General features: G+C 73.0%; 106 protein-coding genes, 8 tRNA genes, 3 pseudogenes and 1 riboswitch (1 of these 118 cut by a window edge). Of the genes and pseudogenes, 83 read left to right on the top strand and 34 right to left on the bottom strand.

The window, feature by feature from the left end:
* On the bottom strand, positions 1 to 1,401 hold the 5' portion of the coding sequence (locus ACZ7KX_RS27105) for a SpoIIE family protein phosphatase (protein ID WP_470328737.1). It extends 1,344 nt beyond the left edge of the window; 1,401 of the gene's 2,745 nt are visible here — the first part of the coding sequence; its start codon is at positions 1,399 to 1,401; its stop codon lies off the left edge, out of view.
* 89 nt (positions 1,402 to 1,490) lie between these two features.
* Between ACZ7KX_RS27105 and ACZ7KX_RS27100 the strand changes: the two genes are divergently transcribed.
* Positions 1,491 to 2,303, top strand: a complete 813-nt coding sequence (locus ACZ7KX_RS27100) for a TrmH family RNA methyltransferase (RefSeq protein ID WP_470328736.1) — start codon at positions 1,491 to 1,493, stop codon at positions 2,301 to 2,303.
* Between the two features lie 1,010 nt (positions 2,304 to 3,313).
* On the opposite strand, the pseudogene ACZ7KX_RS27095 reads toward ACZ7KX_RS27100, so the two are convergent.
* Positions 3,314 to 4,570 (bottom strand): annotated as a pseudogene (locus ACZ7KX_RS27095) (serine/threonine-protein kinase); the annotation flags it as partial.
* Between the two features lie 407 nt (positions 4,571 to 4,977).
* On the opposite strand from ACZ7KX_RS27095, the gene ACZ7KX_RS27090 reads away from it, so the two are divergent.
* Complete coding sequence (locus tag ACZ7KX_RS27090; RefSeq protein ID WP_470328735.1) at positions 4,978 to 5,181, top strand: hypothetical protein; 204 nt, start codon at positions 4,978 to 4,980, stop codon at positions 5,179 to 5,181.
* A gap of 400 nt (positions 5,182 to 5,581) precedes the next feature.
* Here the strand turns inward: ACZ7KX_RS27090 and ACZ7KX_RS27085 are convergent.
* The 6 genes from ACZ7KX_RS27085 to ACZ7KX_RS27060 form a co-directional block, all read right to left on the bottom strand.
* A tRNA-Val gene (locus ACZ7KX_RS27085) sits at positions 5,582 to 5,653 on the bottom strand.
* A gap of 41 nt (positions 5,654 to 5,694) precedes the next feature.
* Positions 5,695 to 5,766, bottom strand: a tRNA-Val gene (locus ACZ7KX_RS27080).
* Positions 5,767 to 5,807: 41 nt separating this feature from the next.
* Positions 5,808 to 5,879: transfer RNA gene (locus tag ACZ7KX_RS27075), tRNA-Val, on the bottom strand.
* 44 nt (positions 5,880 to 5,923) lie between these two features.
* Positions 5,924 to 5,995 (bottom strand) — tRNA-Val (locus tag ACZ7KX_RS27070).
* A gap of 34 nt (positions 5,996 to 6,029) precedes the next feature.
* Positions 6,030 to 6,103, bottom strand: a tRNA-Cys gene (locus ACZ7KX_RS27065).
* Between the two features lie 40 nt (positions 6,104 to 6,143).
* Positions 6,144 to 6,216: transfer RNA gene (locus ACZ7KX_RS27060), tRNA-Gly, on the bottom strand.
* Positions 6,217 to 6,567: 351 nt separating this feature from the next.
* On the opposite strand from ACZ7KX_RS27060, the gene ACZ7KX_RS27055 reads away from it, so the two are divergent.
* From ACZ7KX_RS27055 to ACZ7KX_RS27045, 3 genes are all read left to right on the top strand, one after another.
* Positions 6,568 to 7,629, top strand: a complete 1,062-nt coding sequence (locus ACZ7KX_RS27055) for a chorismate-binding protein (protein WP_402800507.1) — start codon at positions 6,568 to 6,570, stop codon at positions 7,627 to 7,629.
* 33 nt (positions 7,630 to 7,662) lie between these two features.
* Positions 7,663 to 8,493, top strand: coding sequence for an aminotransferase class IV (locus tag ACZ7KX_RS27050; RefSeq protein WP_396550474.1), 831 nt, complete (start codon positions 7,663 to 7,665; stop codon positions 8,491 to 8,493).
* Positions 8,494 to 8,573: 80 nt separating this feature from the next.
* Complete coding sequence (locus tag ACZ7KX_RS27045) at positions 8,574 to 9,419, top strand: GNAT family N-acetyltransferase (protein ID WP_470328734.1); 846 nt, start codon at positions 8,574 to 8,576, stop codon at positions 9,417 to 9,419.
* A gap of 7 nt (positions 9,420 to 9,426) precedes the next feature.
* On the opposite strand, the gene ACZ7KX_RS27040 is transcribed toward ACZ7KX_RS27045, so the two are convergent.
* On the bottom strand, positions 9,427 to 9,927 hold the full coding sequence (locus ACZ7KX_RS27040) for a DsbA family protein (RefSeq protein ID WP_470328733.1): 501 nt from the start codon (positions 9,925 to 9,927) through the stop codon (positions 9,427 to 9,429).
* A gap of 110 nt (positions 9,928 to 10,037) precedes the next feature.
* On the opposite strand from ACZ7KX_RS27040, the gene ACZ7KX_RS27035 reads away from it, so the two are divergent.
* Positions 10,038 to 10,493, top strand: a complete 456-nt coding sequence (locus ACZ7KX_RS27035) for a hypothetical protein (RefSeq protein ID WP_470328732.1) — start codon at positions 10,038 to 10,040, stop codon at positions 10,491 to 10,493.
* Positions 10,494 to 10,554: 61 nt separating this feature from the next.
* Here the strand turns inward: ACZ7KX_RS27035 and ACZ7KX_RS27030 are convergent, their stop codons facing one another.
* Complete coding sequence (locus ACZ7KX_RS27030) at positions 10,555 to 11,124, bottom strand: CGNR zinc finger domain-containing protein (protein WP_350521284.1); 570 nt, start codon at positions 11,122 to 11,124, stop codon at positions 10,555 to 10,557.
* 429 nt (positions 11,125 to 11,553) lie between these two features.
* Positions 11,554 to 11,967 (bottom strand): SsgA family sporulation/cell division regulator, encoded by a 414-nt coding sequence (locus tag ACZ7KX_RS27025; protein WP_030056266.1) that lies wholly within the window; start codon positions 11,965 to 11,967, stop codon positions 11,554 to 11,556.
* A gap of 195 nt (positions 11,968 to 12,162) precedes the next feature.
* On the opposite strand from ACZ7KX_RS27025, the gene ACZ7KX_RS27020 reads away from it, so the two are divergent.
* From ACZ7KX_RS27020 to ACZ7KX_RS27010, 3 genes are all read left to right on the top strand, one after another.
* On the top strand, positions 12,163 to 12,621 hold the full coding sequence (locus ACZ7KX_RS27020) for a TIGR02611 family protein (protein WP_470328731.1): 459 nt from the start codon (positions 12,163 to 12,165) through the stop codon (positions 12,619 to 12,621).
* Between the two features lie 78 nt (positions 12,622 to 12,699).
* Positions 12,700 to 12,771, top strand: a tRNA-Val gene (locus tag ACZ7KX_RS27015).
* A 206-nt stretch (positions 12,772 to 12,977) separates the two neighbouring features.
* A tRNA-Val gene (locus ACZ7KX_RS27010) sits at positions 12,978 to 13,049 on the top strand.
* A gap of 79 nt (positions 13,050 to 13,128) precedes the next feature.
* Here the strand turns inward: ACZ7KX_RS27010 and ACZ7KX_RS27005 are convergent.
* Positions 13,129 to 13,896: an exonuclease domain-containing protein gene (locus tag ACZ7KX_RS27005; protein ID WP_470328730.1), complete on the bottom strand. Its 768-nt coding sequence runs from the start codon at positions 13,894 to 13,896 to the stop codon at positions 13,129 to 13,131.
* Between the two features lie 169 nt (positions 13,897 to 14,065).
* On the opposite strand from ACZ7KX_RS27005, the gene ACZ7KX_RS27000 reads away from it, so the two are divergent.
* From ACZ7KX_RS27000 to ACZ7KX_RS26985, 4 genes are all read left to right on the top strand, one after another.
* On the top strand, positions 14,066 to 14,620 hold the full coding sequence (locus ACZ7KX_RS27000) for a DUF4365 domain-containing protein (RefSeq protein WP_470328729.1): 555 nt from the start codon (positions 14,066 to 14,068) through the stop codon (positions 14,618 to 14,620).
* Positions 14,621 to 14,652: 32 nt separating this feature from the next.
* Complete coding sequence (locus ACZ7KX_RS26995; RefSeq protein ID WP_470328728.1) at positions 14,653 to 15,810, top strand: hypothetical protein; 1,158 nt, start codon at positions 14,653 to 14,655, stop codon at positions 15,808 to 15,810.
* 88 nt (positions 15,811 to 15,898) lie between these two features.
* On the top strand, positions 15,899 to 17,878 hold the full coding sequence (gene thrS, locus ACZ7KX_RS26990) for a threonine--tRNA ligase (RefSeq protein ID WP_470328727.1): 1,980 nt from the start codon (positions 15,899 to 15,901) through the stop codon (positions 17,876 to 17,878).
* A gap of 81 nt (positions 17,879 to 17,959) precedes the next feature.
* Entirely contained in the window at positions 17,960 to 18,520 is a 561-nt protein-coding gene (locus ACZ7KX_RS26985; protein ID WP_097238679.1) for an HIT family protein, read from the top strand.
* 72 nt (positions 18,521 to 18,592) lie between these two features.
* On the opposite strand, the gene ACZ7KX_RS26980 is transcribed toward ACZ7KX_RS26985, so the two are convergent.
* Positions 18,593 to 20,239 (bottom strand): hypothetical protein, encoded by a 1,647-nt coding sequence (locus ACZ7KX_RS26980; protein WP_470328726.1) that lies wholly within the window; start codon positions 20,237 to 20,239, stop codon positions 18,593 to 18,595.
* A gap of 205 nt (positions 20,240 to 20,444) precedes the next feature.
* On the opposite strand from ACZ7KX_RS26980, the gene ACZ7KX_RS26975 reads away from it, so the two are divergent.
* Positions 20,445 to 20,870: a thiol-disulfide oxidoreductase DCC family protein gene (locus ACZ7KX_RS26975; RefSeq protein WP_470328725.1), complete on the top strand. Its 426-nt coding sequence runs from the start codon at positions 20,445 to 20,447 to the stop codon at positions 20,868 to 20,870.
* Positions 20,871 to 20,990: 120 nt separating this feature from the next.
* Here the strand turns inward: ACZ7KX_RS26975 and ACZ7KX_RS26970 are convergent, their stop codons facing one another.
* Entirely contained in the window at positions 20,991 to 23,039 is a 2,049-nt protein-coding gene (locus tag ACZ7KX_RS26970) for an elongation factor G-like protein EF-G2 (protein ID WP_470328724.1), read from the bottom strand.
* 255 nt (positions 23,040 to 23,294) lie between these two features.
* Between ACZ7KX_RS26970 and pgsA the strand changes: the two genes are divergently transcribed.
* The 16 genes from pgsA to ACZ7KX_RS26890 all read left to right on the top strand — a co-directional run bounded on the left by pgsA (position 23,295) and on the right by ACZ7KX_RS26890 (position 39,194).
* Complete coding sequence (gene pgsA / locus ACZ7KX_RS26965; protein ID WP_470328829.1) at positions 23,295 to 23,942, top strand: phosphatidylinositol phosphate synthase; 648 nt, start codon at positions 23,295 to 23,297, stop codon at positions 23,940 to 23,942.
* A 16-nt stretch (positions 23,943 to 23,958) separates the two neighbouring features.
* Positions 23,959 to 24,936, top strand: a complete 978-nt coding sequence (locus ACZ7KX_RS26960; protein ID WP_470328723.1) for a phosphatidylinositol mannoside acyltransferase — start codon at positions 23,959 to 23,961, stop codon at positions 24,934 to 24,936.
* Between the two features lie 40 nt (positions 24,937 to 24,976).
* Complete coding sequence (locus ACZ7KX_RS26955) at positions 24,977 to 26,161, top strand: glycosyltransferase family 4 protein (RefSeq protein ID WP_470328722.1); 1,185 nt, start codon at positions 24,977 to 24,979, stop codon at positions 26,159 to 26,161.
* 100 nt (positions 26,162 to 26,261) lie between these two features.
* Complete coding sequence (locus ACZ7KX_RS26950; RefSeq protein WP_470328721.1) at positions 26,262 to 26,630, top strand: 5-carboxymethyl-2-hydroxymuconate Delta-isomerase; 369 nt, start codon at positions 26,262 to 26,264, stop codon at positions 26,628 to 26,630.
* 43 nt (positions 26,631 to 26,673) lie between these two features.
* Complete coding sequence (locus tag ACZ7KX_RS26945; protein ID WP_257032868.1) at positions 26,674 to 27,219, top strand: LemA family protein; 546 nt, start codon at positions 26,674 to 26,676, stop codon at positions 27,217 to 27,219.
* A 128-nt stretch (positions 27,220 to 27,347) separates the two neighbouring features.
* Positions 27,348 to 28,259: a pyridoxal 5'-phosphate synthase lyase subunit PdxS gene (gene pdxS / locus ACZ7KX_RS26940; RefSeq protein ID WP_350521271.1), complete on the top strand. Its 912-nt coding sequence runs from the start codon at positions 27,348 to 27,350 to the stop codon at positions 28,257 to 28,259.
* A gap of 103 nt (positions 28,260 to 28,362) precedes the next feature.
* A complete protein-coding gene (gene pdxT, locus ACZ7KX_RS26935; RefSeq protein WP_350521270.1) occupies positions 28,363 to 28,986 on the top strand; it encodes a pyridoxal 5'-phosphate synthase glutaminase subunit PdxT in 624 nt (207 codons plus the stop codon).
* Between the two features lie 112 nt (positions 28,987 to 29,098).
* On the top strand, positions 29,099 to 29,857 hold the full coding sequence (locus ACZ7KX_RS26930; protein ID WP_350521269.1) for a YebC/PmpR family DNA-binding transcriptional regulator: 759 nt from the start codon (positions 29,099 to 29,101) through the stop codon (positions 29,855 to 29,857).
* Between the two features lie 143 nt (positions 29,858 to 30,000).
* Complete coding sequence (gene ruvC / locus ACZ7KX_RS26925; protein ID WP_470328828.1) at positions 30,001 to 30,561, top strand: crossover junction endodeoxyribonuclease RuvC; 561 nt, start codon at positions 30,001 to 30,003, stop codon at positions 30,559 to 30,561.
* Positions 30,558 to 31,169: a Holliday junction branch migration protein RuvA gene (gene ruvA, locus ACZ7KX_RS26920; RefSeq protein WP_470328720.1), complete on the top strand. Its 612-nt coding sequence runs from the start codon at positions 30,558 to 30,560 to the stop codon at positions 31,167 to 31,169. The genes ruvC and ruvA overlap by 4 nt, the downstream gene beginning before the upstream one ends.
* 55 nt (positions 31,170 to 31,224) lie before the next feature.
* Entirely contained in the window at positions 31,225 to 32,295 is a 1,071-nt protein-coding gene (gene ruvB / locus ACZ7KX_RS26915; RefSeq protein ID WP_470328827.1) for a Holliday junction branch migration DNA helicase RuvB, read from the top strand.
* Between the two features lie 261 nt (positions 32,296 to 32,556).
* On the top strand, positions 32,557 to 32,964 hold the full coding sequence (yajC, locus tag ACZ7KX_RS26910) for a preprotein translocase subunit YajC (protein WP_350521267.1): 408 nt from the start codon (positions 32,557 to 32,559) through the stop codon (positions 32,962 to 32,964).
* 148 nt (positions 32,965 to 33,112) lie between these two features.
* A complete protein-coding gene (secD, locus tag ACZ7KX_RS26905) occupies positions 33,113 to 34,915 on the top strand; it encodes a protein translocase subunit SecD (protein WP_470328719.1) in 1,803 nt (600 codons plus the stop codon).
* A 4-nt stretch (positions 34,916 to 34,919) separates the two neighbouring features.
* On the top strand, positions 34,920 to 36,008 hold the full coding sequence (gene secF / locus ACZ7KX_RS26900) for a protein translocase subunit SecF (RefSeq protein WP_470328718.1): 1,089 nt from the start codon (positions 34,920 to 34,922) through the stop codon (positions 36,006 to 36,008).
* A gap of 28 nt (positions 36,009 to 36,036) precedes the next feature.
* Positions 36,037 to 36,588, top strand: coding sequence for an adenine phosphoribosyltransferase (locus ACZ7KX_RS26895; protein ID WP_470328717.1), 552 nt, complete (start codon positions 36,037 to 36,039; stop codon positions 36,586 to 36,588).
* A gap of 191 nt (positions 36,589 to 36,779) precedes the next feature.
* Positions 36,780 to 39,194 carry a RelA/SpoT family protein gene (locus ACZ7KX_RS26890; RefSeq protein WP_396550483.1) on the top strand — a complete coding sequence of 805 codons (2,415 nt, stop codon included), beginning with the start codon at positions 36,780 to 36,782 and terminating at the stop codon, positions 39,192 to 39,194.
* A 64-nt stretch (positions 39,195 to 39,258) separates the two neighbouring features.
* Here ACZ7KX_RS26890 and ACZ7KX_RS26885 read toward each other — a convergent pair whose 3' ends face one another.
* The gene (locus ACZ7KX_RS26885) at positions 39,259 to 40,488 is read right to left on the bottom strand and encodes a DUF349 domain-containing protein (RefSeq protein WP_470328716.1); all 1,230 of its coding nucleotides are present in this window, start codon (positions 40,486 to 40,488) and stop codon (positions 39,259 to 39,261) included.
* 276 nt (positions 40,489 to 40,764) lie between these two features.
* Positions 40,765 to 41,607: a peptidylprolyl isomerase gene (locus ACZ7KX_RS26880; RefSeq protein WP_470328715.1), complete on the bottom strand. Its 843-nt coding sequence runs from the start codon at positions 41,605 to 41,607 to the stop codon at positions 40,765 to 40,767.
* 250 nt (positions 41,608 to 41,857) lie between these two features.
* Between ACZ7KX_RS26880 and ACZ7KX_RS26875 the strand changes: the two genes are divergently transcribed.
* From ACZ7KX_RS26875 to rpsD, 8 genes are all read left to right on the top strand, one after another.
* Positions 41,858 to 42,565 carry an MBL fold metallo-hydrolase gene (locus ACZ7KX_RS26875; protein WP_470328714.1) on the top strand — a complete coding sequence of 236 codons (708 nt, stop codon included), beginning with the start codon at positions 41,858 to 41,860 and terminating at the stop codon, positions 42,563 to 42,565.
* A gap of 11 nt (positions 42,566 to 42,576) precedes the next feature.
* Positions 42,577 to 43,839 carry a histidine--tRNA ligase gene (gene hisS / locus ACZ7KX_RS26870; RefSeq protein WP_470328713.1) on the top strand — a complete coding sequence of 421 codons (1,263 nt, stop codon included), beginning with the start codon at positions 42,577 to 42,579 and terminating at the stop codon, positions 43,837 to 43,839.
* Complete coding sequence (gene aspS, locus ACZ7KX_RS26865; protein ID WP_396550434.1) at positions 43,836 to 45,626, top strand: aspartate--tRNA ligase; 1,791 nt, start codon at positions 43,836 to 43,838, stop codon at positions 45,624 to 45,626. The genes hisS and aspS overlap by 4 nt, the downstream gene beginning before the upstream one ends.
* Before the next feature lie 97 nt (positions 45,627 to 45,723).
* The gene (locus ACZ7KX_RS26860) at positions 45,724 to 46,230 is read left to right on the top strand and encodes a GNAT family N-acetyltransferase (RefSeq protein ID WP_470328712.1); all 507 of its coding nucleotides are present in this window, start codon (positions 45,724 to 45,726) and stop codon (positions 46,228 to 46,230) included.
* A 153-nt stretch (positions 46,231 to 46,383) separates the two neighbouring features.
* Positions 46,384 to 47,187 (top strand): polyphosphate kinase 2, encoded by an 804-nt coding sequence (gene ppk2, locus ACZ7KX_RS26855; protein ID WP_350521258.1) that lies wholly within the window; start codon positions 46,384 to 46,386, stop codon positions 47,185 to 47,187.
* 72 nt (positions 47,188 to 47,259) lie between these two features.
* Entirely contained in the window at positions 47,260 to 47,871 is a 612-nt protein-coding gene (locus tag ACZ7KX_RS26850) for an antibiotic biosynthesis monooxygenase (RefSeq protein WP_470328711.1), read from the top strand.
* Positions 47,872 to 47,959: 88 nt separating this feature from the next.
* The gene (locus ACZ7KX_RS26845) at positions 47,960 to 49,411 is read left to right on the top strand and encodes a replication-associated recombination protein A (protein ID WP_470328710.1); all 1,452 of its coding nucleotides are present in this window, start codon (positions 47,960 to 47,962) and stop codon (positions 49,409 to 49,411) included.
* A 310-nt stretch (positions 49,412 to 49,721) separates the two neighbouring features.
* Positions 49,722 to 50,336, top strand: a complete 615-nt coding sequence (gene rpsD, locus ACZ7KX_RS26840; RefSeq protein ID WP_196952100.1) for a 30S ribosomal protein S4 — start codon at positions 49,722 to 49,724, stop codon at positions 50,334 to 50,336.
* A 129-nt stretch (positions 50,337 to 50,465) separates the two neighbouring features.
* Here rpsD and ACZ7KX_RS26835 read toward each other — a convergent pair whose 3' ends face one another.
* Both ACZ7KX_RS26835 and ACZ7KX_RS26830 read right to left on the bottom strand, forming a co-directional pair.
* Positions 50,466 to 50,792: a tetratricopeptide repeat protein gene (locus tag ACZ7KX_RS26835; RefSeq protein ID WP_470328709.1), complete on the bottom strand. Its 327-nt coding sequence runs from the start codon at positions 50,790 to 50,792 to the stop codon at positions 50,466 to 50,468.
* 48 nt (positions 50,793 to 50,840) lie between these two features.
* A complete protein-coding gene (locus tag ACZ7KX_RS26830) occupies positions 50,841 to 53,069 on the bottom strand; it encodes an ATP-binding protein (RefSeq protein WP_470328708.1) in 2,229 nt (742 codons plus the stop codon).
* 220 nt (positions 53,070 to 53,289) lie between these two features.
* Here ACZ7KX_RS26830 and ACZ7KX_RS26825 point away from each other — a divergent pair, with 220 nt between their 5' ends.
* From ACZ7KX_RS26825 to ACZ7KX_RS26760, 14 genes are all read left to right on the top strand, one after another.
* The gene (locus ACZ7KX_RS26825) at positions 53,290 to 53,769 is read left to right on the top strand and encodes a DUF948 domain-containing protein (protein WP_470328707.1); all 480 of its coding nucleotides are present in this window, start codon (positions 53,290 to 53,292) and stop codon (positions 53,767 to 53,769) included.
* Positions 53,770 to 53,773: 4 nt separating this feature from the next.
* Complete coding sequence (locus ACZ7KX_RS26820) at positions 53,774 to 54,187, top strand: DUF6167 family protein (protein ID WP_470328706.1); 414 nt, start codon at positions 53,774 to 53,776, stop codon at positions 54,185 to 54,187.
* Positions 54,187 to 56,856: an alanine--tRNA ligase gene (alaS, locus tag ACZ7KX_RS26815; protein WP_396550418.1), complete on the top strand. Its 2,670-nt coding sequence runs from the start codon at positions 54,187 to 54,189 to the stop codon at positions 56,854 to 56,856. The genes ACZ7KX_RS26820 and alaS overlap by 1 nt, the downstream gene beginning before the upstream one ends.
* Complete coding sequence (ruvX, locus tag ACZ7KX_RS26810; RefSeq protein WP_350521250.1) at positions 56,856 to 57,335, top strand: Holliday junction resolvase RuvX; 480 nt, start codon at positions 56,856 to 56,858, stop codon at positions 57,333 to 57,335. The genes alaS and ruvX overlap by 1 nt, the downstream gene beginning before the upstream one ends.
* 136 nt (positions 57,336 to 57,471) lie before the next feature.
* Complete coding sequence (gene mltG / locus ACZ7KX_RS26805; protein ID WP_470328705.1) at positions 57,472 to 58,740, top strand: endolytic transglycosylase MltG; 1,269 nt, start codon at positions 57,472 to 57,474, stop codon at positions 58,738 to 58,740.
* Positions 58,741 to 58,928: 188 nt separating this feature from the next.
* A complete protein-coding gene (gene mltG / locus ACZ7KX_RS26800) occupies positions 58,929 to 60,788 on the top strand; it encodes an endolytic transglycosylase MltG (protein WP_470328704.1) in 1,860 nt (619 codons plus the stop codon).
* 34 nt (positions 60,789 to 60,822) lie between these two features.
* The gene (locus tag ACZ7KX_RS26795; RefSeq protein WP_470328703.1) at positions 60,823 to 61,653 is read left to right on the top strand and encodes a shikimate dehydrogenase; all 831 of its coding nucleotides are present in this window, start codon (positions 60,823 to 60,825) and stop codon (positions 61,651 to 61,653) included.
* 274 nt (positions 61,654 to 61,927) lie between these two features.
* Positions 61,928 to 63,112, top strand: a complete 1,185-nt coding sequence (gene aroC, locus ACZ7KX_RS26790) for a chorismate synthase (protein WP_465727169.1) — start codon at positions 61,928 to 61,930, stop codon at positions 63,110 to 63,112.
* The gene (locus tag ACZ7KX_RS26785) at positions 63,109 to 63,630 is read left to right on the top strand and encodes a shikimate kinase (RefSeq protein WP_470328702.1); all 522 of its coding nucleotides are present in this window, start codon (positions 63,109 to 63,111) and stop codon (positions 63,628 to 63,630) included. Before aroC ends, ACZ7KX_RS26785 begins: the two co-directional genes overlap by 4 nt.
* A complete protein-coding gene (gene aroB, locus ACZ7KX_RS26780; protein WP_350521243.1) occupies positions 63,623 to 64,714 on the top strand; it encodes a 3-dehydroquinate synthase in 1,092 nt (363 codons plus the stop codon). Before ACZ7KX_RS26785 ends, aroB begins: the two co-directional genes overlap by 8 nt.
* Positions 64,715 to 64,722: 8 nt before the next feature.
* Entirely contained in the window at positions 64,723 to 65,151 is a 429-nt protein-coding gene (gene aroQ, locus ACZ7KX_RS26775) for a type II 3-dehydroquinate dehydratase (protein WP_470328826.1), read from the top strand.
* Positions 65,152 to 65,334: 183 nt separating this feature from the next.
* Positions 65,335 to 66,255 (top strand): AAA family ATPase, encoded by a 921-nt coding sequence (locus ACZ7KX_RS26770; RefSeq protein ID WP_470328825.1) that lies wholly within the window; start codon positions 65,335 to 65,337, stop codon positions 66,253 to 66,255.
* 79 nt (positions 66,256 to 66,334) lie between these two features.
* The gene (locus ACZ7KX_RS26765; RefSeq protein WP_470328701.1) at positions 66,335 to 67,144 is read left to right on the top strand and encodes an Fpg/Nei family DNA glycosylase; all 810 of its coding nucleotides are present in this window, start codon (positions 66,335 to 66,337) and stop codon (positions 67,142 to 67,144) included.
* A gap of 71 nt (positions 67,145 to 67,215) precedes the next feature.
* Positions 67,216 to 69,234: an AAA family ATPase gene (locus ACZ7KX_RS26760; protein WP_470328700.1), complete on the top strand. Its 2,019-nt coding sequence runs from the start codon at positions 67,216 to 67,218 to the stop codon at positions 69,232 to 69,234.
* A 49-nt stretch (positions 69,235 to 69,283) separates the two neighbouring features.
* Here ACZ7KX_RS26760 and ACZ7KX_RS26755 read toward each other — a convergent pair whose 3' ends face one another.
* The gene (locus tag ACZ7KX_RS26755) at positions 69,284 to 70,978 is read right to left on the bottom strand and encodes a hypothetical protein (protein ID WP_470328699.1); all 1,695 of its coding nucleotides are present in this window, start codon (positions 70,976 to 70,978) and stop codon (positions 69,284 to 69,286) included.
* A gap of 54 nt (positions 70,979 to 71,032) precedes the next feature.
* The gene (locus ACZ7KX_RS26750; RefSeq protein WP_350521238.1) at positions 71,033 to 71,416 is read right to left on the bottom strand and encodes an ArsR/SmtB family transcription factor; all 384 of its coding nucleotides are present in this window, start codon (positions 71,414 to 71,416) and stop codon (positions 71,033 to 71,035) included.
* An 82-nt stretch (positions 71,417 to 71,498) separates the two neighbouring features.
* A riboswitch (cobalamin riboswitch) is annotated at positions 71,499 to 71,714 on the top strand.
* A gap of 32 nt (positions 71,715 to 71,746) precedes the next feature.
* Between ACZ7KX_RS26750 and nicT the strand changes: the two genes are divergently transcribed.
* A complete protein-coding gene (nicT, locus tag ACZ7KX_RS26745; protein ID WP_350521237.1) occupies positions 71,747 to 72,862 on the top strand; it encodes a Nickel transporter NicT in 1,116 nt (371 codons plus the stop codon).
* 209 nt (positions 72,863 to 73,071) lie between these two features.
* Here the strand turns inward: nicT and ACZ7KX_RS26740 are convergent, their stop codons facing one another.
* The gene (locus tag ACZ7KX_RS26740; protein ID WP_470328698.1) at positions 73,072 to 73,926 is read right to left on the bottom strand and encodes an EamA family transporter; all 855 of its coding nucleotides are present in this window, start codon (positions 73,924 to 73,926) and stop codon (positions 73,072 to 73,074) included.
* Between the two features lie 200 nt (positions 73,927 to 74,126).
* On the opposite strand from ACZ7KX_RS26740, the gene ACZ7KX_RS26735 reads away from it, so the two are divergent.
* Positions 74,127 to 74,699 carry a helix-turn-helix domain-containing protein gene (locus tag ACZ7KX_RS26735; RefSeq protein ID WP_350521235.1) on the top strand — a complete coding sequence of 191 codons (573 nt, stop codon included), beginning with the start codon at positions 74,127 to 74,129 and terminating at the stop codon, positions 74,697 to 74,699.
* Between the two features lie 123 nt (positions 74,700 to 74,822).
* Here the strand turns inward: ACZ7KX_RS26735 and ACZ7KX_RS26730 are convergent, their stop codons facing one another.
* The gene (locus ACZ7KX_RS26730; protein ID WP_470328697.1) at positions 74,823 to 75,071 is read right to left on the bottom strand and encodes a type B 50S ribosomal protein L31; all 249 of its coding nucleotides are present in this window, start codon (positions 75,069 to 75,071) and stop codon (positions 74,823 to 74,825) included.
* 76 nt (positions 75,072 to 75,147) lie between these two features.
* The gene (gene rpmG / locus ACZ7KX_RS26725; protein WP_470328696.1) at positions 75,148 to 75,312 is read right to left on the bottom strand and encodes a 50S ribosomal protein L33; all 165 of its coding nucleotides are present in this window, start codon (positions 75,310 to 75,312) and stop codon (positions 75,148 to 75,150) included.
* Between the two features lie 139 nt (positions 75,313 to 75,451).
* Here rpmG and rpmB point away from each other — a divergent pair, with 139 nt between their 5' ends.
* From rpmB to ACZ7KX_RS26675, 10 genes and pseudogenes are all read left to right on the top strand, one after another.
* The gene (rpmB, locus tag ACZ7KX_RS26720) at positions 75,452 to 75,688 is read left to right on the top strand and encodes a 50S ribosomal protein L28 (RefSeq protein ID WP_470328695.1); all 237 of its coding nucleotides are present in this window, start codon (positions 75,452 to 75,454) and stop codon (positions 75,686 to 75,688) included.
* The gene (gene rpsN, locus ACZ7KX_RS26715) at positions 75,688 to 75,993 is read left to right on the top strand and encodes a 30S ribosomal protein S14 (protein WP_470328694.1); all 306 of its coding nucleotides are present in this window, start codon (positions 75,688 to 75,690) and stop codon (positions 75,991 to 75,993) included. The genes rpmB and rpsN overlap by 1 nt, the downstream gene beginning before the upstream one ends.
* Positions 75,994 to 75,998: 5 nt before the next feature.
* The gene (locus tag ACZ7KX_RS26710; protein WP_470328693.1) at positions 75,999 to 77,177 is read left to right on the top strand and encodes a CobW family GTP-binding protein; all 1,179 of its coding nucleotides are present in this window, start codon (positions 75,999 to 76,001) and stop codon (positions 77,175 to 77,177) included.
* Between the two features lie 26 nt (positions 77,178 to 77,203).
* Positions 77,204 to 77,466, top strand: a pseudogene (gene rpsR, locus ACZ7KX_RS26705) (30S ribosomal protein S18).
* Between the two features lie 9 nt (positions 77,467 to 77,475).
* Positions 77,476 to 77,649, top strand: coding sequence for a 50S ribosomal protein L32 (gene rpmF, locus ACZ7KX_RS26700; RefSeq protein WP_470328692.1), 174 nt, complete (start codon positions 77,476 to 77,478; stop codon positions 77,647 to 77,649).
* Positions 77,650 to 77,944: 295 nt separating this feature from the next.
* On the top strand, positions 77,945 to 79,051 hold the full coding sequence (locus tag ACZ7KX_RS26695) for a M24 family metallopeptidase (RefSeq protein WP_350521228.1): 1,107 nt from the start codon (positions 77,945 to 77,947) through the stop codon (positions 79,049 to 79,051).
* A gap of 75 nt (positions 79,052 to 79,126) precedes the next feature.
* On the top strand, positions 79,127 to 79,690 hold the full coding sequence (gene efp, locus ACZ7KX_RS26690; protein ID WP_350521227.1) for an elongation factor P: 564 nt from the start codon (positions 79,127 to 79,129) through the stop codon (positions 79,688 to 79,690).
* A gap of 4 nt (positions 79,691 to 79,694) precedes the next feature.
* The gene (gene nusB, locus ACZ7KX_RS26685) at positions 79,695 to 80,132 is read left to right on the top strand and encodes a transcription antitermination factor NusB (protein WP_470328691.1); all 438 of its coding nucleotides are present in this window, start codon (positions 79,695 to 79,697) and stop codon (positions 80,130 to 80,132) included.
* Positions 80,133 to 80,359: 227 nt separating this feature from the next.
* Positions 80,360 to 81,181, top strand: coding sequence for a thioesterase family protein (locus ACZ7KX_RS26680; RefSeq protein WP_470328690.1), 822 nt, complete (start codon positions 80,360 to 80,362; stop codon positions 81,179 to 81,181).
* 223 nt (positions 81,182 to 81,404) lie between these two features.
* A complete protein-coding gene (locus ACZ7KX_RS26675; RefSeq protein ID WP_470328689.1) occupies positions 81,405 to 82,361 on the top strand; it encodes a hypothetical protein in 957 nt (318 codons plus the stop codon).
* A 145-nt stretch (positions 82,362 to 82,506) separates the two neighbouring features.
* On the opposite strand, the gene bldD is transcribed toward ACZ7KX_RS26675, so the two are convergent.
* Positions 82,507 to 83,010, bottom strand: coding sequence for a transcriptional regulator BldD (bldD, locus tag ACZ7KX_RS26670; RefSeq protein WP_030056198.1), 504 nt, complete (start codon positions 83,008 to 83,010; stop codon positions 82,507 to 82,509).
* Between the two features lie 330 nt (positions 83,011 to 83,340).
* Between bldD and pyrR the strand changes: the two genes are divergently transcribed.
* The 14 genes from pyrR to ACZ7KX_RS26600 all read left to right on the top strand — a co-directional run bounded on the left by pyrR (position 83,341) and on the right by ACZ7KX_RS26600 (position 100,065).
* Positions 83,341 to 83,964, top strand: a complete 624-nt coding sequence (pyrR, locus tag ACZ7KX_RS26665) for a bifunctional pyr operon transcriptional regulator/uracil phosphoribosyltransferase PyrR (protein ID WP_350521223.1) — start codon at positions 83,341 to 83,343, stop codon at positions 83,962 to 83,964.
* 5 nt (positions 83,965 to 83,969) lie between these two features.
* Positions 83,970 to 84,959, top strand: a complete 990-nt coding sequence (locus tag ACZ7KX_RS26660) for an aspartate carbamoyltransferase catalytic subunit (RefSeq protein ID WP_396550391.1) — start codon at positions 83,970 to 83,972, stop codon at positions 84,957 to 84,959.
* On the top strand, positions 84,956 to 86,260 hold the full coding sequence (locus ACZ7KX_RS26655) for a dihydroorotase (protein ID WP_470328688.1): 1,305 nt from the start codon (positions 84,956 to 84,958) through the stop codon (positions 86,258 to 86,260). Before ACZ7KX_RS26660 ends, ACZ7KX_RS26655 begins: the two co-directional genes overlap by 4 nt.
* Entirely contained in the window at positions 86,260 to 86,826 is a 567-nt protein-coding gene (locus ACZ7KX_RS26650; RefSeq protein WP_350521220.1) for a PH-like domain-containing protein, read from the top strand. The genes ACZ7KX_RS26655 and ACZ7KX_RS26650 overlap by 1 nt, the downstream gene beginning before the upstream one ends.
* Positions 86,823 to 87,980: a glutamine-hydrolyzing carbamoyl-phosphate synthase small subunit gene (gene carA, locus ACZ7KX_RS26645; protein ID WP_350521219.1), complete on the top strand. Its 1,158-nt coding sequence runs from the start codon at positions 86,823 to 86,825 to the stop codon at positions 87,978 to 87,980. The genes ACZ7KX_RS26650 and carA overlap by 4 nt, the downstream gene beginning before the upstream one ends.
* Positions 87,973 to 91,281, top strand: coding sequence for a carbamoyl-phosphate synthase large subunit (gene carB / locus ACZ7KX_RS26640; protein ID WP_470328687.1), 3,309 nt, complete (start codon positions 87,973 to 87,975; stop codon positions 91,279 to 91,281). The genes carA and carB overlap by 8 nt, the downstream gene beginning before the upstream one ends.
* Positions 91,282 to 91,449: 168 nt before the next feature.
* Positions 91,450 to 92,553 (top strand): quinone-dependent dihydroorotate dehydrogenase, encoded by a 1,104-nt coding sequence (locus tag ACZ7KX_RS26635; protein WP_470328686.1) that lies wholly within the window; start codon positions 91,450 to 91,452, stop codon positions 92,551 to 92,553.
* 83 nt (positions 92,554 to 92,636) lie between these two features.
* On the top strand, positions 92,637 to 93,470 hold the full coding sequence (gene pyrF, locus ACZ7KX_RS26630) for an orotidine-5'-phosphate decarboxylase (protein ID WP_470328685.1): 834 nt from the start codon (positions 92,637 to 92,639) through the stop codon (positions 93,468 to 93,470).
* A 442-nt stretch (positions 93,471 to 93,912) separates the two neighbouring features.
* Positions 93,913 to 94,239, top strand: a complete 327-nt coding sequence (gene mihF / locus ACZ7KX_RS26625; RefSeq protein ID WP_030056187.1) for an integration host factor, actinobacterial type — start codon at positions 93,913 to 93,915, stop codon at positions 94,237 to 94,239.
* Positions 94,240 to 94,288: 49 nt separating this feature from the next.
* Positions 94,289 to 94,846, top strand: coding sequence for a guanylate kinase (gene gmk / locus ACZ7KX_RS26620; RefSeq protein WP_350521215.1), 558 nt, complete (start codon positions 94,289 to 94,291; stop codon positions 94,844 to 94,846).
* A gap of 37 nt (positions 94,847 to 94,883) precedes the next feature.
* Positions 94,884 to 95,150, top strand: a complete 267-nt coding sequence (gene rpoZ, locus ACZ7KX_RS26615; protein WP_030056185.1) for a DNA-directed RNA polymerase subunit omega — start codon at positions 94,884 to 94,886, stop codon at positions 95,148 to 95,150.
* 147 nt (positions 95,151 to 95,297) lie between these two features.
* Positions 95,298 to 96,524, top strand: coding sequence for a bifunctional phosphopantothenoylcysteine decarboxylase/phosphopantothenate--cysteine ligase CoaBC (coaBC, locus tag ACZ7KX_RS26610; RefSeq protein WP_470328684.1), 1,227 nt, complete (start codon positions 95,298 to 95,300; stop codon positions 96,522 to 96,524).
* 148 nt (positions 96,525 to 96,672) lie between these two features.
* Positions 96,673 to 97,881 (top strand): methionine adenosyltransferase, encoded by a 1,209-nt coding sequence (gene metK, locus ACZ7KX_RS26605; protein WP_470328683.1) that lies wholly within the window; start codon positions 96,673 to 96,675, stop codon positions 97,879 to 97,881.
* A 99-nt stretch (positions 97,882 to 97,980) separates the two neighbouring features.
* Positions 97,981 to 100,065 carry a primosomal protein N' gene (locus ACZ7KX_RS26600; RefSeq protein WP_470328682.1) on the top strand — a complete coding sequence of 695 codons (2,085 nt, stop codon included), beginning with the start codon at positions 97,981 to 97,983 and terminating at the stop codon, positions 100,063 to 100,065.
* 255 nt (positions 100,066 to 100,320) lie between these two features.
* Here ACZ7KX_RS26600 and ACZ7KX_RS26595 read toward each other — a convergent pair.
* A pseudogene (locus ACZ7KX_RS26595) lies at positions 100,321 to 100,829 on the bottom strand (hypothetical protein); the annotation flags it as partial.
* Between the two features lie 265 nt (positions 100,830 to 101,094).
* Here ACZ7KX_RS26595 and def point away from each other — a divergent pair.
* Entirely contained in the window at positions 101,095 to 101,640 is a 546-nt protein-coding gene (gene def, locus ACZ7KX_RS26590) for a peptide deformylase (protein WP_470328681.1), read from the top strand.
* A 42-nt stretch (positions 101,641 to 101,682) separates the two neighbouring features.
* Entirely contained in the window at positions 101,683 to 102,630 is a 948-nt protein-coding gene (gene fmt / locus ACZ7KX_RS26585) for a methionyl-tRNA formyltransferase (protein ID WP_350521209.1), read from the top strand.
* A gap of 73 nt (positions 102,631 to 102,703) precedes the next feature.
* Here fmt and ACZ7KX_RS26580 read toward each other — a convergent pair whose 3' ends face one another.
* Entirely contained in the window at positions 102,704 to 103,096 is a 393-nt protein-coding gene (locus ACZ7KX_RS26580) for a peptidoglycan-binding domain-containing protein (RefSeq protein WP_470328680.1), read from the bottom strand.
* A gap of 287 nt (positions 103,097 to 103,383) precedes the next feature.
* Here ACZ7KX_RS26580 and ACZ7KX_RS26575 point away from each other — a divergent pair, with 287 nt between their 5' ends.
* Together ACZ7KX_RS26575 and ACZ7KX_RS26570 are read left to right on the top strand one after the other, a co-directional pair.
* Positions 103,384 to 104,829: an RsmB/NOP family class I SAM-dependent RNA methyltransferase gene (locus ACZ7KX_RS26575; protein ID WP_470328679.1), complete on the top strand. Its 1,446-nt coding sequence runs from the start codon at positions 103,384 to 103,386 to the stop codon at positions 104,827 to 104,829.
* Positions 104,830 to 104,952: 123 nt separating this feature from the next.
* On the top strand, positions 104,953 to 105,930 hold the full coding sequence (locus tag ACZ7KX_RS26570) for a MerR family transcriptional regulator (RefSeq protein ID WP_470328678.1): 978 nt from the start codon (positions 104,953 to 104,955) through the stop codon (positions 105,928 to 105,930).
* Positions 105,931 to 106,009: 79 nt separating this feature from the next.
* On the opposite strand, the gene ACZ7KX_RS26565 is transcribed toward ACZ7KX_RS26570, so the two are convergent.
* The 8 genes from ACZ7KX_RS26565 to ACZ7KX_RS26530 form a co-directional block, all read right to left on the bottom strand.
* Positions 106,010 to 106,468, bottom strand: a complete 459-nt coding sequence (locus ACZ7KX_RS26565) for a hypothetical protein (protein WP_470328677.1) — start codon at positions 106,466 to 106,468, stop codon at positions 106,010 to 106,012.
* 41 nt (positions 106,469 to 106,509) lie between these two features.
* Positions 106,510 to 107,439 carry a polysaccharide deacetylase family protein gene (locus tag ACZ7KX_RS26560; protein ID WP_470328676.1) on the bottom strand — a complete coding sequence of 310 codons (930 nt, stop codon included), beginning with the start codon at positions 107,437 to 107,439 and terminating at the stop codon, positions 106,510 to 106,512.
* A 96-nt stretch (positions 107,440 to 107,535) separates the two neighbouring features.
* On the bottom strand, positions 107,536 to 107,955 hold the full coding sequence (locus ACZ7KX_RS26555; RefSeq protein WP_470328675.1) for a sulfurtransferase TusA family protein: 420 nt from the start codon (positions 107,953 to 107,955) through the stop codon (positions 107,536 to 107,538).
* The gene (locus ACZ7KX_RS26550; protein WP_470328674.1) at positions 107,952 to 108,638 is read right to left on the bottom strand and encodes a class I SAM-dependent methyltransferase; all 687 of its coding nucleotides are present in this window, start codon (positions 108,636 to 108,638) and stop codon (positions 107,952 to 107,954) included. The genes ACZ7KX_RS26555 and ACZ7KX_RS26550 overlap by 4 nt, the downstream gene beginning before the upstream one ends.
* 148 nt (positions 108,639 to 108,786) lie before the next feature.
* A complete protein-coding gene (locus tag ACZ7KX_RS26545; RefSeq protein ID WP_470328673.1) occupies positions 108,787 to 109,278 on the bottom strand; it encodes a MarR family winged helix-turn-helix transcriptional regulator in 492 nt (163 codons plus the stop codon).
* 69 nt (positions 109,279 to 109,347) lie between these two features.
* Positions 109,348 to 109,704, bottom strand: coding sequence for a DUF6204 family protein (locus tag ACZ7KX_RS26540; RefSeq protein WP_470328672.1), 357 nt, complete (start codon positions 109,702 to 109,704; stop codon positions 109,348 to 109,350).
* A 119-nt stretch (positions 109,705 to 109,823) separates the two neighbouring features.
* Positions 109,824 to 110,501, bottom strand: a complete 678-nt coding sequence (locus ACZ7KX_RS26535) for an ester cyclase (protein WP_470328671.1) — start codon at positions 110,499 to 110,501, stop codon at positions 109,824 to 109,826.
* The gene (locus ACZ7KX_RS26530) at positions 110,494 to 111,219 is read right to left on the bottom strand and encodes an SDR family oxidoreductase (RefSeq protein ID WP_470328670.1); all 726 of its coding nucleotides are present in this window, start codon (positions 111,217 to 111,219) and stop codon (positions 110,494 to 110,496) included. Before ACZ7KX_RS26530 ends, ACZ7KX_RS26535 begins: the two co-directional genes overlap by 8 nt.
* Before the next feature lie 129 nt (positions 111,220 to 111,348).
* On the opposite strand from ACZ7KX_RS26530, the gene ACZ7KX_RS26525 reads away from it, so the two are divergent.
* On the top strand, positions 111,349 to 112,278 hold the full coding sequence (locus ACZ7KX_RS26525) for a LysR family transcriptional regulator (RefSeq protein WP_470328669.1): 930 nt from the start codon (positions 111,349 to 111,351) through the stop codon (positions 112,276 to 112,278).
* The last annotated feature ends 577 nt before the right edge of the window (positions 112,279 to 112,855 follow it).

Here is a 112,855-nt window from a genome sequence, read left to right as displayed (position 1 = left end):
GGGTTCCAGGCCCGCCTCCCCGCTGTGCAGCGCCCCGGCCAGCGGGGTGGCGGGCACGATGTCCAGCACCGTGCCGACCGGGTAGAACGGCGCGTCGTCCCGGACGCCCTGCACCGCCGCCCGCCGCATCCGCCCCAGCGAGGTGCCGACCGGCGGCTCCTCGCCCACCAGGACCTGCTCCGCGAGGTCCACCGTGACGAAGTCCGCGAACCGCGGCACCGCGACCTGCGCCAGCTCCTCCGCCGTCCGCGTCACGTCCAGCGTGCTGCCCACCGTCACGCCGGCGTCGTACAGCAGCCGCAGCCGCCGCTGCGCGCGCTCGGCCCGGCCGGACAGTGCCAGCAGCTCGGTCGAGTCACGCAGCGTGGCGACGCAGCCGGGCGGGCCGTCGGGGGCCTGGTCGGTCAGCCGGACGTTCACCGCCAGCAGCCGCTCCCCGGCCAGCACCACCTGGTCGGTCACCTGGCGGTTGGCCGTCAACAGCGCCAGCGGGGCCTGCTCCAGACCCAGCTCCGTCACCGGTCGGCCCTCGGCGTCCGGTGGCAGGTCCAGCAGCCGGCGCGCCTCGTCGTTGCAGAGCAGCAGCAGCCCGTCCCCGCCGACGATCATGACGCCCTCGCGCACCGCGTGCAGCACGGCTGCGTGGTGCTCGTACATCCGGGTCATCTCGATCGGGCCCAGCCCGCGCGTCTGCCGCCGCAGCCGACGGCTGATCAGCGCCGTCCCGAGCGTGGCCAGGCCGATCGCGCCGGCCGCCGCGCCCAGCACCACCGGCAGCTGACGCTCGCTCGCCGTGCTGACGTTCGCCAGCGTGACGCCTGCCGAGACCAGCCCGACCACCTGGCCGTCCGGCGCGTACACCGGGACCACCGCCTGCACCAGCGGGCCGAGCGTGCCCGTGACGTGTTCGGTCACCACCTGGCCCTGCAGCGCGGGCTCGTAGTCGCCGACGAACTTCTGGCCGATCCGGGCCGGGTTCGGGTGGGTGTAGCGGATGCCCTGGTTGTTCAGGACGACGATGAAGTCCACGCCCGAGCCGACCCGCGCGGACTGCGCCTTCGGTTGGAGGATCGCGGTCGGGTCGGGGGAGCGGAGCGCCTCGACCATGCCCGGTGAGTTCGCGAAGGTCTGGGCGACCGCCACCGACCGGTTCCGCGCCTCGTTGTCGGCGTCCCTGTGCGACTGCACCACCAGCGCCACCACGGCGGCCGCCACCAGGAGCAGCACGACCAGGATCTGCAGTGCGAACACCTGTCCCGCCAGCGACCGGTGCCACACCGGCCACCCCCGCATCGCGCGCGGCAGCTGTGGCCGACCGTGTGGGCGCCCACCGGAGGAGCCGGCGGAGCCAGTGGCGCCAGAGGCCGACGGAGCCCGGGATCGGCCCGGATAACGGGCCATACGGTCATATTTGCACTCCGACCAGCCGGGGACCACCCCGTCCGATCGGCCGTTTGGCCTTCCCCGCCCCGGCTTGGCAAGATCGCAGGGTGTCCGAACCCAGCACCATCACCGACCCGGCCGACCCCCGACTCGCCGACTACACCGGCCTCACCGACGTCGAACTGCGCCGTCGCCGCGAACCCGCCGAAGGCCTGTTCATCGCCGAGGGGGAGAAGGTCATCCGCCGTGCCCTCGCCGCCGGCTACCGGATGCGGTCGATGCTGCTCACCGCGAAGTGGCTGGACGTGATGGCCGACGTCATCGCCGAGGCGGACGCCCCCGTCCACGTGGTCGAGCCCGCGCTCGCCGAGGCCGTCACCGGCTACCACGTCCACCGCGGCGCCCTCGCCTCGATGGAGCGCAAGCCCCTCCCGGACGCCGCCGACGTGCTCGCCGGAGCCCGCCGGGTCGCGGTCCTGGAGGGCCTGGTCGACCACACCAACCTCGGCGCGATCTTCCGCAGCGCCGCGGCCCTCGGCATGGACGCCGTCCTGCTCTCGCCCGACTGCGCCGACCCGCTGTACCGGCGCGCCGTCAAGGTCTCGATGGGCGCCGTCTTCGCGGTCCCGTATGCCCGCCTCGACCCCTGGCCGGCCGCCCTCGACACGGTGCGCGACGCCGGCTTCACCCTCCTCGCCCTCACCCCCGCGGACGACGCCGTCGACCTCGCGGGCCTCACCCCGCACCGCCTCCCCAAGGCCGCCCTCATGCTCGGCGCCGAGGGCGACGGCCTCACCCCCCACGCCGTCGCCGCCGCCGACCACCCGGTCCGCATCCCCATGGCCCACGGCATCGACTCCCTCAACGTGGGCGCCGCCGCAGCCGTGGCCTTCTACGCCGTCACCACCCCCGCCACCTGACCCCCGTCCCCGCGGGCCCCGAACCACCGGAAGTCGGCCCGCCCGACTTCCCACGCCTCCACCCGCACCCCGTCGCCCACGCGGCCCGTTGGGAGGCCGCTCACCGGGCGCCTCGCGTGCCTGCCGCGTCATGGGAAGTCGGCCGGCTCGACTGTCCGAGCCGTCGTCCTTGGCCCGTTGCCTGCGGCTCCCAGAGGTTGCCTGCCGGGTGCGGTGTGTGGCGCCTGGGGTGGCTCGCCGTCACCGACCCGGTTGCCTGTGCAGCTCCTGCCGGGTCACCGGAAGTCGGCGGATCCGACTTCCGGTGCTTCGCCCGGGCCGGCTCAGCCCGTCGTGGCGGCCGTGGGTGGGGCGGGGGCGGCGGCGGGGGGTGGGACGGGGGCGCCGGGGGCGCCGGGCCAGGACTCGTCGAGGGTGCCGTCAGCGCGGACGGTGTAGCGGGTGGAGGTGACCGCTCCGGTGGCGGCGACGCGTTCCTCGCGGACGACCGTGCTGCCGTCCAGCCGCCAGGTGGCCGCCGCCTGCGGGTCCGCTGCCGAGGTGCGGGAGGTGGTGGCGACCGGGTTGTCCCCGGCGAAGGCGTAGAGCTGGACGAGGTCGACCGGCGCCGAGCCCTCCGCCCGCCGCAGGACCACGACGGCGGCCGGCACGCCCTTGTAGCGGGCCGGCAGCACCGCGCTCAACGCGACCTGCGGCCCGGCCCCGACCGAGTGGCCGTCCTTCAGCGCGACGGCCGGCCCGCCGACCCCGTCGGGGTAGCTGCGGTTCGGCCAGTCGACCGCCGGTACCGGTCCTTGCGGCGCGGTCAGGGCGCCGTCCGCCGTGCCGCCGCGCGCTGCCGCCGGGAGCGGTGCGGTCGGGGCTTGCGGGACGACGTCCACCGACGACCCCGGCACCGAAAGCAACCCGCCGCCGCCACCGCCGCCGCCCGCACCGGCAGCCGCGCTCGCGACCGCCCCGGTCGGCGGCTTCAGGCCCTGGTTGCCGCGGTCCTCGCACCCCTGCGCCGCCGCGATGGCCAGAGCCACCCCGAGGGTCACCGTGACGAAGACCACCAGCCGCTGTCGCAGCAGCCGCTGCCGCGCCGTGCCGGGCCGCCCGCCGGGGGCGGGGGTGTGCTGCCGGTCCCGGGGCCGGGCCCGGTCGCGGGGGCCGGGACGGTGCGGGGGCGGAGTCTGTGGGCGGTCCGTGCGCAGCGGGCGGGTCACGGGCGTCGGCTCGGGCCGGGGCAGCGGTGCGCCGGCCCCCGGCGGACGCCGCCCGCCGGCCCCGGAAGCCTGCGCACCTGGACGGCCCGCCGCCGCCCGGGCCCGGGCCGCGGCGGGCGGTTCGGGCGAGCGCCCGGGAGCCGGGACGCCCTGCCGGGCGCCGTCCTGCGGGGCGGGCGCGGGTACCCCCCGCCCGGGCCGGGCCGTGCGGGCTGCGCCGCCGGCGGCCGCGGCCGCCGTTCCGCGCGCGGCCAGCTCGCTGAGCCGCTCGTGCAGCGCGGCCGCGCCGGGCCGTTCGGCGGGCTCCTTGGCAAGGCAGGCGCGGATCAGCGGCGCGAGCTGCGGCGGGACGGCCGACAGGTCGGGCTCCTCGTGGACGACCCGGTACAGCATCACCTCGGAGGAGGCCCCCGAGCCGAACGGGGTGTCCCCGGTGAGCGCGTACGCGAGGGTGGCCCCGAAGGCGAAGACGTCGGTGGCCGGTGTGACGGCGGCTCCGCGTACCTGCTCGGGCGCGAGGAAGCCGGGGGAGCCGACCGCCGTGCCGACGTGGGTGAGCGTGCTGGCGCCGCGCGACCACGCGATGCCGAAGTCGATGATCCGCGGGCCCTTCGGCGAGAGCAGGATGTTGGAGGGCTTGAGGTCCCGGTGGACCACGCCGGCCTCGTGCACCTTGACCAGCCCGTCGGCGAGCGCGGCCCCGATCCGGGCGGCCTCGGGCCAGTTCAGCGGGCCCTCGTCGCCGACCCGTTTGTAGAGCGAGGGCCCGGGCACGTACGCGGTGGCGAGCCACGGCCGGTCGGCTTCGATGTCGGAGCCGACCACGCGGGCGGTGCAGCCGCCCCGGATGCGGGAGGCGGCAGCGATCTCGCGGGCGAAGCGGGTGCGGAACTCCACGTCCTCGGCGAGTTCGGCGCGGATCAGCTTGAGGGCGACGCGCTGTCCGCGGCGGTCGGAGCCGAGGTAGACCACACCCATCCCGCCGGCGCCCAGTCGCCGGTGCAGGCGGTACGGCCCGACGATGCGGGGGTCCTCACGCCTCAGCCGCATCATCGCCATGTTTCCGTTCCCCGTCAGCCTGTGGGTGAGGCCCCGTCGGTTGGGCCGTCGTCAGTTCCTGTCTGGCACAGCTTACGGACTGCCTGCTGCGGTGTGCTGATACGCAACACCTCAAGCCGCCGTGCGATTGTCTGATCTTGCGTGGACGTGCAGGTCACAGGGGTGCCGGATCGCCTCTCGGGGTTACCCCTCAGGGTTCCCTCGGGGGTCGGGTCAACCTTCCCTCCCCCTGCGGTAGTAGGCCTCAAGTCCGAGCGTCATCCTCCGGGACGTCCGAGGAACAGTACGACGGCATGACGTCCGGAGGGGCCCCTGACCAATAGCGTTGAGCCCAGCGGTGGACGGGAAGCTCGTCCCCCGAGGTAAGCCGTTCACCGCGCCAACTCGACCGGATCAGGAGCAAGGGCATGGCACCGCAGCTCACGGGAAACCCCCGCCGCCGTCGGCCGGCCTTCGTCCAGTCCCGGTCCGCCGCCGAGCAGCCCACCCGGCACCCCGCGGTGGCACTGGCCATGGCCCTGCCGTGCGCCGTGCTCCTGGTGCTGCTCTTCGGCGGGTGGGACCAGATGGCGAACCAGGCCCAGGCCGTCGCCGATCTGATCGGCCGCTGAGAACACCGGCAGACCGGGGAACACCGGGCCGCGGGTCCACACGGTCCGCACCGGGCCGAGCAGCACCTGAGAAGGACGCCGCCCCCTAGGGGACGGACACAGAACGGGCACCGGTCCCCTGGGGACGGGGAGCGGTGCCGCCGGGGAGGCCGCGGCCGCTGTGACTCGCGGACGGGCGAGAGCGGTGCGCAGAGCGCCCCGGCAGGCGGAGATGCCGCGTACGGACGTCGGTGAGGGCGTCCGTACGCGGCTCTTCTCCTGTCCGGCCATCGTCGAAGTGCCGCGGAGCAACCGAAGTGCCGCGGAGCAACCGAAGTGCCGCGGAGCAATCGAAGAGCAGATGGACAACGCAGAAGGCCGGAGCCGCGACCCCGGTGGATCGCGGCTCCGGCCGTTACTGTGCGCGATACTGGGATTGAACCAGTGACCCCTACCGTGTCAAGGTAGTGCTCTCCCGCTGAGCTAATCGCGCCTGGTGAGGCGGTCCTGCAGCAGACCCCGGAGGGCCCGACGTGCGCGATACTGGGATTGAACCAGTGACCCCTACCGTGTCAAGGTAGTGCTCTCCCGCTGAGCTAATCGCGCCTGGTGAGGCGGTCCTGCAGCAGACCCCGGAGGATCCGACGTGCGCGATACTGGGATTGAACCAGTGACCCCTACCGTGTCAAGGTAGTGCTCTCCCGCTGAGCTAATCGCGCCTGGTGAGGCAGTGGTGCAGCAGGCCTCGAAGGGCCCGTTACTGTGCGCGATACTGGGATTGAACCAGTGACCCCTACCGTGTCAAGGTAGTGCTCTCCCGCTGAGCTAATCGCGCGGGGAGGGCTCCCGGCGGAACCGGGAGATCCTCTTGGAGGTGGAGACGGGATTTGAACCCGTGTACACGGCTTTGCAGGCCGTTGCCTCGCCTCTCGGCCACTCCACCAGGCAACACATGGAGAACGATCTTACACTGTTCTCCATCGAGCGGACGACGAGATTCGAACTCGCGACCCTCACCTTGGCAAGGTGATGCTCTACCAACTGAGCCACGTCCGCCTGTCTCCCAGGACCTTCGCCGTTCTTCCCGGCTGCGCTCCCTGGCGACGTGTTGAACTCTAGCGGATTCCCGGGCCAGCTAAAAATCCGTTCTCGCAGCGTGCCGAGGGCGTGCCCGCCGAGTGCCGTCCCGTCAGCCCGCGCCGGCGCCGACCGGCCGCCACCTGCGGCGCTCCCGGACGATCACCCGCAGACCACCCGACGCACACCCGCGCGACGCCCGGACCTGCTCGAAAGCGGCACGGGCCCCGGCTCGCGCGCCCCGTCGCACAGGGGGCGCACCAGGGTCGGCTGCGCGCCCCCCGACCTACACTTCAGACACCGCCGCCCAGCACACCGCGCAGGAGAACCGTGTCCGGCCACCCCGACCCCAGCACCCCGCTCGCCCGCTTCGGCGGCCGCCTGGCCACCGGACTGCGCGACGTCACCTCGGACCCGGCCGCCCTGGACTCCGCCGGCTACTGGGCCGTCGCCTACGACTTCGAGGGGCGGCTCACCTGCGCCCGCTTCGACCGGGTCCTGCCCGCCCCCGCCCCGCCCTCCGGCGCCGGCTGGCGCGGCCCGGACGCCGGCAGCTGGCACAGCTCCCTGGACCGCACCGCCTACACCGCGGGCGTGCGCCGCATCCGCGAGCACATCGCCGCCGGCGAGGTCTACCAGGCCAACCTCTGCCGGGTGATGTCCGCGCCGCTGCCCGACCCGGACCTCAGCGACATCGACGCCCTCACCGGCCTCCTCGCCCACGGCAACCCCGCCCCCTACGCCGGCACCATCCGACTGCCCGAGCACGGGGTCGAGATCGCCACGGCCTCGCCCGAGCTCTACCTGCGCCGCACCGGCCGCACCGTCTCCTCCGGCCCGATCAAGGGCACCGGCCGCACCGAGGACGACCTGCTCGACAAGGACCACGCCGAGAACGTGATGATCGTGGACCTGGTCCGCAACGACCTCGGCCGCGTCTGCGACACCGGCAGCGTCACCGTCCCCGACCTCTGCGCCGTCGAGAAGCACCCCGGCCTGGTCCACCTGGTCTCGACCGTCGAGGGCACCCTGCGCGAGGACGCCGGCTGGCCCGGACTCCTCGCCGCCACCTTCCCGCCCGGCTCCGTCACCGGCGCCCCCAAGTCCAGCGCCCTGCGGATCATCGAGTCCCTGGAGACCGCCCCGCGCGGCCCGTACTGCGGCGCCGTCGGCTGGGTCGACGCCGACCGCGGCGAGGGCGAACTCGCCGTCGGCATCCGCACCTTCTGGCTCGACCGGACCGACCCCGGCACCCCGGTCCTGCACTTCGGCACCGGCGCCGGCATCACCTGGGGCTCCGACCCCGACCGCGAGTGGGCGGAAACCGAACTCAAGGCCGCCCGCCTGGTCGCGATAGCGTCGGGCAGCGAACCCGATCCGACCGGGGCATGAGCCACACCGCCCACCGCTGAGGAGCAGCCCTCGATGCACAACCGCACCACGAGCTGGGTCAACGGCACCCTCGTCGACTCCGCCGACGCCACCGTCTCCGTCTTCGACCACGGCCTCACCACCGGCGACGGCGTCTTCGAGACCCTGAAGACCGTCGACGGCAGGGCCTTCGCGGTCACCCGCCACCTCGACCGGCTGACCCGCTCCGCCCGCGGCCTCGGCCTGCCCGACCCCGACCACGACCTGGTCCGCGAGGCCTGCGCCCAGGTGCTCGCCGCCAACCCCGCGCCGCTCGGCCGCCTGCGCGTGACCTACACCGGCGGCCAGGCCCCGCTCGGCTCCGAGCGCGGCACCACCGGCCCGAGCCTCGTCGTCGCCCTCGGTGCCATCAACCGCCGCCCCGACGAGACCGCCGTCGCCGTCGTCCCCTGGCGCCGCAACGAGCACAGCGCCGTCGCCGGCCTCAAGACCACCTCGTACGCGGAGAACGTCGTCGCCCTGGCCGCCGCGCACCGCGTCGGCGCCTCCGAGGCCCTGTTCGCCAACACCGCCGGCCGGCTCTGCGAGGGCACCGGCTCCAACGTCTTCGTGGTCATCGGCGGCCGCCTGCTCACGCCCGCCCTCGCCTCCGGCTGCCTGGCCGGGATCACCCGGCGGCTCGTCGTCGACTGGTGCGGCGCGGAGGAGGCGGACCTCCCGCTCGACGCCCTCCAGGACGCCGAGGAGGTCTTCCTGACATCCACCACCCGCGACGTCCAGGCCGTCACCCGCGTCGACGACCGCGAACTGCCCGGCATCGGCCCCGTCACCGCCAAGGCCATGTCCGTCTTCGCCGAGCGCAGCGGCGACGACCTCGACCCCTGATCCCGCCTCCGGGCTTCGGAACCCGGCCGCGTGGACGGCCCCCGTGGATAACCTTCCGAGCAAGGGGAAGGGACCACCACATGACCACCACGCTGCGCCCCGAGGGCCCGGAGACACCCACCGCGGCCGGCGGCCGCACCAGACGCTGGCGGATCCTGGCGAACGGCCACCCGGTCGGCGCGCTGCGCACCACCGCCACTCCGCACGGCGGCCGACTCTGGGGCGAGATATCGGAGTTGGAGGTCACCGAAGGGCGTGGCCGGGGCCGTGGGACGTTCGGCGGGCTGGCCGCCGAGGAGGTGCTGCGCCACTGGGACTGCGTCCGGGTGGACGTCAGGATCCCCGAACCGGCGCCCGTGGCGCGGGCCCTCGCCGCCACCCTCGGCTACACCGAGCGGATGCGGACCCTGACCAAGCACCTCGACGCAGCCCCCGCCCTGCCCACCGGGCTGACCGTGCGCCCGATCGAGGCCGCGGTGCTCCCGGGCTGGCTCGACGGGGGAGCGGAGCGCTTCGCCCGCGCGCTCGTGGCCTCCGGCCTCACCGAGGAGCAGGCCCGCGCCAAGTCCGGCGACGCCCGGCCGAACCTGCTCCCGCAGGGCGTCGAGACCCCGGGCGCCGTCCTGCGCAGCCTCCACGGCGCCGACGGCGGCCCGGAGCCGTACGGCGCGATCTGGGTGGCCCTCCACCTGCGCGACCTGCCGGACGGCGAACCGCTGGCCTGGGTGATGGTCGTCGAGGTGTCTCCGGCCCACCGGGGCCGAGGACACGGCCGCACCCTGATGCTGCTCGCCGAGCGGGAGTGCCTCGCCGCCGGGGTGCGCAACCTCGGGCTCAACGTCTTCGCCGACAACGAGGTCGCCGTCCGGCTCTACGACTCGCTCGGCTACGGCGTCACCGAACGCCTCTACGGCAAAGCGCTCTGACGTGCCGTCAGGAAGTGTGCGCCGCCTCGATGGCGGCCACGATCCGCTCGCGCAGCCCGTCCTGGCTCTGCCCGCCGTCCAGGCGCTGGCCGCCGATCACGTACGTCGGCGTGCCCGTGACCCCGATCGCCTTCCCCTCGGCCTGGTCGGCGTCGACGGTCAGCATGTGCCGGCCGTCGACCAGCGCGGTGTCGACCTCCTCGACGTCCGCCCCGACCTCGCGGGCGACGTCCAGCAGCACCTGCTGCCCCCGCGCGTCCAGTTCATCGACCCGGGCCAGCAGCGCTTCCACGAACGGCCAGCCCAGCCCCTGCGCGAACGCCTCCTCGGCCGCCTCGGCGGCCGCGTAGGCGTGCTTGTGCTTCTCCAGCGGGAAGTGCCGCAGCTCCACGGGCAGGGCGTCGCCGTACTGCGCGCGCAGCGCCCGCACGTCGTCCAGCGCGGTACGGCAGTCCGGGCACTGGAGGTCGCACCAGAACTCAAGGCGGGGGAGGGAACCATCGATCATTCCCCCAGTGTTCCACTAGTGGGCGGCCGCCCCGGCCGGCGGTGCGCCCGAGGGCGGACCGACAGGGAGGCACCGATGACCAGGACGATCGGACGCGAAGGGGTGGCCCCGTGCTGAGCGCGGCGATCAGCTTCATGCTCACGGCGGGCGGCGTGGCCGTCGCGGGCCTGCGGGCCTACAAGCGGCGCTTCCTGTCGGCGACCCGCTGGTTCGCGGTCGCCCTGGTGCCCGCCGGGCTGTACCTGACCGGGCTGTTCCCGCTGGCGAGCACGATCGGCCGGGCGTTCACCGACTGGGCGGCGAAGCTGGTCTTCGACCCCCGGGTGTGGACCGGCGTCGTGCTGCTCGCCGTCTCCGCGGTCCTGCTGGTCACCACCCGCTGGGTGGGCCGCCGGGGTGCCGTCGAGGCGCCGCGGGAGCGCCCCGCGGCCGCCGGACCGGCGCCCGAGCGTCCGGCGGTGGCGCCGGCCCCCAAGGCGCCGAAGAAGCCGGCCGGGGGCAAGCGCGACGACGGCCTCGGCGACTTCGCCGACATCGAGGAGATCCTCCGCAAGCGCGGCATCTGACCGCCGGAGCCGGACACGGGGCCCGTACGGGGAGTCCCGCGGCGCCGCACGGTCCCGTGGATCAGGACGAGGGGACGGCCTCCGCCGAGCGCTGCCGGGCCCGGTAGGCGGCGACGTGCAGCCGGTTGCCGCAGGTGCGGCTGTCGCAGTAGCGCCGGGAGCGGTTCCGGGAGAGGTCCACGAAGACCCGGGCGCAGTCCGGCGCCTCGCACCGGCGCAGCCGCTCGCGCTCGCCGGCCATGAGGATGAAGGCCAGCGCCATGCCCAGCTCGGCCGCCAGGTGGTCGCCGAGCGCGGCGTGCGGCGCGAAGTAGTGGATGTGCCAGTCGTGGCCGTCGTGGTCGGTCAGCCGGGGCGTCGTCCCGGCGGCCGCGACGATGGCGTTGACCAGTTCGGCGGCCTCCGCGGTGGACTCCGTCCCGAACACCTCGCGCAGCCGGGTCCGCAGCTCGTGCACCCGGCGCAGGTCGTCCTCGGTCAGCGAGTCGATCTCGCTGATCTCCTGGCGGACCACGAAGGCGTCGAGCGCGGCGACGTCCGGCAGCCGCTCGGCGCCGCACACCTCGGGTGCGGTGTTGAGCAGCTCCACGAGGATGCTCAGCGCGCACTCGGTGTCATGGGTGATCAGCACGTTGGGGACTCCTCGCGCAGGGGACTCCGATACCCCGCGTCCACGGTTACCCCAGACCATACCGGGCCTTGTGCCAGAAGGGCGGCGCCTTCTTTCGAAGGCGTGTACGGATCCCGTCAGAGCATCCGAAACCGGGCGTCGCCCGCCGATCCGGACCCCGGGCGGACGTTCGAAGCCCGCATCCGTGTGCGACCCCGGGAAGACGTCGACGCCCGGCACCGAGGCCGGCCACCCGAACGGGGTGGCCGGCCTCGGTGCCGGGCGCCTGCGGTGCTGCGGGCCCGCTCCGGTGGGAACGGGCCGTCCACCGGCCCCGAGACCGCGTCGTGCGCGGCTGAGTGCGCTGCCGTGCCCCCGAGTAGGACGGCTGCGATGACGGCAGGGGGATCGACCCCGCCGACGGCGGGGCGTGACCTCCTCCGGTCGGGGTCAGCTTTCGGCGAGGATGTGGGACAGCTCCCGGTCGAGGTCGAAGTGACGGTGTTCGGTGCCGGGCGGCACCGCGGCGTCCGTCCGCTTGAGGAACGACTCAAGCGCCCGGGCCGGGGCCTCCAGCAGGGCTTCTCCTTCCGGAGAGCTCAGCGCGATGCAGACCACCCCTTGCCCGTGACTGCGCGACGGCCACACCCGGACGTCGCCGGTACCGGTGGGTCGGTGCAGCCCCTCCGCGAGGAGATCTCGGGCGAACACCCACTCCACGGTCTCGTCGGCGCCCGTGTGGAACGTGGCGTGCACGGCGTAGGGGTCGGCGGTGTCGTAGCGCAGGCCCGCGGGGACGGGCAGTGAGGACTCGCTGGACACGATGAGGCGCAGGTGCAGCTCGCAGCTGACCGTGGTGTTCATAAGCGCCATGGCCTTTCGCTCAGTGTGCGCTCGGGGAATCGCACGTCGGCGAACGGACCATCCCACCCCCAAGACCGATGTAAACCCCTCTGTCCCGATTCGGGCGCGAGTCGTACCCCTGACGGCGCATTGCGGAATCGCCCCGGAGCGGCCGGGCCCGGCATTACCGAGGCACTTCTTGGTTAGTTTCCTGGCATGACTGTGCGAAACGACAAGACGGCCGGGAACACGAGAACGGGTGAAGCGATCACGCCGGATGACGGACCCCCCGACGGGGGCCGGGCGGTCGGCTCCCTGGCCCCGGCCTTCGTGCGCCGCTCCCGCGCGCTGCACCGGGCCTGGCAGGTGGCGGTCTTCCTGGCCGGCCTGGCCGTGGTCGGGCTGGGCGTGGTGCTGCTGCCGCTGCCCGGGCCGGGCTGGGTGGTGATCTTCCTGGGCATGGGGATCTGGGCCACCGAGTTCGTCTGGGCCCGGCTGGCCCTGCACTGGACCCGCCGCAAGGTCGCCGAGGCGGCCCACCGGGCCATGGACCCGCGGGTGCGCCGGCGCAACCTGACGATCACCGCCGTCGTGCTGGCCGTCGCCGTCGCGGCGGGCGGCTGGTACCTCGCCCGGTACGGCCCGGTCGTCCCCTGGCAGCTGGACGGGAGGTGAGCCGCCCGGGTCCGGGGCGGGGGGCAGGGAGGGTGTTCGGACCACCCTCCGGGATGCGGTAATGTTTTCCCTGCACCCGGGCGATTAGCTCAGCGGGAGAGCACTTCGTTCACACCGAAGGGGTCACTGGTTCGATCCCAGTATCGCCCACCGGAATGCATTGTGATATGTGAGGCCCAGCCGATTATCGGCTGGGCCTCACGTGTTTTTCCGGAATCCCTTCGAGGAGTCCGGTAATCGACTGAGGCGCAGTCACCTTCCGTGCGGAGCGCGAGTTCTGCGGATGCGTCGGCGCACCTCGGAAGGGCGAGTTGTACGACGACCTCCGAATGGTGCTACAGTTCATCTCGTTGCCCGGGCGATTAGCTCAGCGGGAGAGCACTTCGTTCACACCGAAGGGGTCACTGGTTCGATCCCAGTATCGCCCACCGGACAGCACGCAGGCCCTGACCAGGAAACCGGTCAGGGCCTGCGGCGCGTTCCGGGCCCGGTGCGCCGGGCCGCCCGCTACGCCGCCGCCTCGCAGCCGTGCTCCGGCTCCAGCTGCCGCCCGCAGCCGCAGCGGGCCGGCCGCAACGGCCAGGACGGGTCCACCCGCTCCGCCACCCCCGAGCGGTCGAACCAGCCCTGCAGCCCGCGCGCCTGCGCCGCGTGCCAGACCGCCTGGCGCAGGTGCAGCTCCGCCGGCGTCAGCCCGCCGACCGCCGCCGGGTAGCGGGCACCTATGCACCGGGTCAGGCCCAGCGCCGCCGTCGCGTCCGCCGCCGCGTCGTGCGCCCCGGCCAGCTCCACGCCGTAGTGCGCGCACAGGTCGGTCAGCGTCCGGCGGCCCTTGCGGTAGCGGTCCACGTGCTTGTCCAGCACCCGTGGATCCAGCACCAGCAGCCCGGCCGCCGCCAGGCCGCCGACCGGCGTCAGCCCGTGGTGGCGGCGCAACTCGCGGTCCAGCAGCGTCAGGTCGTACGGCGCGTTCATCACCACCACCGGGTGCCCGGCGCGGGCCTCGGCCGCCAGCGCGCGGCTGACCTCCGCCACCACCGCGCGGGCCGGGCGGCCGTGCAGCCGGACGTGCTCGTCGGTGATGCCGTGCACCGCGCGGGCGCCGTCCGGGATCGGGACGCCCGGGTCGGCGAGCCACGTGGTGGTCCGCACCGGTGCGCCCGGGGCGAGTTGGACGACCAGGGCGGCCGAGACGATCCGGTCGTTCTCCACGTCCACGCCGGTGGTCTCGGTGTCGAAGGAGGCGAGTGGGCCGGTGTACCAGTGCTGCTGCATGACTGCCCCTCAGGCGTGTGTTCCGCGCCCGGTTGATACCCGGTTCTGACGGACCTTCAACCCGTTTGGCCCAGGTCGGACCGGGGATCCTGCCCATGACTGTCCCGTTCGAATCGACCGGCCCGTTCGAAAGCCGGACGGGCCCGCAGCCGGGGGAGGCCACGGGGCGATGGCACTGACACAGCCGCAGCCCGAGGAGGCGGCGGCCGTCCTGCGGGGGAACCTCGCGGTCACCGCCTGCATGGAGACGCTGCAGGTCGGCTACCTGCACGCGGTCGCCGCCGCGGCCGGCTGCTCGCTCTCCCAGCCGTTCCCGGACAACGGCATCGACTGGCAGGTCAACCACGGCTCGCGGGCGCACCAGGTGGACGACGAGGTCACCATCAAGATCCAGCTCAAGGCCACCCAGCAGATCGCGCCCGACCCGGCCGGGCGCTTCTTCGGCTTCACCCTGGACAACGACCACCTGCGCAAGCTCGCCCGGTCCCGGGTCGCCGTGCCCCGGATCCTGGTCGTGATGCTGCTGCCGAGCCGGGTCGACCACTGGCTGCGGGCCCGCCCGGACGCCCTGGAGCTGCGGCACTGCTGTTACTGGGTCAACCTGGCCGGCCACCCCGTCACCGGACAGCGGCGCACCAACGTCCGGGTGCCCACCGACAAGGTCTTCGACGACCGCGCGCTCTGCGACATCATGGCCCGGGTCGGCGCGGGCGGCAGCCCGTGACCGCCCGGCCCCGGCAGCGAGGAGCCGACCCCATGACACCGCCGCACGGACCGGGCGAGCCGCCCCTGCCCGACCCGGCCACCGTCGACCCCGCGGTGCTGACCACCCTGCTCGCCCGGCACGGCTGGATCCGCCGCGGTGGCCCGGCCGCCCGGTACGGCCGCTGGACCCCGCCCGACGGCGAGCCCGGCACCAGCCTCCTCGTCCCGGCCGCGGACGGCTTCGACGACGCCGTCGAACTCCTCACCGACGCCGTCACCGCACTCTCCCGCTCCCGCACCCCCTCGGCCCGCTCGATCCTGCTCGCCCTCGCCGTCCCCGGCGACGAACTGCGCTGGCGCCGCGAAGCGCCCGGCCCCGCCGGGGCCACCCCCTGGGACGACGCCGAGCGGCTCCGCCGGGCGGCCCGCGGGATGCTCGCCGCCGGGGCCAAGGCCGCCCGCGCCAGGGCCGCCTACTTCGGCGCCCGGCTGGACGGCCCCGCCGCGGACTTCCTGGACCGCGTCCTGGTGGTCGAACACGGTGCCGCCCTCACCGCGTACACCCCCGCCCCCGAGGGCCGCGCCGCCGTCACCACGCTGGTGCGCGCCCTGGAGGCGCTGCGCGACGCCGTCGACTACCGCCGGGTCAGCGGCGGGCCCGAGGCCTTCGAGAACGCCGTCCGGGCCGGGGTCAGCCGGGAGCTCGTCCAGTCCGTCGGGGAACTCGTCCGCGGCACGACGGCGGCCCGGCTCACCGTCGCCTGGTCACCCGCCGCCGGAACGCCGGGCGGCTTCGGCGACCGCCGGATCGACCTCGACTTCTCGCCCGGCGACCTGCCCGCCCTGACCGAGGCCGCCGACCTGCTGGAACGGATCGAGCCCGCAGTCGCCGTCACCGTCGTCGGCGTCGTCACCCGGCTCAAGCGCGCCGACCCGGCCGGCCCCGGCTCGGTACGGCTGCGCGTCCTCACCGGCGCCGAGGTCCGCGAACTCAAGCTCCGGCTTCCCGACCCCGACTACCGGCTCGCCGCCGAGGCCCACCTCGCAGGCCTGCCGGTCCGGGTCTCCGGCCGGCTGGAGCGGCACGGCGGTTTCCGCCGACTGACCCGCCCGCACGGACTGGAACCGTGCGGCTGGGAGGAAGGGGACCGCGAGCGCCTGCTGAAGTCGCTCGGGGAGAAGGCGGACGGAGGGGGAGAAGGGGCGTAGGTGGACGGCGGGGGCGGCGCTCTCGGTACCATCGTCACGCGCAGCGCTGTGCTGCGTCCTCTGAAATCCAGTACGTCAGGAGAGACCGGTGACGGACGTCCGGGTAATCATCAGCCGCGAACCCGATCGGGAAGAGCGCGTGGTGACGACGGGCACCACGGCCGCCGAGCTCTTCGCCGACGACCGCTCGATCATCGCCGCCCGCGTCGCCGGCCAGCTCAAGGACCTCGCCTACGCCGTCCAGGACGGCGACGAGGTCGAGCCGGTCGAGATCGGCAGCAAGGACGGCCTCGACATCCTGCGCCACTCCACCGCGCACGTGATGGCCCAGGCGGTGCAGCAGCTCTACCCCGAGGCCAAGCTCGGCATCGGCCCGCCGGTCAAGGACGGCTTCTACTACGACTTCGACGTCGAGAAGCCCTTCCACCCCGATGACCTCAAGGCCATCGAGAAGAAGATGCAGGAGATCATCAAGCGCGGGCAGAAGTTCTCCCGCCGCGTGGTCACCGACGAGTCCGCCCGCGAGGAGCTGGCCGCCGAGCCGTACAAGCTGGAGCTGATCGGCCTCAAGGGCTCCGCCGCCACCGCCGGCGAGGGCGCCGACGTCGAGGTCGGCGCCGGCGAGCTCACCATCTACGACAACCTGGACGCCAAGAGCGGCGAGCAGTGCTGGGGCGACCTCTGCCGCGGCCCGCACCTGCCCAGCACCCGGCACATCCCGGCGTTCAAGCTGATGCGCAACGCGGCCGCCTACTGGCGCGGCAGCGAGAAGAACCCGATGCTGCAGCGCATCTACGGCACCGCCTGGCCGACCAAGGACGAGCTCAAGGCCCACCTCGACTTCCTGGTCGAGGCCGAGAAGCGCGACCACCGCAAGCTCGGCAACGAGCTCGACCTCTTCTCCATCCCGGAGGAGATCGGCTCCGGCCTCGCCGTCTTCCACCCCAAGGGCGGCATCATCCGTCGGGCGATGGAGGACTACTCGCGCAAGCGGCACGAGGAAGAGGGCTACGAGTTCGTCTACACCCCGCACGCCACCAAGGGGAAGCTCTTCGAGAAGAGCGGCCACCTCGACTGGTACGCGGACGGCATGTACCCGCCCATGCAGCTCGACGAGGGCGTGGACTACTACCTCAAGCCGATGAACTGCCCGATGCACAACCTGATCTTCGACGCGCGCGGCCGTTCGTACCGTGAACTGCCGCTGCGCCTCTTCGAGTTCGGGACGGTGTACCGCTACGAGAAGTCCGGTGTGGTCCACGGCCTCACCCGTGCCCGCGGCTTCACGCAGGACGACGCGCACATCTACTGCACCCGCGAGCAGATGGCGGAGGAGCTCGACTCCACGCTGACCTTCGTGCTCAACCTCCTTCGCGACTACGGTCTGACCGACTTCTACCTGGAGCTGTCGACCAAGGACCCGGTGAAGTACGTCGGCAGCGACGAGACCTGGGAGGAGGCCACCCGCGTCCTCGCGAGCGTGGCCGAGAAGCAGGGCCTGCCGCTGGTGCCGGACCCGGGCGGCGCGGCCTTCTACGGCCCGAAGATCTCGGTGCAGGCGAAGGACGCCATCGGCCGCACCTGGCAGATGTCGACCATCCAGCTCGACTTCAACCTGCCGGAGCGCTTCGACCTCGAATACACCGCGGCGGACGGGTCGCGCCAGCGGCCGGTCATGATCCACCGCGCGCTGTTCGGCTCGATCGAGCGGTTCTTCGCGGTGCTGCTGGAGCACTACGCCGGTGCCATGCCGCCGTGGCTGGCCCCGGTCACCGTGACCGGCATCCCGATCACCGACGAGCACGTGCCGTACCTGCTGGAGGTCGCGGCCGAGCTCAAGAAGCACGGGATCCGGGTCGAGGTGGACACCTCGGACGACCGCATGCAGAAGAAGATCCGGAACGCTCAGAAGACCAAGGTTCCGTTCATGCTGATCGCCGGCAACGACGACGTCGAGGCGGGTGCGGTCTCCTTCCGCTACCGCAACGGCGAGCAGAAGAACGGCGTCCCGGTCGCGGACGCAGTCGCCGAGATCGTGGATGCGGTGAAGAACCGCATCCAGGTGTGATCCGGTAGCACGACCGTCACGCGCGGGGCAGGCTCTCGATGAGTCTGCCCCGCGCGGCTTTGCATCCACCGTCGGGCGAATATGCTGATCAGCATGACGACTGAGCCGGAACTGCAGCGGGGCGTCGGTGAGCCGGACGGCTTCCGCCGCTTGTGGACCCCCCATCGGATGGCGTACATCCAGGGTGAGAACAAGCCCACCGGCCCGGCTCCGGACGACGGTTGTCCGTTCTGCTCGATCCCGTCGCTGAGCGACGAGGACGGGCTGGTCATCGCCCGGGGCAGCGCCGTGTTCGCGGTGCTGAACCTGTACCCGTACAACGGCGGGCACCTGATGGTGGTCCCGTACCGGCACGTGGCCGACTACACCGACCTGGACGAGGCGGAGACGGCCGAGCTGGCGGACTTCACCAAGAAGGCGATGACCGCGCTGCGGGCGGCCTCCGGGGCGCACGGGTTCAACATCGGGATGAACCAGGGCGCGGCGGCCGGTGCCGGGATCGCGGCGCACCTGCACCAGCACGTGGTGCCGCGCTGGGGCGGGGACACCAACTTCATGCCGGTGGTCGGCCACACCAAGGTGCTGCCGCAGCTGCTGGCGGACACCCGGAAGATGCTGGCCGAGGTCTGGCCGCAGGGCTGATCCGGAGAACGCGGAAGGGGCCCGCCACCGAGGAGATCGGTGGCGGGCCCCTCCGTCCGTCGTGGGCCGGGCTCAGCCGGCGTTGAAGGTGTCGACGTCGTACGGCCGGGGGCTCTGCGCCTCGGACTTGATGATCGAGGTGCGGTTCTTGAAGAAGCGGTCGGCGTCGAGGTCGTGCTCCTCCAGGAACTCCAGCGTGGCGGTGTGGACCGCGTTGAGCACCGGGACGGAGGCGTTCATGGCGTTGTCGACCATGGAGCGGTTGTCCCAGGCGCGGCCGGCCCAGACGTGCCGCAGGCCGAACGGTTCGGGCAGGCCCAGCCCGCCGCCGAGCCAGCCGAGCAGGCCGGGAATCCGGTAGAAGGGGGCGCGGACGGCCTGGCGGACGACCTCGTCGTTGTCGATCAGGGGGAGCTTGACGGTGCGGTCCTCCCAGAACTTCACCGTCTTGGAGACCGTCTTCTCCTTGTCCTTGGGCTTGTCGAAGAAGACGCCCTTGACCGGGCCGAGCGCGTAGCCGGCCACCGAGATGGTCAGCACGTTGGCCAGCAGGGTCACCGTGATGGTGAAGGTGAGGACGAGCTTGCCGTCGTGGGTGATGAACTGGGTGGCCAGGTAGTGCCGGGGGCCGCCGGAGAACGTCTGCTTGTCGGCGATGCTCTGCACGGCGAAGTCGCGCATCCGGTCGCCGTCCATGTCGGCGTTGCCTGGGCGGCTGATCTCGTCGGCGCCCTCGCCGATGTCGAAGACCACCCACTGCTTGATGGTGACGTTGGGCATGCCGCTGTTGGCGACGTGGCTGATGCCGAGGCCCTTGAGGTGGGTGGAGATCCGGCGGACCAGGTCCCAGGGGTGGAAGGCGCGGAAGTCGACGTGGCCCTCGGCGGGGTGCAGGGTGTCGGCGAGGCGCCACTCTCCCCAGCGGCGGCCGGCGCCGAGGATGCCCTTGGGGCCGGCGTAGTGGTGGACGTTGGTCTCCTGCTCGGCGTCCAGGCGGCCGAGCTTGTCGCGCAGGTCGACGGCCTTCTTGTCGAGGTCGTCGCGGGGGACGGCCTTGGCGACGGTCGCGGCGACGGCGGAGCCCTCGACCAGGGACTGCCAGCGGGCGCGCAGGTCCTTGGCGGAACGCTCGACGATCCGGCGGGCGAGGTACCAGCCGATGACCGGGGCGAGCATCGTGATGCGCAGGTAGATGCCGAGGACGCCGGCGGCCGGCGGGCGCAGCACGAGGAAGACGGCGAGGGCGGCGGCCAGCGCGAGGGTGATGCCGCCGTAGACGCCGGCGTTCTTCGGGTTGTCCCGTTTGAGCCAGGCGCGCACATTGAAGGCGGCGAGCCAGACCAGGGTGCCGGGGAGGAAGAGTCCGCCGGCGACCAGGGTGACGGTGGTGAGGTGGCGGTCGCGGGTGTTGCGCAGTTCCTCGGCGGCCAGGCAGTGCTCGACGACCTGGCGGGTGTCGACGCCGAAGGCCGGGACGATGGGCTTGCGGTCGCCGCCGAGGGCGCGGGAGACCAGCGCCTTGCTGAACGCCTCGCCGAGGTTGGGGCGGAAGAGGGCGAAGCGGCCCTTCTTCTCCTTGGCCTCGGTGACGGCCGTGACGAAGCCGCCGATCTCGCCGTCGCGGTAGGCGGCCGAGGAGAGCGCCTGGGTGACGGCGGTCTGCGGGCCGGCGTCGGTCCGGGGTATCTGCGCGCCCGGGGTCATGTCGAGTGTGGTCACGGTGGCGTCCCCTCCTCCCCTTGTCAGCGGCAGGTTACCGTGCCGCGGCCCCCGGGCGCGGATGATCGTCTGAAGTACCGTCACGATCGAGCCGTACCGGGGCTGAGAGGCATGATGCCCGGGTTCGGGTGCATCGATACCCGCCGGAGCGGTCCGGAGTGGGGTGGAGGAGGATGGTGGTGGGGACGAGGAAAGGGGAGCCGTTGTGAAGGATCCGGTGCTGGTCTTCGACGGGGACTGCGCGTTCTGTTCGTCGTGCGTGCGGTGGGCGGAGCGGTACCTGCGGCAGACGCTGGCCTCGGGGGGCTGGGAGGCGGTGGCGTTCCAGTTCGCGGACCTGGCGGCGCTGGACGCGCTCGCGGGCGGTCGGGGCGAGGTGTCGGCCGAGCGGGCGGAGCGCGAGGTGCTGTGGGTGACGCCGACCAGGCGGGTGTACGGGGGCGCACAGGCGGTTGCGCGGCTTCTGATGCGCTCCGGCGGCGCGTGGGCGTACCTGGGCGCGGTGTTGACGGCGGCGCCGGTGCGGCCGGTGGCGGGTGTGGTGTACCGGTGGGTGGCGCGGAACCGGCACCGGATGCCGGGGGGTACGGCGGCGTGTGCGCTGCCGAACCGCGGGGCCGTCCGGTCGTGAGCCCGTCCGGCGGGCCCGTTCGGTCGCGAGCCCGTCGGTGGTGAGCCCGTCGAGGGTGAGTCCGCCCGGCGGCAAGTCCGCCCGGTGGTGGGGCCGTTGGGCCGGTGCGCCGGTCGGTGGTCAGTCCGTGTAGCGCTCGGCCAGGGCGGTGGGCATGGGTTCGTGGCGCAGGTAGGCGCGGGAGAACTCGGCGGTGCCGTGGGTGAGGGAGCGCAGGTCGACGGGGTAGCGGACGAGTTCGAGTTCGGGGACCTCGGCACGCAGCAGGGTGAGGCCGGTGCCGCCGGTCTCGGTGCCCAGGACGCGGCCGCGGCGGGCGGAGAGGTCGCCGAGGACGGCGCCGAGGTAGTCGTCGGGCAGCAGGATGCTGACGGCGGCGACGGGTTCGAGCAGGCGGATGACGGCGTGCTCGGCGGCGTCGCGCAGGGCGAGGGCGGCGGCGTTCTGGAAGGACGCGTCGGAGGAGTCGACCGAGTGGGCCTTGCCGTCGGTGAGGGTGACCCGGACGTCGACGAGCGGGTACCCGGTGGAGACGCCCTTGGCGAGTTGGGCGCGGATGCCCTTCTCCACGGAGGGGATGAAGTGCTTGGGGACGGCGCCGCCGACGACGTGTTCCTGGAACTCGAAGCCGGATCCGGCCGGCAGGGGCTCGACTTCGAGGTCGCAGATGGCGTATTGGCCGTGGCCGCCGGACTGTTTGACGAGGCGGCCGTGGCCGGCGGCCGCGGTGCCGAAGGTTTCGCGGAGGGCGACCTTGGGGGCGACGGTGTCGACGTGGACGCCGTGGCGGGTGCGCAGGCGGTCGAGGACGACGTCGGCGTGGGCCTCGCCGGTGCACCAGAGGACGAGCTGGTGGGTGTCGGGGTTCTGTTCGAGGCGTAGGGCCGGGTCCTCGGCGGTGAGCCGGGTGAGGGCCTGGGAGAGCTTGTCGTCGTCGGCCTTGCTGTGGGCTTCGACGGCGATCGGCAGCAGGGGCTCGGGGAGCGTCCAGCCGTCGAGGTCGACGGGGTGGCCGGGGTCGTGGACGGTGTCGCCGGCGCGGGCGCTGGTGAGCTTGGCTGCGCAGACGAGGTCTCCGGCGACGGCGTGCGGGACGGGGCGCTGGAGCTTGCCGAACGGGCTGGTGAGGGCGGTGACGCGTTCGTCGCCGTTCTGGGCGGCGGTGTGGGCCGGGCCGACGAGGTGGATCTTGGTGTCGGGGCGCAGGGTGCCGGCGTACAGGCGCAGCAGGCTGATCCGGCCGACGTAGGCGTCGCCGGTGACGCGGACGACCTGGGCGGCGAGGGGGGCGTCGGGGTCGCAGTCCGGGCCGGGGCGGGTGCGTTCGGTGGGGTTCGGGAAGGCGTGGACGACGAGGTCGAGGAGTTCGGCGGCACCGAGGCCGTTGTCGCTGGTGGGGACGGCGGGGTGGAGGGTGCAGTCGAGGACCTCGCGGCGCAGTCCGGCTTCGAGGGAGTCGGTGTCGAGGGTGTCGCCGGAGAGGTAGCGCTCCATGAGGGTGTCGTCCTGGCCGGAGATGGCCTCGACGAGGCTGTCGTGGGCGGGGCCGGTGTCGGGGAGCGGGGTGGCGTCGCCGTAGGTGTCGCCGGTGAGGAGGTCGACGCTGCCGTCGGGCCGGCCGTCGTGGAGGACGGGGAGGAAGAGCGGGCGCAGGGTGTCCGGGCCCAGCCCGAAGGCGTCGTGGCAGGCGGTGAGGATCTCGTCGAAGCCGGTGCGGGCGAGGTCGAGCTTGGCGACGGCGATGGCCCGGGGGATCCCCTCGGCGGCGCACTCGCGCCACAGGGCACGGGTGGGTGCGGTGACGGGGTCGGTGGCGGAGACGACGAAGACGGCTGCGTCGGCGGCGTGCAGCGCGGCGCGCAGGTCGGCGGCGAAGTCGGGGTGGCCGGGCGGGTCGATCAGGTTGATCTTGACGCCCTTCCATTCGAGGGGCAGCAGCGAGAGCTGGACCGAGCGTTGCTGCTGGTGCTCGATGTCCTCGTGGTCGGAGACGGTCGTGCCGTCGGTGACGCGGCCCGCGCGGCCGGTGGCGCCGGCGGCGTGGGCGAGGGATTCGGCGAGGGTGGTCTTCCCCACACCGCTGGAGCCGATGAGGACGACGTTGCGCAGGTCCCGGGGGCCGGTGACGGCGGGTGCCTGGCCGGCTCGTGCCGTGCTGCGGTCGGGCATCGGGGTCTCCTCCCGTGGCGCCGAGGCTGTCCATCGCAGTCTAGGACCGGGTGTCGCGGAGGCGCGTGTCGTACGGCCGCTCGGTGACCGTGCGTGTGCGTGCCGTGGTGGGTGCGTCGCGCGGCGGTGCGTGCGGTGGAGCGCGTCTCCGGCGTGGCTACGATGGGTGCGCCGGACGGGCTTATCCGTCGGGCCGTCTGCCGTGTCGTGTTGCGCCAGGCGGGTATCTGGGAGATCGGAGCGGCTGGGAAGGCCATGCTCAACAAATACGCGCGTGCCTTCTTCACACGTGTTCTGACCCCGTTCGCCGCGTTCCTGATCCGGCTGGGCGTGAGCCCGGACACCGTGACGCTGGTCGGTACGGCCGGTTCGGTGGCCGGTGCGCTGGTGTTCTTCCCGCGTGGGGAGTTCTTCTGGGGCACCATCACGATCACGCTGTTCATCTTCTCGGACCTGGTGGACGGCAACATGGCCCGTCAGCTGGGCCGGAGCACGAAGTGGGGGGCGTTCCTCGACTCCACGCTGGACCGGGTCGCGGACGCGGCGATCTTCGGCGGCCTGGCGATGTGGTACGCGGGCAAGGGTGACAACAACCTGCTGTGCGCGGTGGCGATCTTCTGCCTGGCGAGCGGCCTGGTGGTGTCGTACACGAAGGCGCGGGCGGAGAGCCAGGGCCTGCCGTGTGACGTGTCGGGGCTGGTGGAGCGGGCCGAGCGGTTGGTGGCCAGCCTGGTGGCGGCCGGAGTCGCGGGCCTGCACCAGTTCGGTGTGCCGTACGTGGAGTGGCTGCTGCCGGTGGCGCTGTGGCTGGTGGCGGCGGGCAGTCTGGTGACGGTGTTCCAGCGGATGCTGACCGTGCGCCGGGAGGCGTTCGAGGCCGACCGAGCGGCGGCCGGGAGCTGATGGGGGGCGTCCTGCGGTGACGGACCGACTGGTGTACTGGGCGTACGCGCTGGGCTGGGGGCTGCTGAAGCACCTGCCGGAGCGGGTGGCGCGCGGGCTGTTCGAGCGGCTGGCGGACTACGCCTGGCGCAAGCGCGGCAAGCGGGTGCTGCAGCTGGAGGCGAACCTCCGGCGGGTCCGTCCGGAGCTGGACGAGGCCGCGGTGCGGTCGCTGTCGCGGGCCGGGATGCGCTCGTACCTGCGGTACTGGATGGAGTCGTTCCGGCTTCCGGTGTGGAGCCCTGAGCGGGTGGCCCGGGACGTGCAGGTCGAGGGCTTCGAGCACCTGCGGGAGGCGATGGAGTCCGGTCGGGGCGCGGTGATAGCGCTGCCGCACATGGGCAACTGGGACCTCGCGGGCACCTGGGTCGCGCAGCAGGGCTACCCGTTCACGACGGTCGCGGAGCGGTTGAAGCCGGAGCGGCTGTTCGACCGGTTCGTCGAGTTCCGGGAGGGCCAGGGCATGGAGGTCCTGGCGCTGACCGGCGGTTCGGTGAACGTGATCGGCACGCTGGCGCGGCGGCTGCGCGAGGGCCGGCTGGTGTGCCTGGTGGGGGACCGGGACCTGTCGGAGGCGGGCATCGAGGTGTCGTTCTTCGGCGAGGCGACCCGGATGCCGGCCGGTCCGGCGGCGCTCTGCCAGCGGACCGGGGCGGCGCTGCTGCCGGTGACGCTCTGGTACGACGGTCCGCTGCTGCGGGCGCGGATCCACCCCGAGGTGACGGCCCCCGAGGGGGACGACCGCAAGGAGCGGGCGCGGGCGATGACCCAGGCGATGGCGGCCGTGTGGGAGCGGGACGTCCGCGAGTACCCGCAGGACTGGCACATGCTGCAGAAGTTCTGGCTGGCCGACCTGCCGGTCCGTGAGACGGTGAAGGAGTCCTCCGCGGTGCGCGCGGATGCGGCACCCGCGGCCGGGGCCCCCGAGCCCGCGGCCGAGGCCTCCGGGTCCTGAGCCCGGCCCGTACGACTGTCCGAAGGAGCTTGAGGAACCCGTGAAGATCGGCATCGTCTGCCCGTACGACTGGGACGTCCCCGGCGGGGTGCAGTTCCACATCCGGGACCTGGCCGAGCACCTGATCCGTCTGGGGCACGAGGTCTCGGTGCTGGCGCCGGCCGAGGACGACGAGGCGCTGCCGCCGTACGTGGTCTCGGCCGGGCGGGCGGTGGCAGTGCCGTACAACGGGTCGGTGGCGCGGCTGAGCTTCGGCATCCTGTCGGCGGCGCGGGTGCGGCGGTGGCTGCACGACGGTCGCTTCGACATCCTGCACGTGCACGAGCCGGCCTCGCCGAGCCTGTCGATGCTGGCGGCCTGGTCGGCGACCGGGCCGATGGTCGGGACCTTCCACACCTCGAACCCGCGCTCGCGGGCGATGATCGCGGCCTCGCCGATCCTGCAGCCGGGCCTGGAGAAGATGCGGGCCCGGATCGCGGTGTCGGAGTACGCCCGGCGGACCCTGGTCGAGCACCTGGGCGGGGACGCGGTGGTGATCCCGAACGGCGTGGACGTGGGCTTCTTCGCGGACGCCGAGGCGGACGAGCGCTGGATGGGTCACGCGGCGAAGGGGGAGCCGGGCACGATCGGCTTCATCGGACGGATCAACGAGCCGCGCAAGGGCCTGCCGACGCTGCTGGCGGCGCTGCCGAGGATCCTGGCGGAGCGGCCGGGGGTGCGGCTGCTGGTGGCGGGCAAGGGCGACGAGGACGAGGCCGTCGCCGGCCTGGCGCCCGAGGTGCGCCGGCAGGTGGAGTTCCTCGGCATGGTGAGCGACGAGGAGAAGGCCCGGCTGCTGCGCAGCGTGGACCTGTACGTGGCGCCGAACACCGGTGGCGAGAGCTTCGGGATCATCCTGGTCGAGGCGATGTCGGCGGGTGCGCCGGTGCTGGCGAGCGACCTGGACGCGTTCAAGCAGGTGCTGGACGGCGGGGACGCCGGTGAGCTGTTCCCGGTGGAGGACGCGGACGCGCTGGCCCGTACGGCGCTGCGGCTGCTGGGCGATCCGGCCCGGCTGGAGGAGCTGCGGAAGGCCGCCTCGCGGCACGTGCGGCGCTTCGACTGGTCGACCGTGGGCGCGGACATCCTGGCGGTGTACGAGACGGTGACGGCTGGGGCCGCGGCGGTGGTCGAGGAGGACGAGCGCAGCGGGCGGCGCGGCCGGTTCGGGCTGGCCAGGGACTGATCGGGGGCCGGCCGGGCGCCGCGGTGGGGCCGTGGTCGGCCCGGCCGTCGGTGGGGTTAGGGTCGGGCGACCGTACCGCTTCACCGCATGGGGGAAACCGATGCCGCAGATTTCCGTGGACTACTCGGCCAGCCTGGCCGGCACCTTCGACCGCCGTGGGCTGGGCCTGGCGATCAACCGGCTGGCGGAGCGGACGATCGACGCCAAGCCGGAGTCCTGCAAGACGGTGTTCCGGCAGAGCGAGGAGCTGGTGGTCGGCACCAGTGGGGTGACGGGGGACGTCCAGGTGTTCGTGGAGTTCCAGATCTTCCCGGGGCGGACGCCGGAGGCGAAGGCGGCGCTGAGCGAGGGCGTGTTGGAGCTGGTGGCCCGGTTCGTGCGGCCGCGGCCCGGGAGCCGGCTGTTCACCGCGGTGAACGTCGCCGACATCGATCGGGAGTGCTACCGCAACGCCGTCGCGGTCGGCTGACGCCGGTCGGGCCGGCCGGTGACACCCGGTAACGTAGCGGCCCGTGACTACCTGGATCTGGGCCGGCGTGGCCGTGGTGCTCTTCGGCATGTACCTGAGTTGGACGGCCGGCCGGTTGGACCGGCTGCACGCCCGGATCGACGCCGCGCGGGCGGCGCTGGACGCGCAGCTGGTCCGCCGGGCCTCGGTGGCGATGGAGCTGGCGACGTCCTCGCTGCTGGACCCGGCGGCCTCGCTGCTGCTGCTGGACGCGGCGCACGCGGCCCGGCAGGCCGACGACGAGCAGCGCGAGGTGGCGGAGAGTCAGCTGAGCCTGGCGCTGCGGGCGGTGCTGGAGGAGCCCGAGCAGGTGGCGGCGCTGGTGGCCGAGCCGGGCGGCGAGGACGCCGTTCGTGATCTGACGGCCGCGGTGCGGCGGGTGCCGATGGCCCGTCGGTTCCACAACGACGCGGTGCGGGCGGCGCGTGCGGTGCGTGAGCACCGGTTGGTGCGGTACTTCCGGCTGGCGGGCAAGGCGCCCTTCCCGATGGCCTTCGAGATGGACGACGCTCCGCCGCCCGCCCTCACGCCCGAGGGGGCGCCTGCTTAGGGTGTCCTCGGATACGGCCCGATTGTCGTATCCCGTCGTCCCGGCTGGACTGGGTGGCACATGGAGGCGTCACCCGGTCCGCCTACCATAGGGCGATAGCACTGGTTCATCTTCGAGTGAGGTCTCACGTGTCCACCACCCCCACCACCGCAGACCAGCCGCAGATCGGCACCGCCCGGGTCAAGCGGGGCATGGCCGAGCAGCTCAAGGGCGGTGTGATCATGGACGTGGTCAACGCCGAGCAGGCCAAGATCGCCGAGGACGCCGGCGCGGTGGCCGTCATGGCGCTGGAGCGGGTTCCGGCGGACATCCGCAAGGACGGCGGCGTGGCCCGCATGTCCGACCCGAACATGATCGAGGAGATCATCGAGGCGGTCTCCATCCCGGTGATGGCCAAGTCCCGCATCGGGCACTTCGTCGAGGCCCAGGTCCTGCAGTCCCTGGGTGTCGACTACATCGACGAGTCCGAGGTCCTGACCCCGGCCGACGAGATCAACCACTCGGACAAGTGGGCGTTCACCACCCCCTTCGTCTGCGGTGCGACCAACCTGGGCGAGGCCCTGCGCCGCATCGCCGAGGGCGCGGCCATGATCCGCTCGAAGGGTGAGGCCGGCACCGGCAACGTCGTCGAGGCCGTCCGCCACCTGCGCCAGATCAAGAACGAGATCGGCCAGCTGCGCGCCCTGGACCACAACGAGCTGTACGCCGCCGCCAAGGAGCTGCGCGCACCGTACGAGCTGGTCAAGGAGGTCGCCGAGCTCGGCAAGCTGCCGGTCGTGCTGTTCTCCGCCGGTGGCGTGGCCACCCCGGCCGACGCCGCGCTGATGCGCCAGCTGGGCGCCGAGGGCGTCTTCGTCGGCTCCGGCATCTTCAAGTCGGGCGACCCGGCCAAGCGTGCCGCCGCCATCGTGAAGGCCACCACCTTCTTCGACGACCCGAAGATCATCGCGGACGCCTCCCGCAACCTGGGCGAGGCCATGGTCGGCATCAACTGCGACACCCTGCCGGAGACCGAGCGCTACGCCAACCGCGGCTGGTAGTCGCCCCGCAGGTTCCGAGGGCCCGGGCCCGCCGCAGCGCTTCGGCGCCGCGGCGGGCCGCGCCACGTCATTCCGTAGCAACGATCGATTGAGGTTGAAGACCGTGAGCACTCCAGTCATCGGCGTCCTCGCCCTGCAGGGCGACGTCCGCGAGCACCTGGTCGCGCTGGCCGAGGCCGACGCGCTCGCCCGTCCGGTGCGCCGTGCCGAGGAGCTGGCCGAGGTCGACGCGCTGGTGATCCCCGGCGGGGAGTCCACCACCATGTCCAAGCTGGCGCTGCTGTTCGGCGTGATGGACCCGGTGCGCGAGCGGGTGGCCGCCGGGATGCCGGTGTACGGCACCTGCGCGGGCATGATCATGCTGGCGGACAAGATCCTGGACGGCCGCGAGGACCAGGAGACCGTCGGCGGCATCGACATGACGGTGCGCCGCAACGCCTTCGGCCGCCAGAACGAGTCCTTCGAGTCCGGGATCGCCTTCAAGGGCCTGGACGACGCGCCGGTGCACGGCGTCTTCATCCGCGCCCCCTGGGTCGAGGCGGTCGGCGCGGGCGTCGAGGTGCTGGCCGAACTGCCCGCCGCGGACGGCCCGGACAGCCGGATCGTGGCCGTGCGCCAGGGCAACCTGCTGGCCACCTCGTTCCACCCGGAGCTGACCGGCGACCACCGGGTGCACGCGTACTTCGTGAAGATGGTCGAGGAGCACCTCGCGGCCGCCGCGGGCTGAGCGCTCACCGGGAGCGTGTCGGCCGCGCACGGACCGTGTGCGCCTCACCGGTGACGACACCGGTAAGATCTCATCTGTTTCATTTCCATTTGGCGACGTAAAGGAGCTGGCGATGTCCGGCCACTCTAAGTGGGCTACCACCAAGCACAAGAAGGCCGTGATCGACGCCAAGCGCGGCAAGCTCTTCGCCAAGATGATCAAGAACATCGAGGTGGCGGCGCGCACCGGCGGTCCCGACCCGGCGGGCAACCCGACCCTCTACGACGCCATCCAGAAGGCGAAGAAGAGCTCGGTCCCGATCGACAACATCAACCGCGCCGTCAAGCGCGGTGGCGGTCTGGAGGCCGGCGGCGCCGACTACCAGACCATCATGTACGAGGGCTACGGCCCGAACGGTGTCGCCGTCCTGATCGAGTGCCTCACCGACAACCGCAACCGCGCCGCCTCCGACGTGCGCGTGGCGATGACCCGCAACGGCGGCTCGATGGCCGACCCGGGCTCGGTGTCCTACCTGTTCACCCGCAAGGGTGTCGTCATCGTCCCCAAGGCCGACGGCGTGGACGAGGACAAGCTCTTCGAGGTCGTCCTCGACCAGGAGCCCGAGGAGATCAACGACCTCGGCGACTCGTTCGAGATCGTCTCCGAGGCCTCCAAGATGGTCGCCGTGCGCACCGCGCTGGTGGACGCCGGCGTCGACTACGACTCGGCCGAGGCCAACTTCCTCCCGAGCATGCAGGTCGAGCTGGACGTCGACGGCGCCCGCAAGATCCTCAAGCTGATCGACGCGCTGGAGGACAGCGACGACGTGCAGAACGTCTTCGCCAACTTCGACATCTCCGACGAGGTCGGTGCGGAGCTCGACGCCGAGTGACACGGCGTCGCCCGATCGGGGGCGAGTGATCGTTCTCACTGCCCGGCCCGGTGGTCCCAGGACCGCCGGGCCGGTGTCGTCGGCGGGGTTGTCGGACCCGGACGGTAGCCTTCGCAGGTCGAGGACGGGAGGCGGGGCCGGTGGTGCGGGTACTGGGTGTGGACCCGGGGCTGACCAGGTGCGGGGTCGGCGTGGTCGAGGGTGCGCCGGGCCGGCCGCTGCGGATGGTCGGGGTCGGGGTGGTGCGCACCCCCGCCGAGGCCGAGATCGGGCAGCGGCTGCTCCTGGTCGAGGAGGGCATCGAGGCCTGGCTGGACGAGCACCGGCCCGACCTGGTCGCCGTCGAGCGGGTCTTCGCCCAGCACAACGTGCGCACCGTGATGGGAACGGCCCAGGCCAGCGCGGTCGCGATGCTCTGCGCGACGCGCCGCGGCATACCCGTCACCCTGCACACCCCCAGCGAGGTCAAGGCGGCCGTCACCGGCTCCGGCCGGGCCGACAAGGCCCAGGTCACGGCCATGGTGCAGCGCCTGCTGCGGCTGGACGCCCCGCCCAAGCCCGCGGACGCCGCCGACGCACTGGCGCTCGCCATCTGCCACATCTGGCGCGGCGGCGCGACCAACCGCCTGGAGGCCGCCGTCCGGGCCGCCCGCGCCACACCCCGCTCGACCCCGCGCTCCGCGCTGAAAGGAACCATCCGGTGATCGCCTTCGTGCAAGGGCCCGTGGCGGCCATCTCCTCCGGGCTCGCGGTGGTCGAGGTCGGCGGGGTGGGCATGGCGGTGCAGTGCACCCCGAACACCCTGGCCGGCCTGCGACTGGGCGAGCCGGCCCGGCTGGCGACCTCGCTGGTGGTCCGGGAGGACTCGCTGACGCTGTTCGGCTTCGCGGACGACGACGAGCGGGCGGTCTTCGAGATCCTGCAGGCCGCGCCGGGCGTCGGCCCCAAGCTGGCGCAGGCGATCCTCGGCGTGCACAGCCCCGACGCGCTGCGGGTCGCGATCGCGAACGGCGACGAGAAGGCGCTGGTCGCCGTCCCGGGCATCGGCAAGGCGAAGGCCGCCAAGCTGCTGCTGGAGTACAAGGACAAGCTGGGCGCCCCGCACGGCGCGGTGCCCGCGCAGAAGCCGATCGCGGCCGGCCCGGCGCCGTGGAGCGAGCAGCTGCACTCCGCGCTGACCGGCCTCGGCTACGCCCCGCGCGAGGCGGACGAGGCGGTCGCGGCCCTCGCCCCGGAGGCCGAGGCGCAGCAGACGCCGGACGTCGGCGCCCTGCTCCGGCTCGCGCTGCGCGGCCTCAACCGGGCCCGCTGAGTCCGTCTGACGATCTGTCCCTTTGTCGACCTCGGAATACCTGGAGCCCGTGACGATGTACGACTCGGAACCCGCCGACCGGCTGGTCACGGCCGCCGCCGACGGTGAGGACCAGGCGGTGGAGGCGGCGCTGCGCCCCAAGCTGCTGGACGAGTTCATCGGCCAGGAGCGGGTGCGCGAGCAGCTGTCCCTGGTGCTCCAGGCCGCCCGCAAGCGCGGCAGCGCGCCCGACCACGTGCTGCTGAGCGGTCCGCCCGGGCTGGGCAAGACCACCCTGTCCATGATCATCGCGGCCGAGCTGGGCGCCCCGATCCGGATCACCTCCGGCCCGGCCATCCAGCACGCGGGGGACCTCGCCGCGATCCTCTCCTCGCTCACCGAGGGGGAGGTGCTCTTCCTCGACGAGATCCACCGGATGTCCCGGCCGGCCGAGGAGATGCTCTACATGGCGATGGAGGACTTCCGGGTCGACGTGATCGTCGGCAAGGGCCCGGGCGCCACCGCCATCCCGCTGGAGCTGCCGCCCTTCACGCTGGTCGGCGCCACCACCCGGGCCGGGCTGCTGCCGCCGCCGCTGCGCGACCGCTTCGGCTTCACCGGCCACATGGAGTTCTACGCCCCGGCCGAGCTGCAGCGGGTGGTGCACCGCTCGGCCACGCTGCTGGACGTCGAGATAGACCCGGCCGGCGCCGCCGAGATCGCCGGCCGCTCGCGCGGCACCCCGCGCATCGCCAACCGGCTGCTGCGCCGGGTGCGCGACTACGCGCAGGTCCGGCACGACGGGGTGGTCACCGCGGGGATCGCCGCTCAGGCGCTGGACGTCTACGAGGTGGACGCCCGCGGCCTGGACCGGCTGGACCGGGCGGTACTGGACGCGCTGCTGCGGCTGTTCGGCGGCGGCCCGGTCGGTTTGTCGACACTCGCGGTCGCGGTGGGCGAGGAGTCGGAGACGGTCGAGGAGGTCGCCGAGCCGTTCCTGGTCCGCGAGGGCCTGCTCGCCCGGACCCCGCGCGGGCGGATCGCCACCGCCGCGGCCTGGCAGCACCTCGGCCTGACCCCGCCGGTTCGGACCACTCGCGGCGGTGTCCCGCCCCAGTCGGAGCTGTTCCCGGCCGACGGGAGTTGAGCGTCATCGGCTGAACGGGTGAGCCGGGGCGGTGCGTTCCCCCCGGGTGCGGCCGGGGCACGGCAAGGGGGAGCCCGGAGCGGGGTCCGCGGAAACTGTGCAGGCGGAGGGTCGCCACTTTCGGCGGCAGGATGCGATGCTTGGCGTTGTCCGATCGATTCGGGGTTGCATAGACTCCGCCGGACCGCCCCTCTCACCCGACGGGCCGATCCATTACCACACAGGCCGCCGGCCGGCGGCCCGTAAAGGACCCTGGCTGCAGTGAACCTCATCATCCTTCTCCTCCCGATCATCGCGATCGTGCTCATGTTCCGGTCGCAGAAGAAGCGCCAGCAGCAGCAGCAGCAGATGCAGACCGCTCTGGAGCCCGGGGCGGGTGTTCGCACCATCGGCGGTCTGTACGCCCAGGTGAAGGCGGTCAACGAGGAGACCGTCGAGCTGGAGATCGCGCCCGGCGTGTTCACCCACTTCACCAAGAGCGCGATCGCGGCCGTCCTGGACCCCCAGGAGTACGACGCGATCATCAACGGCCGCCCCGCCGACGACGAGCTCGCCGAGCCGGAGGCCGAGGACGCCGACGCCGAGCCGGTCGAGGACAAGCCGCTGTCGCTCACCAAGGACGGCGACGAGAAGAGCGACGTCGAGGGCGGGGCTCCCGCGAGCAAGTAGTACGGCCGGGCAACCCGCCCGGTCGCGCGGCGCAGTGCCGCGAGCCCACAGGACCTCAGGGCCGCAGAACCACCCGGACCCCTGTCCAGCCACGAGCCGGACGGGGGTCCGGTCGGGGAGGTGGCATGGACAGGGAGAAACGAGCAAGGTGGCAACACCCAAGTCGCGCCCGCGCGACGGCTACCCAGGGCGGGCGCTGGCCCTCATCCTGGTCGTCACCGTCGGACTGGTCGCCCTCATGTTCGGGACGGGCAACACGAAGCCCCGGCTCGGGATCGACCTCGCAGGCGGCACCAGCATCACGCTGACCGCGAAGTCGACCGACCCCAAGGCGATCAACAAGTCCAACATGGACATCGCCACCGGGATCATCGAGCGCCGTGTCAACGGTATGGGTGTCTCCGAGGCGGAGGTCCAGACCCAGGGCGACAACACGATCATCGTGAACATCCCCAAGGGCGGCGACCGGCAGAACGCGGCGGACCAGGTCGGTACCACCGCCAAGCTGTTCTTCCGCCCGGTCCTGGCCGTGGCCCCCAGCGGCGTCACCGCTCCGGCCCCCACCGGCACCCCGTCCGCCCCCGCCACCGGAACCCCGGCCGCGACCCCGTCGGCCACCGCGCCCGCCGCGACCGGCACGCCGTCCGCGGGCGCGAGCGCCACCAAGCAGGGCCGCACCGTCGGTGAGGCGCTGGCCGCCGAGGGCACCACCCCGTCGCCCGCCGCCACCGGCGCGAGCGCGGCCCCGTCCGCCGCCGCCACCGGCAGCGCCGCTCCCAGCGCCGCCGCGACCCCGCCGAGCGCCGCCGACCTGAGCGCCGCGATGACCCAGGGCACCGTTCCGCCGGAGCTGTCCGCCGCGTTCGCCGCCCTCGACTGCTCCAAGCCCGAGGTCCGCAGCGCCCAGACCGGCCCCGAGGACAAGGCCGTCGTCGCCTGCTCCCAGAAGGCCGAGAACGGCTACTACGAGAAGCTGGCGCTCGGCCCCGTGGCCGTGAAGGGCTCGGACGTCTCCAAGGCCCAGCCCTCGCTCGACACCCAGACCGGTGCCGGATGGCAGGTCCAGCTGCAGTTCAACGGCACCGGCACCGACGCCTTCGCCAAGATCACCGGCCAGCTGGCCACCCAGGCCCCGCCGACCAACCAGTTCGCGATCGTGCTGGACAACCAGGTCGTCTCGCACCCGCAGGTCAACGGCCCGATCTCGGGCGGCAGCGCGGTCATCACCGGTCGCTTCACCCAGACCGAGGCGCAGGACCTGTCCAACGTGCTGGGCTACGGCGCCCTGCCGCTGGAGTTCGCCAAGAGCGACATCACCACCGTCTCCCCGGCGCTCGGCAGCGACCAGCTCAAGGCCGGCCTGGTCGCCGGTGCGATCGGCATGCTGCTGGTGGTCGCCTACTCGCTGGTCTACTACCGCGGCCTCGGCCTGGTCTCGATCGCCGGTCTGCTCGTCTCGGCGGCCCTGACCTACTCGATCATGAGCCTGCTCGGCGGCGGGATCGGCTTCGCGCTGAACCTGCCCGCGGTCTGCGGTGCGATCGTCGCGATCGGCATCACCGCCGACTCCTTCATCGTGTACTTCGAGCGCATCCGCGACGAGGTCCGCGAGGGCGCCCCACTGCGCCCGGCGGTCCAGCGGGCCTGGCCGCGCGCCCGGCGCACGATCCTGGTCTCGGACTTCGTGTCCTTCCTCTGTGCCGCCGTGCTCTACGTGGTCTCGGTCGGCAAGGTCCAGGGCTTCGCGTTCACCCTCGGCCTGACCACCGCGCTCGACGTCGTGGTGATCTTCCTGTTCACCAAGCCGCTGATCACGCTGCTGGCCCGCCGCAAGTTCTTCCTCGACGGCCACCCGTGGTCCGGTCTGGACCCGAAGCGGCTGGGCGCCCGCCCGCCGCTGCGCAGCAGCCGTCGCCGTAGCCCCTCCTCTGCCGCCGTGAAGGAGGCCTGACACCGTGTCGCGCTTCTCCAACCTGGGCCACCGGCTCTACCAGGGCGAGGTCAGCTTCGACTTCGTCGGGCGCCGCAAGCTCTGGTACTCCATCTCCGGCGTGATCGTGCTGGTCGCGGCGATCGGTCTGGCCATGGGCCTGCACCTGGGCATCGAGTTCAAGGGCGGCTCGGTCTACACCGTGTCCAAGCCCGGCCTGACCGTCTCGCAGGCGCAGGACAAGGCCGACCAGGTCGTCTCCTCGCACCCGCTGGTGCAGTCCACCGACAACGGCAAGATCCGCATCCAGGTCAGCACCGAGGAGCCGAAGAGCTCCGACGAGGTGCGCTCGCAGCTCGCCGAGAAGATCGGCGTTCCGCTGGACACCGTCGAGGCCCAGGTGATCGGCCCCAGCTGGGGCAAGCAGATCTCCAACAAGGCCATGACGGGTCTGATCATCTTCATGATCCTGGTGACGGTCTACCTGGCGATCGCCTTCGAGTGGCGGATGGCGGTGGCCGCCCTGGTCGCCCTCATCCACGACCTCCTGATCACCATCGGCGTCTACGCCCTGGTGGGCTTCGAGGTCACCCCCGGTACGGTGATCGGCTTCCTGACGATCCTCGGGTACTCGCTCTACGACACGGTCGTCGTCTTCGACACCGTGAAGGAGAACACCAAGGGGATCACCAAGCAGAACAAGCTCACCTACAGCGAGGCGGCCAACGCGGGCCTCAACCAGACCCTGGTGCGCTCGCTCAACACCACCGTGGTGGCGCTGCTGCCGGTCGCCGCGCTGCTGTTCATCGGTGGCGGCATCCTGGGCGCCGGCACGCTGAACGACATCTCGCTCGCGCTGTTCATCGGTCTCGCCGCCGGTGCCTACTCCTCTATCTGCGTCGCCACCCCGCTGCTGGCGCAGCTCAAGGAGGAGCAGCCGGAGATGAAGGCGCTGCGCAAGCGCGTCCTGCAGCACCGGGCCGCGGCCGGCCGGACCGAGGACGCGGTCCCCGGGGACGAGCTCGCGGACGAGGGCCAGCCTGCGGGTATGGTCGGTCAGCGTGGCCGCTCGGCCGGCACCCGTGCCAAGGGCCGTCCGTCCACCAAGCGCTGACCCGAACCACGACCCCGAGGACACCACCGTGACCACCGCCGACACCGCACTGGCCGAGCTGCTGAACAGCCGGATCCGGGACGTCCCGGACTACCCGAAGCCGGGTGTGCTGTTCAAGGACATCGCGCCGCTGCTCGCCGACGCCGAGGCCTTCGGCGCCCTCACCAGGGCGCTGGCGGACCGGGCGAAGGAGCTCGGGGCGACCAAGGTGGTGGGCCTGGAGGCCCGCGGCTTCGTGCTGGCCGCCCCGGCGGCCTTCGCGGCCGGGCTCGGCTTCGTGCCGATCCGCAAGCAGGGCAAGCTGCCCGGCGAGGTGTTCCGGCGCTCGTACGAGCTGGAGTACGGCTCGGCGACGCTGGAGGTGCAGTGCGACGCCTTCGCGCCGGGTGAGCGGGTGCTGGTGGTGGACGACGTGCTGGCCACCGGCGGGACCATCGGCGCCTCGCTGGACCTGGTCAAGGAGGCCGGCGCCGAGCTGGTGGGCGTCGTGGTGCTGATGGAGCTGGGCTTCCTGGACGGCCGCGCGCGGCTGGCCGGGCACCTGGCCGGCGCTCCGCTGGAGACGCTGGTCACGGTCTGAGGCACCCCCGCGAAGGGCGGCAGTCGGAACATCCGACTGCCGCCCTTCCGTTTCCTGGCCCGGCCGGATGAACACCGGGGCGCCCGGCTCGGTACCATGAAGATTCATCCCCTCCCGGTTGTGTCCGTCCGTTCGGGCCCCGGCAGGGGTCGGCCCGGTGCCCCGAGGAGTTGTCCTTGCCCGACGAGGTTGTGCCCACGGCCGCAGCGGCCACCCCCGAAAACCGTCCCACGCCCTCGGGGGCCACCCCGGCACGCCCGGCGCCGACCTCCTCGCGATCGCTCGCCCCCTCGGGCCGCGGCTCCACCGGCGGCATGCGCGCCCGCCTGGCCCGCCTCGGCGGCCAGCGCTCCAGCGTGCTCAACCCCGTCCTGGAGCCGCTGTTCCGCTCGATCCGGGCGAACGACCCCAAGGCCGACCCGGCACTGCTGCGCGACATCGAGAAGGCGTACGCGGTCGCCGAGAAGTGGCACCGCGGGCAGAAGCGCAAGAGCGGCGACCCGTACATCACCCACCCGCTGGCCGTGGCGACGATCCTGGCCGAGCTCGGCATGGACGCCCCGACCCTGATGGCCGGGCTGCTGCACGACACCGTCGAGGACACCGACTACGGCCTGGAGACCCTGCGCAAGGACTTCGGCGACTCGGTGGCCCTGCTGGTGGACGGCGTCACCAAGCTGGACCGGGTCAAGTTCGGCGAGGCCGCGCAGGCCGAGACCGTCCGCAAGATGGTCGTCGCGATGGCCAAGGACCCGCGCGTCCTGGTGATCAAGCTCGCGGACCGCCTGCACAACATGCGCACGATGCGCTACCTCAAGCGGGAGAAGCAGGAGAAGAAGGCCCGCGAGACCCTGGAGATCTACGCCCCGCTGGCGCACCGGCTGGGCATGAACACCATCAAGTGGGAGCTGGAGGACCTCGCCTTCGCGATCCTCTACCCCAAGATGTACGACGAGATCGTCCGGCTGGTCGCCGAGCGCGCCCCCAAGCGGGACGAGTACCTGGCGACCGTGATCGACCAGGTCCAGGCGGACCTGCGCGGCGCCCGGATCACCGCCTCCGTCACCGGCCGGCCGAAGCACTACTACTCGGTCTACCAGAAGATGATCGTCCGCGGCCGGGACTTCGCCGAGATCTACGACCTGGTGGGCATCCGGGTCCTGGTCGACACCGTCCGCGACTGCTACGCGGCACTGGGCACCATCCACGCGCGGTGGAACCCGGTGCCGGGGCGGTTCAAGGACTACATCGCGATGCCCAAGTTCAACATGTACCAGTCGCTGCACACGACGGTGATCGGTCCCGGCGGCAAGCCCGTCGAACTCCAGATCCGCACCTTCGACATGCACCGGCGGGCCGAGTACGGCATCGCCGCGCACTGGAAGTACAAGCAGCGCGCGGTCGCCGGGGCCTCCAAGGTCCGCACCGACACCCCGACCCAGACCCGCAAGGACGACAAGGCCGGCGCCGTCAACGAGATGGCCTGGCTGCGGCAGCTGCTGGACTGGCAGAAGGAGACCGCCGACCCGGGTGAGTTCCTGGAGTCGCTGCGCTTCGACCTGGCCAGCAACGAGGTCTTCGTCTTCACCCCCAAGGGCGACGTGATAGCCCTGCCGGCCGGCGCGACCCCGGTCGACTTCGCCTTCGCGGTGCACACCGAGGTCGGCTACCGGACGATAGGCGCCCGGGTGAACGGGCGGCTGGTGCCGCTGGAGTCGACGCTGGAGAACGGCGACACCGTCGAGGTGTTCACCTCCAAGGCGGAGAACGCCGGCCCCTCCCGGGACTGGCTGGGCTTCGTCAAGTCGCCGCGCGCCCGCAACAAGATCCGCGCCTGGTTCTCCAAGGAGCGCCGCGAGGAGGCGATCGAGCACGGCAAGGAGGCGATCGTCCGGGCGATGCGCAAGCAGGGCCTGCCGATCCAGCGGATCCTGACCGGCGACTCGCTGGTCACGCTGGCCCACGAGATGCGCTACCCCGACATCTCCTCGCTCTACGCCGCGATCGGCGAGGGGCACGTCGCCGCGCAGAACATCGTCCAGAAGCTGGTCCAGGCGCTCGGCGGCGAGGAGGGCGCGACCGAGGACCTGGCGGAGACCGCCACCCCGACGCACGACACCCGCCGCGCGGTGCGCCGCCGGGCCAAGGGCGACCCGGGCGTGATCGTCAAGGGCGTCGAGGACGTCTGGGTCAAGCTCTCCCGCTGCTGCACCCCGGTGCCGGGCGACCCGATCGTCGGCTTCATCACCCGCGGCAACGGCGTCTCGGTGCACCGCGCCGACTGCGTCAACGTGGAGTCGCTGAGCCAGCAGCCGGAGCGCATGATCGACGTCGAGTGGGCGGCCACCCAGTCCTCGGTCTTCCTGGTGGCCATCCAGGTCGAGGCGCTGGACCGCTCCCGCCTGCTCTCCGACGTCACCCGGGTGCTCTCCGACCAGCACGTCAACATCCTGTCGGCGGCGGTGCAGACCTCCCGGGACCGGGTGGCGATGAGCCGCTTCACGTTCGAGATGGGCGACCCGAAGCACCTCGGCCACGTGCTCAAGGCGGTGCGCGGCGTCGAGGGCGTGTACGACGTCTACCGCGTCACCTCCGCCCGCAAGTAGCGGACGCACGAGAGGGGCCCCGGGATCTTCCCGGGGCCCCTCTCGGCGTTCGACGGCCGTCGGATCAGCCGCTGAACTCCTCCTGGCTCTTGTGCGCCTGCTCCAGCAGGGTCTGCACGCCGGCCAGCTCGGACTCCAGCTTGGCGATCCTGCCGGCGTTGCCGGCCGCGCGGGCCTTGTCCAGGTCGGCCTGGATCTTGTCCGCCTTGGCCTGGAAGAGCCCGACCATGCCGGCCGCGCGGGCCTTGGCCTCCGGGTTGGAGCGCTTCCACTCGGCGTCCTCGGCCTCGCGGATCGCCCGCTCGACCGCGTTCAGCCGGCCGTCCAGCTTCGGACGGACCTCGCGCGGCACGTGCCCGATCGCCTCCCAGCGCTCGTTGACCTCGCGCAGCGCGGCCTTGGCGGCCTTCAGGTCGGTGATCGGCAGGATCGCCTCGGCCTCGACGGCCAGCGCCTCCTTGAGCTTCTGGTTCTCCACCTGCTCGGCGTCCCGCTCGCTGAACACCGCGGAGCGGGCCTGGAAGAAGACGTCCTGCGCGCCGCGGAACCGCGCCCACAGCTCGTCCTCGATGTCCCGCTGGGCCCGGCCGGCGGCCTTCCAGCGCGCCATCAGGTCGCGGTAGGCGGCCGCGGTGCTGCCCCAGTCCGTGGACGAGGACAGCGCCTCGGCCTCGGCGACCAGCGACTCCTTGGTCTGCCGGGCCTTGTCGCGCTCGGCGTCCAGGGTGGCGAAGTGCGCCTTGCGGTGCTTGGAGAAGACCGAGCGGGCGTGCGAGAAGCGGTGCCACAGCTCGTCGTCGCTCTTGCGGTCCAGGCGCGGCAGGCCCTTCCAGGTGTCCACCAGGGCGCGCAGCCGGTCCCCGGCCTCCCGCCACTGGGTGGACTCGGCGAGCTGCTCGGCCTCGGAGACCAGCGCCTCCTTGGCCGCGCGGGCCTCGTCCTGCGCCTTGGCGCGGGCGGCCTTGCGCTCCTCCCGCCGGGTCTCGATCTCGCCGGCGAGCGTGTCCAGTCGCTTGGCCAGGGCGTCCAGGTCGCCGACCGCGTGCCCCTCGACCACCTGCGCGCGCAGGTGCTCCAGCGCGGTCTGGGCGTCCTTGGCGGCCAGGTCGGTGGTGCGCACCCGCTTCTCCAGCAGGCCGATCTCCACCTCGATGCCCTGGTACTTGCGCTCGAAGTAGGCGAGGGCCTCCTCGGGCGAGCCGGCCTGCCAGGAACCCACGACGCGTTCGCCGTCGGCCGTCCTGACGTAGACCGTGCCCTGCTCGTCCACACGGCCCCACGGGTCGCTGCTCATAGCGCGTCCTCCACATGACGTCGCGCCCGCGCCGGGGCGGCGCGCGTCCGTCGTCCACAGTTGATGTGCGGCGGACCGATGAGTCCGCCGTCCCCGTCCGCCGTGCCTTCCTGCCGAGGGTGACGGCTAGGCGGGTCCGGGCACCCTATACAACGCCAACATAGGCGACCAGGCCCGGTGCTGTCCGCATCCGGGCCGGGCGATTTCGGGCCGGGGCCGGGCGAGGACGGCGGCGGTGCGCCGGCTCGACAAGGGTTCCACCGGCCCCGGGACTGATCAACCCTTCGACACCGTAACGGAGTTGAAGGTGACGTCGGCCATCGGGTGGCCGTCCGGGGAGCCCTCCAGGGTGCCGGCGGCGGCGATCTTCTGCACCACGTCCAGGCCGCCGCTGATCTTGCCGAAGGGGGTGTAGTTCGGCGGCAGCTTGGTGTCCTTGTAGACCAGGAAGAACTGGCTGCCGTTGGTGCCCGGGCCGGAGTTGGCCATCGCCACGGTGCCCGCCGGGTACGTCGCGCCGGCCAGGTTCTCGTCCGCGAACTTGTAGCCCGGGTCGCCGGTGCCGCCCGGGACGGTCGCGCTGGCGGTCGGGTCGCCGCACTGGAGCACGAAGATGCCGTCCGTGGTGAGGCGGTGGCACTTGGTGTGGTCGAAGTACTTCTCGCCGGCCAGGAAGGAGAAGGAGTTCACCGTGTGCGGGGCCTTGGCCGCGTCGAGCGCGATCGTCACCTTGCCGCAGTTGGTGTCCAGCGCCATGGTGTACGACGCGCCCGGGTCGATCGACATGGCCGGCTCGGCCTGCCACTTCTTGCCGTTGGGCGCGCCCGGCGCCGGGTCCGTGCAGCCCTCGACCGGCTTGCGGGTCGGGGTGGTCGGCTCGCCGGTCTGGGTCGGCGCGGCCTGCGCGCTGCTCGCGGCCGAGGTCTTGTCCTTGTCGTCCGAGCTGAACGCGCCGGTGGCGATCAGGGTCCCGCCGCCGGCCAGGACCACGACGGCCAACGAGGCGCCCAGGACCGTGTTGCGGCGCCTGCGCGCGGCCGCGACCTCGATCCGCCGCTCCATCTGGCGCTCGTACTTCTCGCGGGCGAGCTGCCGCCGCCGCTGTTCGCTGCTGACCACCGGCCGTGTCTCCTACGCATGTGCGGAAAAAGTGGATGGATTCCGGAGCGGATCATCGCATCCCCCGGCGGCCAAGTGTAGGGACCGGGCCCGTAAGGGCGAGGTGAACCTGACACGCGACCCCTCCCGCCACCCCCATCTGGTTCGCAACCGGAGCCGGACCGCCGGTAGGCTGCCCCTGAGTAACCAATAGGCAGCATCACTACAGGTGGTTCTCGCAAACCGACCGCCGCACACCCGAAGGACGCGCGTGTTCATCGCCGGATTCCCCGCTGGAGCCTGGGGCACCAACTGCTACCTGGTCGCTCCGGCGGCGGGCGAGGAGTGCGTCATCGTCGATCCGGGCCACCAGGCGGCCCGCGGCGTCGAGGAACTGGTCCGCGAGTACCGGCTCAAGCCGGTCGCCGTGCTGCTCACGCACGGCCACATCGACCACGTGGCCTCGGTGGTCCCGGTCTGCGGCGCCCGCGGCGTCCCGGCCTGGATCCACCCCGAGGACCGGTACATGATGTCCGACCCGGAGAAGGCGCTCGGCCGCTCCCTGGGCACCCAGCTGATGGGCGAGCTCACCGTCGGCGAGCCCGACGACGTGCGCGAGCTCACCGACGGCAGCGTGCTGGAGCTCGCCGGCCTGCAGCTCACGGTGGACCACGCCCCGGGCCATACCGGGGGGTCGGTGACCTTCCGGACGCCCGGTGCCGAGGACCTCCCCCCGGTGCTGTTCTCGGGCGACCTGCTGTTCGCCGGCTCCATCGGGCGTACCGACCTCCCGGGCGGGGACAGCGAGGCGATCATGACGTCGCTGGCCCGGGTGTGCCTGCCCCTCGACGATTCCACCGTGGTCCTCTCCGGCCACGGCGGTCAGACCACCATCGGCCGCGAGCGCGCCACCAACCCCTACCTCCGACAGGCAGCAGGGGCGGCAGGCGCCCCGGCTTTCCCGCGACGAGGAATGTGACGGAAGAGAAGTTGAGCACCTTCACCGCCCCCAAGGGCACCTACGACCTGCTGCCCCCCAGCTCCGCGACCTTCCTGGCGATCCGCGAGCGCATCGCAGCGCCCGCCCGCCGGGCCGGCTACGGCTACGTCGAGACCCCGGTCTTCGAGGACGTGAAGCTCTTCTCCCGCGGCGTCGGAGAGTCCACCGACATCGTCACCAAGGAGATGTACAACCTCACCACCAAGGGCGGTGACGAGCTCGCGCTGCGCCCCGAGGGCACCGCCTCGGTGCTGCGCGCCGCGCTCCAGGCCAACCTGCACAAGCAGGGCAACCTGCCGGTCAAGCTCTGGTACTCCGGCTCGTACTACCGCTACGAGCGCGCGCAGAAGGGCCGCTACCGCCAGTTCTCCCAGGTCGGCGCCGAGGCGATCGGCGCCGAGGACCCGGCGCTGGACGCCGAGCTGATCATCCTGGCCGACGACGCCTTCCGCTCGCTGGGCCTGCGCGACTACTCGCTGCTGCTCAACAGCCTCGGCGACAAGCAGTGCCGCCCGGTCTACCGCGCCGCGCTGATCGAGTTCCTCTCCGGCCTGGACCTGGACGAGGACACCCGCCGCCGCGCCGAGATCAACCCGCTGCGCGTGCTGGACGACAAGCGCGAGTCCGTGCAGGCCCAGCTCACCGGCGCCCCGATGCTGCGCGACTACCTGTGCGAGGACTGCAAGGCGTACGACGAGAAGGTCCGCGAGCTGCTCACCGCGGCCGGCGTCGCCTTCGTCGACGACCCGAAGCTGGTCCGCGGCCTGGACTACTACACCCGCACCACCTTCGAGTTCGTGCACAACGGCCTCGGCGCCCAGTCCGCGATCGGCGGCGGCGGCCGCTACGACGGCCTCTCCGAGATGATCGGCGGCCCGGCGCTGCCGTCCGTCGGCTGGGCCCTCGGCGTGGACCGCACCTACCTGGCGCTGGAGGCCGAGGCCGTCACCCTCGACCTGCCCGCCGCCACCGCGGTGTACGCGGTCGCGCTCGGCGAGGAGGCCAAGAACGTCCTGTTCGCCAAGGTGATCGAGCTGCGCCGGGCCGGCGTGGCCACCGACCTCGCCTTCGGCGTCAAGAGCATCAAGAACGCCATGAAGTCCGCCGACCGGTCCGGCGCCCGCTTCGCCCTGATCGCCGGGGACCGGGACCTCGCCGAGGGCGTCGTCCAGCTCAAGGACCTGACCACCGGCGAGCAGACCCCCGTCGCCCTCGACGCACTCGTCACCACCCTGAAGGAGAAGCAGCTGTGATCCGCACGCACGACGCGGGCACGCTCCGCCCGGAGCACGCAGGCACCACCGTCACCCTGGCCGGCTGGGTCGCCCGCCGCCGCGACCACGGCGGCGTGGCCTTCATCGACCTGCGCGACGCCTCCGGCACCGTGCAGATCGTGGTCCGCGACCTCGACTCGGTCCACGGCCTGCGCGCCGAGTACTGCGTCAAGGTCGTCGGCGACGTCCGCGTCCGCCCCGAGGGCAACGAGAACCCCGACATCCCGACCGGTGCCGTCGAGGTCGTCGTCAGCGAGATCGAGGTGCTCTCCGAGGCCGCCCCGCTGCCCTTCCCGGTCGCCGAGTACGAGCCGGGCACGGTCAACGAGGAGGTCCGGCTGCGCTACCGCTACCTGGACCTGCGCCGTGAGGGCCCGGCCAAGGGCCTGCGCCTGCGCTCCAAGGTCAACAACATCATCCGCCGGGTGATGGAGGAGAACGACTACCTCGACATCGAGACGCCGTACCTCACCCGCTCCACCCCCGAGGGCGCCCGCGACTTCCTCGTCCCGGTCCGCCTGCAGCCCGGCCACTGGTACGCGCTGCCGCAGTCGCCCCAGCTGTTCAAGCAGCTGCTGATGGTGGCCGGCATGGAGCGCTACTACCAGATCGCCCGCTGCTTCCGCGACGAGGACTTCCGTGCCGACCGGCAGCCGGAGTTCACGCAGCTGGACATCGAGGCCTCGTTCGTCGACCAGGAGGACATCCTGGCCCTCGGCGAGAAGATCATCGGTGCGATCTGGCGCGAGGTGCACGGCTACGAGGTCCCGAACCCGCTGCCGCGGATGACCTACGCGGACGCCATGGGCCGCTTCGGCTCCGACAAGCCGGACGTCCGCTTCGGCCAGGAACTCACCGACCTCACCGAGTACTTCAAGGGCACCGAGTTCCGCGTCTTCCAGGCCCCGTACGTCGGCGCCGTGGTCATGCCCGGCGGCGCCTCGCAGCCGCGCAAGCAGCTGGACGCCTGGCAGGACTGGGCCAAGGCGCGCGGCGCCAAGGGCCTGGCCTACGTGCTGATCGACGCCGAGACCGGTGAGCTGCGCGGCCCCGTCGCCAAGAACCTCTCCGAGGAGCACCTGGCCGGCCTGGCCGCCGCCGCGGGCGCCAAGAACGGCGACGCGGTCTTCTTCGCGGCCGGCAAGGAGCGCGCCTCCCAGGAGCTGCTCGGCGCCGCCCGCCTGGAGATCGGCCGCCGCTGCGAGCTGATCGACGAGTCGAAGTGGGCCTTCCTCTGGGTCGTCGACTTCCCGATGTTCGAGCCGATCGAGGACGACAAGGGCGCCTTCCAGGGCTGGCACGCGGTGCACCACCCGTTCACCGCCCCGACCAAGGAGTCGCTGGACACCTTCGACACCGACCCGGGCTCGGCGCTGTCCAATGCGTACGACCTGGTCCTCAACGGCTCGGAGCTGGGCGGCGGTTCGATCCGTATCCACCAGCGCGACGTGCAGAAGCGGGCGTTCGACGCGATCGGCCTCTCCGAGGAGGAGGCGGCCTCGCAGTTCGGCTTCCTGCTGGACGCCTTCAACTACGGCCCGCCGCCGCACGGTGGTGTCGCCTTCGGCCTCGACCGGATCGTCACGCTGCTCGGCGGGTACGACACCATCCGGGACGTCATCGCCTTCCCGAAGACGTCCACCGGTGGCGACCCGCTGACCGGCGCCCCGACCCCGATCACTCCGGCGCAGCGCCGCGAGGCCGGCGTGGACGCCAAGCCCAAGGTCCGCGAGGACGCCAAGTCCGAGGCTGAGCCCAAGGCCTGACGGAGCGTCGCATCCGCTAACCTGCAACGGCCCCGGACGGTCCACCCACCGTCCGGGGCCGGTCCACAACGACGTGTGACACAGGGAGAGTTGACCGATGCAGGTCATAACGAGAGTGGAACGTCCGGCGGACGCGCCGGCGACCAGACGCGTCCACATGGCTGCGTTCCCCGGTCCGGACGAGGCGGACCTGGTGGACGCGCTGCGCCGCGATCCCGCCTGGCTGCCCGGGCTGTCCGTGGTCGCGGTCGACGGGACCGGCCTGGTGGTCGGCCACGCCCTGCTGACCCGGCTGCGGGTCGGGGAGGGCGAGGCGCTGGCGCTCGCGCCGGTCGCCGTGGCACCGGAGTGGCAGCGCAGGGGAGTCGGCGAACTCGTCGTCCGGGCCGCGCTGTCGGCGGCCGAGGACGCGGGGGAGAAGCTCGTGGTCGTCCTCGGCGACCCGGCGTACTACGCGCGGTTCGGCTTCTCGCCGGCCGGGCGGCACGAGGTCGTCGGCCCGTTCGAGGTGCCGGACGCGTACTTCCAGGCGCTGCCGCTGGCGTCGTACGACGGCGGCCCGCGCGGGCTCTGCCGCTACCCCGAACCCTTCGTCGCGGTCTAGACCGCCGCCGCTCCTCCTCGGCCCGTCCCGCCGGCCCGTCCCGCCGGCCCGTCCCGCCGGTCCGTCCCGGTCCCGCCCGGTCCGCCCTGCGGACCCGCCGTGCTGCACCTACGGTGAGTGTGCATCAGCACGGGTCGGACGGAGGATCAGAGGGTGGCCGCGAAGCCGGAGCGACTGGCGAGGAAGCCGTACGAGCGGGAGCTGCTGCGGCTGCAGCAGGAGCTGGTGAAGCTCCAGGAGTGGGTGCGGGTCGAGGGCGCCCGGCTGGTGGTGGTCTTCGAAGGACGTGACGCCGCGGGAAAGGGCGGAGCGATCAAGCGGGTGACGGAGTACCTGAACCCGCGCATCGCCCGGGTCGCGGCGCTGCCCACCCCGACCGAGCGGGAGAAGACCCAGTGGTACTTCCAGCGGTACGTGGAGTACCTGCCCGCGGCCGGGGAGATCGTGCTCTTCGACCGCAGCTGGTACAACCGCGCCGGGGTCGAGCGGGTGATGGGCTTCTGCTCCGACGAGGACTACTGGCAGTTCCTGCACCAGTGCCCGAACTTCGAGCGGATGCTGATCGAGGCGGGCATCCTGCTGCGCAAGTACTGGTTCTCGGTGAGCGACACCGAGCAGGAACAGCGTTTCCGGGCCCGGCTGGGGGACCCGATGAAGCGCTGGAAGCTCTCCCCGATGGACGTCGAGTCGATCACCCACTGGGAGGACTACTCGCGGGCCAAGGACGAGATGTTCATCCACACTGACATCCCGGATTCGCCCTGGCACGTGGTGGAGAGCGACGACAAGCGCCGGGCCCGGATCAACATGATCGCCCACCTGCTGTCCACCGTGCCGTACCACGAGATCAAGGCGCCGCGGATCGACCTGCCGCCGCGCCCGGCCCCCCGTGGTTACCAGCGGCCCCCGCGCGACCTGCAGAAGTACGTCCCGGACCACGCTGCCAGACTGGAGTAGACGGGGCCCGCCGGGCGCTGCTGTCGAGAACCGGCCCCGTGTGGCGCCCGGGCGTCCGCAGGAGGCGCGCTCATGTTCGTCCGTACCGTCTACGCCACCGGCAACCCGGAGCGGATCGACCGGACCCTCGACGGGTTCAGGGCCGAGGCCGTCGGACTGCTCACCGCCCAGCCCGGCTACCGGGGCTACGGGCTGTTCGCCGACCGCGAGCTCGGCAAGATCAGCATGGGTTCCTGGTGGGAGTCCGCGCAGGCCGAGCGGGACAGCGACCGGGAACTGCGGGCGCGCCGCGCCGAGCTGCTGGCGCCGTTCGAGGGCACGGCGGCCACCGCCCTGTGGGAGGTCGCGGTGGAAACCCCGCCCGGCGAGGCCGGGCCGGGCGCCTGGTTCCGCGTGGTGCGCACCGACGCCGACCCGGCCGCGGTGGACCGGATGGCGGAGGTCTTCCGGGACCGCGCGCTGCCGGTGCTGGAGAAGTCGCCGGGGTTCGTCTCCGCGGCGATGCTGGTCGACCGGGCGACCGGGCGCGCCTCGGTGGGCGCGATCTTCGCGGACCGGGACACGCTGGTGGCCTCGCGCGGTCCGCAGGCCGACGCCCGGGCGAGGGCCGTCGCGGCGGCCGGCGTCACGGTGTGGTCGCTGGAGGAGTTCGAGGTCGTCCTGCTCGACCACCGTCGGCCGTAGGGCCCGTCCTCGGAGCGTGGTGCCCGCGCGGGTGTTCTCGCGCGGCGACGGCCCCCGGCGTGTCGGCGGCCTCGCATAGGCTTCCGGTGTGGACGAACCGGACCTCTTCACCGCCGCCGCCGAGGAACTCCAGACCAGGGAGCCCGGCCGGGCGCCGCTGGCCGTACGGATGCGCCCGCGCACCCTGGACGAGGTGGCCGGGCAGCGGCAGCTGCTGAAGCCCGGCTCGCCGCTGCGGCGGCTGGTCGCGAGTTCGCGCGGGCCGGCGGCCACCAGCTCGGTGATCCTCTGGGGCCCGCCCGGCACCGGGAAGACCACGCTGGCGCACGTGATCAGCCAGGCCGTCGAGGGGCGTTTCGTCGAGCTGTCCGCGATCACCGCCGGGGTCAAGGAGGTCCGGGCGGTGATCGACGGCGCCCGGCGCGCGGTCGGGATGTCCGGCCGGGAGACGGTGCTCTTCCTGGACGAGATCCACCGCTTCTCCAAGGCCCAGCAGGACTCGCTGCTGCCGGCCGTCGAGAACCGCTGGGTCACGCTGATCGCGGCGACCACCGAGAACCCGTACTTCTCGGTGATCTCCCCGCTGTTGTCCCGCTCGCTGCTGCTCACCCTGGAGTCGCTGACCGACGAGGACATCCGCGCGCTGCTGCGCCGGGCGGTGGCCGACGAGCGCGGCCTGGAGGGCGCGCTGGAGCTGACCGAGGAGGCCGAGGACCACCTGGTGCGGCTGGCCGGCGGGGACGCCCGGCGGGCGCTCACCACGCTGGAGGCGGCGGCCGGGGCGGCACTGGAGAAGGGCGAGCCGAGCATCACGTTGGCCACCACGGAGACGGCCGTCAACCACGCGGCGGTCCGCTACGACAAGGACGGCGACCAGCACTACGACGTGGCGAGCGCACTGATCAAGTCGATCCGCGGCAGCGACGTGGACGCGACCCTGCACTACCTGGCCCGGATGATCGAGGCGGGGGAGGACCCGCGGTTCATCGCCCGCCGGCTGATGATCTCGGCCAGCGAGGACGTCGGTCTGGCGGACCCGACGGCGCTGCAGACGGCGGTGGCGGCCGCGCAGGCGGTGGCGCTGATCGGCTTCCCGGAGGCGCGGATCATCCTCTCCCAGGCGGCGATCGCGCTGGCGCTGGCGCCCAAGTCCAACGCGGCGTACCTGGCGATCGACGCGGCGCTGGCGGACGTCCGGCAGGGCCTGGCGGGTGCGGTGCCGGCACACCTGCGGGACGCCCACTACGGCGGCGCGGGCAAGCTCGGCCACGGCAAGGGCTACCGGTACCCGCACGACCTGCCGGAGGGCATCGCCGCCCAGCAGTACGCACCGGACGCGGTGCACGGCCGGGAGTACTACCAGCCGACCCGGCGCGGCGGCGAGGCGCGGTACGCGGACGTCGTGGAGTGGACCCGGGGGCGGCTGCGCGGCGAGCGGCGCGGCGAGCAGAAGGCGGAGCGGCAGGCCGGGAAGGCCGAGCGGGAGGCGGAGCGGCAGGCCGGGAAGGCCGAGCGGGAGCCCGGGCACAAGGGCGAGTGACCGGCGGCTATACTCGGTCGGAGTGCCATGTCCCGGGACGGCGGCGGGGGAGACCCCACCGACCGGCCGCACCAGCGGGACATCGGCGGTAGGCCCCTTCCGAGGGGCCCGCACCAGGAGCGTCGCGCACCGTTTCGGTGTCGCGGGTGGCCCAGGTTCTGGGCCGGCCCGTGTGACAAGCACTCTCGTGCCCGGCTCCGGAGAGCGGCTGATCCCATCGCGCAGGCGGCGGGGTTTTCTCCGGGTCGCGACGTGCGACCTCCGTCAACACCTGGTGAAGCCGTATTCGTAAGCAAGGAAGGTTTGGTTCATGGCGAACCAGAAGCGTCCCAAGGTCAAGATCGCGCGTGCGCTCGGCGTGCCGCTGACCCCGAAGTCCGTCAAGTACTTCGAGGCCCGCCCGTACCCGCCCGGCCAGCACGGCCGTGGTCGCAAGCAGAACTCGGACTACAAGGTCCGTCTGCTTGAGAAGCAGCGTCTTCGCGCCCAGTACGACCTGAGCGAGAAGCAGCTGTCGCGTGCGTTCGACCGCGCGAAGAAGGCCGAGGGCAAGACCGGTGAGGCGCTCGTCGCCGAGCTGGAGACCCGTCTGGACTCCCTGGTCCTGCGTTCGGGCATCGCCCGCACCATCTACCAGGCCCGCCAGATGGTCGTCCACGGCCACATCGAGGTCAACGGTGGCAAGGTCAACAAGCCGTCGTTCCAGATGAAGCCGGGCTTCGTGGTGACCGTCCGCGAGCGCAGCAAGGAGAAGGTCCCCTTCCAGGTCGCCCGTGAGGGTGGCTACGCGGGTGAGGGCCAGACCCCGAAGTACCTTGAGGTCAACCTGAAGGCCCTGGCCTTCCGCCTGGACCGTGCGCCGCAGCGCAAGGAGGTCCCGGTGATCTGTGACGAGCAGCTCGTCGTCGAGTACTACTCGCGCTGACCCGCGAGCGGTTCCGCTCTTCGCAGGACCACGAGTGAGCCCCCGTCGCCTTTCGAGGCGGCGGGGGCTCGCCCCTTTTCCGGGCGTCGCCGGTTCTCCCGACGTCGCCGGTTCTCCGGGTGCCGCCGGTCAGATGCTCTCGCCGGCCATCGCGGCGGCCAGCCGCAGGTGCGGGCGGGCCTCCTCGGTGCGGCCCTGGCGCTCCAGGGTGCGGCCGAGCATCATCCGGGCGTAGTCCTCGGCCGGGTCGGCGTCCAGGATCCGGATCAACTCGGCCTCGGCGCGGCCGAGTTGGGCGGAGTGGTAGTAGCTGCGGGCGAGCAGCAGCCGGACGGACAGGTTGGCCGGCTCCTCGGCCAGCACGCCCTCAAGCATGCGGGCGGCGTCGGTGTACGCCTTGGAGTCGAAGTAGAACTTCGCCATGCGGTACTCGTCGGCGGTGTTGTGGACGGCCATGGTGTTCCTTCCGGGTGGATCCTTGCCTCCTCAAGCAACAGACAAGTTTCAACTATTCCGGACCGGTGAGGGGGCCGGCGCGGGCGGCACCGAGCAGGGCCCGGGACCGCGCTCGGGGCCCTCCGCCGAGCCTCCGCCGCCGAGCGCCCGGCTGACGGCCTCGTCCACGTCCAGCCGGGCCCCGGCCTCGTAGCACTCCCGGTACTCCTGCTCGGTCAGCCCGGCCCGGGCCCGCTCGGCGCACTCCTGGTGGGTGCCGAAGAAGTTCCGCGAGCCGAGGAACGGGGTGCCGACCGCGCGCCAGATCCGGTGCGCGGCGCCCTGCAGCAACCGGGCCTCGCGCAGGTCGCCCGCCTCGTCCGGGCCGTTCGGCTCGGTCTCCAGCAGCGCCAGCAGGTCGATCCCCAGCACGATGCCGAGCAGGTCGTGGAAGAGGTGGTTCAGCCGTACGCACTCCCGGGCCAGCGCGCGGGCCGCCTGGACCGCGCCGTCCAGCCAGTGCGAGTACGCCGTCGCGTACAGCACGTACGCGTACGCCCACTGCTCGCCGTGCTCCTCGCACAGGTCGCGGGCCTGCCCGAACCAGAGCTCGCCGCTGTCCAGGTCGCCCTGGAACAGGTAGGCCAGGCCGAGCTCCAGCATGGCCATCGCGACGTTGCTGTTGAGCTCGCCGATGGTCCGGTAGTGCCAGAGCGCCTCCTCGAACAGCTCGGCGGCGCGGTGCGGGTCGTCGCCGATCAGGGCGGCGCAGCCCTGGCGGTGGACGGCGTAGGCGAGGGCCCGGTCGTCACCGGTGTCCAGGGCCTGGCGGCGGCACTCCTCCAGGGCGGGACGGGCGGCCGCCAGGTCCCCCTGGAGCGTGGCCGTGTAGCCGGTCACCCAGAGCGCCTTGGCCCGGGCCTCGGTGGGTTCGCGGTCCAGCGCGAGTGCGCGGTCCAGCCAGTGCCGGCCCTCGCCGAGGTGGCCGCAGCCGACCCAGTAGAACCAGAGCGTGCCGGCCAGCAGCAGGGCGATCTGCTCCTCGCCGGGCTCGCCGAGGCAGAACTCCAGCGCCGCGCGGAGGTTGGCGTGGGCCAGCCCGGTGCGTTCGGCGGTCTCCGCCTGGCGGGGGCCGAACCACTCCACCTCGCCCCAGGTGGCGACGCCCAGGTACCAGTCCCGGTGGCGGCGGCGCAGCCGCGGCTCCTCGCCGGCGGCGCGCAGCCAGTGGCCGCCGTACTCGCGCAGGGTGTCCAGCAGCCGGAAGCGGACGCCGAAGGCGCTGTCCTCGCGCAGCACCACGGACTTGGCGACCAGCTCGTCGAGCAGGTCCAGCACGTCCTCGGGCTCGATGCCGTCGCCGGCGCAGACGTACTCGGCGGCCTCAAGGTCGAAGCTGCCGGCGAAGATCGACAGGCGGGCCCAGAGTAAACGTTCCTGCACCGTGCAGAGCTCATGACTCCAGCCGATCGTCGTCCGCAGCGTCTGGTGCCGCAGCAGCGCCGTCCGGGAGCCGCCGGTGAGCAGCCGGAAGCGGTCGTCCAGGCGGGCGGTGATCTGCTCCACGGACAGCGCGCGCAGCCGCCCGGCCGCCAGCTCCACGGCCAGCGGGATGCCGTCCAGCCGTCGGCAGAGCAGGCCGACCGCCTCGGCGTTGGCCTCGGTCACGGCGAAGGAGGGCAGCACCGCCCGGGCCCGGTCGGCGAACAGCCGCACCGCGTCCGGCAGCGCGCCGGGCCCGGCGGGGCCGGCCGGCGCCGGGTCGACCGGCAGCGGCGCGAGGGTCAGCAGGTGCTCGCCGGAGGCGCGCAGCGCGGTGCGGCTGGTGGCCAGCAGGCGCAGGCCGGGCAGCGCCCGCAGCAGGGCGTCCGCCAGCTCGGCGCAGGCCTCGACCAGGTGCTCGCAGCCGTCCAGCACCAGCAGCAGGCGGCGGCCGGCCAGCCGCTCGGTCAGCACGTCCAGCGGCGGACGGGCGGTGCCGTCGGTCAGCCGCAGGGCCTCCAGGAGGGCGTGGCCGAGCAGCAGCGGGTCCTGCACCGGGGCGATGTCCACCAGCCAGGTGCCGTCCGGGAACCCGCCGCCCGCGCGGGCCGCCGCGCGCAGCGCCAGCCGGCTCTTGCCCACCCCGCCCGGACCGGTCACCGTCACCAGCCGGGCCGTGGCCAGCAGACGCGCCAGTTCGGCCAGTTCCCGCTGCCGCCCGACGAAGCCGGTCACCTCGGCCGGCAGCCGGCCGTGCTCCGGCTCGCGCGGCCCCGCCGGGGGCTCCCCGGGCTGTGCTGTCCAGTCGCCGGCCAAGCGCTGCTCCCGTGTTCCAGGCCGGACCGTTCGCGGCCCGGACGTGCTCGGGCCGTCCGCGCGACGGCCTGCCTGGCAGAACGAGGTGACCGGCCGGTAGGTTACGCGCGCGGATCGCACACCCGGTCGGACCGACCGCGTCGACAACCCGGTCCGGAAACCGGGCGTGGGCGCGATAGGGTTCCGTCTGGAGAACAGCAAGGCGAGGGAGCGCGCAAAGGTGTCCGTGGGAGAGCTGGCCGGATTGCTCGTCGCCGTGTTCTGGGCGGTCCTGGTCACCCTGCTCGCCGTGGTCCTCGTCCGCCTCTCGCGGGTGCTGAAGGAGGCCGCCGTCCTGGTCTCCGCCGTCACCGAACAGGCCGTGCCCCTGCTGACCGACGCGGGCGCCGCGGTGCGCAGCGCCAACGAGCAGCTGGAGCGGGTGGACGAGATCACCGCCAACGTGCAGGACGCCGCCGCCAACGCCAACGCGCTCTCCTCCACCGTGGCCGCCACCCTGGGCGGACCGCTGGTGAAGGTCGCGGCCTTCAGCTACGGCGTCCGCAAGGCCGTCGCCAAGCAGCAGGGCCACCTGCCGTCCGTGCCGGTGCAGACCGGCGAGCGCGACGAGCTGGCCCGGCTGATCCGGGCCGAGGTGCGCGCCGCGACCGCGCCCAGGGGCGGCCTGCTCTCCAGGGTCCGTCGAGCGGTGAGGGGCTGACGTCATGGCACGCATCTTCTGGATGGCGGTCGGCGCCGGTGCCGCGGTGTGGGCCATGAACAAGGCCAACGGCGCGGTGCAGAAGCTCACGCCGGACAGCCTCTCCGGCACCGCCGCGCGCGGCGCGCTGCACCTGGGCGACCTCGCCAAGCAGTTCGCCCAGGACGTGCGGGCCGGCATGGCCGAGCGCGAGGAGCAGCTGAAGGACGACCTCGGGCTGCACGGCACCGCCGTGGTCGAGCCCCGAAGAGTCCTGCGCGGCGAGCTGCATTACCGAGCTATCTCGGCGGCGCCCGGAAGCCGGGCCGCCGCCCTGCCCCCCGCCCGCGGTTCCCGGACCGCTCCCCAAGCCATTGAAGAAACGCCCCGCCGCGCCCTGCCGCCGCGGGGCGGCACCCCGAACCGGAAGGACCACTAATGGAGTCGGCTGAGATCCGCCGCCGCTGGCTGCGCTTCTTCGAGGAGCGCGGCCACACCGTCGTTCCGTCGGCGTCCCTGGTCGCCGACGACCCCACCCTGCTGCTCGTCAACGCCGGCATGGTGCCGTTCAAGCCCTACTTCCTGGGCGAGGTCAAGCCGCAGTTCTCGCGCGCCACCAGCGTCCAGAAGTGCGTGCGCACCCTGGACATCGAGGAGGTCGGGAAGACCACCCGGCACGGCTCCTTCTTCCAGATGTGCGGCAACTTCTCCTTCGGCGACTACTTCAAGGAAGGAGCCATCAAGTTCGCGTGGGACCTGCTCACCACGCCCGTCGCGGACGGTGGCTACGGCCTGGAGGAGGAGAAGCTCTGGATCACCGTCTACAAGGACGACGACGAGGCCGAGCAGATCTGGCGTGACGTCATCGGCGTCCCCGCCGAGCGGATCCAGCGCCTCGGCATGAAGGACAACTTCTGGTCGATGGGCGTCCCCGGCCCGTGCGGCCCGTGCTCGGAGATCAACTACGACCGCGGCCCCGCGTACGGCGAGGAGGGCGGCCCGGCCGTCAACGGCGAGCGCTACCTGGAGATCTGGAACCTGGTCTTCATGCAGTACGAGCGCGGCCACGGCGACGGCAAGGACGGCTTCGAGATCCTCGGCGACCTGCCGAGCAAGAACATCGACACCGGCCTCGGCCTGGAGCGCCTCGCCGCCATCCTGCAGGGCGTCGACAACCTCTTCGAGATCGACACCAGCCGGATGATCCTCGACCGCGCCGCCGAGCTGACCGGTCACGCCTACGGCGCCGACCACAAGTCGGACGTCTCGCTGCGCGTGGTCACCGACCACATCCGCACCGCGCTGATGCTGGTCGGCGACGGCGTCACCCCCGGCAACGAGGGCCGCGGCTACGTGCTGCGCCGCATCCTGCGCCGCGCCATCCGCAACATGCGCCTGCTGGGTGCCACCGAGCCGGTGGCCAAGGAGCTCATCGACGTCGCCATCAAGGCGATGGCGCCGCAGTACCCCGAGCTGGAGACCGACCGCAAGCGCATCGAGACGGTCGTCGTCGGCGAGGAGGCGGCCTTCCTCCAGACCCTGAAGGCCGGCACCAACCTGCTGGACGCCGCGGTCACCGACACCAAGCAGTCCGGTGGCGTGGTGCTCTCCGGCGAGCAGGCGTTCAAGCTGCACGACACCTACGGCTTCCCGATCGACCTCACCCTGGAGATGGCCGAGGAGCAGGGCCTCCAGGTGGACGAGGCCGGCTTCCGCCGCCTGATGCAGGAGCAGCGGGACCGCGCCAAGGCGGACGCCAAGGCCAAGAAGATGGGCCACGCCGACGTCGCCGCGTACCGCGAGGTCGCCGACAAGTCCGGCGCGAGCGTCTTCACCGGCTACTCCCTCACCGAGGGCGAGGCCACCGTGGTCGGCCTGCTGGTGGACGGCGTGCCCTCGCCGGCCGCCTCCGAGGGCGACGAGATCGAGATCATCCTCGACCGCACCCCGTTCTACGCCGAGGGCGGCGGCCAGCTCGCCGACCACGGCCGGATCCGGCTGGAGTCCGGCGCGGTGGTGGAGATCCGCGACGTGCAGCAGCCCGTCCCGGGCGTCATCGTGCACTCCGGCGGCGTGCTGTTCGGCGAGGTCGTGCTGGGCGCCTCGGCGTACGCCACGATCGACACCGAGCGCCGCCGGGCGATCGCCCGCGCCCACTCGGCCACCCACCTGACCCACCAGGCGCTGCGCGACGCGCTCGGCCCGACGGCCGCCCAGGCCGGCTCCGAGAACGCCCCCGGCCGCTTCCGCTTCGACTTCGGCTCGCCCGCGGCCGTCCCGGGCACCGTGCTGGTCGACGTCGAGCAGAAGATCAACGACGTGCTGGGCCGCGAACTCGACGTCACCGCCGAGGTCATGACGATGGACCAGGCCCGCAAGGCCGGCGCCATCGCGATGTTCGGCGAGAAGTACGGCGACGAGGTCCGGGTCGTCACCATCGGCGACTTCTCCAAGGAGCTGTGCGGTGGCACGCACGTCGGCAACACCGCCCAGCTCGGCCTGGTGAAGCTGCTCGGCGAGTCCTCGATCGGCTCCGGCGTGCGCCGCGTGGAGGCGCTGGTCGGCGTCGACGCGTACAAGTTCCTGGCGCGTGAGCACACCGTGGTCTCCCAGCTCACCGAGCTGGTCAAGGGCCGTCCGGAGGAGCTGCCGGAGAAGATCTCGGGCATGCTCGCCAAGCTCAAGGACGCCGAGAAGGAGATCGAGCGCTTCCGCGCCGAGAAGGTGCTGGCCGCCGCGGCGGGCCTGGCCGACTCGGCCGAGGACGTGCACGGCATCGCCGTGGTCGCCGCGCAGGTCGCCGACGGCGTGGGCGCGGACGAGCTGCGCAAGCTGGTCCTGGACGTGCGCGGCCGCCTCGGCTCGCGCCCGGCCGTGGTCGCCGCCTTCACCGTGGCGAACGACCGCCCGCTGACCGTGATCGCCACCAACGAGGACGCCCGCGGCCGCGGCATCAAGGCCGGCGAGCTGGTCCGGACCGCCGCCAAGACCCTCGGCGGCGGCGGTGGCGGCAAGGACGACGTGGCCCAGGGCGGCGGCTCCAACCCGGCCGCGGTCGGCGAGGCCATCGCCGCGGTGCGCGGCCTGGTCGCGGAGCGCGCCAGCTGATGGAGCAGGAGGAGAGGCCCTTCCGGCGTGGGCGGCGGATCGCCGTCGACGTCGGTGACGCCCGGATCGGGGTCGCGTCCTGCGACCCCGACGGGGTGCTCGCCACGCCCGTGGAGACCGTCCCGGCCGGCGTGAAGTCGCAGGCCAGGATCGCCGCCATCGTCGACGAGTACGGCGCGATGGAGGTGATCGTCGGGCTGCCGCGCTCGCTGAGCGGCAAGGAGGGCCCGGCGGCGGAGAAGGTCCGCGCGTACGCGGCGCGGCTGGCCAACCGGCTCTACCCGGTGCCGGTGCGGCTGGTGGACGAGCGGATGTCGACCGTCACCGCGACCCACGGGCTGCGGGCGTCGGGGGTCAAGGCGAAGAAGGGCCGCTCGGTGGTCGACCAGGCCGCCGCGGTGGTGATCCTGCAGACCGCCCTTGAGTCCGAACGGGTGAGCGGACGCCCGCCCGGTGAGAGCGTCGAGGCGGTCGGCTGAGGAGCCTGATCTAACGTCCCGATTGAGGGGTCCGTGCGGACGCGTCCGCACGGACCCCTCTTCGTTCGTTTCCGATGCCGTTCCGGATCGATTGTGGTCGATCCGGAACGGTCTGGGACCGTCGAGGGGACGCGCGATGACCGACCAGGACTTCCATCCCGGGCTCACCCCCGGACACCTGGGTGCGCCGGTGCTGGAGCCGGAGGGCCGGCCGCCGTCCGCGCCCCGTCCGCGCTTCGATGCGCCGGATCCCCACCGGCGGCGCAACGGTCTGGCCTGCGGGCTCACCGCGCTCGCGCTGGTCGCGGTGTTCGGCGGGGTCGGGCTGACCGGCTACACGTGGTTCCAGGCGCAGCGCAAACCCCCGGCCGCCGCCGACTTCGCCGGACAGGGCACCGGCAGCGTCCAGGTCTCGGTGCCGGAGGGCGCCGGCCTGTCCCAGATCGCGTCCGCCCTCGTCCGCAACGGCGTGGTGGCCAGCTCGCTCGCCTTCACCCGGGCCGCGAAGGGCAGCGCCGCCGCCGCCGGGCGGATCCAGCCCGGGACGTACACGCTGAAGCAGAAGATGTCGGCCGTCGCGGCGCTGGCCGTCCTGATCGACCCGGCCAACGCCAACGGCCTGACCATCCCCGAGGGCTGGCGCGGCTACCAGATCTACGCCGCCATCGACAAGAAGCTCGGCCTGCCCGACGGCACCACCCAGCGCACCGCCCAGGAGCAGGGCGCCGAGCTCGGCCTGCCGGACTTCACGAACGGCAGCCCCGAGGGCTACCTGTTCCCGGCGACGTACGCCGTCACCGACGGGACCACCGCGGTCGACCTGCTGAAGCAGATGGTGGAGCGGGCCGGCAAGGAGTTCACCAGGGACGACGCCAACGTCGTCGCGCAGAACCTCGGACAGACCGTGTACGGGCTGGTCACCGTGGCCAGCATGGTCCAGGGCGAGGCCGACAACACCGAGGACATGGGCAAGGTGGCCAGGGTGATCTACAACCGGCTGGCCAAGCACATGCCGCTGCAGCTGGACTCCACGATCAACTACGCGCTCGGCCGGTCGACCCTGAACACCACGGTGACCGAGACCAAGCTGGACTCCCCGTACAACACCTACCTGCACCCCGGGCTGCCGCCGACGCCGATCTCCAACCCGGGGCGGCAGGCGATCATGGCGGCGCTGGACCCGACGCCGGGGGACTGGCTGTACTTCGTCACCGTGAAGCCCGGGGACACCCGCTTCACCGACAGCTTCGACGTGCAGCAGCGCAACGTGGCGGAGTTCAACGCCAACCGGGCGGCGGCGAAGCCGAGCGCGTCGGCTCCGGCCGCGGCCGCCACCTCCGCCTCGGCGTCCGGTGCCGGTCCGGCGCCGGGGGCCTCCTCCGGCCCGGGTGCGGCGACTCCGTAGTGATCTTGTGTGCCGTCCGTGAGGCCGCCCGGTGACGGTGCGTTCGCCCGGGCGGGGGTAAGGCTGCGGTACGGTAACGTCTCCCTCCAGGCGCTGCGCTAGCACGCCGGTTCGAGATTCAGCCGGGACGATGCCGTCCCGGACGGCCGGTCCGATCCGCCGGCCGTCACCGTCGGTTAAGGGGATCAATGACCGATCTCGGTGGGGGCTACGCCCCCCAGGGCGAGCCGTGGCACCCCGGTGATCCCGGGTACGACGGCCGGCAGCCGGTCCCCGGCCAGCAGGACGGCCAGTGGCAGCAGTACCCGCAGCAGGGCGAGCACGGCCAGCCGGGCCAGCAGCCGTACGGGGACGTGCAGCAGGGGTACCCCCAGCAGCAGGTGTTCCAGCAGCCGATGCAGCAGCAGGGCTACCCGCAGCAGCAGATGCCGCCGCAGGCGTTCCAGCAGCAGCAGTTCCAGGGCGGCCAGCAGGGCTTCATGCCGCAGGGGCACGCCCAGCAGGCGTTCCAGCAGATGCAGCAGCAGCAGGGTTATCCGCAGCAGCAGATGCCGATGCAGCAGCAGCCGATGCAGCAGCAGGGCTACCCGCAGCAGGGGTTCCCGGGCGCGCAGCAGTCCGGCATGCAGCAGCCGGGGATGCAGCAGTCCGGCATGCAGCAGCCCGGTGCCCAGCAGCAGGCCGTGCCGCAGCAGCAGCAGACCCGGCCGCAGCCGGCGCCCGCGCCCGCTTCGGGCCCCGGACCGGACGGCATCGACTGGGAGGCCGAGGCCGCCGCGCTGGAGTCCGGCGCCCCGGTCGGCGGCGCGCCCGAGAGCGGGACCGACGAGTGGGACGGCGCTGAGGACGGCCACCCCGAGGACGGCGGGTACCTCGACGGGCACGCCGAGGCCGAGGACGGCGGCTTCCTCTCCGAGCAGGACGAGTCCCGCGAGGCGAAGAAGAAGCGCAAGGAGAAGGGCAAGAAGTCGGGCCGCCGCAACGGCGGCGCCTGCCTGCTGGTCGCGGTGGTGCTGCTCGGTGCCGTCGGCGGCGCCGGCTGGTGGGGCTACGGCTTCTACCAGAACCACTTCGGCCCGGCGCCGGACTTCACCGGCGAGGGCACCGGCTCCGTCCAGTTCGAGGTCAAGAAGGACGCGGTCGCCGGACAGATCGGCCTGGCGCTGAAGAACGCCGGTGTGGTCAAGAGCGTCGACGCCTTCTCCGACGCCTGCAAGGCCGAGCCCAAGTGCACCACCGTCCAGCCCGGCTTCTACGGCCTGAAGAAGGAGATGCCGGCCGCCGCCGCGCTCAAGGAGCTGCTCGCCCAGGCGGGCGGCGCGGCGGTCGTGATCCCGGAGGGCAAGAACTCCACCGAGATCTACGCGCTGATCGACACCAAGCTGAAGCTCCAGAAGGGCGCCACGGCCGCGGTGGCCCAGGCGCAGGTCAACGACCTCGGCCTGCCGGCCTACGCCCAGGGCAAGATCGAGGGCTTCCTCTGGCCGACCCGCTACAACATCTCCGACGGCATGAAGCCCGAGGACCTGCTCAAGCAGATGGTGAAGACCGCCACCGACAAGTACGCCAACCTGGACTCCCAGGCCGCCTCGGTGGGCCTGAAGACCGGGTACGAGGTGATCATCGAGGCGAGCATCCTCCAGCGCGAGGGCAACAACGTCGACGACTTCGCCAAGATGGCCAAGACCATCCAGAACCGGCTGGCCGCCGGCGGCGAGATCAACCACAAGCTCGGCATGGACACCACGCTGCAGTACTCGTTGGGCCGCAAGGAGCTCAACAAGGGCGACATGGACAACGCGAGCAACCCGTACAACACGTACATCAACCCGGGTCTGCCGCCGACGCCGATCTCCAACCCCGGCGACGACGCGCTGAACGCGGTGCTCCACCCGGCGGACGGCAAGTGGCTGTACTTCATCGCGATGGACCCGCAGCACACCAGGTTCGCCGAGACGAGCAAGGAGCACTACGCCAACGTCAAGGAGTACTGCCAGGCGGCCGGGCAGGGCTTCGACGAGGCCCGCGGCCACTGCACCACCAAGTAACCGCGGCGGGACAGCAGTTCATGGAGAGGCAGCGTTGACCAGCAAGCACCGGGCAGCCGTCCTCGGCTCACCGATCGCCCACTCGCTCTCGCCGGACCTGCACCGGGCCGCCTTCGCGGCGCTCGGTCTGGACGGCTGGCGCTACGACCGCTTCGAGGTCGACGAGGCCGCGCTGCCCGGCTTCGTCGCCGGGCTGGACGAGGCCGAGTGGGCGGGGCTGTCGCTGACCATGCCGCTGAAGCGGGCGGTCATCCCGCTGCTCGACGAGGTCAGCGCGACGGCCCGTTCGGTGGACGCGGTCAACACCGTGGTGTTCACCGCCGACGGACGGCGCACCGGGGACAACACGGACGTCCCCGGGCTGGTCAACGCGTTGCGCGAGCGCGGGATCACCGAGGTGCCCGGCGCCGCCGTGCTCGGCGCCGGGGCCACCGCCTCGTCGGCGCTGGCCGCGCTCGCCCAGATCTGCACCGGCGAGGTGACGGTCTACGTGCGCAGCGCCGAGCGGGCCCGGGAGATGGCCGAGCTGGGCGAGCGGCTGGGCGTGGTCGTCCGCACCGCCGACTGGGAGCGCGGGGCCGAGGCGCTGGCGCAGCCGCTGACCGTCTCCACCACGCCGGTCGGTGCGACGGACGGCTTCGCCTGGTCGCTGCCCGCTGCGCCGGGCGCACTGTTCGACGTGCTGTACCACCCGTGGCCGACGGCGCTGGCCGCCGCCTGTGCCGACCGCGGGGCGACCGTCCTGGGCGGGCTCGACCTGCTGGTGCACCAGGCGGTGCTGCAGAGCGAGGCCTTCACCGGGCGGGTTCCCGGGCCGCTGGCGGCGATGCGCGAGGCCGGCGAGAAGGCGCTCGCCGGGCGCTGACCGGACTGCCGGGCCGGGTGCCGGCCGGGTTCCGGGCCGTCCCGGCCGCTGTCCCGTCGCCGTCTCCCCACTGTTCCTCCGCCGTCCCAACGCCGTCCCTCCGCCGTCCCTCGGCCGTCTCGCGGCCGTCGCCCGGCCGGATGGTGACCGGTTGCCGTCCGTCACGCGGACTGTGCCTCCGGGTGCCGCCGGGGCATGAAAGGATTCGGACAGAAGGCACGCTCGGGCGGGCCCCGGCGGCGCCGTGGGCCGGTCCGCTGATGAAGGAGCTCCGTTGGGTACGTTGCGCTGGCTGACGGCGGGGGAGTCGCACGGCCCCGCACTCGTCGCGACGCTGGAAGGCCTGCCCGCCGGTGTACCGGTCACCACCGCCGTGGTGGCCGACGCGCTGGCGCGCCGTCGGCTCGGTTACGGCCGCGGGGCGCGGATGAAGTTCGAGCAGGACGAGGTGACCTTCCTCGGCGGCGTCCGGCACGGCCTGAGCATGGGCAGCCCGGTCGCGATCATGGTCGGCAACACCGAGTGGCCGAAGTGGGAGCAGGTCATGTCGGCCGACCCGGTCGACCCCGAGGTGCTGGCGGGCCTGGCCCGCAACGAGGCGCTCACCCGCCCCCGGCCCGGCCACGCCGACCTGGCCGGCATGCAGAAGTACTCGATCGAGGAGGCCCGGCCGATCCTGGAGCGCGCCAGCGCCCGGGAGACGGCCGCCCGGGTCGCGCTGGGCGCCGTCGCCCGTGCGTACCTGCGCGAGGTGGCCGGGATCGAGATCGTCAGCCACGTGGTCGAGCTGGCCGCCGCCAAGGCGCCGGCCGGCGTGGTGCCGCTGCCCTCGGACGAGGCCCGGCTGGACGCCGACCCGGTGCGCTGCCTGGACGCGGACGCCTCGAAGGCGATGGTCGCCGAGATCGACCAGGCCCACAAGGACGGCGACACCCTCGGCGGCGTGGTCGAGGTGCTGGCGTACGGCGTGCCGGTGGGCCTCGGCTCGCACGTGCACTGGGACCGCCGCCTGGACGCGCGGCTTGCCGCCGCGCTGATGGGCATCCAGGCGATCAAGGGCGTCGAGGTCGGCGACGGCTTCGACCTGGCCCGGGTGCCGGGTTCCAAGGCGCACGACGAGATCGTCCCGACCCCCGAGGGCGTCAAGCGCACCTCCGGCCGCTCCGGCGGCACCGAGGGCGGCCTGTCCACCGGCGAGGTGCTGCGGGTGCGTGCCGCGATGAAGCCCATCGCCACCGTGCCGCGGGCGCTGCAGACCCTGGACGTGCGCACCGGGGAGCCGGCCAAGGCGCACCACCAGCGCTCGGACGTCTGCGCGGTGCCCGCCGCGGGCATCGTCGCCGAGGCGATGGTCGCGCTGGTGCTGGCCGACGCGGTCAACGAGAAGTTCGGCGGCGACCACGTCAGCGAGACCCGCCGCAACGTGCAGGGCTACCTCGACCACCTGATCATCCGATGACCGAGCCCGTCGTGGTGCTGGTCGGCCCGCCCGGCAGTGGCAAGTCCACTGTCGGGCGGGCCCTGGCCGAGCGCCTGGGCGTCGGCTTCCGGGACACCGACGCCGACGTCGAGGCGACGGCCGGCAAGCCGATCCCGGAGATCTTCATCGACGAGGGCGAGCCGCACTTCCGCGCCCTGGAGGTGGCCGCCGTGCGCGAGGCCGCCACCGGGCACGACGGGGTGCTGGCGCTCGGCGGCGGCGCGGTGATGGCCGACGCCACCCGCGAGCTGCTGCGCGAGCTGCCGGTGGTCTTCCTGGAGGTCCCGCTCGCCGACGCGGTCAAGCGGGTCGGCCTGGACGCCCCGCGCCCGCTGCTGGCCGTCAACCCGCGGGCCCGCTGGCGCGAGCTGATGGAGGCCCGCCGCCCCCTCTACCTGGAGGTGGCCACCGCCGTCGTCGACACCGCCGGGCGCACCCCCGAGCAGGTCGCGGACGCCGTACTGGAAGCACTGGAGCTGAAGACCCCCCATGACTGACACCACCGTCAGGATCCACGTCGGCGGCAGCGCCGGCCACGACCCGTACGACGTGCTGATCGGGCACCAGTTGCTCGGTGAGCTGGCACCGCTCATCGGCACCCGCGCCAAGCGGGTCGCCCTCATCCACCCGGAGGCGCTGGCCGCCACCGCCGACGCGATCCGCGAGGACCTGCTCGGCGAGGGCTACGAGGCGATCGCGCTGCAGGTGCCGAACGCCGAGGACGCCAAGAGCGTCGAGGTCGCCGCGTACTGCTGGTCGGTGCTCGGGCAGACCGGGTTCACCCGCAGCGACGTCGTCGTCGGCCTCGGCGGCGGCGCGACCACCGACCTGGCCGGCTTCGTCGCCGCGACCTGGCTGCGCGGGGTGCGCTGGATCTCCATGCCCACCACGCTGCTCGGCATGGTCGACGCGGCCGTCGGCGGCAAGACCGGCATCAACATCGCCGAGGGCAAGAACATGGTCGGCGCCTTCCACCCGCCGGTGGGCGTGCTGGCCGACCTCGGCACCCTGGAGACCGTGCCCAAGCACGACTACGTCTCCGGCCTCGCCGAGGTCATCAAGTGCGGCTTCATCGCCGACCCGGCGATCCTCGACCTGATCGAGGCCGACCCCGAGGGCGCCAAGACCCCGGCCGGCCCGCACACCGTCGAGCTGATCCGCCGGGCCATCCAGGTCAAGGCCGACGTGGTCTCCGGGGACCTCAAGGAATCCGGACAGCGCGAGATCCTCAACTACGGCCACACCCTCGGCCACGCCATCGAGCGCAACGAGCGGTACAAGTGGCGGCACGGCGCCGCGATCTCCATCGGCATGGTCTTCGCCGCCGAACTCGGCCGCCTGGCGGGCCGGTTGGACGACGCGACGGCCGACCGGCACCGTACCGTGCTGGCCTCGGTCGGCCTGCCGCTGAGCTACCGCGCGGACGCCTGGCCGAAGCTGCTGGACGCGATGAAGATCGACAAGAAGTCGCGCGGCGACCTGATCCGCTTCATCGTCCTGGACGGCCTGGGCAAGACCTCGGTGCTGGAGGGCCCCGACCCGTCCCTGCTGGTCGCCGCCTACGCGGAGGTCGCGGCGTGACCAGGGTGATGGTGCTCAACGGCCCCAACCTGGGCCGGCTCGGCAGCCGCGAGCCGGACGTCTACGGCGCCACCTCGTACGCCGGGCTGGTCGAGCGCTGCACCGCGCTCGGCAAGGACTTCGGCTTCGAGGTCGAGGTGCACGAGACCAACTCCGAGCAGCAGATGGTGGAGTGGCTGCACGAGGCGGCCGACGGGCAGGTGCCCGTAGTGATCAACCCCGGTGCGTTCACGCACTACTCGTACGCCATGCGGGACGCCGCCGCGCAGCGCACCGCGCCGCTGATCGAGGTGCACATCTCCAACCCGTACGCCCGGGAGACCTTCCGGCACACCTCGGTGATCGCCGCGGTGGCCTCCGGCACCATCGCCGGTTTCGGGCTCGGCTCGTACGAGCTGGCGCTGCGCGCGCTGGCCGAGCAGCTCACCACGCGCTGAGCGCGGGCCGGTCCGCCTCCCGCACGCGGGAGCGCGTGCCGGCCGCGCGGGGCCCGCGGCCCGGCGGCGGACTGTGCCCGCCGCCGGGCCGCCGTGTAGTGTCCCCGCTGAGAGGTGTCGGGAGGTGCCGTGACGCAGTACGCCGGAGGTGGGCAGGTCCCGCCGCGTCCCGCCGCTCCGCCGGTGCCGCCGGGGGGCGGTGCGGGGGCGACCCCGTCGGGGGCGCCGGTTCCGCCGCCTCCTCCGCCTCCTCCGCCGACGGTCAGGCCCGCGCCGGCCGCTCCGCAGCCGTCCGCGCCCGCTACCGCTCCGGCGTCTGCACCCGTGTCCGCTCCGGTGCCCGTGCCCGTGTCCGTTCCCGCGCCCGTGTCCGCTCCCGCTCCCGCTCCGGTGCCCGTGTCCGCTCCCGCGCCCGTGTCCGCTCCGGCCCCGGCGCCCGCCCCGGCACCCAGCGCGCCGGTTCCCGCCGGCGGGACCGGGCACTTCGTGCTGCCGTCCGGGATGCCCGTCCAGCTGCCCGCCCACCCGCCGCAGCAGCACGCGCCCACCGGGCCGATCGCCGTCCTGCTGATCGGGCCGGCCGGGGCCGGCAAGACCACCGTCGCGCGGTACTGGGCCGAGCGCCGCCCCACCCCGACCGCGCACATCAGCCTGGACGACGTCCGCGAGTGGGTGCAGTCCGGCTTCGCCAACCCGCAGTCCGGCTGGAACAACGCCTCCGAGGCGCAGTACCGGCTGGCCCGCCGCACCTGCGGCTTCGCCTGCCGCAACTACCTGGCCAACGGCATCTCCTGCATCATCGACGACGCGGTCTTCCCGGACCGCCCGGCGATCGGCCTCGGCGGCTGGAAGCGGCACATCGGCCCCGGCATGATCCCGGTCGTCCTGCTGCCCAGCCTGGACTCGGTGCTGCGCCGCAACGCCCGGCGCAGCGGCAACCGGCGCCTCGGGGACGAGGAAGTGGCGCGCATCCACGGACGGATGGCCGGCTGGTACAACTCCGGGCTGCCGATCATCGACAACTCCTACCTGGACGTGGCCGGGACGGCCGCCGAGCTGGACCGCGTGATCCTGGCCCGGCTGATGGGCATGCCGGTCCGCTGACCTGCGGAATCGTGGAGCTGTCGGTGCCGGCTGCGATGATGGACCGGTCCTGTCGCAGCGCCCCGAGGAGCTGACGCCCGTGCCGGAAGGCCACATCATCCACCGCCTCGCCGTCCAGAACCGGAAGGCCTTCGGCGGGCGGCCGGTCCGGGTCTCCAGCCCGCAGGGCCGGTTCGCCGACGAGGCCAAGGCGATCGACGGGCAGCTGCTCACCGGGGCCGAGGCCACCGGCAAGCACCTCTTCCTCGGCTTCGAGGAGGGCGGCTGGGTGCACGTCCACCTCGGGCTCTACGGCGGTTTCACCTTCGGCACCGGCCCGGCGCCCGAGCCGGTCGGCCTGGTCCGGCTGCGGCTGGAGGGCGAGGACGGCTACGCGGACCTGCGCGGTCCCAACACCTGCGCGCTCGTCACCGACGACCGGAAGGCCGCCGTCGTGGCCCGCCTCGGGCCCGACCCGCTGCGGGCCGACGCCGATCCGGAGGCGGCCTGGCGCCGGATAGCGGGCAGCCGGACGACGGTCGCCGCGCTGCTGATGGACCAGAAGGTGCTGGCCGGCGTGGGCAACGTCTACCGGGCCGAGGTGCTGTTCCGGCACGGCATCGACCCGTACCGGGCCGGGCGCGACCTCACCCGGAAGGAGTGGGACGCGATCTGGGCCGACCTGGTCGCCCTGATGCACGAGGGCGTCGCGGCCGGCCGGATCGACACCGTCCGTCCCGAGCACACCCCGGAGGCGATGGGCCGCCCGCCCCGCGTGGACGACCACGGCGGCGAGGTGTACGTCTACCGGCGGGCGGCGATGCCCTGCCTGGTCTGCGGCACGGACGTCCGCACGGAGGAGCACGCCGCGCGCAACCTCTTCTGGTGCCCGACCTGCCAGGCGGCCTGAGGAGCCGATCCGCTCTCCGGCCCGGCTCCCGGACCGTAGGCTGGGGCCGACCGGCCGGAGGGAGCAGGCAGATGGAGCAACGCCGGGTTGCCAACACCGTGTCAGGGACGGTGGGCGGCCACGTGGTGCAGGCCGACAGCATCGGATCGGTGCACCTCCACCAGGTGGAGCCGCTGCCGAGGCCTCGTCAGGTCCGGCTGCCGCACGGTCCCTTCGTCAACCGGCAGCCGGAACTCGCCGCGCTGAAGGCGGCGTTGGACCGGGTCGAGGCGGGCGGGCTGGGGATCGTGGTGTTCACCGGGCTCGGCGGGGTCGGGAAGACCGAGCTGATCGCCAAGTTCGCCGAGGAACACCGGGACCGCTTCCCCGGCGGGGACCTCTACGCGGACCTCCTGGCCTACCGGCACCGGGGCGGGGTGGACCTCCCGTCGCTGCTGGCCGGCTTCCTGCGCGCCCTCGGGTCGGAGCCCCCGGCGGTGGAGGCGGAGCGCTTCACGATGTTCCGCACCGTCACCGCCGAGCGGCGTTGCCTGTTCTTCCTGGACAACGTCGAGCACGCCGCCGAGGTGCGCGCCCTGCTCCCGTCGAGCGGGCTGGTGGTGGTCGCGAGCCGGCGACGGCTGCCCGCGCTGCGGACGGACGGCGCCGAGGTGCGGCAGCTCGGGCCGCTCGGTACGAGCGCCGGCACCGACCTGGTGAGGGCCTGGCTGGGCGCCGGGCGGGGCACGGACGGGGAGTTGGCGGCGCTGGTCGAGCTGTGCGGCGGGCTGCCGCTGGCGCTGAACGCGGTCGGCAGCCAGCTGCTGGACCGGGACAACCTGCCGGTCGGCCGGGTGGTGGCCGAGCTGCACGACCGGGAAGGCGGATCGGCCTTGCTGGACGACGAGGAGAACGCCCTCGGCCCGACGTACGACCTGGTCCACGAGCGGCTGTCGCCGAAGGGCCGGGCGCTCTACCGCCTGATCGGCGTGCACCCGGGCCCCTTCGTGTCGGCCGAGGCGGCGTGCGCGGCGGGTGTCGAGCAGGCCGGTGCGGCGCTGGACGAACTGCGCGCCGTCCACCTGGTCGACGAGGTGGTCGACGACGGCCCCGAGACCCGCTACCGCGCCCACGACGTGGTGCGGCTGCACGCCTACCGCCGCGCCCGCGACCTGCCCGGTCGGCAGGAACTCCTCGCCCGGGTGGTGGCCTACTACCGGGCCCGGGCCGCGCTGGCCGACCGGGCGATGGGGGAGCGGCTGCGGCTGCAGGAGGCCGGCGGCGAGGAGCTGCCCGGTTTCGCCGACGGCGCGACCGCCCTGGAGTGGCTGTACGCCGAGCGGGCCAACCTGCGTGCGGTGGTGGAGGAGGCGGCCGAGCAGCAGTGGCACGGCGAGGTGTGGCGGCTCTGCGAGTCGCTCTGGCCGCTGTACCACGGCCGCAAGCTGTACGAGGACTGGATCGCGACCCACCGGCTCGGCGTCGAGTCGGCCCAGTGGGACAACCAGCCGGCCGCCGTGGTCCGGATGCGCAACCAGCTCGCCCGCGCCCACTTCGAGCGCAAGGAGTACCCGCTCGCGGCCGAGCAGTTGGCGCTCGCCGCGGAGCAGCTGCCGCTGGTGGCGGACCGCCGGGTGGTGGGCGTGCTGCACGAGACGGACGGCCTGCTCTGCCTGGCCGACGGCCGGCCCGGCGAGGCGGTGGAGCGGTTCACGCTGGCGCTGGCGGAGAACCGGGGCGACGACCACGGTGAGATCGTCCAGAGCTACAACCTGGCGCAGGCGCTGATCGCCGACGGCCGGGCGGAGGAGGCGCTGACCGTGCTGGACGGTGCCGTCGCACGGGCCGCGGACACCGACGACCGCGACATGCTGATGAAGCTGCCGCTGGTCCGGGCCCGGGCCCACCGCGCGCTCGGGGAGCTGCGTCTCGCCGCCGTCCACGCCGGTGACTGCGCCCGGCAGGCCGAGCAGCGCAAGCAATACGCCAAGGAGGCGCAGGCGCACACCCTGCTCGTCGGCCTCGCGGCGGAGCTGGGCGACGAGGAGCTGGCGGAGCGCAGCCGTGAGCGGCTGCGGGAGCTGCGGGCACGGGACGGCCGGGAGGGCTAGGGCAGGGGCGGTCGGGACTCGGTGCCCGGGGCCGGAGCGGTCGGGGCGGCTAGGAGGGGGAGGGCCGGGGCGGCTCGGTGGTGAACGAGACCCGGGTGCGGTGTTCGCCGGTGCGGACGGTGAGCCCGTGCTCGGGGAGGCCGGCCGGGTCGCCGCCGTCGGCGAGCCAGCAGGCCACGGCGGAGCCGAGCAGCAGCGGGTCGAGGCGGGGCTCGGGGCTGCCCCAGTCCGGTTCGGCGCGGGCTTCGAGGAGCAGCCCGGTGCGCAGCCGGAGCAGGTGGCGGGCCGGGCCGAGGGCGGCCACCGCGACGGCGAGGCCGGGGAGTTCGGCGACGGTGTCGGCGAGCCAGCGGGTGGCGGGGCGCTCGGCGCGGACCTCGGTGCGGGCCAGCACCTCGGCGGTGTAGCGCAGGGCGTCGCCTGGGTGCTCGTCGGTGAGTGCGTGGAAGCCGCGCGGGGTGTGGTCGGCCGGGTCGAAGGGGTAGCGCCGCAGTCCGACCTCGGTGCCCTCGCTCTCGCCCTCGACGTCGTACGCGGTGGGCGCGTCGGTGGTGCCGGGGCGCGGGACGGGCCCGGGGTAGGGCGGCAGGAGCGGTTCGTCCCCCGGTTCGTCCAGCTGTTCCAGGAAGGAGTAGAGCAGCGGGCGCAGCAGTTCGGCGGAGCGGCCGCGGCGGCTCAGCGAGCGGTCGGTGAGCGGGCGCAGGGCGGCCGGGTCCCGCTTGCCCAGGGCCAGTTCGAGCTGGGCGGCGAGGTCGCCGTCGGGGTCGAGCACGGGCGCGGCCTGTCCGAAGGCGTAGCCGGGGGAGCGCGGGTCGAGTTCGGCGGCGCCGGTGGCGACCAGCACGGTGGGCCGCTCCAGGGCGGCGCCGTAGACGGAGACCGAGCCGTGGTCGCCGATCAGGCAGTCGGCGGCGACCAGGGCGGCCTGCCAGCCCTGGTGCGGCGGGATCAGGCGCAGGCCCATCCGGCGGGCGGCGTCGAGCAGGGCCTCGGGGTCGTGGCGGCTCCAGATGTTGGGGTGCAGGACGACGGCGACGGCGTACTCGTCGGCGGGCAGCCGGCGGACCAGGCGCTGGGGCAGGTCGGGGCGGCGGCCGAATAACGAGTGCTCGCTCCACGTGGAGTTGACGACGACGAGCCGCCGGCCGTCGACGGCGCCGAGCGCGGCGCGGTAGGCGTCGCGGGAGCGCAGGCTGCGCAGCATCCGGTCGAAGCAGGGGTCGCCGACCACCCGGGCGACGTCCAGTGCCTCGGGGCAGGAGACCCGCAGGCGGTCCAGCTGCTCGGGGTGGGAGAGGCCGAGGACGTCCACGAACACCCGCCCGCGGTGGGTGAGTTCCTTGCGGGAGAGGCCGGCGGCGCTGACCGTGTCGCCGGTGGACTCGGTGACCAGGCGGTTGTAGCCGGCGCCGTGCGGGAGCACGACGAGCCGGGCGTCCAGGCGGTGCATGGAGGAGTGCACGGCGCAGGAGACGGCCAGGTCGAAGCGGTGCCGGACGGCGTCCTCCCAGTCCAGCAGGGTGAAGCCGGGCAAGCCGTGCAGGTACTCGTCCAGGGCGCGATCGGCGAAGGCGGAGCCGGGGTTGACGGTGAAGTACCGCTCGACCCCGTCCGGGTGCAGCAGGGTGAGGACGTCCAGGACCCGGGTGGCGGAGGTGAGGGTGCGGGCGACCGCCAGCACGCGGGCCTTGACCGGTCGGGTGTTCCAGCGGTCGGCGGGCCAGGCGTGGGGGTGGGACGGCACGCCATGATCGTACTCACCCGGGGTGCCGGTGCGGCCGCGTTTCCCGAGTGTCGGTCAGCCGGCCGCGGCGGTGGGCTCGTGGTGCTCGGCGGCGACGCACTCGTCGAGGAGGGGGCGCATGTCCTGGTCGACGAGCCGGTAGCGCACGACTCGTCCGTCCTTGTCGCCGGTGACCACGCCGGCCGTGCGGAGCAGCCGCAGGGCCTGGGAGACGGCGGGGTCGCGCATGCCGGTGGCGACCGCGAGGTCGGTGACGGCGAGCGGGCCCGCCCGGTGGAGGGCGAGCAGCAGGGCGAGCCGTCCGGGGTCGGCGAGCAGCGAGAACCGCTCGGCCCAGGACCGGACGTGCGCGGCGTCACCGATCGCGGCGATGGCCTCGCAGACCCGGTGTCCGTCGATGGTGCGGTGGCCCGCGCGGTCGGCCGGTACGAGATGCATGCGGACATTCTTGCAGGCGGGCGGCTGTGATCCTGGACACCTGCGCAGGTGCGCAGCCTTGCATGGGTCGGGGCCGGGCCCCTACCGTGTAGCCCGCCGTGGTGCTCGGGAAGACCGGTGACGGACCCTCAGGGGTCCGGAGTCCGGAGCGGCCCTCGCCACTGTGATCGGGCCGTTCCCCCGTCCGCGGGGGAGCGCCGTCCGTACCCACGACGTCACTGGGCGCCTCGCGCACCCGGGAAGGCGGGTACGGGCGTGTCCCGTAAGCCAGGAGACCGGCCGCGGCATCTCACGAAGTGATTCCACGAGGTGCTGGAGCGTGATCCGCAGATGACCCTGCCCGAAACCGCCGCCGCGGAGGCCGCAGCGGCTCCCTCCGTACTGCCCACCTTCCGGTGGCGGCGCGAGGACACCGTCCGCACGGCCGGGCTGATGGGCGTGATCCTGGCCATGCACGTGGTGGCCTTCGGGACGCTCATTTTTCTGGTGGCACCCGAGCGGTACGCGGTCGGTACCCAGGTCTTCGGGGTGGGCCTGGGTATCACCGCGTACACCCTCGGGATGCGGCACGCCTTCGACGCCGACCACATCGCGGTGATCGACAACACCACCCGCAAGCTGATGGCGGACGGCAAGCGGCCGGTCTCGGTGGGCTTCTGGTTCGCCCTCGGGCACTCCTCGATGGTGGTCATCATGGCCGCCCTGGTGGCGGGCGGCGCGCAGCTGGCGAACACGCTGATGGACGACGAGTCGACCACCCACAAGTGGCTCGGGGTGGTCGGGACGACGGCCTCCGGCGCGTTCCTGTACCTGATCGGGGCGCTCAACCTGGCGGCGCTGCTCGGGATCCTCAAGGTGTTCCGGGCGATGCGCGCCGGGCAGTACGACGAGGCGGAGCTGGAGGCGCACCTCGACTCGCGCGGCTTCATGGCCCGGGTGCTGAACCGGGCCACCCGGTCGATCACCCGGCCGGGGCAGATGTTCCCGGTCGGCATGGTGCTGGGCCTGGGCTTCGACACCGCGACCGAGGTCACCCTGATGGTGATGGCCGGCTCGGGTGCGGCCGCCGGACTGCCCTGGTACGCGATCGTCTGCCTGCCGCTGCTGTTCGCGGCCGGGATGAGCCTGTTCGACACCCTGGACGGGACGTTCATGAACTTCGCGTACCAGTGGGCCTTCGCCAACCCGGTGCGCAAGGTGTACTACAACCTGACCATCACCGGGCTGTCGATCGCGGTGGCCTTCATCATCGGCACCATCGAGCTGGTCGGTGTGCTGCACGAGAAGTTCGACCTCACCGACCCGGTGAGCGGCTGGATCGCGGACATCTCGCTGGACAACGTCGGCTACGCGATCGCCGGGCTGTTCGTGGTGGTCTGGGCGCTGGCGATCGGGTACTGGAAGCTCGCCCGGGTCGAGAAGCGCTGGGCGCCCGAGGGCTCGTGACGGGTCCGAGCCCGGGGGCATGAGCGCGGCTCATGACGTCGGGCATGAGCGCGGCTCATGGGGTCGGGCATGAGCGCGGCTCATGGGGTCCCATGAGGTCGGCTCATGGCGGCCGGGGGCATGAGGTCGACTCATGGCGTCGGGGCATGAGCGCGGCTCATCCCACTGCCCCATGAGCGCGGCTCATGGGGCAGCGTCATGAGCACCTCTCATGCGGCCGCGAGCAGCAGCGTTCCCGCGACGGCGAGCCCGGCGCCGACCACCTGGACCGGGCGCAGCCGCTCCTTGAACACCCCGCGTGCCATCAGCGCGGTGACCACGGGGTAGAGCGAGGAGAGGACGGCGGCCACGGTGGCCGAGCCGCGGTGCGAGGCCATCGCGAAGACGGCGTTGGCGACGACGTCGGCGAGCCCGACCGCGGTGAGCAGCGGCAGCCGGGCCCGCAGTCCCGGCAGCAGGCCGGCCGCATCCCCGGAGCGGCGCAGGCCGGCCACCAGGACGGTGCCGCCGACGGCGACGTTGCACAGCCGTTGGACGCACAGCACCAGCAGCAGGCCGCCGTCCGCCGAGGCGTGCGCGATCAGGGCCATCACCGTGCCGAAGCCGAGGGCCGCACCCAGGGTGAGCAGCAGGGTGCTGCGGGCGGCGGCCCGGCCGCCGCGCTCGGGCCCGGAGGCGAGCACCACGCCGGCCACCGCGACGGCGATCCCGGCGATCCGGCCGGGGCCCGGGCGGTCGCCGAGGGCCAGGCCGACGCCGACGGGCACCAGGACGGCGACGGTGGTCAGCGGCGAGACCACGCCCATCGGGCCGAGGGCGAGCGCGCGGTAGAAGGCGAGGACCGCGAACGGGCCGATCACCCCGGCGGCGACCGCGTACCAGAGGGCGGGGGAGGCGTCGGCCCAGCTGCCGGTGGCGAGGACGGCGGCCAGCAGTACGGCGGCGGCCGCCGCCTGGGAGGCGACCACCACGGCGAGCGCGGGCAGCCGCCGGGCGAGTGCGCCGCCGCCGAAGTCGGCGACGCCCCAGAGCAGGCTGGCGGAGAGCGCGAGCAGGGCGGTCACGGGCGGGCCCCGGGCCGCAGGAGGTTGCCCGGGATGGTGGGTCCGCCGGGCGCGGAGGGACTCAAGGACAGCACAATGCACTCCGAAGTACAGTCGGGTGGACTCGTTGCCGAGGTTTGGCAGCGTAGTGCAACAAACTGAACTTGCCGAACACTATTTCGCACTGTCACGACCAGTGGACACACCGGAGGACTGACCGCGTGCCGGACCCCGACCTCGTCTCCCGGGCCCTCGCCCGGAACCTCAAGCGGCTGCGCACCGAGCGCGGTCACACCCTGGACGCCCTCGCCGCCCGCTCCGGGGTGAGCCGCGGCATGATCGTGCAGATCGAGCAGGGCCGTACCAACCCGAGCGTGGCCACCGTCGTCCGGCTCGGCGACGCGCTGGGCGTCTCGGTCGCCACGATGCTCGACTACGAGAAGGGGCCGGACGTCCGGATCGTGCCGGCCGACCAGGCCGTGCCGCTGTGGGCCGGGCCGTCCGGCGGCACCGGCACCCTGCTGCACGGGATCGAGGCGCCCGGCCCGCTGGAGCTGTGGAGCTGGCGGATGGAGCCGGGCGAGGAGTACTCCTCGGAGCCGCACCCGGCCGGGACGGTGGAGATCGTCCGGGTCGACGAGGGCGAGCTGACCCTGGTGCACGACGAGCGCGAGCACCCGGTGCCGGTCGGCGGCACGGTCTCCTTCGACGCCTCGTACCCGCACGTCTACCGCAATGCGGGAGAGCGGACGCTGGCGCTGACCATGGTGGTCTCGGTGCCGCCACCGCGCTGATCCCCGGCGCCGCCCCGGTCGCGGCCCCCTGCTTCGCATGCCGCAACGGCGCCTCCCCGTCCGGGAGGCGCCGTTGCGGCGTTCTCGGTGCCGGTCGCCCTGGGTGCCGGCCGCCGGTCGCCGTCAGTGCCGGTCGCCGTACCGCCGGCGGAAGCGCTCGACCCGCCCCGCGGTGACGAGCACGCGGGACTGGCCGGTGTGGAAGGGGTGGCTCGCAGAGGAGATCTCGACGTCGATCACCGGGTGGGTGTTGCCGTCCTCCCGGACGACGGTGCGGTCGCCGGTGACCGTCGACCGGGTCAGGAAGGCGAGGCCGCCGACCTTGTCGCGGAAGACGACCGGGCGGTAGGCGGGGTGGATTCCGGGCTTCATGGCGGGGTTCCTCTCGGGGGTCGGTCGGTCGGCCGGTCGGGTACGGGTGCGGGTTCAGGTTCGGGTGCGGGGGTGCTCAGCGCTCCTCGCGGAAGTCGACGTGCCGGCCCGCGACCGGGTCGTACTTGCGCAGGACCATCCGGTCCGGGTCGTTGCGGCGGTTCTTGCGGCTCACGTACGTGAAGCCGGTGCCGGCGGCGGAACGGAGCTTGATGACGGGACGCAGTTCGCTGCGGGCCACGGGGTGTCCTCCTGGGGTCGTGGTGCGGGTGTCCGGGGTGCCGGGCCGAAACCGTACACAGAAATGGATGTCATTTTCATCTGGTGTAACGTGAGCTCCGTCCTGCCCATTCCCGAGCGCCAGGGAGCAAGGAGCACCCATGTCTGCCCACTGCCGACTCACCGGCCGCCGACCCGGCTTCGGCAACGCGATCTCGCACTCGCACCGCCGCACCCCCCGCCGCTTCGACCCCAACATCCAGCGCAAGCGCTACTGGCTGCCCAGCGAGGGCCGGTACGTCCGGCTCGTGCTGAGCGCCAAGGGCATCCGCACCGTCGACGCGATCGGCATCGAGGCCGCCGTCGCCCGCATCCGGGCCCGGGGGGAGAAGGTCTGATGGCCAAGCAGAGCAAGATCGCCAAGAACGGACGGCGACGCGCCGTCGTCGCCCGCTACGCAGAGCGCCGGGCCGAACTGAAGCGGATCATCGCCCGGCCCGGCACCGACCCCGCCGAGCGTGCCGCCGCGCAGACCGAACTCGCCCGCCAGCCGCGCGACGCCAGTGCCACCCGGATCCGCAACCGTGACGCCGTGGACGGCCGCCCCCGCGGCTACCTGCGCGCCTTCGGCCTCTCCCGGGTCAACCTCCGCACGCACGCCCACGCCGGTCACCTGCCGGGCGTCCGCAAGGCCAGCTGGTGAGCGGCATGACGGCCGACCCGGACGGGATCAAGCTGCCGGTGGTCGTCGTCGCCGGTCTGCACGCCGACGAACGCCGCGCCGCCGTCGGGGAACTGGCCGCCGCCGCAGTGGACGCGGTGGTGCTTCGGCACGATCTGCGGGACGCCTCGCTCGGCCTCGTCCACCGCGAACTGCGCGACGCCGGAGGGGCGTTCGACGTGGACGACGTGCCGCTGACGAACGACTGCCCGTGCTGCGCCCTGCGCGAGGACCTCCTGCCCCGGCTGCTGGAGATCGCCGACGAGGGTCGGCACGGGCTCGCGATCGTCGAACTGTGGGGCGGCAGCGACCCGCACCCGGCCGTGGAGGTGATCGCCGGAGGGGAGTCGGACGGCCGGCAGCTCGCGGACGTCGTCGAACTCGCGGGCGTGGTCACCGCGGTCGACCCGGACCGGCTGATCGGCGAACTGTCCGTCCCCGACGACCTGGTGGACCACGGCGAGCACACCGCCGGGCGGGACGGGCGGACCCGCGCGGAGGCGCTCGCCCATCAGATCGAGTACGCCACCACCCTCGCCGTCCCGCGCGCCACGGCGCACGCGCCGGGGCTCGCGCTGCTGCGCCAGCTCCACGCCACCGCCAGGGTCGTCCGGCTCGGCACCGGCACCCTCACCCGGGCCGCGCTCGGCGGGTTCGACGTCGCCGCCGCCCGCGACCGGGTCAACCCGGCGATCGCGCTGCTGCCGCAGCAGCGGGACGAGGCGGGCGTCACCACCCTGGTGTGGGAACGCCGCCGGCCGCTGCACCCGGGGCGGCTGCACGAGGCGCTGGAACTGCTCGTCCCGGCAGCGCAGCGCAGCCGCGGCCGCTTCTGGCTGGCCAACCGGCCCGACCTGCTGCTGGCCTGGGACGCGGCGGGGGCCAACCTCGCGGTCGAGGAGTGCGGGCCCTGGCTCACCGCCCTCCCCGACGCGGCCTGGGACCTGTACCCGCCCGCGCGCCGGGCGGCCGCCGCCCTCGACTGGCACCCGCTGCACGGTGACCGGGTCCAGCAGCTCAGCTTCACCGCGGAGGGGCTGGACTCCGACGGCATCACCGTGCTGCTCGACTCCTGCCTGCTCACCGACACCGAACTCGCCGTCGGCGAAGGGGGCTGGAAGGCCCTGCCCGACGCCTTCCGGGACCTGCTCGACCCCGTCCACTGACGTCCGCCGAAAGGACGCCCGCTGTCATGCGCCACCGAACCGCCCCGCCGAAGAACCGGCCCGACCCCCTGATCGCGGGCGGCATCGAGTACGTCGACCACGAGGACACCGAGCTGTTGCGCCGCTTCGTCTCCGACCGCGGCAGGATCCGCAGCCGCAGGGTCACCTCCCCCAGCCTTCGGCCGGGGGTACCCCCACCACCGTGCAGCAGCAGCGGGCGGCGGCCCGGGCGATGAAGACCGCCCGCGAGACGGCCCTCCTCCCGTACACCTCCGGCCCGAGCCGATAGGAGACCCCGATGGCCGTACCCAAGCGCAGGACCTCCCGCAGCAGCACCCGTCACCGCCGCGCCCGCTGGAGGGCGACGGCTCCGCGGCTGGTCCCGATCGCGATCGACGGCCGGGAGCTGCTCGTGCCGCAGAACCTGGTCCCCGCTTACCGGCGCGGGCTGATCGGCCCGGACGGGGCGTAGTGCGGCCCGGTACCGGGTGGGCGCCGTCGGGGGGTGTGGGCTCCCCGGCGGCGTCGCCCGCGTTCCCCCGGGGGAGCGGCCCGCGGCGGCGCCCCGGTCACCCGGTTGCCCCGCCCGGCCCGGGTGGCGGCGGGAACCCTTCGGCCCGGAACCGGTCGCGGGCACAGGTCGGGGGGAATCCGTCGCGGGAACCAGCCGGTGGTACGGGGGCGCGGGCGGGCGCGGGGAGGCACCCCGGGGTCCTGTCGGGGGTGCTCGGCGGGCGGTTCGGGCCGGGGGTTCGTAGGCTCGACGCATGGCGGATGCGTACGCGGGGCGGCGGGAGCGGGTGAGGGAGCACTGCAGTGCGGCCGGGGCCGATGCGGCGCTGATCACCCGGGCGGCGAACGTGCGGTATCTGACGGGCTGCGCGCCCTGCGGCGCGACGCTGCTGCTGACCAGGGAGCGGGCGCTGCTCGCGCTGCCGGACGACGTGCCGCCGGACGACACGGGGGAGCACCTGATCGCCGCGGACGTGACCCAGCTGCCGGTGGCGGCCGGGACGGACACCGCGCTGGCCGCCGCGGCCACGGCGGCGAGCTTCGGGGTGGCGGGGCTGGCGGTGGAGGAGCACGACCTGACCGTCAGCCGGCACCGGGCGGTGGCGGGCCGGGTGGAACGGGCCCGGCTGGTCGACCTGGGGCAGTTGGTCGAGCGGCTGCGGGTGGTCAAGGACGAGCACGAGATCGCCGACCTGCGGATCGCCGCCGAGATCGCCGACCAGGCGCTCGGCGAGCTGCTGGAGTCGATCCTGGTCGGGCGCACCGAGCGGCACCTGGCCATGGAGCTGGAGCGCCGGATGATCGACCACGGCGCCGACCGGGCCGCCTTCCCGGTGTCGGTGGGCACCGGCAGCCACTCCGGCCAGGCCGCCCACCAGCCGACCGACCGCCGGGTGGAGGAGGGCGACTTCCTGACCGTGGTGATGGGCGCCCAGTACCGCGGCTACCGCATCTCCACCGCCCGCACCTTCGTGATCGGCGCTGCTCCGGCGCCCTGGCAGGTGGAGCTGCACCGGCTGGTCTTCCGGGCCCAGCGGGCGGGCCGGGAGGCGCTCGGCCCGGGTGTCGAGCAGTGCGTGCCCGACCGGGCCGCCCGGCAGGTCCTGGAGGCGGCGGGCCACACCGAGACCTCGCCGCATCCGGTGGGCCACGGCATCGGACTGGAGATCCGGGAGGCGCCGCGCCTCGGCCCGTCGGACATGGGTAAACTGGACAGCCGCGTACCGGTCACCGTCGGTCCGGGGGTCCACCTCCCGGGCAAGGGCGGTGTCCGGATCGAGGACACGCTCGTCGTGCGCCCCCTCGAAGAGGGCGGGCCCGAGCTGCTCACCATCACCACCAAGGAGCTCCTCGCCCTGTGACCGCGGCCCACGGCCGTCGGCGGCAGGACGCAAACCTTGGTTCCTTGACAGCTATATCCAGGAGTAAGTGCGCCCGTGGCTTCCACGAACGATCTCAAGAACGGCATGGTCCTCAAGCTTGATGGCGGCAAGCTCTGGTCCGTCGTCGAGTTCCAGCACGTCAAGCCCGGCAAGGGCCCGGCCTTCGTGCGTACCAAGCTCAAGGAGGTCCTGACGGGCAAGGTCGTCGACAAGACCTTCAACGCCGGCACCAAGGTCGAGACCGCCAACGTCGACAAGCGCGGCATGCAGTTCTCGTACAAGGACGGCGAGAACTTCGTGTTCATGGACATGGACACCTACGACCAGATCACGGTCGAGCCGTCCGTCGTCGGCGACGCGGCCAACTACCTGCTGGAGGGCTTCGAGGCCCTGGTCGCCACCAACGAGGGCGCCGTCCTCTACATCGAGCTCCCGACCTCGGTCGAGCTGGTCATCTCGCACACCGAGCCGGGCGTCCAGGGCGACCGCTCCACCGGTGGCACCAAGCCGGCCACCCTGGAGACCGGTGCCGAGATCCAGGTCCCGCTCTTCGTCGTCACCGGCGAGAAGGTCAAGGTCGACACCCGCGACGGCAGCTACCTCGGCCGGGTGAAGTAAGTCCGTGTCGGCCGCACGCAGCAAGGCCCGCACCCGGGCCTTCCAGATCCTCTTCGAGGCCGACCACCGCGGGGTCGACCCGCAGCAGGTCCTCGCCGACTGGGTGGCCCGCGCCCGCGACCCCAGGCCCGACGAGGGCACCCCGCAGGTCGGTGAGTACACCATGGAGCTGATCGAGGGGTACGTCCAGCACGCCCGTCGCATCGACGACCTGATCTCGCAGTACGCGGTGGGCTGGACCCTCGACCGGATGCCGATCGTGGACCGCAACGTCCTGCGACTCGGCGCGTACGAGCTGATCTGGGAGGACGGCGTCCCGGACGCGGTCGTCCTGGACGAGGCCGTCGAGATCGCCAAGGAGTTCTCCACGGACGACTCCCCGGCCTTCGTCAACGGTCTGCTCGCCCGCTTCCTGGAGCTGAAGCCGAGCATCCGCCGGTAACGGCCACGCCCTTCCGACGGCCGTCGGACCCGAACGCGGGTCCGACGGCCGTTCGGCGTTCCCGGTCCCGTCCGGCCCGGCCGCGTCCGGCGTGCCCGGTTCGTCCGGCGTTCTCCGAGCCTTCGCTGTTCCCGGCCGTCGCGCGTTTCACCCGGGCGGCGTAAGGTGAGTTCCTACTCATCAGTAACTTGGTGTTCGGAACCCCGTGCGAAGGGCAGGTCCCCCACATGACCACCGCGATCCGCAGCGAGTTCGACCAGGGCATCGCCCTGACCAGACACGCCGAGGAGGCCGGCCGCTACGAGGCCGAGCTGGGCGAGGGCTGGCAGATCGGCGGCGGGGTGAACGGCGGGCTGCTGCTCGCCGTGGCCGGACACGCGCTGTCGCTGGAGCACGGCACGCACCCGGACCCGGTGTCGATCAGTGGTTACTACCTGTCCGCCTCCACCCCCGGCCCGGCCACCGTCCGCACCGAGGTGCTGCGCTCCGGCCGCGGGCTCTCCACCGGCACCGCCTCGCTCAGTCAGGACGGCGTCGAGCGGCTGCGCGTGGTGGCCAGCCACGGCGACCTCTCCACCGGCGACGGCGAGGTGCGCACAAGTGCGCAGCCGCCGCAGCTGCCGCCGCCGGACCAGTGCATCGGCGTGGAGCACGCGCCCAAGGAGCTGATCGCCCAGGCCGCCCTGCTGGAGCGCTTCGACCTCCGGCTGGACCCGGCCACCGTCGGCTGGGCGCTCGGGCAGCCCTCCGGCAACGGGCGGATCCAGGGCTGGTTCCGGCTCGCCGACGGCCGCGAGCCCGACCCGCTGCTGCTCCTGCTCGTCGCCGACGCGCTGCCGCCGGTCACCTTCGACCTCGGCATGCCGGGCTGGGCCCCGACCGTCGAGCTGACCGTCCACCTGCGCGCCAAGCCCGTCCCGGGCTGGCTGCGCGTCACCCACGCGACCCGCAACCTGGCCGGCGGGTACTTCGAGGAGGACGCCGAGGTCTGGGACGAGTCCGGCCGCCTGGTCGCGCAGTCCCGCCAGCTGGCCCGGGTGCCCCGGTAGGTCCGCCAGGGGCGCGCCGCCGGTGCTATCACCCGTGGTTACATTCCTGTGACACGCCGTACGTGTGCGACGCGCGGGGGGTGGGGAGGAAGGCGGTCAGCGGCGAGCCCGCCGCCGACCGTCACCGCCGATGCCAGGAGCCACCCGTGAGCGAGCGAAGCGAGCGAACAGTCGAGAGGCGTGCACGGGCGACCGCCCCCGCCGAGCGCGGCGAGGTGGGCGCATGAGCCGGAACGGTCGCGCCCGTCGCAACTCCGACTGCACCGCCGGCGGCCCCCGGCCCGCGGTCCGGGCCTCGCACCGGCCGCCGCGGGCCGAGGGCGGCGAGCGGGCCGAGGGGGCCGGGGTGCCGGCCGGGGGCGCCGACCAGGCGTTCGTCATCGGCGTGCTGACCAACGCCGCGGACTTCGCGCGGGCCCGCGTCTGGGGGATCTCCGACGCCCCCGACTTCGAGCGCTACCTGGCCGACACCGCCGACCTGCTGGGCGACGCGCTGGAGCGCTTCGAGGCCGTCCGGGCCCGGATGTTCCACCCGCAGGACTTCGAGGAGTTCTGCCTGCTCAACGGCCTGGACCCGGCCGCACCCACCGCCCGTGACCGCTACCTGGTCAACCCGCCGCTGCAGACCCAGCTGCTCGCCTACCAGGGCGAGGAGCTGGCCGGGGACTTCGTGCCGCGCCTCGTCCGGGCCCGGGAGAACGGGCTGACGCTCAGCCATGCCGACCTGCTGCTCGACGGCGGGCTGTACGGGGGTGCGGGCGAGCCGGACGACGGGCACGCCGACTGGGTGCGCGCCGCCTACCAGCGCGGGGGCGAGGTGTTCCGCCGGATGCTGGTCGGCGCGGGCGCCGGCGTGTACGAGCTGCGTCTGCGGGTGGACGCTCCCGGCGGGGCCCTGACCGCGGCGGCGCGGGTGCTGCAGTGGGAGGACGGCGTGGTGCGGGTCAACGACGAGGACCTGGAGCTGGTCTGCGCGGTGCTGTGCGCCGGGCTGGCCCTGGAGCTGCCGGGCGTCGCGGTGCTGCACGGTTCGCAGGGCTCGGCGGCCTCCTGCGGGGAGTACCTGCCGGCCTCCTGGGCGTGGTCGAGCGGGGGCCAGGACTGGGCGCCGGCGGACCGGCCGGTCCGGCTGGACGGGGTGGCGGCCCGGCCCGGCTACAGCCTGGGCACCGTCTGCTGAAGCCCCGGCGCCCCCGAGGCCTGCGGCGGTGCGGGCGAACGCCGCGGCGCGGCCCCGTTTCGGGGTGCCGCGCCGTGACGTTTCTGCTTGTCAGCACTGGTGAAACGAGTGCTGGGTCCGCTGGCGGGAGCCGGTGCGGTGAGCCTCAGCTCGCGTCCTCCTCGCGCACCGCGCGGCGCGCGTCGGGGTTCAGCACGCCCCACGAGATGAGCTGCTCGGTGAGGATCGACGGCGACTGGTCGTAGATGACGGCCAGGGTGCGCAGGTCGTCCTGGCGGATCGACAGCACCTTGCCGTTGTAGTCACCGCGCTGGCTCTGGATGGTCGCCGCGTAGCGCTGCAGCGGACCGGCCTTCTCGGAAGGGACCTGGGTCAGTCTCTCCAGGTCGAGGACCAGCCGCGGCGGCGGCTCGGCCGCGCCACCGGGGGTGCCGCCGGGCAGCAGCTCCTGCACCGGGACGCCGTAGAACTCCGCCAGCTCGGCCAGCCGCTGCACGGTGACCGCACGGTCACCGCGCTCGTACGAGCCTACGACGACTGCCTTCCAGCGCCCCTGGGACTTCTCCTCGACACCGTGCAGGGAGAGACCCTGCTGAGTGCGGATCGCTCGGAGCTTGCCTCCGAGTTGCTTCGCGTAGTCGCTGGACATTGATCTCCCCGGACGAGATTGCTTCGCGTTCAGTGGTGGGTCACGGGCGATTGCCGACGCCGTTACCGGTGGGTTCGACGTCCGTCTCGTAACTCACTGTGAGGTTACGTAGAGTAAGGTAGTTGCGTCAAGCCGAATGGGGCAGTCGTGCGAATGGCCCGCATCGTCGGCGCGTCCGGGGTGTAAACCGCGGGAAGCGGAATGATGGACTTCCGTTTGCCGTCCGGGGCGCTGCTAGGATGACCCGAAGCCCACGCCGGTCCGGCGGGGGCGATCCCAGACATCCTTTAAGGCCCGTCCAGTGAGGCGGGGAAGGAGGTCCGCTTCGGCATGACCGCATACCAGGATTCGACGCCGCGACCGCCGCACCAGGTGCTGGACGGTACGGACATCGCCCGGGTCATCACCCGGATAGCGCACGAGATCGTCGAGCGCGCCAAGGGCGCGGAGGACGTCGTGCTGCTCGGCATCCACACCAGGGGCGTCCACCTCGCCCGCCGCCTGCACGGCCGGCTGGCCCAGATCACCGGGCGCGACATCCCGCTGGGCACCCTGGACATCACCATGTACCGGGACGACCTGAGGCTGAAGCCCGCCCGCGCCCTGGAGCACACCGAGATCCCGTCCGGCGGCATCGACGGCAAGCTCGTCGTGCTGGTCGACGACGTGCTCTTCTCCGGCCGCACCATCCGCGCCGCGCTCGACGCGCTGAACGACATCGGCCGGCCCCGCGCCGTCCAGCTCGCCGTCCTGGTCGACCGGGGCCACCGCGAGCTGCCGATCCGCGCGGACTACGTGGGCAAGAACCTCCCCACCTCGCTGCGCGAGGCCGTGCAGGTGCGCCTCTCCGACAGCGACGGCGTGGACGCCGTCCTGGTCGGCGACCGCGACTTCGCCCAGCGCTCCTCGCAGGCCATGGCCGCCAAGCCCACCGAACCGCACCTCCCGGAGTAACCCGCGTGAAGCGCCACCTCGTCTCCGCCGCCGATCTCAGCCGCGACGACGCGCTGCTGATCCTGGACACCGCCGAGGAGCTGGCCCAGCTCTCCGGCCGGGCCGTCAAGAAGCTGCCCACGCTGCGCGGCCGCACCGTCGTCAACCTCTTCTTCGAGGACTCCACCCGGACGAAGACCTCCTTCGAGGTCGCCGAGAAGCGCCTCTCGGCCGACGTCATCAACTTCTCCGCCAAGGGCTCCTCGGTCTCCAAGGGCGAGAGCCTCAAGGACACCGCGCTGACCCTGCAGGCCATGGGCGCCGACGCGGTGGTCATCCGCCACCACGCCTCGGGCGCGCCGGCCCGGCTGGCCCAGTCCGACTGGCTGCACGGCAGTGTGATCAACGCCGGTGACGGCACCCACGAGCACCCCACCCAGGCGCTGCTCGACGCCTTCACGATGCGTCGCCACCTCAACCCGGGCTCGGGTCACGACCTGGCCGGCCGCCGGGTGACGATCGTCGGTGACGTCCTGCACAGCCGGGTCGCCCGCTCCAACGTCCACCTGCTGAACACCCTCGGTGCCCAGGTCACCTTCGTCGCGCCGCCGACGCTGCTGCCGATCGGCATCGAGAACTGGCCCTGCGAGATCAGCTACGACCTGGACAGCGTGCTGCCCAAGACGGACGCGCTGATGATGCTGCGGGTGCAGCGCGAGCGGATGAACGCCGCGTTCTTCCCGACCGAGCGCGAGTACAGCCGCCGCTACGGCATGAACGGCCTGCGGCTGTCCCGGCTGCCGGAGCACGCGATCGTCATGCACCCCGGCCCGATGGTCCGCGGCATGGAGATCACCGCCGAGGTCGCCGACTCGCCGCGCTGCACCGTGGTCGAGCAGGTCGCCAACGGCGTCTCCGTCCGGATGGCCGTGCTCTACCTGCTGCTCGGCGGAGCCACCCCCGCCGACGCCCCCGCCGACGCCCCCCGCACCGAGACCGTGGAGACCGCTCAGTGACCACCTACCTGATCCGCAACGCCAAGATCCTCGGCGGCGCCCCGCAGGACCTCCTCCTCGCCGACGGTGTGATCAAGGAGATCGGCACCGGCCTGACGGCCGAGGCGGACATCGAGATCGACGCCTCCGGGCTGATCGCGCTCCCCGGCCTGGTCGACCTGCACACCCACCTGCGCGAGCCCGGCCGCGAGGACGCCGAGACCGTGCTCACCGGCACCCAGGCCGCCGCGATGGGCGGCTTCACCGCCGTGCACGCGATGGCCAACACCACCCCGGTGGCCGACACCGCCGGCGTGGTCGAGCAGGTCTGGCGCCTCGGCCAGGAGGCCGGTTACTGCGACGTCCGCCCGGTCGGCGCCGTCACCGTCGGCCTGGAGGGCAAGAAGCTCGCCGAGCTCGGCGCGATGCACGAGTCCGCCGCGGGCGTCCGGGTCTTCTCCGACGACGGCAAGTGCGTCGACGACGCGGTGCTGATGCGCCGCGCCCTGGAGTACGTCAAGGCCTTCGACGGCGTCGTGGCCCAGCACGCCCAGGAGCCGCGGCTCACCGAGGGCGCCCAGATGAACGAGGGCCAGGTCTCCGGCGAGCTCGGGCTCGGCGGCTGGCCGGCCGTCGCCGAGGAGTCGATCATCGCCCGCGACGTGCTGCTCGCCGCGCACGTCGGCTCCCGGCTGCACGTCTGCCACGTCTCCACGGCCGGCTCGGTCGAGATCATCCGGTGGGCCAAGGCCAAGGGCTGGGACGTCACCGCCGAGGTGACCCCGCACCACCTGCTGCTCACCGACGAGCTGGTCCGCTCCTACGACCCGGTGTACAAGGTGAACCCGCCGCTGCGCACCGCCGAGGACGTCCAGGCGCTGCGCAAGGCGCTCGCCGACGGCACCATCGACGCCGTCGCCACCGACCACGCGCCGCACCCGGACGAGGACAAGGACTGCGAGTGGGCCGTCGCCGCGATGGGCATGGTCGGCCTGGAGACCGCGCTGTCGGTCGTCCAGCAGACCATGGTCGAGACCGGCCTGCTGAACTGGGAGGGCGTCGCCGACCGGATGTCGCGCCGCCCGGCCCGGATCGGCCGTCTCACCGGACACGGCCGGCCGATCTCGGTGGGTGAGCCCGCCAACCTGGTGCTGTTCGATCCCGCGTACCGTGGTGCCGTGAACCCGGACAGCTTCGCCACCCGCAGCCGCAACACCCCCTACAAGGGCCTGGACCTGCCCGGACGGGTGCACGCCACCTTCCTGCGCGGCCGCGCCACCGTGCTGGCCGGCGAGCTCGCCGAGCAGGACGGCGCGCGGTGATGGACTACGCCACGCTCGCCAAGGAGCAGGCGAAGGTCACCAACTGGCCCGGGTACATCGGCTGGTCCGTCGGCCTGCTGATCCTGATCGGCCTCGTCTACTGGCTGATGCGCCAGGGCTGGAACTGGCGGCGCACCCTGCAGTCCGGCATCCCGCCGCTGCCCGCCGTGCCGGACGGTGCCGGGCGCACCATCCTGGAGACCAGCGGCCGGTACCACGGCACGACCACCGCCGGGAACTGGCTCGACCGGGTCGTCGCGCACGGCCTGGGCACCCGCAGCCGGGCCGACCTCACCCTCGGCGAGGACGGCCTGCTGGTCCGGCGTCCCGGTGACGTCGACCTGTGGATCCCGGCCGCGCACCTGACCGGCGCCCGCACGGACTCCGGGATCGCCGGCAAGGTCGTCCCGTCCGGGCTGCTCGTCGTCACCTGGACGCACGAGGGCTCCGAGCTGGACTCCGGCTTCCGGGCCGACCACCCCGACGAGCACGCCGCCTGGGTCGAGGCGATCGCTCACCTTGCCACACGTACGCAGACGAAGAAGACGGAAGAGGCCGCGCAATGACCGCACCTGCCCCCACCACGCAGCGCCAACGGCGGGAACGCGTCCCCGCCGTGCTCGTCCTGGAGGATGGCCGGACCTTCCGCGGCCAGGCCTACGGCGCGATCGGCGAGACCTTCGGCGAGGCGGTCTTCAACACCGGCATGTCCGGCTACCAGGAGACCCTGACCGACCCGTCGTACCACCGCCAGGTGGTCGTGATGACCGCCCCGCAGATCGGCAACACCGGCTGGAACGACGAGGACGACGAGTCCGCGCGGATCTGGGTCGCCGGCTACGTCGTGCGCGACCCCGCCCGCGTCGCCTCCAACTGGCGCTCGCGCCGCTCGCTCGACGAGGAACTGGTCGACCAGGGCATCGTCGGCATCAGCGGCATCGACACCCGCGCGCTGACCCGCCACCTGCGCGAGCGCGGCGCGATGCGCTGCGGCATCTTCTCCGGCGAGGCGCTGGCCGACCCGGCCGCCCTGCTCGCCCGGGTGCAGCAGTCGCCCGAGATGAAGGGCGCCGACCTGTGCGCCGAGGTGGCCACCACCGAGGCGTACGTCGTCCCCGCGATCGGCGAGAAGAAGTTCACCGTCGCCGCGCTGGACCTCGGCATCAAGGGGATGACCCCGCAGCGGATGGCCGAGCGCGGCATCGAGGTGCACGTGCTGCCGGCCAACTCCACCCTGGAGGACCTCTACGCGGTCCAGCCGGACGGCGTGTTCTTCTCCAACGGCCCGGGCGACCCGGCCACCGCCGACCACCAGGTCGCCGTGGCGCAGGGCGTGCTGGAGCGCAAGACCCCGTTCTTCGGGATCTGCTTCGGCAACCAGATCCTCGGCCGCGCCCTGGGCTTCGGCACCTACAAGCTCAAGTACGGCCACCGCGGCATCAACCAGCCGGTGCAGGACCGCACCACCGGCAAGGTCGAGGTGACCGCCCACAACCACGGCTTCGCCGTGAACGCCCCGCTGGACAAGGCGAGCGACACCCCGTACGGGCGGGTCGAGGTCTCCCACGTCTGCCTGAACGACGACGTGGTCGAGGGCCTGCAGGCGCTCGACGTCCCCGCCTTCAGCGTGCAGTACCACCCCGAAGCTGCTGCCGGCCCGCACGACGCGGCCTACCTCTTCGACCGTTTCGTGAAGCTCATGGAGGGCCAGCGTGCCTAAGCGCACTGACATCAAGTCCGTCCTGGTGATCGGCTCCGGCCCGATCGTGATCGGTCAGGCCGCCGAGTTCGACTACTCGGGTACGCAGGCCTGCCGGGTCCTCAAGGCCGAGGGCCTGCGGGTCGTGCTGGTCAACTCCAACCCGGCCACGATCATGACCGACCCGGAGATCGCCGACGCCACCTACGTCGAGCCGATCACCCCGGAGTTCGTCGAGAAGATCATCGCCAAGGAGCGCCCCGACGCGCTGCTGCCGACCCTGGGCGGGCAGACCGCGCTCAACACCGCGATCTCGCTGCACGCGGCCGGCACGCTGGAGAAGTACGGCGTCGAGCTGATCGGCGCCGACGTCGAGGCGATCAACAAGGGCGAGGACCGCGACCTCTTCAAGGGCGTCGTCGAGGCCGTCAACGCCAAGATCGGCCACGGCGAGTCCGCCCGCTCGGTCATCTGCCACACCATGGACGAGGTGCTGGCCGGCGTCGACACGCTCGGCGGCTACCCGGTCGTCGTCCGCCCCTCCTTCACCATGGGCGGCGCCGGCTCCGGCTTCGCCCACAACGAGGAGGACCTGCGCCGCATCGCCGGCCAGGGCCTGACCCTCTCGCCGACCACCGAGGTGCTCCTGGAGGAGTCCATCCTCGGCTGGAAGGAGTACGAGCTGGAGCTGATGCGCGACAAGCACGACAACGTCGTGGTCGTCTGCTCCATCGAGAACTTCGACCCGATGGGCGTGCACACCGGTGACTCGATCACCGTCGCCCCGGCGATGACCCTCACCGACCGCGAGTACCAGATCCTGCGCGACATCGGCATCGCCGTCATCCGCGAGGTCGGCGTCGACACCGGCGGCTGCAACATCCAGTTCGCGGTGAACCCCGAGGACGGCCGGGTCATCGTCATCGAGATGAACCCGCGCGTGTCCCGCTCCTCGGCGCTCGCCTCCAAGGCCACCGGCTTCCCGATCGCCAAGATCGCCGCCAAGCTGGCCGTCGGCTACACCCTGGACGAGATCCCCAACGACATCACCGAGGAGACCCCGGCCTCCTTCGAGCCGACCCTCGACTACGTCGTGGTCAAGGTGCCGCGGTTCGCGTTCGAGAAGTTCCCGAGCGCCGACGCCACGCTGACCACCACCATGAAGTCGGTCGGCGAGGCCATGGCGCTGGGCCGCAACTTCCCCGAGGCGCTGCAGAAGGCGCTGCGCTCGCTGGAGAAGAAGGGCTCCCAGTTCTCCTGGACCGGCCCGGTCGGCGACAGGACCGAGCTGCTGGCCAAGGCGGTCGTGCCGACCGACGGCCGGATCAACACCGTGATGCAGGCGATCCGGGCCGGCGCCACCCCGGAGGAGGTGTTCGAGGCCACCAAGATCGACCCGTGGTTCGTCGACCAGCTCTTCCTGCTGGACGAGATCGCCGGCGAGCTGGCCGCGGCCGCCGAGCTCACCCCCGACCTGCTGCGCCACGCCAAGCGGCACGGCTTCTCCGACACGCAGATCGGCGAGATCCGCGGTCTGAAGCCGGACGTCGTCCGCGAGGTGCGCCACGCCCTCGGCATCCGCCCGGTCTTCAAGACCGTCGACACCTGCGCCGCCGAGTTCGCCGCCAAGACCCCGTACTTCTACTCGTCCTACGACGAGGAGAACGAGGTCGCACCGCGCTCCAAGCCGGCCGTGATCATCCTGGGCTCCGGCCCGAACCGCATCGGCCAGGGCATCGAGTTCGACTACTCCTGCGTGCACGCCTCCTTCGCGCTCGCCGAGGCCGGGTACGAGACCGTCATGGTCAACTGCAACCCGGAGACCGTCTCCACCGACTACGACACCTCCGACCGGCTCTACTTCGAGCCGCTCACCCTGGAGGACGTGCTGGAGATCGTCCACGCCGAGCAGCAGGCCGGACCGCTGGCCGGCGTGATCGTCCAGCTCGGCGGCCAGACCCCGCTCGGCCTGGCCCAGGCGCTCAAGGACAACGGCGTGCCGATCGTCGGCACCCAGCCCGAGGCGATCGACCTCGCCGAGGAGCGCGGCGCCTTCGGCCGCGTCCTGCGCGACGCCGGCCTGCCCGCGCCCAAGCACGGCACCGCCTTCTCCTTCGAGGAGGCCAAGGCGATCGCGGACGAGATCGGCTACCCGGTCCTCGCCCGCCCGTCCTACGTGCTCGGCGGCCGTGGCATGGAGATCGTCTACGACGAGGCCTCGCTCGCCTCCTACCTGGAGCGGCACGCCGGTCTGATCTCCGAGCACCCGGTGCTCATCGACCGCTTCCTCGACGACGCGGTGGAGATCGACGTCGACGCGCTCTACGACGGCACCGAGCTCTACCTCGGCGGCGTCATGGAGCACATCGAGGAGGCCGGCATCCACTCCGGTGACTCCGCCTGCGCGCTGCCCCCGATCACCCTCGGCGGCCACGACGTCAAGCGCCTGCGCGCCTCGACCGAGGCCATCGCGCGCGGCGTCGGGGTGCGCGGTCTGATCAACATCCAGTTCGCCCTCTCCGGCGACATCCTGTACGTCCTGGAGGCCAACCCGCGCGCCTCCCGGACCGTCCCGTTCACCTCCAAGGCGACCGCCGTGCCGCTGGCCAAGGCCGCCGCCCGGGTCTCGCTCGGCGCCACCATCGCCGAGCTGCGCGCCGAGGGCATGCTCCCGGCCGAGGGCGACGGCGGCACGCTGCCCGCCGACGCGCCGATCGCGGTCAAGGAGGCCGTGATGCCGTGGAGCCGCTTCCGCGACGTGCACGGCCGCGGCGTGGACACCGTGCTCGGCCCGGAGATGCGCTCGACCGGTGAGGTCATGGGCATCGACAAGGTCTTCGGCACGGCCTACGCCAAGTCCCAGACCGGCGCCTACGGCGCGCTGCCGACCAAGGGCAAGGTCTTCGTCTCGGTCGCCAACCGCGACAAGCGCAACCTGGTCTTCCCGGCCCGCGCGCTGGTCGGCCTCGGCTTCGAGCTGCTCGCCACCGCCGGCACCGCCGAGGTGCTGCAGCGCGGCGGCATCCCCGCCACCGTGGTGCGCAAGCACAGCGAGGGCGAGGGCCCGAACGGCGAGAAGACCATCGTCCAGCTGATCCACGACGGCGAGGTCGACCTCATCATCAACACGCCGTACGGCACCGGCGGCCGCCTCGACGGCTACGAGATCCGCACCGCGGCCGTGGCCCGCGCGGTGCCCTGCCTGACCACCGTCCAGGCGATGGGCGCGGCCGTCCAGGGCATCGACCGGCTGCTGCGCGACGAGGTCGGGGTCATGTCGCTCCAGGAGCACGCCGAGCTGATCAACGCCGGCCGCAAGTAGCACCACCGCAGTGGGGGGCACCGAAAGCGAGTCGGGTGCCCCCCACTTCCATGCCCGCCCGTCGCCCGCCGGCCGGGCTGTGCCCGCCCGTCGCCCTCCGCCGGGTTGTGCCCGCCGACCGGGCCCGTGCCTCGAATCCCGCTATCCGCTCCGGGAGTTGAACCACCCTTGTACAAGCTTCTGTTCGACCTGGTCTTCAAGAAGATGGACCCCGAGAAGGCCCACCACCTGGCCTTCTTCTGGATCCGGCTGGCCTCCTCGGTGCCGGGCCTGCGCACCCTGGTGCGACTGGTGCTGGCCCCGCGCGACCGTGCCCTGCACACCCGCGCCCTCGGCCTCGACCTGCCCGGCCCGTTCGGCCTCGCGGCCGGTTTCGACAAGAACGGCGTCGGCATCGACGGCCTGGCCATGCTCGGCTTCGACTACGTCGAGATCGGCACCATCACCGGCGAGCCCCAGCCCGGCAACCCGGCGCCGCGGCTGTTCCGCCTCGTCGAGGACCGCGCGCTGATCAACCGGATGGGCTTCAACAACCAGGGCTCGGCCCGGGTCGCCGCCCGCCTGGCCGCCCGCCCGCACACCAGCTCCACCCCGGTCATCGGCGTCAACATCGGCAAGACGAAGGTCGTCGAGGAGGCCGACGCGGTCGCCGACTACGTCAAGTCCACCGAGCGCCTGGCCAAGTACGCCGACTACCTGGTGGTCAACGTCAGCTCGCCGAACACCCCCGGGCTGCGCAACCTGCAGGCCGTCGACCACCTGCGCCCGCTGCTCGCCGCCGTCCGCGAGGCCGCCGACCGCACCACCGCGCACCACGTGCCGCTGCTGGTCAAGATCGCCCCCGACCTGGCCGACGAGGACGTCGACGCGGTCGCCGACCTCGCCCTGGAGCTGGGTCTGGACGGCATCATCGCCACCAACACCACGATCGGCCGCGAGGGCCTGCGCACCGACGCCGGGCGGATCGAGGAGATCGGCATGGGCGGCCTGTCCGGCGCCCCGCTCAAGGCCCGCGCCCTGGAGGTGCTGCAGCGGCTGCACGCCCGGACGGAGGGCCGGCTGACCCTGGTGTCGGTCGGCGGCATCGAGACCGCCGAGGACGCCTGGCAGCGGATCCTCCACGGCGCCGACCTGGTCCAGGGCTACAGCGCCTTCATCTACGAGGGCCCGTTCTGGTGCCGGAAGATCCACAAGGGCCTGTCCGCCAGGATCCGGGCCGCGGGCTTCCGCGACCTGGCCTCGGCGGTCGGCAGCGCCGTGCGCAGCTCGTGAGCGACCCGGCTCCCGTCAAGACCCGTACGACCCCCGCACCTCCCGCACCCCTCGGACCCCTCGGACTCCTCGGAAAGGACGACATGACCCTCGCCCCGTTCGGCGCCCGGCTGCGCCACGCGCTCGACACCCGCGGCCAGCTCTGCGTCGGCATCGACCCGCACGCCTCCCTGCTCGCCGCCTGGGGGCTCGGCGACGACCTCGCCGGGCTGGAGACCTTCAGCCGCACCGTGGTCGAGGCGCTGGCCGACCGGGTGGCCGTGCTCAAGCCGCAGGCCGCCTTCTTCGAGCGCTTCGGCAGCAAGGGCGTCGCCGTGCTGGAGAAGACCGTCGAGGAGGCCCGGGCGGCCGGTGCGCTGGTGCTGATGGACGCCAAGCGAGGCGACATCGGCTCCACCATGGCCGCCTACGCGGAGGCCTTCCTGTCGCCCGCCAGCCCGCTGTTCTCGGACGCCGTGACGGTCAGCCCGTACCTGGGCTTCGGCTCGCTGCGCCCGGCCCTGGACCTGGCCCGGGAGCAGGGCTGCGGCGTGTTCGCGCTGGCGCTCACCTCCAACCCCGAGGGCGCCGAGGTGCAGCGCGCGGTGGGCGCGGACGGCGAGCCGGTCGCCGCCTCGGTGCTGCGGCAGCTGGCGGCCGAGAACGAGGGCGCGGCGCCGCTGGGCTCCTTCGGCGCGGTGGTCGGTGCGACGCTGGCCGACGCGGGCGTCGAGCTGGCCATCAACGGGCCGCTGCTGGCCCCGGGGATCGGCGCCCAGGGCGCGACCATGGCGGACCTGCCGCGGGTGTTCGGCGCCGCGGTGATCAACGTGGTGCCGAGCGTCAGCCGGGACGTGCTGAAGCACGGTCCCTCGGTGGCGGCGCTGCGCGAGGCGTCGGACCGCTTCGTCGGCGAGTTCGCGGACGCGGTCAAGTAGGCCGCGCGGACGCGGTCGGGCGGGCCGGGGCGGACGCGGTCGCACCGGCCGGACGGACCCGGTCACGCGGGCCGGACGGGCCCGTCACGGAGCGGGAGGCTACCCGTCGGTAGCCGGTCGGTGACCCTGTGGAGTGTCCGCAGGACGGCGGCGGCGTCGCGGAGTGTACGTGAGCGCCGTCACATCGAGCCCGTCAAAGTTTCGCAATCGCGGTCATTTTGCCCGGGAAAGTCCTGGTCGGCCTTGGCTGACCAGGACTTTTCGTGTTCTTTTCCTGACGTGGCGCCGCAATGCGGGTAGTGTCCGGCGATAGGTCATCGGCGAGCCGCGAATTCCGTGGCTCCCGCAGGTCAGGGCCTTGTGGTTCCTCTTGCGGACGGTGTCCTGGGTACGAAACCAGTCATAGCTCAATCCCATCCATCCACACCCTGAGGTGAACGGCGTGGCTCTTCCGCCCCTTACCCCTGAACAGCGCACCGCCGCGCTCGCCAAGGCCGCCGAGGCTCGCCGGGAGCGCGCCGAGGTCAAGAACCGGCTCAAGCACTCCGGCGCCTCCCTGCACGAGGTGATCAAGGCCGGCAAGGCCGACAACGACGTGATCGGCAAGATGAAGGTCTCGGCCCTGCTGGAGTCCCTTCCGGGCGTCGGCAAGGTCCGTGCCAAGCAGATCATGGAGCGCCTCGGCATCAGCGAGAGCCGGCGCGTCCGTGGCCTCGGCACCAACCAGATCGCCTCCCTGGAGCGGGAGTTCGGCGGGGGTGCCGCCTGACCCTGCCCCGGTGGTCCCGTCATCCTCCGCGATCCGGGATAATCGGTGCATGAGTGAGCGTCCGCGGCTGACCGTGCTCTCCGGCCCTTCGGGGGTCGGCAAGAGCACGGTCGTCGCTCATATGAGGAAGATGCACCCCGAGGTCTGGCTCTCGGTGTCGGCGACGACCCGCCACCCGAGGCCCGGCGAGAAGAACGGGGTCCAGTACCACTTCGTCGACAACGACGAGATGGACAAGCTGATCGCCAACGGCGAGCTGCTGGAGTGGGCCGAGTTCGCCGGGAACCGCTACGGGACCCCGCGCGCGGCCGTGCTGGAGAAGCTGGAGCGCGGCGAGCCCGTGCTGCTGGAGATCGACCTGCAGGGTGCCCGGCAGGTGCGCGAGTCGATGCCCGAGGCGCAGCTGGTCTTCCTGGCCCCGCCGAGCTGGGACGAGCTGGTCCGTCGGCTGACCGGGCGCGGCACCGAGTCGCAGGACGTGATCGAGAAGCGGCTCGACGCCGCCCGGATCGAGCTCGCCGCCGAGCCCGAGTTCGACACGACCCTTGTCAACACCTCGGTCGAGCAGGTAGCGGCCGAACTGCTAGCCTTGCTCGGTGTAGCCTGACCTGTCTGTCTTTTCCACCCTTTCGGAAGGTTTTCGCGTGTCCTCTTCCATGACCGCGCCCGAGGGCATCATCAACCCGCCGATCGACGAGCTGCTTGAGGCCACCGACTCCAAGTACAGCCTCGTGATCTACGCCGCCAAGCGCGCGCGCCAGATCAACGCGTACTACTCCCAGCTCGGTGAGGGCCTGCTGGAGTACGTCGGCCCGCTGGTCGACACCCACGTGCACGAGAAGCCGCTGTCGATCGCGCTGCGCGAGATCAACGCGGGCATGCTGACCGCCGAGGCGGTCGAGGCTGCCTGAGGCGGTCGCTGATTTTCCGGGAGGGCCCGGCGGACTCGATTCCGCCGGGCCCTCCCGTCGTGTGGGGGCACGGGGTGGGGCGCTGCGCGGGTGGCGGCTGAGGGGCCGTAGGGTGGGCGGGTTCCCGATGCGTAGAGAGGCCGGTTCATGACGACTGCGGACGCCCCGCGCGTGGTCCTCGGTGTGAGCGGCGGGATCGCCGCGTACAAGGCGTGCGAGCTGCTGCGCCGGTTCACCGAGTCCGGCCACCAGGTCACCGTGGTGCCCACCGGGGCCGCGCTGCACTTCGTCGGCGAGGCGACCTGGGCCGCGCTGTCCGGCCGGCCGGCCGCCACCGAGACCTGGGAACGCGTGCACGAGGTGCCGCACGTGCGGATCGGGCAGCAGGCCGACCTGGTCGTGGTCGCCCCGGCCACCGCCGACCTGATCGCCAAGGCCGCCCACGGCCTCGCCGACGACCTGCTGACCAACACCCTGCTCACCGCCCGCTGCCCGGTCGTCGTGGCGCCCGCCATGCACACCGAGATGTGGGAGCACCCGGCCACCCGGGACAACGTCGCCACGCTGCGCCGGCGGGGCGTGATCGTGCTGGAGCCGGCCGTCGGGCGGCTGACCGGCAAGGACACCGGCAAGGGGCGGCTGCCCGAGCCCTCGGCGATCTTCGACGCCTGCCGGGCCGTGCTGCGCCGCGGCGGGGCGGTGCCGACCGACCTCGCGGGCCGGCACGTGGTGGTCTCGGCGGGCGGCACCCGGGAGCCGCTGGACCCGGTGCGCTTCCTGGGCAACCGCTCCTCCGGCAAGCAGGGCTACGCGCTGGCCGTCACGGCCGCGGCGCGCGGGGCCCGGGTGACCCTGCTCTCGGCCAATGCCGAGCTGCCGGATCCGGCGGGGGTGGACGTGGTGCACGTCTCGACCGCGCTGGAGCTGCGCGAGGCGGTGCTGGAGGCGGTCGCGGACGCGGACGCCGTGGTGATGGCCGCGGCGGTGGCCGACTTCCGGCCCGCCGAGTTCGCGACCGGCAAGATCAAGAAGGTCGAGGGGGTCGAGCCGGCGCCGGTCGCACTGGTCCGCAATCCCGACATCCTGGCCGAGCTCTCGGCGCACCGGACCCGTTCGGGTCAACTGGTCGTGGGTTTCGCGGCGGAGACCGACGACGTGCTCGCCAACGGCCGCGCGAAGCTCGCCCGCAAGGGCTGCGACCTGCTCGTGGTCAACGAGGTGGGCAACGGCAAGGCCTTCGGCACGGACGTCAACGAGGCCGTGGTTCTGGGCTCGGACGGCAGTGAGACGCCCGTCCCGGTGGGTCCGAAGGAGGCGCTCGCGGACGTCGTCTGGGACCTGGTCGCAAAGCGGCTGGAAACGGGCGGCAACTGATCGGAAAGGGCTGCGGGACGCTCAAGAATTCCTGGAGTGGGTGACGTTCGGCGGAAGCAGCCCGTTAGACTCCAGGAATCAAGTCTTTCCGGAGTTACCGGGTCCCCCGGAACTTCAGTCAGCAGCCGCTGCAACCCCAGGGAGCGCTGTGTCTCGCCGCCTGTTCACCTCGGAGTCCGTCACCGAGGGCCACCCCGACAAGATCGCTGACCAGATCAGCGACACCATCCTTGACGCTCTCCTGCGCGAGGACCCGACTTCCCGGGTCGCCGTGGAGACGCTCATCACCACCGGCCAGGTGCACGTGGCCGGCGAGGTGACCACCAAGGCGTACGCCCCGATCGCCCAGCTCGTCCGGGACAAGATCCTGGAGATCGGCTACGACAGCTCCAAGAAGGGCTTCGACGGCGCCTCCTGCGGCGTGTCGGTGTCCATCGGTGCCCAGTCGCCCGACATCGCGCAGGGCGTCGACACGGCGTACGAGGCTCGTGTCGAGGGTGACGAGGACGACCTGGACAAGCAGGGCGCCGGCGACCAGGGCCTGATGTTCGGCTACGCGTCCGACGAGACGCCCGAGCTCATGCCGCTGCCGATCACCCTGGCCCACCGCCTCTCGCGCCGGCTGACCGAGGTCCGCAAGAACGGGACCATCCCGTACCTGCGCCCCGACGGCAAGACCCAGGTCACCATCGAGTACGACGGCGACAAGGCCGTCCGCCTCGACACCGTGGTCGTCTCCACCCAGCACGCCAGTGACATCGACCTGGAGTCGCTGCTCACCCCGGACATCCGCGAGTTCGTGGTCGAGCCGGAGCTGAAGGCGCTGGCCGAGCAGGGCATCAAGCTGACCACCGAGGGCTACCGCCTGCTGGTCAACCCGACCGGCCGCTTCGAGATCGGCGGCCCGATGGGCGACGCCGGCCTCACCGGTCGCAAGATCATCATCGACACCTACGGCGGCATGGCCCGCCACGGCGGCGGCGCCTTCTCCGGCAAGGACCCGTCCAAGGTGGACCGCTCGGCCGCGTACGCGATGCGCTGGGTGGCGAAGAACATCGTCGCCGCCGGCCTCGCCCGCCGCGCCGAGGTGCAGGTCGCGTACGCGATCGGCAAGGCCGAGCCGGTCGGCCTGTTCGTGGAGACCTTCGGCACCGAGACCGTTCCGGTCCTCAGCATCCAGAAGGCCGTCTCCGAGGTCTTCGACCTGCGCCCGGCCGCGATCATCCGCGACCTGGACCTGCTGCGCCCGATCTACTCCCAGACCGCCGCGTACGGCCACTTCGGCCGTGAGCTGCCGGACTTCACCTGGGAGCGCACCGACCGGGTGGAGCGGCTGAAGGCTGCCGTGCAGGACTGACGTCCCCCGCACGTCGAAGCGGCGCCCACCCCTCCCGGGGGGTGGGCGCCGCTCCGCTTTGTGCGTCCTGTCGGTGTGACCTGGTAGTACTTGGGAGCGATGAGCAACACAGGGGAGAACGGGACCGGCGAGCCGGAGCAGCTGGCGTTCATCCGGGAGACGGTCAAGCGGGCCAAACCGCGCAGCTGGCGCGGGGCCAAGCGGGCCGAGCACCTTCCGGTGGCCCGGGTCGTGGTGGACAAGGGCGTGCTCACCATCGACAAGTTCTTCGACTACGAGGTGCCGGCCGTCATGGCCGAGGAGGCCCGGCCGGGCGTCCGGGTCCGGGTGCGCTTCGGCGCGCGGGTGGTGAAGGGGCAGCGCGAGGGCGGCGAACTGCACGACGGCTTCATCGTCGCCCGCCTGGAGAAGAGCGACTTCCCTGGGCCGCTCGCCCCGCTGGCACAGGTGCTGTCGCCCGAGCCCGTGCTCACCCCGCAGCTGCTGCGGCTGTGCCGGACCGTCGCCGACCGGTACGCCGGGACGCTCGCCGACGTGCTGCAGCTGGCCGTCCCGCCCCGGCACGCCAAGGCCGAGGCCGAGCCCTCGCCGCCGCCGCTGCCGCGCCCGCCCGCGCCGGCCCCCGGCGGCTGGCAGCGCTACCCGGCCGGGCCCGACTTCCTCACCGCGCTGGCTGACGGCGCCGCGCCGCGCGCCGTGTGGGCGGCGCTGCCCGGCCCCGGCTGGCCGTACGAGATCGCGCGGGCGGTGGCGGCGACGCTGTCGGGCGGGCGCGGCGCGCTGGTCGTGCTGCCCGACTCGCGTTCGGTCGCCCGGGTCGACCAGGCGCTGACCGAGCTGCTCGGCCCCGGGAGCCACGCCGCCCTGGAAGCCGACCTCGGCCCGCGCGAGCGCTACCGGCGCTGGCTCTCGGTGAGCCGGGGCTCCGTGCACGCCGCCATCGGGACCCGCGCCACCATGTTCGCGCCGGTGCGCGACCTCGGGCTGGTCGTCGTCTGGTCGGACGGCGACGGCAGCCACAGCGACCCGCGCGCCCCGCACCCGCACGTGCGGGAGGTCGCGCTGCTGCGCGCCGCCGAGGAGGGCGCGGCCGTGCTGCTCGGCGGGCACGCGGTGACGGTGGAGGGCGCGCAGCTGGTCAGCACCGGCTGGGCGCGGCCGCTCGTCGCGGACCGCGAGACGGTGCGGCAGGTCGCACCGAGGGTGCGGACCGTCACCGACCTGGACCAGCACCGTGACGCGGCCGCGCAGGCCGCCCGGCTGCCCTCGGTGGCCTGGGAGGCCGCCCGGGAGTCGCTGGCGGCCGGGCACCCGGTGCTCATCCAGGTGCCCCGGCGCGGCTACGTGCCCCGGCTGGCCTGCGGACGCTGCCGCACCCCGGCGCGGTGCCGGCGCTGCGAGGGGCCGCTGGAGGCGCCCTCGGCGGACGCCGCGCTGCACTGCGGGTGGTGCGGGGAGGCGGAGAACGACTGGCACTGCCCCGAGTGCGGGTCGTTCCGGCTCCGGGCCCAGGTGATCGGCGCCCGGCGGACGGCGGAGGAACTGGGCAAGGCGTTCCCGCGGATCCCGGTGCGGACCTCCGGCCGGGACTCGGTGCTGGCCACGGTGCCGGACGAGCCGTCGCTGGTGATCTCCACGCCGGGCGCGGAGCCGGTGGTGGAGGGCGGCTCCGGGTACGGGGCGGCCCTGCTGCTGGACGGGTGGGCCCTGCTCGGCCGGCCGGACCTGCGGGCGGGGGAGGAGGCGCTGCGGCTCTGGCTGGCGGCGGCCGCGCTGGTGCGGCCCTCCACGGAGGGCGGCACGGTGGTCGTGGTCGCCGAGCCGTCCGCCCGTCCCGTCCAGGCCGTGGTCCGCTGGGACCCGCTCGGGCACGCCGCGCTGGAACGGGACGAACGGGCGCAGCTGCACTTCCCGCCGGTGTCGCGGATGGCCTCGGTCAGCGGGAGCCCGGCGGCGGTCGCCGACCTCCTGGGACTGATCCGGCTGCCGGAGGGCGCCGACGTGCTCGGGCCGGTGCCGCTGCCCGCGCTGCGCGGGGAGGAGCAGGAGCGCGCGCTGCTGCGGGTGGCGCCCGGGCAGGGGTCGGCGCTGGCGGCGGCGCTCAAGGCGGCGCAGATCGCGCGGATCGCGCTGCGGACGGCTGAGCCGGTACGGGTGCGGGTGGATCCGACGGACATCGGCTGAGGCGGGCGGGGCGGCCTGGGGCGGTCCGGGCGGTCGGAGGGGCCGGGGCCGGGGCTTTCGGGGCCGGGGGCTTGCTTCCCGGCGCGGCAGGGCGGCGGTGGGGCGGGGTGAGTGGGCCACCCCGCCCCGGGTGGCCGGTCGTTCGGGTGCGGGTGCCGTCAGCCGCGCAGGGGGATGCCGGTGCGGTCGACGGGGGTGCTGCGGTCGATCGTGGTGCGCTCGATGGTGCCGCGGTCGGGCTGGGGGCGGTCGACGGGGGTGCGCTCCAGGGCGGCGCGCTCCAGGCTGCTGCGGTCCAGGCCGCCCTGGCGGGCCGCCGGGACGGTCGCGGCCAGGCCGGCGGCGGGGGCGGCGGGCAGGTCCTCCGGGCGGCCGGGGCCCGGGACGGCGCCGCTTGCGGCGAGCAGTTCGCTGGTCGGGCGGCGCATGCCGTAGCGGCGGTGCACGGCCTGCTTGGTGACCCCGAGGGCGGAGCCCACCGAGTCCCAGGAGAAGCCCAGCGCCCGGTCGAACTCGACCGCCGCCGCCACCAGGGTCTCGACGCTCTCCCGCAGCTCCTGCGCCAGGCGCACGGTCGGCGCCGGCGCCCGCCCGTACACCACGAAGCCGGCCGAGGTGCTGGGGCGGCGCGGTCGGTAGACGTTTCCCAGCTGGGCGGTGAGCGTCCGCAGCGCGTCGACCTGGCGCCTCACCCGCTCGATGTCCCGCACCAGCAGGTGCAGGCTCGCCCGCGCCCGGGCGTCGTGGTTGATCTGCTCAGCCATGGCCTACGTGCCACCTTCCGTACGGTTCGGCTCGGCCGGGGTGCGGTGTCCCGTGCGCCCGGCCCCGGTCAATCTCTCTTGACCAACGCCGAAGCGGGGGCCGGGGTAACGCGGCTCGGCAGAGTCGGGTTATGCCAGAACGGTTCCGGCGGCGCCGAGGGCATGGGGGACGGGACCGGCGCGTTGCATAGACTTGGCGGGAACAGCCGTTGCCCGCAGTCCCGCGCCGACTCCCGACACCCCGACGGACAGGAGCCCGTAGCCCGTGTCGATCCAGCCGATCCGTCTCTTCGGAGACCCCGTCCTGCGGGCCACCGCCAAGCCGGTGACCGTGTTCGACAAGGAACTGCGCAACCTGGTCCGCGATCTCACCGACACCATGCTGGACGCCCCCGGCGCCGGTCTCGCCGCTCCCCAACTCGGCGTCTCCCTGCGGGTGTTCACCTACCACGTGGACGGCGTCACCGGGCACCTGATCAACCCGGACCTGTCGCTGAGCGAGGACGAGCAGGAGGGCCCGGAGGGCTGCCTCTCGCTGCCCGGCCTGCGCTACGACACCAAGCGCGCGTACGGCGTGGTGGCCAAGGGCTTCAACATGTACGGCGATCCGGTGACCGTGGAGGGCACCCAGCTGCTCGCCCGGTGCATCCAGCACGAGACCGACCACCTGGACGGCATCGTCTTCATCGACCGGCTGGACCGCGAGCAGCGCAAGGCCGCCCTGAAGGCGATCCGCGAGACGGACTGGGGCAGCGGGCCGGCGCCGGTCGTCAAGGTCTCGCCGCACAGCACCTTCGGCGCGGCGCGCTGACCCCGTCGGCTTCCTGAACTTCCTTTTACAGAAAGGCCCTTGATGCGTCTCGTCTTCGCCGGCACCCCCGAGGTCGCCGTTCCCGCCCTGGACGCCCTGCTCGCCTCCGACCGGCACGAGGTCGTCGCGGTGGTCACCCGCCCCGACGCCCCGGCCGGCCGCGGCCGCAAGCTGGTCGCCAGCCCCGTCGCCCAGCGCGCGGAGGAGGCCGGGATCGAGGTCCTCAAGCCGGCGAAGCCCAGCGACCCGGAGTTCGTCGCCCGCCTCACCGAACTCGCCCCCGACTGCTGCCCGGTGGTCGCCTACGGCGCGCTGCTGCGCCCCGGCACGCTGGAGATCCCCGTACACGGCTGGGTCAACCTGCACTTCTCGCTGCTGCCCGCCTGGCGCGGCGCGGCCCCCGTCCAGCACGCGGTGCTCGCGGGCGACGAGGTCACCGGCGCGTCCACCTTCCTGATCGAGCAGGGCCTGGACTCCGGCCCGGTCTACGGCGTGATCACCGAGGAGATCCGCCCGACCGACACCAGCGGTGAGCTGCTCACCCGGCTCTCCCTCTCCGGCGCCCGGCTGCTCGCGGCCACCATGGACGGCATCGAGGACGGCTCCCTGCACGCCGTGCAGCAGCCGGTCGACGGCGTCACGCTCGCGCCGAAGATCAGCGTCGAGGACGCGCGGATCGACTGGAACCATCCCGCGCTGCGGGTCGACCGGGTGGTGCGCGGCTGCGCGCCCGCGCCCGGTGCCTGGACCGAGTTCCGTGGCGAGCGGCTGAAGGTCACCGGGCCGGTCAAGCTGCTGCCGGAGTCGGCCGAGCTGGCGCCCGGCGAGGTCGCGATGGTCGGCAAGAACAGCGTGCGGGTCGGCACCGGCAGCCACGACATCGAGCTGGGTGAGGTCCGTCCGCAGGGCAAGAAGGAGATGCGGGCGGCGGACTGGGCCCGCGGGGCGCGGCTGGAGGCCGGCGAGAGGTTCGGGACCGGCAAGGAGTGATCCGGCCGGGGAACGCGTCCCGGGCCTCCGCGGCTGCGGAGACCCGGGACGGGGCTGATCAGGACGGGGCTGATCAGGACGGCAGGGCGGCCCAGCAGCGGCCGTAGTCGGCGTCCCGGATGCCGGCCTCCCAGGCCAGCTGCAGCATGGTCCCGCCGGTGGCCGGGCCCACGACGCCGTCCACGGTGAGGTTCTTCCGGCCGGTGTCGACCATCCGCTGCTGGAACTTCCTGATGGCCCAGTTGGTTTCCTGCCCGTACTTGCCGTCCTCGAAGATCGGCTGCTGGTAGCCGCCGAACAGGTTGGAGAAGTGCTGGGCGCACTTCACGGCCGCCGGGATGTTCTGGTAGCCGTATCCGACGTACGGCATGCCCGAAACCGCCTCCGCGGTGCCGGAGGAGGCGAAGAGGGAGAGGCCGGCCATGCCGAGGCCGACGGCGGCGAGGCGGGTTCTGCGGAGCGTCATGCGGTGGGGTCCCCCTGGTGGATGGATGGCGGGGGCGTCCGTGCTTCGACGCGGCGTCCCCCGGTGCGTCCGTGCGAGCTGCGCACCCGTCAGATCGTAGCGGTGGGGAGCACGGGGACCCGGCGGCGGGGCGGCGGGTGCCAGGGGTGGGCGGAAGGGTGGCACAGGGGTCGACGGCGGGGCGGTCCGGGGCGGGCGGAAGGGCGGTCGGCGCGGGTTTCGCGTTACTGTTCCTGTGGACACAACCCGCAGCTGATAGCCCCCGCAGCACTTTGAGGCACACAGGTATGAGCACGCCCAGCAACACCCCCGGCGCCAAGCGCGCGCCCCGCCCGCACCGCCGTCCGAAGAAGGACCCGGCCCGGATCGTCGCGTTCCGCGCGCTGCGTGCCGTAGACGAGCGCGACGCCTACGCGAACCTGATCCTGCCCTCGCTGCTCCGCGAGGCCGAGCAGAAGGGCATGGACCGGCGCGACGCCGCCCTCGCCACCGAGCTCGTCTACGGCACCCTGCGCCTGCAGGGCACCTACGACGCGATCATCGCCGCCTGCATCGACCGGCCGCTGAGCAAGGTGGACCCGCCGGTGCTGGACGTGCTCTCGCTCGGCGCCCACCAGCTGCTCACCACCCGCATCCCCAGCCACGCGGCCGTCTCGGCGACCGTCGAGCTCGCCCGGGTGGTGCTCGGCGACGGCAAGGCGAAGTTCGTCAACGCCGTGCTGCGCCGGATCAGCGCCCACGACCTGGACGCCTGGATCGAGCAGGTCGCCCCGCCGTACGATCGGGACGCCGAGGACCACCTGGCGGTCGTCCACTCGCACCCGCGCTGGGTGGTCGCCGCGCTCTGGGACTCGCTCGGCCGCTGGCAGCCGGACGCCTCCGGGCGCAGCGCCGTGGAGGAGCTGCTCCGGGCCGACAACGAGCGGCCCGAGGTCACCCTGGTCGCCCGCCCCGGCCGGGCCACCGTCGACGAGCTGGCCGAGGCGCTGCCCGAGGCCGCACCGGGTCGCTGGTCGCCGTTCGCGCTGCGGCTCGCCGAGGGCGGCGACCCGGGCTCGGTCGCGGCGGTGAAGGACAACCGGGCGGGCGTGCAGGACGAGGGAAGCCAGCTGGTCGCGCTGGCCCTGGCCGCGGCGCCGCTGGAGGGCCCGGACCGGATCTGGCTGGACGGCTGCGCCGGACCGGGCGGCAAGGCGGCACTGCTCGGCGCGCTGGCCGCCGAGCGCGGGGCGGCGCTGGTCGCCAGCGAGAAGCAGCCGCACCGGGCCCGACTGGTGGCGCGGGCGCTGCAGGGCAACCCCGGTCCGTACACGGTGATCGCGGCGGACGGCACGCGCCCGGCCTGGCAGCCGGACAGCTTCGACCGGGTGCTGGTCGACGTTCCCTGCTCCGGCCTGGGCGCGCTGCGGCGGCGCCCGGAGGCGCGCTGGCGGCGCCGGCCGGCCGACGTGGCGGCCTTCGGGCCGCTCCAGCGGGACCTGCTGCGCTCGGCGATCGAGGCCACCCGGATCGGCGGCGTGGTCGGCTACGCGACCTGCTCGCCGCACCTGGCGGAGACCCGGGCGGTCGTGGACGACGTGCTGCGGTCCGAGGGCGGGCGGGTCGAGTGGATCGACGCGCGCCCGCTGCTGCCCGGCGTCCCCGCGCTCGGGGACGGGCCGGACGTGCAGCTGTGGCCGCACCTGCACGGGACCGACGCGATGTACCTGGCGCTGCTGCGGCGGACGGCCTGATCGGACTGTCCGATCGGACTGTCTGATCGGACAGTCTGATCGGACGGGCCCGGTCGGTTCGGCCCGGTCGGTTCGAGGTGGTCGCTTGCACCTCCCGTAGGGGGAGGAGGCAGGGTGGTGGCCATGAACGGCGACACGACCTACACCATCGGTGAGCTGGCCCGTCGGACGGGGCTGACGGTCAAGACCGTCCGCTTCTACTCGGACCAGGGGATCGTGTCGCCGGCCGACCGCAACCCGGCCGGCCACCGGCGGTACGGCGTCGACGCCGTCGCGCGCCTGGAACTGGTCCGCACCCTGCGGGAGCTCGGGCTCGGACTGCCCGAGATCCGGTCGGTGCTGGAGCGTGAACGTGCCCTGCCGGCCGTCGTGGCGGCGCACGCCGAGGCGCTCGACGTACGGATCCGGGTGCTGCGACTGCAGCGGGCGGTGCTGGGCGCGGTGGCCAGGCGTGGGTCCACACCCGAGGAGTTGACGATGGTGCACCGGCTGGCCCGACTGTCGGAGGACGAACGGCAGCGCCTGGTGGGGGAGTTCCTGACCGGAGTGTTCGGTGCGTCGGTGGCCGTCGGGTCGGCGGCCGTCGGGTCGGAGGCCAGTGGCCGGTTCGCGGCCGTGGCGCGGTCGTTGACGCCGGAGCTGCCGGCCGATCCGTCGGCCGAACAGGTCGAGGCCTGGGTGGAGTTGGCGCAGCTGGCGGCGGATGACGGGTTCCGGGAGCTGTTGCGCGGACTGCTGGCGGACGAGGCGGCGGAGGCCGGAGAGGGCCGTCCGCGTCCCGGACTGGCGGTGGCCGTAAGGGAGTTGGCCGGTCCGGCGGTCGCGGCCGGGGTGGGTCCGGAGTCGCCGGAGGCGGCGGTGATCGCGGCGGAGCTGCTGAGGCGGTACGCGGCGATGCTGCCGGACGGTGCCGAGGCGGTGCGGGGTCGGCCGGGGGATCGATCGGGGGATCGGCTGCGGGGTCGGCTGGGGGAGAGGCTGGCGGCGATGGCCGATCTGCGGCGGGAGCGCTATCTGCACCTGCTGGCGGTGGTCAACGGGTGGTCGGAGCCGGAGAGTCGGGCGATCGAGCTGGACTGGGCGCGTCGCGCGGTGGCCTGAACCGGTACGGGCGGCGTGGGCGTGGTGGCCACGTCGACGACGGCTGGGGTTGGGGCTGGGGCCGGGGCTACCGCTACGGCTACGGCTGGGGGTGTGCCGGGCCGGGGAAGCCGGTGAGGAAGGCGTGGGCCTGGGCGCGCAGGTCGTCGACCGGCGGGTCGTCGCAGACCACCTCCATGCCGAGTGCGGTCGTCTGCCCCCAGTGGAAGTAGGACTGGAAGGCGAGGTACGGGCGGTGGTCGTCGCTGGGGTCGAGGCCGACGGCGAAGGTCGCGAAGTGGTTCCGCTCGCTCTCCGTCCGGGCGAACTCGGTCCGGGAGAGCTCCCATTCGAACTCGTAGGGCTCGGGTTCGGCGGGCAGGTCCAGCAGGGCCTGGGCGAGCCGTCGGACCTCGTCCGAGTGCGCGAAGGGGAGCGACTCGGATCCGAAGGGGCCCGCGGCGAACAGCTCCCACTCGCGGCCGTTGTGGCTGACGGTCAGTGCCCAGTGGCCGGCCTGGTCGTGCCACTGGCAGTGGAGGGTCTGATCCGGATTCATGGTGGTCAACCTCCCTGTGGTTCCCGACTGTTCGTAGTCCCTCATCGTGGCACACCGGCCGGTGGAGGGAAGTCGGGTGTGAGCCGTTCTCGGGCCCGTTGCCAGGCTTCCTGCAGGGGCCGGTAGCCGATGACGGTGATGCCGTGCTCGGCGAGGAGCCGAGGGGCCTCGGGGGACACCAGGAACTCGTGATCGGTGCGGCGCACGCGCCAACCGTCGTCGTGCGGGGCACGCGGGTCAGGCCCGGCCAGGCCGGGGTGCAGCGCCCATTCGGTCAGGCCCGGCGGGAGCGCGGCCAGCAGCCGGGCGTAGTGGGCGGGCTTGTCGTCCAGGGGGACGGCGAAGCTGTCGAGGAAGTCGTGGTCGACGACCGGCAGGCCGAGCCGGCGCATCCGGGCCAGGGCGGGTGGCAGCCAGACCCGGACCGCCAGGCCGTACTCGGCACCGAGGGCCAGGGCGAGGTCGAGGATGTCCTCGCGGCCGCCGTCGGCGAGGCAGTGGAAGTCGAGGTGGGTCGGTGCCCGACCGGCCGCCCCCACCGCGTCGATCTGGGCGCGGAACTCACGCTCGACGTGGCCGAGCCGGGCGCGTTCGAGCAGTCGGGAGCGTCCGGCGGGCGTGGGGGCGAAGAACCCGCCGGTGTCGTCGAGGAGGGACGGTACCCGGTCGCGGGCGGCCAGCGGGCCCCAGCGGAGGTGCGGTGACTCGCAGACCAGGGTGAGGTGGACGCCGAAGGGGACGTCCGGGTGCCGGCGCAGGAGCCGCAGTGCGTGCGGGGCGGCGTGGCAGACGGTCATCAGGCTGCAGGAGGCCGCGATGCCGTTCCGGACGGCGTCGATCACGGCGAGGTTGACGGACTCGTCCCGGCCGAGGTCGTCGCAGTTGAGCAGCAGGAGGCGGGCGTCGGGCGGGTGGTGGAGGAGGGCGTTGGCACTGGGGGTGGGGGAGTCGGCGGGGAGGGTGGCGGGCATGGGGGGAGTCTGCACCGGCTCCGGGTTGGGCGCGCGGGGATTTCCACCGGGGGCGAACGGTGGTCGGGCGGTGGGTCGGTGCGGTGGGTCGGTGGGTCAGCCGGTGGTGGGGGCCGGGTGCCAGGGGCGGTCGGGGCGGGTCCGGACCGGGGCGGAGGTGAGGCGCAGCCCGTACACCTCGTGGTCGGTGGCCTCGTGCGGGACCTGGCCGAGGTACTCGTGGCGGGTGAGGTGGCACCAGGCGGGCAGGTCGAGCGGGGCGGCGGGGTCCGTGGTCTGGATGTGGACCACCGCGCCGGCGGGGAGGTGCGCGATGCGGGCGCGCAGGCGGAGCAGCAGCTGGACGCAGAGCAGGCCGGTGCCGTCGATGGTGAGGTCAGGTGCGGTGGGGTCGGGCGCGAGCAGGGTGCCGTCGGGGGCGGGGGGCGTGCGGTCGGGGTCGAACGGCCTGTGGTCGGGGTCGAGCGGCCTGTGGTCGGGGTCGAGCGGCGCGGACGGGGTGGCCGGGGAGGTCATCGGGGGGTCTCCTGGGTGATGCGCCAGAGGCGGCGGGGCAGTTCGCCCTCCTCGAAGGGGTGGACGTCGGTGAGGCGCCAGCCCTCGGCGAGCGCGTCCACCAGCTCGCGGGGGAAGAAGTGGACGGCGAAGCCGCCGTGCTCCCAGATGTCGTCCCCGTGGCCGGTACCGGCGCCGTAGTGGGCGTCGCCGGTGTGGCGGACGGTGTAGACGAAGGTGCCGCCCGGGCGCAGGACGCGGCGGACCTCGGCGACGAGTGCCGTGATCTCGTCGGTCGAGAGCGCCATGCAGAGCAGCATGTGGGCGAAGACCGCGTCGACGGAGGCGTCGGGGAGGGGCAGCGGGTCACGCACGTCGTGGGTGACGATCGAGAGCCGGTCGGCCAGGCCCTGGTCGGCGGCCGCTGCGCTCAGCTGCTCCAGGCCGGTCGGGCTGAAGTCGGTGGCCAGTACCCGGAAGCCCGTGCGGGCGAAGTGCAGGGCGTCGCGGCCGTGGCCGGCGCCGAGTTCGAGCACGTCGTGGGTTCCGGCGGCGGTGAAGGCCTCGGCGGCGTACGCGGCGGGGGCGGACGGCAGCTCGCCGTACATCCCGGGGGCGGCGGTGTGGGTCCGCTGCCAGTGCGCGCGCTGGGTGTCGGCGAGGGCGGGTTCCCGGCCGGGCGTGTCACCGGGGGTGTGGGTCATGGTGCTGCCCTTCGCGGGGTGGTCGTGCGGTCGCGCCGGGGTGGTGCGGTCGTATCCGTGTGGGTGTGGGTACGGGTGGTCAGGTGGCCCGGGGCTCAGCCTGGGACCGGGGTGCGGCGGTGGCCCCGCGGGTCTCCGGCGGCGCTGCTCAGCCGAGGGGCGTGCCGGGGGCGGTGCCTCCGAGTCGGGTGAGCAGGGCGGACAGCCGGCCGAGGTCCTCGGGGCTCCACTGCCCGGCCGCGAAGTGGTCGGCGGCGACCTGGCGTGCGGTGTGAAGCATCTCGGCGAGCCGCTCGCGACCGGTCGGGGTGAGGGCGGCGTACGCGACCCGGGCGTCGCGGGCCGTGGCCTCGCGGGTGACCAGGCCGATCCGCTCCAGCGGTGCCAGGCCGCGAGTCACGCCGGAGGCGGTGAGGCCGAGGGCCTCGGCGAGGTCGACCCGGCGCATCCTGCCGCCGGGGGCCTGGGCGAGGTGGAGCAGCATGGTGAAGTCGGACAGGCTCACGCCGTGCAGGCCGCTCAGGCTCGCGTCGAACCGCTTGACCACGGCCGCCTGGGCGCGGACCAGCCGCAGGGCGGTGTCCAGCGGATCGGGGCTCGGGGGCGTGTCGGTCGGTTCCGTCGTCTCGGGCTCTGTCATTGCCACCTCCTTGACTGCTCAAGCATATCCCTACGGAGAGCCGTCAAGGAGGTGGCCGGGGGGGGGCGGTCAGCCGACGGCGTTGGCGGCGCGGCGCTGACGCTTGCCGAGCGGTGCCTGGGAGAGGTCCTCGGCCTGGGAGCGGAGGTTCTTGAAGCCGTAGCCTCGGGCGGTCAGCCAGCTCTCCGCCGCCTGCTCGGCCCGTTCGGTGGCCGCCAGGATGTCCTCCTCGGCCTCGCCCTCGTCGAGGAAGCGGAAGGTGAAGGCGGACCGCGCGGAGAGGTCGTAGCTGAGGTGGCCCTCGCGGGTGAAGGCTGCGTGCAGCACGTCGTGGTCGGGCGCGGCGGCCAGGAGTTCGGCGCGCTGCCCGTCGGTGAGGCCGTCGAAGACGCCGCGCACCATGATGCGGAAGGTTCGGGTAGTCATCCCCCGACCATAGGCAGGAGGGGCTGCCGACCGCCAACGCGATTTCGTACGCGTCGGCGGTCGGCGGTCGGCGATCGGCGGTTCGTGGCCGTGGTTCGTGGCCCCAGGTGGGGAGGCGGTCAGCTGTTGACACCCAGTTGGGCCAGCAGCGTCGTGTTGTCCTCGATGTGCCAGTCCTCGACGATCCGGTCGGTGCCGACGTGCTGGATGTCGATCGCGTTGAACTCGACGGACCGGCCCTCACCGCGGACGCCGTTGAAGGTGCCGGTGAAGTGGCCGCGGAAGACCAACCTGGCGGTGATCTTGTCCCCGGTGACCAGGACGTCGGACAGCTCGCAGGTCAGGTCCGGTACGGCGGCGCGGAAGGTGCGCGAGGCGAGCGCCGGGCCGGTCGGGCCCTGCGGGCGGCCGGGCGGCAGCGTGTTGTCCCTGAACTGCGGACTGATCGCCGCGTCCAGGTACCGCTGCTGCCCGGTGTTCCAGAACGTGTACAACTGCTGGGCCAGGCGCACCTCTTGGGCCGCGCGCCGGGAGCCGATCGAACGGTCCACGGTGAGCGCCTTCGGCTGGACCAGGTCGGGCGAGCGGTCGACCAGGCGCTGCGGCCAGGAGTGCGAGGACCCGTGGCGGTCGGCAGCGTCGGCGGTGGGACGGTCGGCCCCGTGGACGGGCGTGGCCGCGGCGGTACCGCCCGCCAGGGCGGCCAGGGCGAAGGCGACGGCGGCGGCACGGGCGGCGGTGCGGGTCCGCGGTCGCGGGCGTCGGCGGGCCGCATCCGAGCGTCGGAGGTCAGACAAGGCGACCGCCCCCGTCGACGTGCAGCACCGTGCCGGTGACGTACGGGTTGTCGATCGCGTACAGCACCGCCTTGATCAGGTCCTCGGGACTGCCCACACGTCGCGCCGGATTGCGCCCGGCCACGCCGCGCAGGAACGCCTCCTTGTCGGCGCCGAGGCCGTCCCAGGAACCGGTGTCGACGATGCCGGGGGAGACCGCGTTGACCCGCACCGGTGCGATCTCCACCGCCAGCGCCTGCACCAGGAAGGCGAGCGCGCCGTTGGTGGTGGCCATCACCGTGCGCTCGGGGGCCGGACGCCAGGCGGCGACACCGGAGAAGAAGGTGAACGAGCCGCCCTCGGCCACCTGCCCCACCAGGTGCTTCGCCAGCAGCAGCGGCCCGATCACCTTGGCTGCGAACGCTCGCTGCACATCGGCTGCGTCGAGCTCCCGCAGCGGCCCGTTGGCCGGCATCGCGGCGGTGGACACCAGGTGGTCGAACGAGCCCAGGCAGGAAGCGAGTTCGGCGATCGACTGCTCGTCCGCGAGGTCGAGCGAGAACACCTCGGACGGCCCGGACAGCTCTCCGGCCGTCCACTCCAGCTTGCGCGGATCCGGACCCGCCAACACGAGGTCGGCGCCGGCCGCCGACGCGGCCTTCGCGAGCGCCCGCCCGGTGCGCGAACCCGCACCCACCACCACGAGACGTCGACCCTTCAGGGAACCGTCATCGGACACGGGAGAACTCCTTCGTCATCGGGGAATCGGCCGACCGTCCGCTTGCTGCGGCGGCCGCACCACGACCCTCCCCCGACCTGGTGTGATGAGTCCAAGGCTTGTTTTCGATGCAATCGATAACATCTGTTCATGGCAACGCTCCGGCAGCTCGAATACCTGGTCGCGGTGGTCGACACCGGATCCTTCACCCGTGCGGCCGAACGGCTGCACGTCACCCAGCCCGCGCTCTCCCACCAGATGCGGGCCCTGGAGAACGTCGTCGGTGGCCCGCTGCTCGAACGCCTGCCCCGCTCGGTACGGCTCACCCCGATGGGGCGGGCGGTGCTGCCGCACGCCCGTGCCGCGCTCGCCGAAGCCGAACGCCTCCGCACGGTGGCCCGGCGCACCGCCGGGCTGGAGCAGGGCGAGCTGGAGGTCGCGGCCGTCTACTCGGTCAGCCTCGGCATCCTGCCGCCCGTCCTGCGCGCCTGGCGCCGACTCCACCCCGGCGTGCAGATCCGGCTGCGTGAGTACCCGCACGCCGACCGGCTCCAGGCGGCCATGGCCGCCGGCTGCGCCGACGTCGCCGTCGGCCCCGCCCCGGCCGACTGGGAAGGCCCGATCCGCGAACTCGGCGTCGAGGAGTTCGTGGTCGTCCTGCCCGCCGACGACCCGCTGGCCGACCGCCCCGGCGGCACGATCGCGCCGGCCGAACTCGCCGACCGCGCCTGGGTCCACTACGCCCCCGACAACGGCCTCGCCGACCTGCTCGACCGCGTCGCCGCCCAGGCCGGCTTCCACCCCCGAGCGGCCGTCCGCGCCGAACAGACCTCCGCCGCACCGCTGTTGGCCGCCGCCGGCCTCGGGCCCGCCCTGGTGCCCGCCAACATCGTCCCGCCGCACTTCGACGGCGCCGTGCTCCGCCCGGACCCACCGATCCGCCGCACCCTCACCGCCTACACCCGCACCCGCCCCGACCCGCTCACCGTGGCCTTCGCCGACCTCCTCGCCGCCCAGGCCCAGGTCAATCCGCCTGGCCTGTCGGTGGCCGGGTTGGGGGATGGTGTGGTGGAGGGGTGATGTGAGGTGGGGCGAGGGGTTGTTGGGGTGGGTGGGAGAGGTGGCCTCACGGCCCAGCCGGGACCGGCCTGCGCCTGCGGCCTTCGCCGACCTCTCGCCGCCCCGGCCCGCGTCAGTCCGCCCGGCCTGGTGGTGGTTGGGGTGAGGGGGTGTTGGCCTGGGTGCCCAGGTGGGCCTGTTCGGCCTGGGCGGTAGTTGGGGTGGGTGCCGGCGTCAATCCGCCCGGCCTCACGGTGGTGGGGGTGGAGTGTGGGGTGTGGCCGTCGGGGTGGGTGTCTCGCGGGTCGGGCCGGGTCGGGTCGGCTTGGCTCGGTTCGGCGGTGCGGGTGGGTGGCGGTGTCGCCTGGGCGAGGTGGTCTCACTGCCGGCACTCGCACCCGCCCGGCCCGGCGGTGGTCGGGGTGAGGTGAGGGCGGCGGCCCGTCCCGTGGTCGGCAGTGGTGTTGCATCGGGGAGAGATGCGGGTCGTTCGCGGGCTCGGGCTGTCAGAGGGTGTTCGATAGGGGATTCCCCCCAACTGTCCGGCTTTGGTTCTTGCGACACGGACTCGGTTCCAGGATCTCGTGACGGCCGGGCC

The organism is Kitasatospora sp. NPDC038210, assembly GCF_055600605.1.
Note: the sequence above shows the minus strand (reverse complement) of the source record. Positions and strands in the feature narration are given on the sequence as shown.

Coding starts and splice junctions, on each gene's coding strand:
- ACZ7KX_RS26570 (WP_470328678.1), top strand. CDS start 104,953: ATGAACGGCGACACGACCTACACCATCGGTGAGCTGGCCCGTCGGACG.
- ACZ7KX_RS26545 (WP_470328673.1), bottom strand. CDS start 109,278: ATGACAGAGCCCGAGACGACGGAACCGACCGACACGCCCCCGAGCCCC.
- mltG (WP_470328705.1), top strand. CDS start 57,472: ATGACCGACCAGGACTTCCATCCCGGGCTCACCCCCGGACACCTGGGT.
- rpsD (WP_196952100.1), top strand. CDS start 49,722: ATGGCGAACCAGAAGCGTCCCAAGGTCAAGATCGCGCGTGCGCTCGGC.
- ACZ7KX_RS27040 (WP_470328733.1), bottom strand. CDS start 9,927: ATGATCGATGGTTCCCTCCCCCGCCTTGAGTTCTGGTGCGACCTCCAG.
- fmt (WP_350521209.1), top strand. CDS start 101,683: ATGCGTCTCGTCTTCGCCGGCACCCCCGAGGTCGCCGTTCCCGCCCTG.
- ACZ7KX_RS26555 (WP_470328675.1), bottom strand. CDS start 107,955: ATGACCTCCCCGGCCACCCCGTCCGCGCCGCTCGACCCCGACCACAGG.
- ACZ7KX_RS26650 (WP_350521220.1), top strand. CDS start 86,260: ATGGACTACGCCACGCTCGCCAAGGAGCAGGCGAAGGTCACCAACTGG.
- ACZ7KX_RS27025 (WP_030056266.1), bottom strand. CDS start 11,967: ATGAACACCACGGTCAGCTGCGAGCTGCACCTGCGCCTCATCGTGTCC.
- ACZ7KX_RS27005 (WP_470328730.1), bottom strand. CDS start 13,896: ATGCAGCAGCACTGGTACACCGGCCCACTCGCCTCCTTCGACACCGAG.
- ACZ7KX_RS26930 (WP_350521269.1), top strand. CDS start 29,099: ATGTCCGGCCACTCTAAGTGGGCTACCACCAAGCACAAGAAGGCCGTG.
- ACZ7KX_RS26675 (WP_470328689.1), top strand. CDS start 81,405: ATGAGCCGGAACGGTCGCGCCCGTCGCAACTCCGACTGCACCGCCGGC.
- coaBC (WP_470328684.1), top strand. CDS start 95,298: ATGACGACTGCGGACGCCCCGCGCGTGGTCCTCGGTGTGAGCGGCGGG.
- ACZ7KX_RS26820 (WP_470328706.1), top strand. CDS start 53,774: ATGGCACGCATCTTCTGGATGGCGGTCGGCGCCGGTGCCGCGGTGTGG.
- rpmF (WP_470328692.1), top strand. CDS start 77,476: ATGGCCGTACCCAAGCGCAGGACCTCCCGCAGCAGCACCCGTCACCGC.
- ACZ7KX_RS26580 (WP_470328680.1), bottom strand. CDS start 103,096: ATGACGCTCCGCAGAACCCGCCTCGCCGCCGTCGGCCTCGGCATGGCC.
- pyrR (WP_350521223.1), top strand. CDS start 83,341: ATGACCGCATACCAGGATTCGACGCCGCGACCGCCGCACCAGGTGCTG.
- nicT (WP_350521237.1), top strand. CDS start 71,747: ATGACCCTGCCCGAAACCGCCGCCGCGGAGGCCGCAGCGGCTCCCTCC.
- ACZ7KX_RS26600 (WP_470328682.1), top strand. CDS start 97,981: ATGAGCAACACAGGGGAGAACGGGACCGGCGAGCCGGAGCAGCTGGCG.
- ACZ7KX_RS27045 (WP_470328734.1), top strand. CDS start 8,574: ATGACCACCACGCTGCGCCCCGAGGGCCCGGAGACACCCACCGCGGCC.
- ACZ7KX_RS26850 (WP_470328711.1), top strand. CDS start 47,260: ATGTTCGTCCGTACCGTCTACGCCACCGGCAACCCGGAGCGGATCGAC.
- rpsN (WP_470328694.1), top strand. CDS start 75,688: ATGGCCAAGCAGAGCAAGATCGCCAAGAACGGACGGCGACGCGCCGTC.
- ACZ7KX_RS26680 (WP_470328690.1), top strand. CDS start 80,360: ATGACCACCGCGATCCGCAGCGAGTTCGACCAGGGCATCGCCCTGACC.
- ACZ7KX_RS26730 (WP_470328697.1), bottom strand. CDS start 75,071: ATGAAGCCCGGAATCCACCCCGCCTACCGCCCGGTCGTCTTCCGCGAC.
- ACZ7KX_RS27020 (WP_470328731.1), top strand. CDS start 12,163: ATGACTGTGCGAAACGACAAGACGGCCGGGAACACGAGAACGGGTGAA.
- ACZ7KX_RS26970 (WP_470328724.1), bottom strand. CDS start 23,039: ATGCCCGACCGCAGCACGGCACGAGCCGGCCAGGCACCCGCCGTCACC.
- ACZ7KX_RS27050 (WP_396550474.1), top strand. CDS start 7,663: ATGCACAACCGCACCACGAGCTGGGTCAACGGCACCCTCGTCGACTCC.
- pgsA (WP_470328829.1), top strand. CDS start 23,295: ATGCTCAACAAATACGCGCGTGCCTTCTTCACACGTGTTCTGACCCCG.
- aroQ (WP_470328826.1), top strand. CDS start 64,723: ATGGTGCTCAACGGCCCCAACCTGGGCCGGCTCGGCAGCCGCGAGCCG.
- carA (WP_350521219.1), top strand. CDS start 86,823: ATGACCGCACCTGCCCCCACCACGCAGCGCCAACGGCGGGAACGCGTC.
- mltG (WP_470328704.1), top strand. CDS start 58,929: ATGACCGATCTCGGTGGGGGCTACGCCCCCCAGGGCGAGCCGTGGCAC.
- aroB (WP_350521243.1), top strand. CDS start 63,623: ATGACTGACACCACCGTCAGGATCCACGTCGGCGGCAGCGCCGGCCAC.
- ACZ7KX_RS26710 (WP_470328693.1), top strand. CDS start 75,999: ATGACGGCCGACCCGGACGGGATCAAGCTGCCGGTGGTCGTCGTCGCC.
- bldD (WP_030056198.1), bottom strand. CDS start 83,010: ATGTCCAGCGACTACGCGAAGCAACTCGGAGGCAAGCTCCGAGCGATC.
- ACZ7KX_RS26695 (WP_350521228.1), top strand. CDS start 77,945: ATGGCGGATGCGTACGCGGGGCGGCGGGAGCGGGTGAGGGAGCACTGC.
- ACZ7KX_RS26575 (WP_470328679.1), top strand. CDS start 103,384: ATGAGCACGCCCAGCAACACCCCCGGCGCCAAGCGCGCGCCCCGCCCG.
- rpmB (WP_470328695.1), top strand. CDS start 75,452: ATGTCTGCCCACTGCCGACTCACCGGCCGCCGACCCGGCTTCGGCAAC.
- ACZ7KX_RS26860 (WP_470328712.1), top strand. CDS start 45,724: ATGCAGGTCATAACGAGAGTGGAACGTCCGGCGGACGCGCCGGCGACC.
- ACZ7KX_RS26985 (WP_097238679.1), top strand. CDS start 17,960: ATGCTGATCAGCATGACGACTGAGCCGGAACTGCAGCGGGGCGTCGGT.
- alaS (WP_396550418.1), top strand. CDS start 54,187: ATGGAGTCGGCTGAGATCCGCCGCCGCTGGCTGCGCTTCTTCGAGGAG.
- ACZ7KX_RS26950 (WP_470328721.1), top strand. CDS start 26,262: ATGCCGCAGATTTCCGTGGACTACTCGGCCAGCCTGGCCGGCACCTTC.
- ACZ7KX_RS26560 (WP_470328676.1), bottom strand. CDS start 107,439: ATGCCCGCCACCCTCCCCGCCGACTCCCCCACCCCCAGTGCCAACGCC.
- ACZ7KX_RS26565 (WP_470328677.1), bottom strand. CDS start 106,468: ATGAATCCGGATCAGACCCTCCACTGCCAGTGGCACGACCAGGCCGGC.
- ruvX (WP_350521250.1), top strand. CDS start 56,856: ATGGAGCAGGAGGAGAGGCCCTTCCGGCGTGGGCGGCGGATCGCCGTC.
- pyrF (WP_470328685.1), top strand. CDS start 92,637: ATGACCCTCGCCCCGTTCGGCGCCCGGCTGCGCCACGCGCTCGACACC.
- gmk (WP_350521215.1), top strand. CDS start 94,289: ATGAGTGAGCGTCCGCGGCTGACCGTGCTCTCCGGCCCTTCGGGGGTC.
- ACZ7KX_RS26995 (WP_470328728.1), top strand. CDS start 14,653: ATGACACCGCCGCACGGACCGGGCGAGCCGCCCCTGCCCGACCCGGCC.
- ACZ7KX_RS26835 (WP_470328709.1), bottom strand. CDS start 50,792: ATGGCCGTCCACAACACCGCCGACGAGTACCGCATGGCGAAGTTCTAC.
- ACZ7KX_RS26525 (WP_470328669.1), top strand. CDS start 111,349: ATGGCAACGCTCCGGCAGCTCGAATACCTGGTCGCGGTGGTCGACACC.
- ACZ7KX_RS26550 (WP_470328674.1), bottom strand. CDS start 108,638: ATGACCCACACCCCCGGTGACACGCCCGGCCGGGAACCCGCCCTCGCC.
- ACZ7KX_RS27000 (WP_470328729.1), top strand. CDS start 14,066: ATGGCACTGACACAGCCGCAGCCCGAGGAGGCGGCGGCCGTCCTGCGG.
- ACZ7KX_RS26885 (WP_470328716.1), bottom strand. CDS start 40,488: ATGAGCAGCGACCCGTGGGGCCGTGTGGACGAGCAGGGCACGGTCTAC.
- ACZ7KX_RS27090 (WP_470328735.1), top strand. CDS start 4,978: ATGGCACCGCAGCTCACGGGAAACCCCCGCCGCCGTCGGCCGGCCTTC.
- ACZ7KX_RS26785 (WP_470328702.1), top strand. CDS start 63,109: ATGACCGAGCCCGTCGTGGTGCTGGTCGGCCCGCCCGGCAGTGGCAAG.
- ruvB (WP_470328827.1), top strand. CDS start 31,225: ATGTACGACTCGGAACCCGCCGACCGGCTGGTCACGGCCGCCGCCGAC.
- ACZ7KX_RS26540 (WP_470328672.1), bottom strand. CDS start 109,704: ATGACTACCCGAACCTTCCGCATCATGGTGCGCGGCGTCTTCGACGGC.
- ACZ7KX_RS26750 (WP_350521238.1), bottom strand. CDS start 71,416: ATGCATCTCGTACCGGCCGACCGCGCGGGCCACCGCACCATCGACGGA.
- ACZ7KX_RS26760 (WP_470328700.1), top strand. CDS start 67,216: ATGGAGCAACGCCGGGTTGCCAACACCGTGTCAGGGACGGTGGGCGGC.